This window comes from Dietzia sp. Die43 (assembly GCF_024519835.1).
Lineage (GTDB): Bacteria > Actinomycetota > Actinomycetes > Mycobacteriales > Mycobacteriaceae > Dietzia > Dietzia kunjamensis.
The window spans coordinates 1-115,343 of the sequence record NZ_JALJRF010000011.1; the positions used below are offsets into that span (position 1 = coordinate 1).

Below are 115,343 nucleotides of genomic sequence, written 5' to 3' on the forward strand. Positions count from 1 at the left end.
CCCGCCCCGGCCGCCCAGGCCGCCCCGCCCGCCCCGCCCGCGCCGGCTGCCCCGGCTGCGGGAGGCCCGCGATGATCCGCCGCGTCGCCACGGCCGCCGCCCCGTGGGTGGCGGGAATGCTCGTGCTGCTGCTCGCCGCGGGCCTGGTGGACCTGCGGGTGCCGTGGCGCCCGTACGAGACCTACACCGCCGAGTTCGTCTCGGCCCGCGGACTCTACGTCGGCGACGACGTCCGGGTGATGGGCGTGCCCGTCGGCCGGGTGACGGCCATCGAACCGCGGGGCGACCGCGTGGCGGTGGACTTCCTCGTCAGCCGCGACCAGCCCCTGCCCGCCGAGGTGGACGCCGTCGTCATGGCCCCCACCCTGGTCGCGGCACGGTTCCTCCAGCTCAGCCCGCCCTACACCGGCGGACCTGTGACCGAGCCCGGCGCCACCATCGGCCTCGAGCACACCGCTGTCCCGGTGGAGTGGAACGAACTCGTCACCCAGCTGCACCGCCTGTCGGGCACTCTCGGCCCGTCCCCGGGCGACGAGACGGGCCCGGCCGGACGCGCGGTCACCGCCGCGGACGAGGTGCTCGACGATCGCGGTGACGACGTCCGCGACACTGTCCGTCAGCTCAGCGCGGCGCTGCAGACCGTCTCCGACGGCCGCGACGACCTCTTCGCCACCGTCCGCAACCTCGAGGCCTTCACCGCCGCGATGGAGGGTTCCGGCGAGCAGATCACCACCTTCAACGAGGTGATGGCGGCGGTGACCGTCTCGGTGTCCCGCGGCCGGGGGGAGATCGGCCCGGCGCTCACCGAGCTCGACCTGGCAGTCGACGAGGTCCGCGACTTCGTCCGCGACAACCGGCAGGTGGGCATCGAGACCGCCCGGACGACCACCGACCTGCTGACGGTGCTGGCCGAGCAGCGCGACGACATCGCCCAGATCCTGCACGTCGCACCCACCGCGCTGTCGAACCTGCAGGGGATCTACCAGCCGTCGCAGAACGCGGTGATCTCGTCTCTCGCGCTGACCAACTTCGCGAACCCGATGCAGTTCATCTGCTCCGCCCTGGCCGCTGCAGAGGAGACCGACGTGCACACCGCCTCCGAGGAGTGCGTGCGACTGCTCGGCCCCACGCTCACCGCGCTGGCGGTGGACTACCCGCCCGTGGCGATCAATCCCAGCCGCGGCGTCGGGGCGCTGCCGCACCAGCTCGACTACACCCACGACCACCTGCGGCCGGCTCCCGCCCTCGCGACCCCCGCCGACGCGTCCCCGACCCCCGCCGGCCCGGCGGACGGTCGCGTCGGCGTGACGGACCTGCTCACCGAGGGCGTCCGGTGACCGGGCGGCGCGCCGTGGGCGCGGTGCTGCTGGTGGTGTCGACGACGACGATGAGCGGCTGCGACTGGAAGGGGCTCAACAGTCTCCCGCTGCCCGGGACGGCCGGGGGCGGGCCGGACGGCTACTCGGTGACGGTGCAGCTCGCCGACGTCACCACCCTGGACCGCAATGCCCGTGTCCGGGTCGGCGACGTGACGGTGGGCCGCATCGCCGACATCGGCCTCGGCCCGGGGTTCGCCGAGGTGACGGTCGACCTCGACGGGGAGGTCCGCCTGCCGCGCAACGCGACGGCCCGGGTGGGGCAGAGCAGTCTCCTCGGTGCGTCCCACCTCGAGCTGTCGGCACCTCCGGGCGAACCCGCCGAGGGCACGCTGTCCGACGGCGACCTCGTCCCGGTGGAACGCAGCGGCGGGTACCCCACCACCGAGCAGACGCTGGCCACGCTCGCGGCGGCACTCGGCGGCAGCGGCCTGGCCCAGGCGGCGGAGGTCTTCGGGGAACTCGACGTCGCGATGACCGGCCGCACCGACGAGGTCCGGGCGGTGGTGGGACGCCTCAGCGAGCTGCTCACCGGGCTCGAGGCGCAGAAGGAGGACATCGTGGTGGCGTTGGAGGCACTGGAGAGGCTCTCGGCCGAACTCGCGGTCCGGAGCGACGAGCTGGAGGGCGGGGTCGCCGACCTCGGGCCCGCACTTCAGGTTCTCGCGCAGCGGCGGCAGCGGCTCGTCGAGGCCACCCGCGCGGTGGACACCGTCACCGCGACCGCGGGCCGTGTCGTCGAGGCCTCCGGCGGTGACCTCCGTGCCGGTCTGGAGTCCCTCGACCCCGTCCTGCAGGGACTGGCGGATTCGGGGGACTCGCTCACCGAGTCCCTGCGCTACCTGGCCACCTTCCCGTTCCCGCTGGACACCTACCGCAACGCGGTGCGCGGGGACTACGCCAACGGCACGGTCATCCTCGACCTTCGGCTGCCGGTCCTGGACACCGCGCTGCTCATCGGCACACCGTTCGAGGGGTCGCTGGCCTCGCTCGACACCATCCTGGGCGTACCCGCCCCACCCGTGGAGCCGGCCCGCGACGGGCTCGGCGACGTGCTCGCCCCGCCACCGCCACCGCCACCGCCACCGCCACCCCCGCCACCGTCGCCCGAGGCCGCGCCCGCCCCCGCAGTGGAGGCCGGCGCATGAGGCGCGGCTGGCGGGGGATGAGCGGCGCCGACCGCACGATGGCGCTCAAGCTGCTGGCATTCGTGTTGGTCGGCACCGTGGCGTTCGTGCTGGTGGTGTTCTCGTTCGCCCGCATCCCGCAGCATCTCGGCTGGGGCCGCGTGGAGGTCACGCTGGAGATGCGCGACGCGTCCGGGCTGTACCCACGGGCCAACGTCCTCTACCGCGGGGTCGAGGTGGGGCGGGTGCGTCACCTCGAGATGACCCCGGACGGTGCGCGGGCGACACTGCTTCTCGACGGTGACGCGCAGATCCCCGCCGACGCGACGGCGTACGTCGGCGCGATGTCGGCGGTGGGGGAGCTCATCGTCGACCTGGTCCCCGAAGCGACCGGCGGCCCCCACCTCTCCGACGGCGACGTCATCAGCGCCGACCGGGTCCGCCCGCCGGTGTCGGTGTCCGAGACCGTGGACCTTCTCGAGGCCACCCTGGACTCGGTGGGCCCGGCGCGACTGACCTCACTCGTCGACGAGGCCTCGCGCGGCGTCGGCGGCGCGGGACGCGATCTGTCCTCCTCCGTCGACGCGCTCACCCTGCTGGCTGAGGGCGCCGGACGCGATCGCGAGCAGTGGGCGGCGTTGCTCCGGCAGACGGCGCCGCTGCTCGAGGCGCAGGCCGCGTCGTCGCCGGACGTGCGCGAGTGGGCCGCGGCGGTGGACCGCGTGGCGGGCGACGTGGCCGCCGCCGACCCGGCGCTGCGCGGGGTGATCGCCGGGGCGCCGGCCGCGGCGGGCGAGACGATCAGGGCCTTCCAGGAACTGTCGCCGACGTGGCCGCTGCTGCTGTCCAACCTGGTGACCGTCGAGCAGGTCGCGGCCGTGTACACACCGTCGATCGAGCAGATCCTCGTGCTGTTCCCGGCCATCATGGACTCCACCCAGTCGGCCGCGCTGCCCAACTCCGGTGAGGCGATGCCCGCCCAGAACACCTTCTTCGTCAACAGCTACAACGACCCGCCGCCGTGCACCACGGGATTCCTGCCGGCTGACCAGCGGCGTTCGCCGACCGAGCTCGACGTGCCCGAGACGCCCCGCGACCTGTACTGCAAGGTGCCGGAGGACTCGCCCGTCGCGGTGCGCGGCGCCCGCAACATGCCGTGCATGGAGTACCCCGGGGTCCGTGCCGCCACGGTCACGCTGTGCCGGGAGAAGGCCGGGGCCGCGGGGGTCTCCGTGGTCGCCACGCCGCGCTCGTACGACCGGGGCACCGGTGTGTATCCCACCGCCGGCGCGGGGGTCTCGGCGTTCGACCGTCCGACCGGCCCGGTGGACGTCGGTGATCTGCTGTCCCCGCCCCGGTGAGCCGGCGTCGATGTCCGCGCCGGTGACGCCGCCCCCGGTTGTACACGCCCCGGATGTCCGAGCCCCAGGTGCGACCCCCGCGGAGGAGCGCGCCGTCGCCGGGGTCAGCGCGGCGTGAACCCCGAGACCAGCCACCGGTCCCCGTCGCGGATCAGCCCCACCTCGACCACGGTCTGGAGTACATGGGGGATGCCGTCGGCGCCGATCGTGTGGCGGTCCAGAAAGACGACGACGAGCGCGTCGTCCCCGTCCAGCCCCGCGAGAGCCGAGCCCGCCGAACGCGCCGAGGAGGCCACCTGACCGGCGGTGCTGCGCGGCACGGTGACCTGCCGGCTCTGCTCGCGGAAGCGGTCGAGGAACGGCGGGGCCAGGAGTGGCTCGGCGGCGGCGAGGTCCTCGGCCACGGTCTCGGGCCGGTAGTCCAGGACCGCCAGTGAGGCGGCCTCCGCCGCGGCCACCGCACCGGCGGCCAGCCGCTGCCGTTCCGCGGCCCGTCGGTCGACCACGGTCAGGCCGACCGCGGCGACCGCCAGCACCATCAGCAGCACGACCAGGACGTTCCTGACCCGCGCGCGGCTCACCGTGCCGCCACCCGCCGTGCCTCCACCCGCCGTGCCGCCACCCGCCGTGCCTCCACCCACCGTGCCGCCACCCGCCGTGCCTCCACCAACCGTGCCGCCACCCGCCGTGCCTCCACCCACCGTGCCGCCGACCGACATGTCAGGCCCCCCGCCGCACGCCGATACGGGAGGATGACCCCATGACCACGCACCCGATGAGTTCCGTCGCCGTCCGCGACGTCGCCCTGCGCGACGGGCTCCAGCTCACCGACGGCAGGCTGTCCACCACCTCCAAGGTCGAGCTCGTGCGGACCCTGCTCGGCCTCGGGGTCCCGGAGCTCGAGGTGGGGTCCATGGCCCGGCCGGACCTCGTCCCGGCACTGGCGGACACCCTCGACGTCGTCGGCGCCCTCGAGGAGTCCGACCGCGACCGCTGCTGGGTGTGGGTCGCGACCCCGGGCCACGTCCGCCGGGCCGCGGACGCCGGCGTCCGCCGGTTCCAGTACTGCCTGTCGGTGACCGACGAGCACAACACGGCCAACATCGGCCGCGACACTGCGACCAGCATGGACGCACTCCCGGAGGCCGTCGAGGCCGCCGCGGCGGTGGGCGGCACCGTCCAGCTCTGCCTGGCGACCACGTTCACCTGCCCGATCACCGGGCCGGTCGATCCGGCGCGCGTGCTCGAGCTGGTCGCCGACCCGCGCGGCGAGGGCACCGTCGACGTGGTGTTGGCAGACACCCTCGGCCAGGCGCACCCGCGGCAGGTGGGCGACCTCGTCGCCGCCGCTGTCGAGCCGGCCGGTGACCGCCGGATCGTCTTCCACGGCCACGACACGTGGGGGATGGGCGTGGCCAACACCCTCGCCGCCGTGGACGCGGGAGCGCGCATGGTGGACGCGGCGCTCGGCGGCCTCGGGGGCTGCCCGTTCGCCCCCGGCGCGTCCGGGAACACGGCCACCGAGGACGTGCTGTTCGCCCTGCGCCCCGACTGGTTGGACCCCGGCCGGTTCCACGAGCTGGTCGCAGCATCCGATCGCATGCTGGGCGAGCTCGGCGAGGATTCGCGGTCGCGGGCCTCGGCCGGTGCGCACGGCAACGGCCGCGAGTTCGACTGGACCCTGCCCCGGGGCTGACCTCGCCCTCACACCGCCACCTCGGCCGAGGCCACGACGGCGCGGCCGTCCTCGATCACGGCCTCGATCCGCCAGCGCCACAGCCGCTCACCGGCACGGTCGCCCTCACCGGTGTCGTCGACGTCGTCGGCACCGGCATCGCCGCGCGCCTCGGATCCCGCGTGCGCGGCCTCGGTCCGCGTGTTGCTCACCTCGGACCGGACCGCCACCAGCAGGCGAGCCCGTGCGGGTTCGTCCCCGCTGTCGACGAGCCCGCCGTCGAGGATGCCGCGGACGGCCACGTCTTGCTCGACCCCGGAAGCGACCACCCGCGCGCCGGAGCGCACCTCGTCGTCGTCGACAAGGCGTAGTACCTCCGCCCGTCGTCCGGTCACCTCCTCGCGGAACCGGCCGGTACCCAGGGCGGTGAGCCGATCCAGGGAGGCCTCGGCGTCGCCGGTGGACAGTGACGACAGCAGTACGGCGACCTCGGTGGCAGCGGAGGTCAGGCGCGCGCGGTCAGCGTCGGCGGCGCGGCGCGCCCACACCGACGACGTAGGCACGGCCACGGCGATCGCGGCGGCGAGCACCAGGGCCACCAGCAGCACGGTCGTCAGCGCCGGACGCCTCCCGGCCGCTCCGCGCGGCGGATCAGATGACACCGCGGGCGGCCAGGTCGGACAGGCGATCCGCGTCGATGCCGAGCAGGTCGCGGTAGACGGCGGCGTTGTCGAAGCCGGGCTCCGGCGTCCCACCGCGCCGGACCGAACCCGGGGTGTCGCCGAGGACGGGCACCACGCCGGGGCCGAGCACGGTGTCGTCGACGCCCGGCACGGTGTGCGGCACGATCATGTCGCGGGCGAGGAACTGCTCGTCGCGCACCACGTCCGCGACGGTGTTGACCGGGCCCACCACCACGCCGGCGGCCTCGAGGGTCTCGCGTATCTGCTCGGCGGTGCGCTCGGCGGCCCAGTCGGCGATGATCGCGTCGATCTCGTCCTGGTGCACCCCGCGCGCGGAGTGGTCGACGAAGCGGGCGTCCTCCGCCAGGTCGGGACGCCCCATCGCGGCGCACAGCCGACGGAACACGGTGTCCTGGTTGGCGGCGATGATCACCCACGGCCCGTCGGCGGCCCGGTACAGGTTGGACGGCGCGATGCCCTCCAGTCGGGTTCCGGAGGGGCCGCGCACGACCCCGGCGGCGTCGTAGTCGGGGATCACCGACTCCTGCACCGCCAGGCACGACTCGGTCAGCGCGACGTCGACCACCTGGCCGCGGCCGGTGGTGGTGCGGGCCAGCAGCGCGGCGAGGATCCCCTGGACGGCGAACATGCCACCGAGGGTGTCGCCGATCGACAGGGCCATGCGCGGCGGGGGCATGTCTGGGAAACCGTTGAGGTGTCGCAGGCCCGACACGCCCTCGGCGACTGAGGCGTACCCGGCGCGGGTGGCCTGCGGCCCGGTCTGCCCGTAGCCCGACACCCGCCCGATCACCAGACCCGGGTTGACCTCGTGCAGCCGGTCCGGGCCCAGCCCCCACTTCTCCAGCGTGCCGGGGCGGAAGTTCTCCACCGCGACGTCCGCGCGGGCGACCAGGTCGAGGAAGAGCGCCGCGCCCTCGTCCGAGCGCAGGTCGAGGGTGACGGACTCCTTGTTGCGGGCGTGGACGGTCCAGAAGTGGCGACGACCGTCACGCTCGCCCTGGCCCCACGTGCGCAGCGGGTCCGGGCGGCCGGGGTCCTCGATCTTGATGACCCGGGCGCCCATGTCCCCGAGGAGGCGGCCGGCGAACGGCCCGGCGATGAGGGTGCCCAGTTCCAGCACGAGCATCCCGGCCAACGGGCCCGTCCGCGCCTGCTCTGCGCCCTGTTCGCCCACACCCTTTGTCACGTCCGGTGCCTCCTCGTCCCGCGGGTCGGTGTTCTCAGAACCCTAGGTGCACGGTCTTCTCCTCGGTGAAGGCCTCCAGGCCGCTCACCCCGAGCTCGCGCCCGATGCCGCTGGCCTCGCGGCCGCCCCAGGGCAGCGACGGGTCCGGCACGCCCCAGCCGTTGACCCAGACCGTACCCACCCGCAGCTGCGGGATCACCGAGTGCACGGTGGACAGGTCGCGCGAGAAGATGAACGCGTTGAGCCCGTAGGGGGTGTCATTGGCGATGCGCACGGCCTCGTCGGTGTCGGAGAAGGTGATGACCGTGGCGACGGGGCCGAAGATCTCCTCGCGGGCGATCGTCAGCGAGTTGTCGCTGCGGAACACGGTCGGCTCGATGAAGTAGCCGCGGTCGCCCACCCTGCCGCCGCCGGTGACGAGCTCGGCTCCCTCCGCCCGGCCCGCGTCGATGTACCCCATGATCCGGTCGAACTGGCGCTGGCTGACGATCGTGCCCTGCGTGCTCGCGGGATCGAACGGGTCGCCCACCACCGAGGACTGCGCGAACTCCGCCAGTCCCTCGACCACCTGATCGGCGATCGACTCGTGCACCACCACGCGCGTGCCGGCCGCGCAGACCTGGCCCTGGTGGTAGAAGTTGCCCATCGCGATCCACGGCATGCCCGTCTCCAGGTCCGCGTCGCCGAAGACGAGCTGCGGGGCCTTGCCGCCCAGCTCGAGGGTGACCTTGCGGAACCTGTCCCCGGCCAGCATCTGGATCTGACGCCCCACGCGCGGGCTACCGGTGAAGGTGATCTTGTCCACGCCCGGGTGTGCGGCCAACGCGGCGCCGGCGGTCTCCCCGGTACCGGTGACCACGTTGAACACCCCGTCCGGCACTCCGGCCTCGGCGAGCAGATCGGCCAGGCGGAGCGGGGCCAGTGAGGCGTCCTCGGCGGGCTTGAGCACCACCGAACACCCGGCGGCGAGGGCCGGGGCGACCTTCCACGATGCCACCACGGTGGGGTTGTTCCACGGCGTGATCGCGCCGACCACCCCGAGGGGCTGGCGCAGGGTGAACCCGAACCGACGCTGGTCGCCGACGTTCGGCAGTTGCGCGCTCTGGCCGTAGATCTTGTCGGCGGAGCCGGCGTAGTGGCGGAACACCCCGGCGGCGGCGGGGATGTCCCCACCGACGGTGTGCAGGTAGAGCTTGCCCATCTCCGTGGTCTCGAGGGTGGACAGCTCGCCCGCGTGCTCCTCGATGAGGTCGGCGGCGCGCATGAGGATCCGCCCCCGTTCGGCACCGGGCATGCGCGACCACACCCCGGACTCGAACGACTCCCGGGCGGCGGCGACGGCCCGGTCCACGTCCACGGCGGTGCCGGCCGCGAGTCCGGTGATCCGCTCCTCGGTGGCCGGGTTGACCGCGTCGAGGGTCCCGCCGGCGGCGGGGGCGACGGCCCGGCCGCCGATGCGTAGCCCGGTGTCGGGGAGGGTCAGAGGTGCTACTTCGGGGAACGTCGCGGTCATTGCTTTACTCCTATAGAGGGTGGTGGTGGAACGAGGTGGTGGCGGGACGGGTGGGTCGGGGTGGTGACGACTTCGACGACGACGGCGAGGTCATCCGCGGCGGAAGCGACGCTCTATCCCGGTCCACGACGAGTCGTAGTCGGGTTGACGGTGGCCGGCGTCCATGGCGGAGTCGGTCACCGCCAGGGCCAACCTGGTCTCGAACATGAAGGGCAGCGAGCCGGTGAGCTTCTGCGGCACCAGGTCCGCCTCGCCGGCCATCTCGAAGGTCTCGCGGTCGGCACCGTGCGCGGACCACTGGTTGTGCAGTGACGCCCCGCCCGGGACGAATCCCTCGGCCTTGGAGTCGTGGGAGCCGCGGACCAGCCCCATGAACTCGGACATCTGGTTGCGGTGGAAGTGCGGAGGCCGGTAGGTGTCCTCGGCCACGACCCAGCGGTCGCCGAACACCGCGAAGTCGGCATTCGCCTGCCCCTCGAAGGGACCCGGTGAGGTCAGGACCGTGAACACGGACGGGTCCGGGTGATCCCACAGCGCGGTGTTGAGGGGGCAGAAGTCGTCGAGGTCGAACACGTACGCGGCGTGGTTGCCGTGCCAGGCCACCACGTCGAGCGGGGAGTGGTCCAGCTCGACCGACCACCAGCGACCCCCGAACCGCTGCCACAGCTCGACGGGCTCCTCACGGTCCTCGTACCAGGCGGTGGGGTAGCGGAAGTGGCGGGCGTCGGCCAGGCCGTTCGCGCCGATCGGGCCGAGTTCGGGCAGGGTCAGTGCGGCACCGTAGTTCTCCAGCACGTAACCTGCGGCGGTCTCACCGAGCAGGTCGACGCGGAACCGCACGCCCCGGCAGATCACGGCGAACTCGCCGGGGGAGACCACGAGCCGTCCGAACTCGGTGAGCAGCATGATCGGCCCGGCCTGCGGCACGATGAGCAGCTCGCCGTCGGCATCGACCATGTAGCGGTCGGTCATCGACGCCGAGGCCGCGTACCAGTGGATGCCCACGCCGGTGCGCTGTCCGACGTCGCCGCAGGTCCCGTAGGTCTGGATCCCGTCGAGGAAGTCGACCCCCGGGGCGGGCGCCGGCGGCGGGTTCCAGCGCAGCCGGTTGGGGGAGGCGATCCCCGCGGCCGAGGGTGCGGCCTGCCAGCCGTCGAGCCCGGCGCGCCGGCGGAAGGCGGTGTGGGCGACCGACGGCCGGATGCGGTAGCTCCAGGTGCGGCGCGTGACCGCCCGCGGCTCTGTGAAGGCGGTGCCGGAGTGCTGCTCCGCGTAGAGGCCGAGGGGGGCGCGCTGCGGCGAGTTCTGGCGACGTGGCAGCGCGCCCGGTTCGGCCTCCGTCTGGTGGTGGCCGGCGAAACCGTGCAGGTAGTCGAGTCGCGGGACGCCCGAGGCTGAGGTGCTGTCGGGGCTCACGACAGCGCGACCATCTCGTGGAGGGTCTGTCCGGTGTGGGTCTCCTGCCTACCGTCGATGGTCACGGTGAGGTAGAAGTCGGAGCGGAACCGGAAGTACCCCGGGTGCCCGACGGCCTTCTTGACCAGCTTGTTCAGTGGCGGGCGACCCACCACCGGAACATCGGAGAGCAGATCGTGTGCGTGGACGATCTCCCGCACGGTGAGGGTGAGGTCGATCTTCCCCGGGACCTCGAGGCGCAGGAACGACGGGTACGAGCGGTCGGCGACGGCGTCGAACACCGCCGGCCCCTCGGTGATGTCCACCTCGCCCTCGGACAGCATCACCTCGCGGCCCCGGGCCACCATGATCGGCTGGGACCAGTGGGAGCCGTAGCGCCCGGTGGTCTGCACCATGGCGTAGACCAGAGAGATCTCGTCGGTGTAGAGGCGCCCCCAGTACCACTTGGAGATGATGCGCTTCATGTCCCCGACGCCCCAGTTGTGGTCGTGGTACCCGCGGCCGCTCACCTGCTCGGCACGGCCGTCGACGCTGACGGTGCCCTCGACCCGGGCCCGGGGCGCACCCACGCACCAGGCGAAGTACTCCCGGTCCGTGTAACTGGTGCGGCCGCGACCGGGCATCCACGGCGGCACCTCCGCATGGAAGGTCAGGTCCACGCCGATGCCGTCCTGTTCGGCCTTGACCCGGTAGACGGGCAGACCGTCCACCTCGTCGACCAGGACCGCACTGTGGTGGGCGATCGCGACGTCGACCTTCTCGGTGGAGACACTGAGCTCGGCGTCGGAGTGGTGTCGGTTGGACTCCCTCCGCTGACCGTCCGGGGAGTAGAGGTGGATCTCCACACCGGGTCGGCGCCGGACGAGCTCGCGGCTCTGCAGCATGACCACCACGATCCGGCCGTCGTCGAGGTGGGCGTCGAAGTACCAGTGCTCGAACGCCTGCTTGTCGGAGTCGAGGTGGGCGGCATTGTCCGCGGGCACCACGTCCGTGAGGTGACCGTCCCGGCGACCGGGACCGTTCCACGCCTCGACGATGTTCAGGGACGGGCCTTGCAGGAGGGTCATGGGGATCTCTCTCGGTCGGGGAGCAGGGGAGCAGTGGAATCGGTGGGCCGGGGCCGGCACCGGGTCCGGCACCGGGGCCGGTTCGGGTCCGGTCGGCCCCGGGCCACGGGATCAGCGCCGCAGGGCGCCGGAGGCATCGAATGCGGCCTCGCGGCCGGCCATCTGTGCGCGGTACCAGTTCTCGCGGTGCCAGCACATGACGCGCTCGTGCACCCGGCCGACGGGAGGCACCCGCCGGGCGATCTCGACGGCGGTGATGAGCGGGAACCGGGCCACCGGGATGAGCGCCCACGGCAGCGCGGCGGGCATCCGGTACTTCCGGCGTGTGCCCGGGGCCATGAACATCGCCGAGTAGACCGAATTGATCCGGAAGTTGTAGTGCTCACGGAGGCGTTGCAGGCCGGTGTGGCCCTCGCGGGGTGCGAACGCCTGCGGGTAGGACTCGATGAGTTCGCGCCCGTGTCCCCCCGAGTCGTGGGAACGGGAGAGCATCGCCATCAGCAGCATGCGGACGCTGTCGGCGATGGTCTCCGGGTACCACCGCATACGCACCCCGAGCAGGTGGCCCATGTACTTCTGGAAGTGGATCAGGGCCCGGATCTCGCGCAGGCTGGTCTGGTAGCCGAGCGCCCAGAGACCGAACCCCGGGGTGACGGAGCCGGCGATGAGCGTGAGCACCATGTAGGACTGGCTGATCGGCAGCCCCCACTTCTCGATGTCCCACTCCCCGTGCGAGGCGACCCGTGAGCGGACCGAGACGTGCATGACCCGGACCTTCGTCGCCGTGGCCCGACCCTGCGAGCCGGGTCGGAGCAGCGCCCCCGGTTCGGACACGTCGATCCAGAACCGGCAGGTCTCGAGGAAGCGCCGTAGGGCGTTGTCCCCGGCGTACCCGCCCGCCAACGACAAGGGGGTGGCCACCGCCGACTCCGTGTAGATCTCCAGGGTCTCGGCGCCGGCGAAGCTGAACAGCATGGTCCCCCAGCGCCGCCAGATCCTGGCGCCCTCCTCGATCAGGGCCGGGTCGACCCAGTCCGGGACGGTCTCGAACTCCGCGAACAGCTCCCGCATGGAGTCCGGCACGTCGTCGAGCGAGTCGATGCCGTCCGCGAGGGCCCGGTCGAGCATCCGCCTGGTCTCCTCGGGCCCCGTCTCGCCGTGGTACACCTCGTCGACGAACCGCTCTGCGACGGGATCGCCGGAGAACAGGTCCTCGCAGACGGCGGCCGCCTGCTCGTCGGTGGGCAGGAGGTCGAACCCGGTCACCCTGAGTATCGCGGAGCGCAGGCGACGGAACGCGGGGTTCTCGCGGCCCTCCCAGTAGGCGAACCGGGTGGGGCAGCGGACGCCGTCGGGCACGGCGGCCCGGTCGGAGTGGATGCCGACCTCGTCGCCCACGTCGATGGTCACGGAGTCGTGGCTGGTTCTGGTCATGACAGTCCTTCCTCGTCCTGCGCGGTGTGGGGTGCGGGTGAGCGACCGAGCCTTCCGTCCATCCACCCGAGGAGCCCGGCGATGACACGGTCGAGGCCGTCCGGCTGGTCGACCAGGTAGTGGTTGAGGTGGCGCATCTCCACCAACTCGACCTCGGGGTCCGCCGAACAGGCGGCCATGAGCCGGGAGTCCTCGGCGAACGCGGCCTGGTCGCCGAGCAGACTCACGACGAGGGTCGGTTCCGTGATGCGGGGCAGGTCGGAGAGGGCGTCGGCGGCGGTGTGTTCCGGGCTCCAGGTACTCAGCCAGCTGCGGGCGGTGACGAAGCGGGCGAGCCCGCCGGCCGCGGTGTTGGCCGCCTTCGGATCGCCGTACATCGATCCCGCCTCGCGATCGCTGGGATCCAGGGTGAGGTCGAGGAAGCGGGGGTCGGCAGTGGTCCGGTGGACCACGAACCCGCGGTCGGATCCGCCGTCCTTCTCGAGACGCGCGAGGGCCTCGACGGCCCGTCGGTCGATCCGGCGCATCCGCTCCGCCTGCGCCGCGCGGTAGCGCGCCACCCATTCCGGGTCGAACGGCGCGGTGCGGCCGGGGGCGAACAGGTCCAGCTCCGGGTCCACCGACCAGGGGTCGTCCTCATCGGTCACCGCCGGGTCGATCCAGTGACTCAGGACCCGTGCCCGGCCGGGGTGCGCACCGACCAGCATCAGCGCGTCGGCGGCCTCGACGCCGTCGGCGCGCGACTGGTGGAACGTCGCCAGTGAGCCCCCGCCGGAGAAGCCCAAGAGGACGATCTCCTCGAAACCCAGCTCCTCACGCATCCACCGGATGCCGGTGCCCAGGTCCGCCGCCGCCCGCTCCATGAGCAGTGCGGGTTCGTTGTTGGCGTACCGGGTGTTGAGGCCCATCGCGGGCTGGCCCGCCCGTGCGAGGGCGGCGAGCAGGAAATGGCTGAGGAAGTTCGACGCCGGGTGGCACATGATGACTCCGCGGCGACGGGAGGATCCCGGGAGCTCCACGAGGTTGGCGTGCAGTGTCGGGTAGTGGCGCGACAGTCCGGAGTGCATCTCGATCCGGCCGTCGGTGGCCGGTTGATAGGGGATCCGTTGGAAGTGGTCGACGGGCCGGCTCTGGCTCTCGGTGGGAGTGGTCTCGGCTGGCATCAGGTCACCGTCCTGTAGCGGAGCATCATGTCGTGGTCCTCGTGGTCGAGGATGTGGCAGTGCCAGACGTATCCCTGCAGCGTGTCCTTGCGGTGGTGGGCTGCCGGGGGAGCGACGGACCCGATGTAATCGCCTCCGAGGCGGTCAACCCGCGGTTCCGCTCCGTGGGCGTGCACGTTTCCGTGTCCCCCGGCCTCGTGTCCGCCGAGGGACACCGCTGCCGGGAAGGTCGCGTCGGGGTCGAATCCGAGGTCGTCGGCGGTCGGGAAGTGGACCAGGACCCTGGTCACGGAGTTGGGGTCGGCGATGACGGTGTCCTTCATCCCCGTCTCCCACGGCTCGGGCGCACGGACGGGTCCCACCACGAAGGGATCGGGGTCCGGTGTCCACTTGATCCCGGTGGGAGGTTGGGGCTGCCGCAGACACATCGCGATGGTGTCGACCGCCTGGCGGGACAGCACCCGGAAGTGCACCAGGTGGATATGGATCGGGTGCGGATCCGGGGTGGCGTTGACGATGTTCCACATCTCCACCGACCCCTGGCGTGGCATCTCGATCTGCTCACTGGACCACCGCAGGTTGTTCAGACTCATCATCGACGGTGGAATCCGAATGTCGCTGGGCTGGCTCAGAGAGACGTTGCGCACCGCCGGTGCGCGGGTGACCGGCGCGAGTGCCGGGGGCTGGCCGGTGCCGCCGCGCAGGGTCGACGGGACGGGTCCCGTGTGGCCCCTGGCGTTCGTGGCCCGGAACCGCATGAGACTCCCGAGCTTCACCGCTCCGATCTGGGCGGCCTGGGGAGCGGCCTCCTCCGAATTGAGCAGCTCCACGGTCTCGCCTGGCGCGAGACCCGAGAAATCGACGAGCACGTCCGCCCGTTCACCCGGGCCCAGCCGGAATCCGTCCACCCTGGCGGGCGCGGCGAGCAGGCCGCCCTCCATCCCGATCACCCACATGGCCAGCGGCCGGGACAGGTGCAGCATCCAGTTGCTGAACGATGCGGCGTTGACCATGCGCAGCCGGTAGAGCCCGCGGGCGACCTCCGCACTCGGCCAGATCACCCCGTTGACCAGTCCGACGTCGCCCACCGCCCCGCCTTCCCAGTGCCCTTCCGGGACGATCGGGGTGGAGCGCATGGACGCCGCGCCGTCCGGGCGGACGATCTTCTCCTGCAGGACGAGCGGGATCTCGAACTCGCCGGCGGGCAGTCCCAGCGGATTGTCGGGACGTCCGGTGTCGAACCGGTCGCGTAGGAGGTAGCCGCCCGCGAGACCGCCGTAGACGTTGAGGCGGGTGATGGCCATGGCGTGGTCGTGGTACCAGAGCCCGGCCGCCTCCTGCCGGTTGTCGAAGTGGTGGACGTGGCCCTGCCCGGGGAGGGACGACTGCTCCGGGTGGCCATCGCTGGCGGGCTCGGTGACCCCGCCGTGCAGGTGTAGCGACGTGGGTACCCGGGTACGCACCGACTCCGACAGTCCGTGCAGGCTCGCGTCGATGTCCGCGGCGTGTGGGTGGGCTGAGATCTCATTGCGGTAGGTCAGCGTCGTCCGCACTCCGGCGTGTGCCTCGATCACCGGACCCAGGTAACCGGCCGCGCCGTAACCCAGGGTCATCGTCGGCGGGAGATCCCGGTGGAACCGGTGGGTGCCCGTCCGTGCGGCGAGCTCTAACGACTCACCCCGCAGGACATCCGGGCGTGGGAGCTCGTCCACGTAGGCCTCGAGGGCGGGCGAGTGGAACAACAGCGGGCTCGGGCCGCGCGAACCCGCGCCGAGCGAACCCGGGCCGACCTGCGCGCGGGTGGCGGATGCGCCGACCAGTCCCGTGCCCGCCACCCCGGCTGCGGTGCCGAGTAATCGCCGCCGCGTCACCACGGGCCCCCGAGCGCCGCCACCGAACCCGACCATGAGACCTCCCGTTGCTATGACGCGAGTCACAGTACCCTACGGTATGGTTTGGAGGCGGGGTTCACCGAGCGACCGGGGGAGAGATGGCCCGACGGGACATGAGCCGACTCCTGAGGGTGATAACCGTGTGCGTGGCACTGCTTCACGCGGGGTCACCACCGGCGACGGCGGACACGGCGACAATGGGGCGCCGGGCGTGCACGGGCCCCGAGGTGCTACTGGTCCACGACCTGGCGGGGACAGCAGGGGACTGGGACCTGCTCGCCGATGACCTCCGGTCGGCCGGGTGGTGCCCCGTCGCCGTCGACTGGGGACGCCCCCGGCCGGGTGACGTCCCGCTCCCCGTCGGAGGTCTGACCGGCGTGGACGCGGCAGCGGTCGACCTCGCCCGCGACAGGGGTTGGATATCCGCGAGCGCCGATGCGGATGCTGGCGCGGCCGTGCCCGTTCCCGGGATCGCCACCGCGCCGTCGCAGGAGCCTGTGGCGGTGGTGGCCAAGGGGGTCGGCGGACTCGTGGCCCAGCGCGCCGTCCAACTCGCCGTCGGACGCACCGGCCGGGCCGAGCCGCCGATCAGTGCCCTGGTCACGGTGGGGCCGGTGTGGAACGGAACCAACGTGCTGGGGATCGCCGACGTCGAGAACCTCAGCCGCGCACTGGGGACCTACGACGCGGTCCTCGCCTGGGAACGCACCTGGATGGACCCGATCTGCGAGGGGTGTCGGGAGGCCGTACGTGGCTCGGACCTGCTGGTCCGGCTCCACGCGGACGGCCTCCGGACGCGCGGGGTGGTCTATACCGACATCGTCTCGACGGTCGACCTGCTCGTGCACCCACCGCTGGAACAGTCCCCGCCCGGCACGGAGGTGCGGGTCGTCCGGCCGTTCGCGGGCGGCCGGCCCGTGTGGCACGGCGAGCTCGGGCGGGACCCGGACTCACGCGGTCTGGTCGTGGAGGCTCTGGGTCCGACGTAGGCTGACGACGATGACGACACGACACGGTGCGGCGGGCCGATGACCCAGGGGTCGACGTGGTCCGCCCGGCCGACCGGTCCGCGCACGGGGCGCCTCTCGGCGGAGGACTGGGCCCGCGCCGGGTTGGACCTGCTCATGACCGAGGGCAGGTCCGCGGTCAAGATCAGCAGACTGTGCGCCGACTTCGGCGTCACGAAGGGTAGCTTCTACTGGCATTTCGCCGACTTCGACGCGCTCATGGCCGCCATCGCCAGGCTCTACTTCTCGCAGGAGATGGACGCCGCCCGTGGTCTGGTCACCATGGAGGAGATGCCACCCGACGCACGGCTGGAGACCATGAGCGCGATGCTCGTGGAATCCCGCGCCTGGGAGGGGGAGGCCGCGATCCGCGAATGGGCCAGGGCGGACGAGACCGTCGCCGAGGCGGTTGCCGAACTGGACCAACGCATCCTGCGGGTGGTCCACGACGCGTTCGTCGAACTCGGGTTCTCCGAACGGGGGGCGAGGATCCGCGCCGGCGTCTTGGTGTACGCCGGCATCGGGTTCGTCTACGGGCGCTCAGCGCTGCCCGTGCCCACCGTGGAGGAGATCCACGACGTGCTGGCGCTGCTGGTGAAGCCCGAGACCTGACCTCCGGGGCCAGGTCGGGGAGCGCGGGTCAGACCGCCACCCGGACCGTGAGCCCCCTCCGCTTGATCCGCGCCGAGAACTCGGTCACGGTGCCGCAGTCCTCGCCGTCGATCTGGAACGCGGCCGGTTTCTCCAACACGCGGGCGGTGATCCCCACGCCCTGGCGGAAATCCAGTGGCCGGGTCCGATGCTCTTCTTTCCCGCTCTCCGGGGTGGAGTTCCTCCGCAGTATCGGCTTGAGCCGGTGCTGGAACGTGTGATGGGCCAGCACCGCACCCGCCTGCGCCCACCCGAGAGGGCCCTTGGCGCGCAGAGCGAGAACGTCCAGGAGTCCGTCGTCGATGACGGCGTCGGGCAACAGCACCATCCCCGCCTGCAGCATCCCGCAGTTGGCCACCAGGAGGGTGCGCGCGCGGGTCTGGATCGGCGATCCGTCGTCGAGGGCGTACTCGACCCGGATCCGGTGGCCGCGCAACAGCGTGTTGGCGAACGCGCCGACGTACGCGAGCCAGCCCACCCGTGCCTTCAGTTTGTCGTCGGTGCCCGCGATCATGTCGGCGTCCATCCCGGCGCCGAGCATCACGAGGAACACGTCATCGTGGGACACGCCGTCGCCGTCGGTGTAGTGGACCTCGCCGAGGTCGATCGCGCGGCTCCGACCGCTCATGGCGACACGCAACGCACGGTCGACATCGTCCAACGGGACGTCGAGGTTGCGGGCGAGCAGGTTCCCGGTTCCCAGGGGGACGACTCCCATCGGCACCGAGGTGCCGAGCAGGCCCTGCGCCACCGACCGTACGGTGCCGTCGCCGCCGCACGCGATCACCAGTCCGACACCGTCGGCGGCCGCCCGTGCCGCCTGACCGGTGCCCGGGTCCTCCTCGGTGGTCTCGTAGAAGACGGGATCCGTCCACCCGTGCCTGGACGCCCGCTCCTCGGCGAGGCGGCGGACCTCGTCGATTCCGACCTTGGTGGGGTTGTAGACGACGGCGAGGCGAGACGGGGCTGGGGACACCGCACCAATGTGTCAGAAAGCCGACCGGCCCGCCATTCGTCGCCCCCGGGCGGATTTGGTATGCGACGGCGGCCGCCTATATCCTTGGGTCCGAAGTTTGAACGCCTGGGAGCTCTGCTCTCGGGCACCTGATCAAGTTTCACCGAAGACCGCAGGTCGCCGCTCCCGCCGGGGGTGGTCGAAGGGTCCGGGAGCGCCCGGACGGCCCGCGCAGGAGAACACCGGTCAGCGTCGGATGTGCCGTGGGTCCCCAGGGGCCCGTGCCAGCTCCTCCACGCCCCGTGCCACCTGCGCACGGGGCGTTCGTGTTTTCTCGGGCGAGATGATGCAGAAAGGAGGCGAAACATGGCAAAGCCCGCAAAGGTCCAGGCCGTCGAGGAGATCAAGCAGCACTTCCAGAACTCCACGACCGCCGTGGTCACCGAGTACCGCGGACTCTCCGTCCCGCAGGTCACCGAACTGCGCAAGACGCTGGGTGACGCGGCCACGTACACCGTGGCCAAGAACACCCTGGTCAAGCGTGCGGCTGAGGAAGCCGGAGTCGAGGGTCTCGATGACCTCCTGTCCGGTCCCACCGCCATCGCGTTCGTCACCGGTGAGGTCGTGGACGCCGCCAAGGCGCTCAAGAACTTCGCCAAGGACAACAAGGCGCTCGTCATCAAGGGCGGTGTCATGGACGGCTCACCGCTGTCCGCCACCGAACTCGACAAGATCGCCGATCTCGAGTCCCGCGAGGTCCTGCTCGCGAAGATGGCCGGTGCCCTCAAGGGTAACCAGACCAAGGCCGCCGGCCTGTTCAACGCGCCCGCTTCGCAGCTGGCACGTCTGTTCGCGGCGCTCGAGGACAAGAAGAACTGATAACCCCACATGCTTCCGGGCCGTCTGACGGCACCGGGACCAACAGAAAGGACGCCACCATGGCGAAGCTCAGCAACGACGAGCTGCTCGAGGCCTTCAAGGAGATGACTCTTCTGGAGCTCTCCGAGTTCGTGAAGCTCTTCGAGGACACCTTCGAGGTCACCGCGGCCGCTCCGGTCGCCGTCGCCGCTGCCGGCGCCCCGGCTGCCGGTGGCGAGGCCGCCGCCGAGCAGGACGAGTTCGATGTCGTCCTCGAGTCGGCCGGCGACAAGAAGATCGGCGTCATCAAGGTCGTGCGCGAGCTCGTGTCGGGCCTGGGCCTCAAGGAGGCCAAGGATCTCGTCGAGTCCGCCCCCAAGGCGATCGTCGAGAAGGTCGACAAGGAGGCCGCCGAGGCCGCCAAGACCAAGCTCGAGGAGGCCGGCGCGACGGTCACCCTCAAGTGATCTGACGCACCACCGCTTCACCAGGGACGGCCCGGCGATATCGCCGGGCCGTCCCTGTCCCATTTGCGTTCCACTCGCGCCATTTCCCCACGCCCGCCTGCTCTCCGGCTGCGGTAGCGGAACACTTTTGGTCGGGATGTAACAAAGCACGCCTCCGGAGCGGTAGTTTACAGTGACCGTGGCCACAGATCAGGGCCGCAGTGAGGAGTGGTTGACGTGGGTGTCGAGGTTTCCGTCGAGGGTCTGACCAAGTCCTTCGGTTCGCAGAAGATCTGGGAGGACGTCACGTTCACCCTTCCCGAGGGCGAGGTCAGTGCGCTGCTCGGTCCGTCGGGTACCGGCAAGTCGGTGTTCCTCAAGTCCCTTATCGGGCTGCTGCGCCCGGAGCGCGGCAAGATCATCATCGACGGCACCGACATCCTGCAGTGCACCGCCAAGGAGCTCTACGAGATCCGCAAGCTGTTCGGCGTCCTGTTCCAGGACGGCGCACTGTTCGGGTCCATGGACCTCTACGACAACGTCGCGTTCCCGCTGCGCGAGCACACGAAGAAGTCGGAGAGTGAGATCCGTGACATCGTCATGGAGAAGCTCGAGCTCACCGGTCTCACCGGGGCGGAGGGCAAACTGCCCGGCGAGATATCCGGCGGTATGCGTAAGCGCGCAGGCCTGGCCCGCGCCCTGGTGCTGGACCCGGAGATCATCCTCGTCGACGAGCCCGACTCGGGTCTCGACCCGGTCCGCACCACCTACCTGGCTCAGCTGCTCATCGACATCAACGCCCAGATCGACGCGACGATCCTCATCGTCACGCACAACATCAACCTCGCCCGCACCGTGCCGGACAACCTCGGAATGCTCTACCGCAAGAAGCTCGTGATGTTCGGACCCCGCGAGGTGCTGCTCACCAGCGAGGAACCGTCCGTCCGCCAGTTCCTGCGCGGCTCCAAGCTCGGTCCCATCGGTATGTCCGAGGAGAAGGACGACGCGCAGATGCGCGAGGAGATGAAGCATGCGGAGGCCGGGCACAACGACGGATCCCCGGGCGAGGACGAGCTCAAGGGAGTGCCGCCGCAGATGCAGCCGACTCCGGGCAGCCCGGAGCGCAAGGGTGAGGTCCGGCGTGAGGAGAGGGTGGCCGAGATGCTCGACACGCTGCCGGAGGGTGCGCAGCAGGCCATCCGCGAGGAATGGGCCTCTCGCGGTCACGGCAACGGTAAGGTCGCCGCGTCGGCGCCTGCAGGGGCCACCTCGTCGCAGTCGGACGCGGGCTCCAACTCGTCCGGAGTGGACGAGCACTACGGGTCCGACGAGAACTGACGCGTCGACCGAACCGGGGGGATTTGATGGCGGAGAGTACGACCCAGCATCCAGAAGGACGGGCCGGTATGTCACCGGCCGATGTCGGAGGAGGCTTCCGGGCCGCGGTGGGCGGGGCCGGCGAGGTATTCCGACTGTTCCTCGACGTGCTACGAGGGGTCTTCAGGCGACCGTTCCAGTTCCGTGAGTTCATAGAGCAGTCCTGGTTCATCGCCTCGGTGACGATCCTCCCGTCGGCACTGGTGGCGATCCCGTTCGGGGCCGTCGTGGCGATGCAGACCGGGTCGCTCGTCCAGCAGCTCGGCGCCGAGGCCTACACGGGGGCCACCGGCGTCCTCGCCGTCGTCCAACAGGGTGCGCCGCTGGTGACCTCACTGCTGATCGCGGGCGCCGCCGGTTCGGCGGTGGCCGCCGACCTCGGTGCCCGGACCATCCGCGAGGAGCTCGACGCGATGCGAGTCCTGGGGATCGACCCCATCCAGAGGCTCGTCGTCCCGCGGGTGCTCGGCATGATGCTCGTCGCGGTGCTCCTGAACGGACTCGTCTCCATCGTCGGGATCTCCGGCGGTTACGTGTTCAACATCATGCTGCAGGGCGGCACACCGGGCGCCTACCTGATGTCCTTCGGTGCCCTCGCCCAACTGCCCGACTTCATCATGTCCTCGATCAAGGCCCTGATCTTCGGACTCATCGCCGGCGTGGTCGCCTCGTACTGCGGGATGAACCCCAAGGGCGGCCCCAAGGGGGTCGGCGACGCCGTCAACCTCGGCGTGGTCCTCACATTCCTCCTGCTGTTCTTCGCCAACCTCATCTTGACGGCGATGTACCTGCAGATCGTTCCCCCGAAGGGGTCGTAATGGCGATCCATACCGATGTCGGACCCACGAGGGCCCGGCTGAGGGCCCTTGTCCGTGGCCCGGTCAGTTCGTTCGACTCTCTGGGCGACCAGCTCGCCTTCCATCTCCGGGCGATCCGCTGGATCCCTCAGACGATCGTCCACTACCGCCACGAGGTGCTGCGCCTGATCGCGGAGGTGACCTTCGGCGTCGGCACGCTGGCGGTGCTCGGCGGGACCATCGGCGTCATCGTCATGATGAGCGGGTTCACCGGGGTCGTCGTCGGCCTGCAGGGGTACGCAGCCCTCGACCAGATCGGTAGCTCGGTCCTCACCGGGTTCCTGTCTGCCTACGTCAACACCCGCGAGGTCGCCCCCATCGTGGCGTCACTCGCCCTGTCCGCCACCGTCGGCTGCGGCTTCACGGCCCAACTCGGCGCGATGCGGATATCCGAGGAGATCGACGCCCTGGAGGTCATGGCGATCCCGAGCGTGCCCTATCTGGTCACCACCCGGGTGATCGCCGGATTCATCGCGGTCATCCCGCTGTACGTCGTCGGCCTGCTGTCCTCCTACCTCGCCACGAGGGGCGTCAACACCATCGTGCAGGGCCAGTCCACCGGCTCGTTCGACCACTACTTCCACCTGTTCCTGCCACCGGAAGACGTGATCTACTCGTTCGTCAAGGTGATCATCTTCGCGTTCGTGCTGGTGATGATCCACTGCTTCTACGGCTTCACCGCCACCGGCGGTCCGGCCGGCGTCGGCGTGGCTGTGGGGCGGGCCGTCCGCACCACGATCGTCGTGGTGGCGATCCTCAACTTCTTCGTCGGACTCGCCCTCTGGGGCACGACCACGACTGTGCGGGTGGCGGGATGAACGAACTCTCGGCGCTCTCGAAGCGGCTGCTGGCCGCCCTGTTCATCGTCATCGTGCTGGCCTTCGTCGGCACGACCATCGCGATCTACAACCGCGCGTTCACCGCGTCGGACACCGTCACCCTGAACACCGACCAGCTGGCCTACGCGCTGCCGAACGACGCCGACGTCAAGGCGCGCGGTGTCCTCGTGGGCCGCGTCTCCGGTGTCGAACCCGACGGGGACCGCGTGCAGATCAACATGGAGTTCGACCCGGCGCTCATGGAACAACTGCCGGCCAACGTCAGTGGCCGCCTGCTCCCCAAGACGTTGTTCGGTGAGCGGTTCGTCGACCTGGGGTTCCCCGATCAGCCCGTGGGGACGCTCGAACCGGGAGCGACCATCGAGCAGGACACCCGCGGCAACGCGATCGAGTTGGGGCGCGTCCTGGACGGGCTACTCCCCGTTCTCGAGGCGGTCCCGCCGGAGAAACTGGCGGGCACGCTCGGCGCGATCAACCAGGCGTTGTCAGGCCGTGGGGACGAGATCGGCGCCAGCCTGGTCGAGATCGGACAGGTCTTCGACGGCATCAACCAGGAGTTGCCCGCTCTGGAATCCGGGCTGGAGGATCTGGCGACATTCTCCCAGACCTATTCCGAGGCGCTGCCTGATCTCATCAACGCTCTGGACGCTCTGCGCACCACCGGCGACACGGTGGTCCAGCGCCGCCCCGACATCGCCGACGGACTGCGGCGGATCAGCGAGTCGTCCGAGGTCCTCACCGGTTTCCTCGCCGCGAACCGCGACGACCTCATCTCCCTGGCGGTGGACTCGCGCACCTCCCTGGAGTACCTGGCTGAGTATTCGCCAGCACTGCCGTGCTCGGTGGGGAATTTCATGACTCTTCTGGACCGGTCCGACGCCATCCTGGGCGTGGGCACCGAGCACCCCGCCATCCGGGTGACGCTCGAGCTCGTCAATCCCAGAGGGCGTTACGTGCCCAACCAGGACGAGCCGCGGTTCTTCGACACCCGCGGTCCCCGCTGTTACGACCCGGCGCAGGAGCCGTTCATCTTCGGCGGGGCCCCCGGCGGGGCGATCGCCGACGGGAGCTACCAGATCCCCACCCGCAATCCGGGGCCCGCGTTCATCCCGACTCTGCCCAATCCGCTTCTCCGGGACGGGCCGGTTCCGGCACTCCGTAACCGTGGCTCGGTTCCCCCGGCTCCCGGGCGGGCGGTGCCCGAGCAGCCCAATATGCCGTTTCCGTCAACCGTGACCGCGGGTCAGGACACCGACGTGGTGGCTATGGCCTACGCCGGCTCGCCGCTGGAGACCGACACCGTCCGAACCGTCCTGGGGGTCGCGTCCTCGCGCGGCGCGCAGGAGATCCCTGCCTGGATCGGCCAGATCGGCGCCCCGGCGCTTCGCGGAACGGAGGTCGGTTTCCGATGAACGCCAAACTGAAGGCCCTATTCCGTGGCGGCCTGCTGGGGTCATTCGTCAAACTGGTGGTCTTCATCGTGGTCACAGTGCTGCTCAGTTCGGTCCTCGCCGTGACCATCAGGGGCGGCACCCGGGCGGAAGGTACGGAGTACTCTGCGATCTTCTCCGACGTGACCATGCTGGAGGAGGGCGACGACGTCCGGATAGCCGGCGTCGTGGTGGGCAACATCACCGGGATGGAGATCCACGAACGCGACCTGGCTAAGGTGGACTTCACCCTGGTCGGCGACCGCACGCTGCCGGCCAACGTGCACCTGGCACTGCGGTTCCGGAACATGATCGGCCAGCGGTACCTGAACATCTCCCGGGAGCCCGGACCCGTCCAATCGGCCCTGGAGGAAGGGAGCACGATCGGAATCGAGAAGACCTCGCCCGCGGTCGATCTCACGGCGCTGTTCAACGGTTTCCGCCCGCTCTTCACGACCCTGCAGCCGGAGGACGTCAACGCGCTCGCCGACTCGCTGGTGCGGGTACTGCAAGGGGAGGGCGGCACCGTGACGAGCCTGGTCCGCCAGACTGGTGAGCTGACCAACCACCTGGCCGATCGGGATCAGGTGATCGGCGAAGTCATCGACAACCTCACCCGGGTCCTCGAGACCATCAACGAGCGGGACGTGCAGTTCCAGCAGCTCGTGGTGACCACCAGGCAACTCGTCGAGGGACTCGCCGACGAGCGCGCCGCTATCGGCAGTTCGCTCGACTCGATGGCGGATCTGACCTCGTCGGCGGAGAACATCGTCACCGCCACGCGGCCCGCCGTCACGGATTCGCTCGACCACCTCAAGGTGGTCAGCGACCAGATCACGACGAACCGCGACACGCTCAGCGAGGTTCTCATCAACCTGCCGCGCAAGACCGACAACCTCATCAGGATGGGTTCGTTCGGGTCCTGGCTCCAGTTCTATCTCTGTGGACTCGACGTGGTGCACGGCCCGGGCACCAACGTGCCCAACCTTCTTCCGAGCGGCGGTCCCACGATCAATCATCCGGTGTACACCAACGTCGCGCCCCGGTGCCACGCAGGGGGAATCCCATGAGCAAGCGCAGTGCGAACGAGCCGAGGTTCAGCAACGCCACCATCGGAGCGATCGGGGTCCTGGTGATCCTCGCCCTGACCGCCGTGTCGTTCAGACTCGACGCGCTACCGATCGTCGGGGCGGGACCCAAATACACAGCCTACTTTTCCGAGGCCGCCGGGCTAGCGGACGGTAGCGAGGTCCGCGTGGCCGGCGTCAAGGTTGGCGTCGTGACCGACGTGGCGCTCGACGGCGACAAGGTGGCCGTGGGCTTCCGGGCCAAGGACGCCTGGCTCGGCGACGACACCCGGGCGAGCATCCAACTCAAGACCGTGCTCGGCCAGAAGTACCTCGCGCTGAGCCCGGCGGGAACCGGGGAACTCGACACGTCGGAGCCGATCCCGCTTGAGCGGACGGTGGCCCCGTACGACGTGGTCACAGCTTTCTCCTCCGCAGCGGAGACGCTCGACGAGATCGATGACGCCAAATTGGCAGCGAGCCTGGACACCCTCACCGATACGATGCAGGCGTCGCCCGAGGAGTTCCGGGGCGCGGTCGACGGCATGGCGCGTCTGTCGCAGACCGTGTCCAGCCGGGACGCCGAATTGCGGAACCTACTCGAGGCCACGCGTACGAGCTCCCAGATCGTGGCGGACCGTAATGACGACTTCCGGCGCCTGATCATCGGCACCGGACAGTTGTTGGGCGAACTCAACGACCGCGCCGAGAGTCTCAAGCTGGTGTTGGCCTCCACGCGCGGACTGTCGATCGAACTCCGCCGGTTCGTCGCGGAGAACGAGGCCGAGTTCAAGCCGACCCTGGATAGTCTCGACTCCGCCCTGGCGGTGTTGACCGACCACGAGGAAGAGCTGAGGGCATCCATCCACAACCTCGGGCCCTTCTATCGGCTGTACTCCAACATTCTGGGCTCGGGCAGATGGTTCGACACCGTGGTCACCAACCTCGTCCCGCCGGGTATTCCTGAGCCGCCCTTCTATCCCGGCGCCCGCGCGCCGGCCAGACAGAGTGGGATCAACTGATGCACAAGAAGATGCCGTACTCGTTCGTCGGGCTGCTGCTCGTCGTCGTCGTGGCCGCCGTGACTGTGATTTTCCTCGCCGTCACGGGGTTCGGACGCACCAGCATCACCGCCACCTTCCCGACAGCCGTCGGAATATCGGAGGGCTCCGATGTCCGGATCCTGGGGGTCACGGTGGGTTCCGTCGACAAGGTGACCCCGATGGGGGAGACCGTCGAGGTCGAGTTCCACGTCCGCCGGGGCGTGGACGTCCCGGCGGACGCCAAGGCGGTCCAGGTGACGCCCTCGGTCGTCCCTGACCGTAACGTCCAACTACTGCCCGCCTACTCAGGCGGCCCCAAGATGGAATCGGGCGCGCACATCCCCCTCGAGCGGACCGCGACACCGGTCGAGGTGGACAAGCTCTACGCCTCGGTGGAGGAACTGACCGATGCTCTCGGCCCGGAGGGTGCCAACAAGGACGGCGCTCTCGACCGGTTCGTCACCGCGTCCGCGGACACGCTCGGAGGCAACGGTGCCGCACTCGGGCGGTCGATCGACGAGTTGTCGCAGGCCGCGACGACGCTGGCGGATTCGAGTCAGGACATCAGCGAGACCGTGGTCAATCTGCAGTCGTTCGTCACGATGCTCGCGCAGAACGATGCCCAGGTGAGGCAGTTCAACTCCCAGATGTCGACCTTCAACCAGACTGTCGCTGGTCAGCGCGAGGACCTCCAGGGCGCCCTCGCCGAACTGAGCTACGCCCTCGCGGACGTCGCGCGTGTCGTGCGGGACAACCAGGACGTGATCCGCAGCAATGCGGACCGTTTGGTGAGACTCAGTCAGATCACCGCGGACCAGAGGGGCGACATCGAGGAGATCCTCAAGACTGCTCCGTTGGCTCTGTCCAACCTCATCGGCGCCTACGACCCCGAGGCCGGGCTGTTGTCCTTACGTCTCGGCATCCCGGAGTTGCAGGACCCGGCCGGCGTCCTGTGCCAGCTCATGACACTTGGCCGCCTGAACCCCGGGGACCAGATGCTGGCCGAACTCGACAACCTCCGGCGCGCCGATATCGAGGCCTGCGAGGCTCTCGCGCCGCAGCGCAACGCCGATCTACAAGCGTCGAACCCGGATCTGCCGTTGGGCATCCTCGCTGGCGAGATGAATCAGTCTGTCCCGGTTCCCGGGACGGTCCAGGGCAATCGCGGGTGGCCGATGACGCCCGCCTCGGAAGGGGGACGGGGATGATCCGGCCGACCACGCCCATCCTCGGTCGCGCCGTCCGCGCGGTCGGTGCCAGCGCGCTCGTGGCCGCCGTCGCGGCCGGGTGCTCGTTGAATCTGGAGGACTACACTCTGCCGGGTGGCGCGGACCTGGGTGAGGACCCCATGCACGTGGCCGTCCGCTTCGACGATGTGTTGGACCTGGTCCTGCAGTCGTCGGTCAAGGTCAATGGTCTTGACGCCGGTCGCGTGTCCGGTATCTCGCTGGCGGAGGACGGGTGGACCGCAGAGGTGGACATCGTCCTCCGCGGCGACATGGAGCTCCCCGCCAACGTCGAGGCCTCGATCCAGCAGACCAATCTCCTTGGCGAGAAGTTCGTGCAGCTCAGCCCGCCGGAGGACGAGCCGCCCACCGGAGAGCTGTCCGGCGGTGACGTCATCGCCAGTTCGGACACCCGCACGGCTACCGACATCGAGCAGGTTCTCGGCGCGCTGTCGCTGTTGCTCAACGGCGGCGGCGTGGACCAACTGCAACCGATCGTGGCCGAACTGCGCAAGGCCACCGACGGCCGCGAGGAGGATCTCACCCGGACCCTGCGATCGGCGGAGGAGCTCATCGGGGGCCTGAACCGGCAGCGCGACAGCATCACCGAAGCCCTCGAGGGCGTGAACCTCATGACGTCGCGTGCCAACGATCAGCGCCAGCAGATCGAGGCGGCGCTCGACGAGCTGCCCGCCGGGGTGGCGGTGCTCGAGGAGCAGCGCTCGCAGTTCGTGGAGATGCTGCGCCGGGTCGACACACTGGGCCAGGTCGGCTCGGAAGTCCTGCTCACCAGCAGGGAGGACCTCATCGCCGACCTGCGGGCGCTGCGCCCTGTGCTGCAGTCCCTCGGCGAGTCGACTCCGGAGCTCATCGAACTGATCGGTTTCGTCCCCACCTTCCCGTTCCCGGACTCGTCTATCCCGGCGACCGTCGGCGGCGCGGCCAACATCTTTCTCTCCGTGGACGCGACGATCTCTGAGACGCTCCGGAATCTGGGGGCGAATCAGGGCGAACCGGTGGTTCGCCGTCCGAACACCACGAGCGGGCCCTACGTCGTGGACCCGCAGAACCCGTGGGTCGGCGACAACGGCCCGGACCGGCGGACGACCATCGTGCTGCCGCTCCTGCCGGTCCCGCCGGTCATGGACCGGGCGGTGGTGCCCAAGCCCGCACCAGGAGTCTCGGAGTTCTCCGAGAACTACCTGCCCGAACCAGGAGAGCCAGGAAACCGATGAGCAAGACACTCCGCACCCAGCTCATCGCCTTCTGTGTGATCGCCGCGGTCGGGATCACCTATGTAGGTGCCAACTACGTTCGCTTACCTTCGCTGTTCGGGATCGGCCAGTACCAGGTCTATCTGGACCTACCCGAGACCGGCGGGGTGTTCACCAACGCGGCCGTCAACTACCGCGGCACGGCGATCGGACGGGTGGGCGAGCTCTCGCTCACCGACGACGGTGTGCGAGTCGAGCTCGACCTCGACTCGAGCGCCCCCGACGTCCCGGCGGACACCGAGGCCGTGGTCGCCAACCGCTCCGCCATCGGAGAGCAGTACGTGGACTTGCGACCCAACAGCAGCTCGGCGCCGTATCTCGAGGACGGGGACGTGGTCTCCGCCGGACGTGAGGCGTTGCCGGTACCCGTCGAGAACCTGTTGGCCTCCGTCGACGACCTTTCCCGATCGGTCCCCTTGGACGATCTCGAGGTGACCGTCGATGAACTCGGCAAGGCGTTCCAGGGCCGGGGACCCCAACTGGAGCGACTCTCGGACTCCCTCATCCGGATTTCCGAGTCCGGTATCCGCACCATGCCGCAGTTGCAGACGCTGATCCGCGACGGGGCGACCGTCCTGGAGACGCAGGCCGACCAGTCCGGTGAGATCGTCAGTTTCTCCCGCGATCTCAGGACGGTCACCGAGGCGTTGCGTGACTCGGACTCCGACCTGGAACGGCTGATCACCACGGGACCGGAGTTCGCCGACGAGACCCGCTATCTGGTGGAGAACTCCGGCGCCCCGCTCTCTGGAGCCGTGCGGAACCTGTCGGCGACGATGAAGACGATAGATCCACTGGCGCCGTCGTTCAAGGTGCTCCTGCAGCTGTTGCCGGCACTGGCCGCCGGCGGGATGTCCGTCGCCCCGGGGGACGGGACAATCCACTTCGGTCTGTCCCTCGAGACGAACAACCCACCAGCGTGTACGCAGGGGTACGAAGGTACGTGGGAGATCATCGACCAGATGAAGGCGCAGGACCCGTCCTTCGACTGGCAGGAACAGAACTTCCCGCCCAACTACGACGCGCAGTGCACCGTGCCCTTCGGCAGCCCCACCGCGGTCCGCGGTGCCGACCGGGTGGAGTACGCGCACCCGGACGTGCCGCAGCCGTGGGACACCAAGCCCAAGATCGACCCCGACAAGGCCAACCTGTCCGTGGCGGCCACGCAGCTCGCGGTCCTGCAGGGGCTGATTCCCCGGTGACCGCGCGGCCGGGCGGCGACCCGGCGGACGGCGGGTCCGGTAGCGTCACCGCCATGAGTTCGCAGGGAACGGAGGGGGGCGCGCGCCGCCCCGCGGGGACGGGGACCGTGCCGAGATGGCTGGTGGTCCTCGCGGCGATCATCCTCGTGGCGGGGCTGGCGACGTTGGGGGTGTTCGGGGTGCGTTACGCCCAGGCGCGGTCGGCACAGGAGGTGGCGTCCGAGCGCGAGGCGGCCGCCGACGTCGCCGCCCAGGTGATCATCAACGCGTTCAGCTTCGACCACCGGAACGTCGACGATTCGCTGGAGCAGCTGGCAGAGGCCTCGACCGGCGAGTTCCTCACCGAGCAGGAGCAGTGGGCCGACGATGTGCGGACGCGCGTCGTGGAGCAGAAGGCGGTCACCACGGCCACGGTCTCGCACACCGCTGTCGAGACCCTGGACCTCGAGGCCGGCGACGCCGCCGTCCTGGTGGTGTTCACCGCCCACTCCGAGCGGGAGGGCCAGGATGACATCACCGGCCGTCAGGCGATGCGCGTGGACCTGACGCGAGAGGACGGCACCTGGAAGGCCGACGCGGTCAACCAGGTGGGCGTGACGGTCCCGGTGGGCGAGTCCAGCCGGTCCGTGGAGGAGCTCAACACGCCGGAGGAACAGGACGCCCCGGCCACCGAGGAGGAGTCGACCCCCGCGCCGACCACCTCCGCCGGACGATGACGAAGGACGACAGTCGCTGATGCCACCGATCAAGAGGACACAGAAGTCGGTCACTCCGGCGCCGCGTAGGCGACTGGCCGGACACGCCGGACAGACCCGACCCGAGGGCGGGAGCGCCGCGCGCCCCACGACGTGGGACGGACGAGACGACGACGACGAGGTGGGCGGCACCGGAACCCGGGCGGATCGCGGGGAGCGGCGTGCCGGCCGACGTCCCGGTGGGCGGACGATCGCGTACTCCGCCATCGCGGTGGGGCTGGTCGCCGCGGCCGTCGGGGCGTTCCTGGCGACAGAACCCGGCGTCGACGTGGACAACAGGGCGTTCGTTGACCGGAAGGCCACCGAGGAGGTCCTCTCGGCGGCGACGACCAACGTCCAGCGGCTCGTGGCCATCGATCACGAGACCCTCGACGAGTACCACGATTCCCTGGGGGAATTCCTCACCCCGAAGCTCGTGAACGAGCTGGACGAGAACTGGCCCGCGTTGCGTGACAGCTACGAGCAGTCCGCGACGAGCGTCGACGCGGAGGTCCGCGAGGCCGGTCTGGCCTACCTGCAGGGTGACAAGGCCGAGGTGTTGCTGGTCCAGGATGTGTCGATGACCAGGGACGGCGCGGCTGCGGGAAGCACCAGCGGCACCTATCTCGTCGGTCTGGACAAGATCGACGGCGTGTGGAAACTGTCGAGGATCCCGGATCTGCCCTCCTGACGAGGGCGGGTCTGGACCCGATCCGGCAACCGACCGGGTCGGATCCTTGACGAAAGTGCTTTCACCCGTCACCCTTTAGGTGCATCGGGCGAGTGCCGCAGAAGTCGAGTGCGACGCGGCCCGGGTGCGACGTCCCGACCGGGGCCGATGAGGCGAGAGCCACGAGGGCAACCAGCGCAGAGACGGACGCCGCACCACGCACGGGACCAGCCTCCGGGGGACACTCCGTTGAAGGCTGGACTTTGTCGCCGCCTTCCGCTAGATTAGGTCGTTGCGCTGGCTGCTATTTGCCCTCCCGTCCGTCCGTGACGGCTCACTCCCGGTTCCACCGGGTGCTTTCCGAGCCCTCGATATCGCGGCGGACCTGGGTGGATACCCGTCGGCGGACCGCTCGCAGATACATCTGTGGTCACCGCCCGTGGTGATCACGTGAGGTGCTGGAAGGACCCATCTTGGCAGTCTCCCGCCAGACCACGTCAGTCTCCACCGTTCCCGGTGCGCCCCGGAGGGTTTCGTTCGCGAAACTCTCCGAGCCGTTGCCGGTCCCGGGGCTGCTCGACCTCCAGACGGAGTCGTTCGAGTGGTTCATCGGCTCGGAGGAGTGGCAAGAGAGGGCCGCCTCGCGCGGTACCACGAACCTCGAGGGAGGCCTGGAGTCCATCCTCAAGGAGATCTCCCCGATCGAGGACTTCTCCGGATCGATGTCGCTCTCGTTCTCGGAGCCCTACTTCGAAGAGGTCAAGGCGTCCCTCGAGGACTGCCGCGAAAAGGATCGCACCTACGAGGCGCCCCTGTTCGTCACGGCCGAGTTCGAGAACACCGAGACCGGTGAGATCAAGTCCCAGACGGTCTTCATGGGTGATTTCCCCATGATGACCGACAAGGGCACGTTCATCATCAACGGCACCGAGCGGGTCGTCGTCTCCCAGCTCGTCCGGTCGCCGGGCGTGTACTTCGATCGCTCGCGCGACAAGTCCACGGAGAGGGACGTCCACTCCGTCAAGGTCATCCCGTCGCGTGGCGCGTGGCTCGAGTTCGACGTCGACAAGCGCGACACCGTCGGCGTCCGCATCGACCGCAAGCGTCGCCAGTCGGTCACCGTCCTGCTCAAGGCCCTCGGTTGGACGACCACCGAGATCAAGGAGCGTTACGGCTTCTCGGAGATCATGATGTCCACGCTCGAGAAGGATACGGTCGAGGACACCGACCAGGCCCTGCTCGAGATCTACCGCAAGCTGCGCCCGGGCGAGCCGCCGACCCGCGAGTCCGCGGAGGCGCTCCTGGAGAACCTGTTCTTCAAGGAGAAGCGCTACGACCTGGCCCGCGTCGGTCGTTACAAGGTCAACCGCAAGCTCGGTCTGCCCGACCCCGAGGGTGACGCCACCACGACGCTCACCCGCGAGGACATCGCCGCCACCATCGAGTACCTCGTGCGCCTCCACGCGGGCGACGACTCGATGCAGGTGGCCGGTGGCCGCGAGGTGCCGGTCGAGGTCGACGACATCGACCACTTCGGCAACCGTCGTCTGCGTACCGTCGGCGAGCTCATCCAGAACCAGGTCCGCGTCGGCCTGTCCCGCATGGAGCGTGTCGTCCGCGAGCGCATGACCACGCAGGACTCCGAGGCGATCACCCCGCAGTCGCTGATCAACATCCGGCCCATCACGGCGGCGCTCAAGGAGTTCTTCGGAACTTCCCAGATGTCGCAGTTCATGGACCAGAACAACCCGCTGTCGGGTCTGACCCACAAGCGTCGTCTGTCCGCGCTGGGCCCCGGTGGTCTGTCGCGTGAGCGCGCCGGGCTCGAGGTCCGCGACGTGCACGCCTCGCACTACGGCCGCATGTGCCCGATCGAGACCCCCGAGGGTCCGAACATCGGTCTGATCGGTTCGCTCTCGGTGTACGCGCGGGTCAACCCGTTCGGTTTCATCGAGACGCCGTACCGCCGCGTCTACGAGGGCGTCGTCACCGATCAGGTGGACTACCTCACGGCCGACGAGGAGGACCGCTACGTCGTGGCGCAGGCCAACTCGGAGATCGACGCCGACGGCCGCTTCGTCGAGGACCGCATCCTCGTGCGCAAGAAGCACGGTGACGTCGAGATGGTCGAGCCGGGCGATGTCGACTACATGGACGTCTCGCCGCGACAGATGGTCTCCGTGGCCACCGCGATGATCCCGTTCCTCGAGCATGATGACGCCAACCGTGCCCTGATGGGGGCGAACATGCAGCGGCAGTCCGTGCCGCTCGTGCGTTCCGAGGCGCCGCTCGTCGGCACCGGTATGGAGCTGCGCGCGGCCGTGGACGCCGGCGACGTGGTCGTCAACACCGCCCCGGGCATGGTGGAGGAGGTCTCGGCCGACTTCATCACCGTGATGGACGACGACGGCGGGCGTCAGACCTACCGCCTGTCGAAGTTCGCGCGCTCGAACCAGGGCACCTGCTCCAACCAGCGTCCGATCGTCGACGAGGGTGACCGCGTCGAGGTCGGGCAGGTCCTGGCCGACGGCCCCTGCACCGAGAACGGCGAGATGGCGCTGGGCAAGAACCTGCTCGTCGCGATCATGCCGTGGGAGGGCCACAACTACGAGGACGCGATCATCCTCTCGCAGCGCCTGGTGGAGGAGGACGTGCTCACGTCCATCCACATCGAGGAGCACGAGATCGACGCCCGCGACACCAAGCTGGGCGCCGAGGAGATCACGCGGGACATCCCCAACGTCTCCGATGAGGTCCTGGCGGACCTCGACGACCGCGGCATCGTGCGCATCGGCGCCGAGGTCCGTGACGGCGACGTCCTCGTCGGCAAGGTCACCCCGAAGGGTGAGACCGAGCTGACCCCGGAGGAGCGTCTGCTGCGCGCCATCTTCGGTGAGAAGGCGCGCGAGGTGCGCGACACCTCGCTCAAGGTGCCCCACGGTGAGTCCGGCAAGGTCATCGGCGTCCGCGTCTTCTCGCGGGACGACGACGACGACCTGCCCCCCGGCGTCAACGAGTTGGTGCGCGTGTACGTGGCGCAGAAGCGCAAGATCCAGGACGGCGACAAGCTCGCCGGTCGTCACGGCAACAAGGGCGTCATCGGCAAGATCCTCCCCGCCGAGGACATGCCGTTCATGCCCGACGGCACGCCGGTGGACATCATCCTGAACACGCACGGTGTCCCGCGTCGTATGAACATCGGTCAGATCATGGAGACCCACCTCGGCTGGCTGGCCAAGGCCGGCTGGGAGGTCCCGCGTGAGGCGGACGGCTCCCTGCCCGACTGGGCGACCAAGCTGCCGGAGGAGATCCACAGCGTCGAGGCCGGTACCAACACGGCCACGCCCGTCTTCGACGGCGCGGCGGACACGGAGATCACCGGTCTGCTCGGCTGCACCCTGCCGAACCGTGACGGCGAGCGCATGGTGCAGGCCGACGGCAAGGCGACCCTCTTCGACGGTCGCTCCGGCGAGCCGTTCCCGTACCCGGTGTCCGTGGGCTACATGTACATCCTCAAGTTGCACCACCTCGTGGATGACAAGATCCACGCGCGTTCGACCGGTCCGTACTCGATGATCACCCAGCAGCCGCTCGGCGGTAAGGCCCAGTTCGGTGGCCAGCGTTTCGGTGAGATGGAGTGCTGGGCGATGCAGGCCTACGGCGCCGCGTACACGCTGCAGGAGCTGCTGACCATCAAGTCCGACGACGTCGTGGGCCGTGTGAAGGTCTACGAGGCGATCGTCAAGGGCGAGAACATCCCGGAGCCGGGTATCCCGGAGTCCTTCAAGGTGCTTCTCAAGGAGCTGCAGTCGCTCTGCCTCAACGTGGAGGTGCTCTCCAGCGACGGCCAGGCCGTCTCCCTGGGTGAGGGCGACGACGACGATCTCGACCGCACCGCCGCGAACCTGGGGATCAACCTCTCGCGCGACGAGTCATCGGCGGCCGACGAGCTGGCCCAGTAGGCGGGAGGGCGGCCCACGCCGCCCGAACCCCGCACCCGACAGATTCGAGTTCCACCTCGGCGGGCCCCACACCGGCCCCACCCCGCGAGGGGCCCGCCATCATCCCACCCGGGAAAGGACGCCTACGTGCAGGACGTCAACTACTTCGACGAGCTGGTCATCAGCCTCGCGACGGCCGAGGACATCCGTAACTGGTCCTACGGCGAGGTCAAGAAGCCGGAGACCATCAATTACCGCACCCTCAAGCCGGAGAAGGAGGGCCTGTTCTGCGAGAAGATCTTCGGCCCCACCCGGGACTGGGAGTGCTACTGCGGCAAGTACAAGCGCGTGCGCTTCAAGGGCATCATCTGTGAGCGCTGTGGCGTCGAGGTGACCCGCGCCAAGGTCCGTCGCGAGCGCATGGGCCACATCGAGCTCGCCGCGCCCGTCACCCACATCTGGTACTTCAAGGGCGTCCCGTCGCGTCTGGGCTACCTGCTGGACCTGGCGCCCAAGGATCTCGACAAGATCATCTACTTCGCCGCCTACGTCATCACCGGCGTCGACACCGAGCTGCGTCACAACGAGCTGAGCACCCTCGAGGCCCAGGTCCTCGAGGAGCGCAAGATCATCGAGGACGAGCGCGACTCCGACATCGAGGCCCGCGCGCGGAAGCTCGAGGCCGATCTCGCCGAGCTCGAGGCCGAGGGGGCCAAGGCCGACCAGCGCCGCAAGGTCAAGGACGGCGGCGAGAAGGAGATGAAGAAGATCCGCGAGTCGGCCCAGCGCGAGCTGGACCGTCTCGACGAGATCTGGACCACCTTCACGAAGCTCGACGTCAACCAGATCATCGTGGACGAGGGCATCTACCGCGAGCTCGAGGACCGCTTCGGCGAGTACTTCGAGGGCGGCATGGGCGCCGAGGCGATCCAGGCGCTGCTGCTGAACTTCGACCTCTCCGCCGAGGCCGAGTCGCTGCGCGAGATCATCCGCAACGGCAAGGGTCAGAAGAAGATCCGCGCCCTGAAGCGGCTCAAGGTCGTCTCCGCGTTCCTGCAGTCGGGCAACCACCCGGCCGCGATGGTCCTCGGGGCCGTCCCGGTGATCCCGCCGGAGCTGCGTCCGATGGTCCAGCTCGACGGTGGCCGCTTCGCCACCTCGGACCTCAACGACCTCTACCGTCGCGTGATCAACCGCAACAACCGCCTCAAGCGTCTGATGGATCTAGGTGCCCCCGAGATCATCGTCAACAACGAGAAGCGGATGCTGCAGGAGTCCGTCGACGCGCTGTTCGACAACGGCCGTCGTGGCCGGCCCGTCACGGGCCCGGGCAACCGCCCGCTCAAGTCGCTCTCGGATCTGCTCAAGGGCAAGCAGGGCCGGTTCCGTCAGAACCTGCTCGGCAAGCGCGTCGACTACTCCGGTCGTTCCGTGATCGTCGTGGGCCCGCAGCTGCAGCTGCACCAGTGTGGTCTGCCCAAGCTGATGGCGCTCGAGCTGTTCAAGCCCTTCGTCATGAAGCGTCTGGTGGACCTCAACCACGCGCAGAACATCAAGTCCGCCAAGCGCATGGTCGAGCGTCAGCGCGACCAGGTGTGGGACGTGCTCGAAGAGGTCATCGCCGAACACCCGGTGATGCTCAACCGTGCGCCCACGCTGCACCGCCTCGGCATCCAGGCGTTCGAGCCGCAGCTCGTCGAGGGCAAGGCCATCCAGCTGCACCCGCTCGTGTGTGAGGCCTTCAACGCCGACTTCGACGGTGACCAGATGGCCGTGCACCTCCCGCTGTCCGCGGAGGCGCAGGCCGAGGCGCGCATCCTCATGCTCGCCTCGAACAACATCCTGTCGCCGGCGTCGGGTCGTCCGCTCGCCATGCCGCGTCTGGACATGGTGACCGGCCTGTACTACCTCACCCGTCTGGACGAGGGTGCGACCGGCTCGTACATCCCGGCCTCCGAGGACACCCCCGCCGTGGGCGTGTACTCGACGCCGTCGGAGGCCATCATGGCCGTCGACCTCGGCGTGCTGGACATCCACGCCCCGATCCAGGTCCGACTGACGCACCAGCGTCCGCCGGCCGACGTCGAGGCCGAGCAGTTCCCCGAGGGCTGGACGCAGGGCCAGGAGTGGCTGACCGTGACCACCCTCGGTCGCGTGATGTTCAACGAACTGCTCCCGGCGGACTACCCGTTCGTCAACGAGCAGATGCCCAAGAAGCGTCAGGCCGTCATCATCAACGACCTGGCCGAGCGCTACCCGATGATCGTCGTGGCGCAGACGGTGGACAAGCTCAAGGACACCGGTTTCTACTGGGCCACCCGCTCGGGTGTCACCATCGCCATGTCTGACGTGCTGGTCCCGCCGGCCAAGAAGGAGATTCTCGCCTCGTACGACGCGAAGGCCGCGCGCCTGGAGTCGCAGTACGACCTCGGCAAGATCACCGACGAGGAGCGCAAGTCGGACCTGGTGAAGCTCTGGCAGGAGGCCACCGACGAGATCGGTCAGGCCATGGAGGAGAACTATCCGGACTCCAACCCGATCCCGACGATCGTGAAGTCGGGCGCGGCGGGCAACATGACCCAGATCCGCTCGCTCGCGGGCATGAAGGGTCTGGTGACGCGTCCGAACGGCGAGTTCATCCCGCAGCCGATCAAGTCCTCGTTCCGCGAGGGCCTGACCGTGCTCGAGTACTTCATGAACACGCACGGCGCCCGTAAGGGTCTGGCCGACACCGCCCTGCGTACCGCCGACTCGGGTTACCTCACCCGTCGTCTCGTCGACGTCTCGCAGGACGTCATCGTGCGCGAGACCGACTGTGGGACGTCGAAGGGTGTCGAGACGACCATCGCCCGCCCGGTGATGGACGTCCACGGCAGCCCGACCGGGTCCCTCGAGCGCGACGAGCACGTCGAGACCTCGACGTTCGCCCGGACGCTCGCGGAGGATGCGCTCGACGCCGACGGCAACGTGATCGTCGCCGCGGGCACCGACCTCGGTGACCCGAACATCGAGGCGCTGATCGTCGCCGGCATCGAGAAGGTCAAGGTCCGGTCGGTCCTCACCTGCACCACCGGTACCGGCGTCTGTGCGACCTGTTACGGCCGCTCGATGGCCACCGGTCTCCTGGTGGATATCGGCGAGGCCGTCGGCATCGTCGCCGCCCAGTCGATCGGTGAGCCGGGCACCCAGCTGACGATGCGTACCTTCCACCAGGGTGGCGTCGGTGACGACATCACCGGCGGTCTCCCGCGCGTGCAGGAGCTCTTCGAGGCCCGCGTGCCCAAGGGCAAGGCGCCGATCGCCGAGGAGGCGGGCCGGATCCGTCTCGAGGAGGAGGAGCGCTTCTACACGATCACGATCGTGCCGGACAACGGTGCGGACGAGATCGTCTACGAGAAGCTGTCGAAGCGCCAGGGCCTGGCCCATATCGAGCTGGAGGACGGCTCCTCCCGCCCGATCGCGGACGGCGATCACCTCGAGCGCGGGCAGGCCCTCCTCGAGGGCCCGGCCGATCCGCACGAGGTGCTGGCCATCCTCGGCCCCAACGGTGTCCAGAAGTTCCTCGTCGACGAGGTGCAGAAGGTCTACCGTGCGCAGGGTGTGTCGATCCACGACAAGCACCTCGAGGTCATCGTCCGTCAGATGATGCGTCGAGTCGCGATCAACGACTCGAACAGCACCGAGTTCCTGCCCGGTGCGCTCGTGGAGCGTGCCGAGCTCACGGCGGAGAACCGCCGCGTGCTCACCGAGGGCGGCTCGCCGGCCTCGGCGCGTCCGGTCCTCATGGGCATCACCAAGGCCTCGCTGGCCACGGACTCGTGGCTCTCGGCTGCCTCCTTCCAGGAGACCACCCGCGTGCTCACCGACGCCGCCATCAACAAGCGGTCGGACAAGCTCGTGGGCCTCAAGGAGAACGTCATCATCGGTAAGCTCATCCCGGCGGGTACCGGTATCAACCGCTACCGGAACTCGACGGTCGAGCCCACCGAGGAGGCCCGCGCCGCCGCGTACTCCATCCCGGACTACGGCGATGGTTTCTACGGTCCCGAGGACGGGTTCGGGGACGCCACCGGCGCCTCGGTCCGCCTGGACGACCTGGGCTACTGAGCAGGCCCCACGGCGACGAACCGACCGTGGAGTAACACCGACACCGGACCCCCGAGCGCCTCTCGCGCCGGGGGTCCGGTGCGTTCGTCCGGCCGTGTGTGGGACCGGGGCGAACGTGTTCTAGACTTTCCCGATGTGCCCGTCGCCGCCCGCGACACCCGCCGACGGCGGGCCGACGACCATGAAGGAGGCGATCGAGAAGTGCGGATCGCGCTGCTCTCGTACCGGAGCAAGCCACACGGCGGGGGCCAGGGCGTCTACGTCCGTCACCTCAGCCGCGAGTTGGCAGCACTCGGACACACGGTCGAGGTGTTCTCCGGTCAGCCCTACCCGGAACTCGACCCGGGCCCCACTCTCACCGAGGTCCCGAGTCTGGACCTGTACAACGACGCGAACCCGTTCCGCACGCCGCACCCGCGGGAGATCCGCGACCTCATCGACGTTCTCGAGGTGGTCACCATGTGGACCGCCGGGTTCCCGGAGCCGCGGACGTTCAGCATGCGGGCCGCGCGCACACTCCGGGAACGTCTAAACGACTTCGACGTGGTGCACGACAACCAGTGCCTGGGATCCGGCCTGCTGGACCTGGAGAAGGCGGGTTTCCCCGTCGTGGCCACGGTGCACCACCCCATCACGCGGGATCGCGCGCTGGCCATGAAGGAGGCCCCGCTGCGCAAGAAGATCACCACGTGGCGCTGGTTCGGGTTCCTGGGCATGCAGATGCGGGTCTCCCGCAAGCTGCAGGAGATCATCACGGTCTCCAGCAACTCCGCCGACGACATCGCCACCGACTTCGGCGTGGACCCGGACCGCATCGTCACCATCCCGCTGGGCGTGGACACCGACCGGTTCCACCATCGTCGCGTGCGCGAGCCCGGCCGCCTGGTCTGCGTGGCCAGTGCCGATCAGCCGCTCAAGGGGGTGCCGGTCCTGTTGCGCGCGCTGGCCAGGGTCCGCGAGGAGCACCCGGGCGTGCGTCTGACGCTGGTGTCCAAGCTCAAGCGCAAGGGCGAGGCCGCCAGGCTGCTCGACAAGCTGGGCCTGCGGGACGCGGTGGACCTGGTGTCCGGGGTCGACGACGACGAGCTCGCCGATCTCGTCGGGTCGGCCGAGATCGCGGTCGTGCCGAGTATGTACGAGGGATTCTCCCTGCCGGCGGTGGAGGCCATGTCCAGCGGCTGCGCACTCGTCGCGACGCGTGCCGGCGCGCTGCCGGAGGTCGTCGGCACGGACGACTCGGCGGCCCGCCTGGTCGAGCCGGGCGACGTCGACGCGTTGGCCCGTGAGATCAGCGCGCTGCTGTCCGACCCGGCCGAGCGGCAACGCCTCTCGCAGGGCGGCCGTGCCCGGGTCATGGAGCGCTACAGCTGGGCCGCCGTCGCCCGCCGGACCGTCGAGGTCTACGAGGCGGCGATCGCCCGGGTCCGCGGCGACGCGCTGCCGGACCTGACGGCCGGGCCGGTCCTCGGGCCGGATCAGACAGAGATCGACGAGCACGTCACCGACGACGTGCCCGAGGTGCTCCCGGAGTCCGGTGAGTACACCATCCGTGAGCAGGAGGACGCCGCATGCTGACCGCTGATTTCGACCGTCTCGGGGTCACCCCCGGTATGCGAGCCATCGACGTGGGGGCCGGCCTCGGTCGTCACACCTTCGAGCTCTACCGGCGTGGCGCGGACGTCACGGCGTTCGACCAGAACGCCGACGAGATGCAGCAGGTCTCCGACATGCTCGCCGCCATGGAGGCCGAGGGCGAGGGGCTGCCCTCCTCGAAGGGGGAGGCCGTCACCGGGGACGCGCTCAACATGCCGTACGAGGACGCGACCTTCGATCTGGTGCTCATCTCCGAGGTGCTCGAGCACGTCCCGGAGGACACCAAGGCCATCGCCGAACTCGTGCGGATCCTCAAGCCGGGCGGCGTCGCCGCGGTGACCGTGCCGCGTGAGTGGCCGGAGAAGCTCTGCTGGAAGCTGTCCGACGCCTACCACTCCAACCCGGGTGGGCACTGCCGGATCTACACCGCCGAGGAGTTGGGGTTCAAGCTCCGCGCGGCGGGGCTGGAGGTCACCGGCACCGGGTTCGCCCACGCGCTGCACGCCCCGTACTGGTGGCTCAAGTGCGCGGTGGGCACGGAGAACGACGACCACCCGTTGCCGAAGGCGTACCACAAGCTGCTCGTCTGGGACCTGATGAAGGGGCCCTGGGTCACCCGGACCGCCGAGAAGGTGCTCAACCCGGTGATGGGCAAGTCCATCGTGTTCTACCTGCGTAAGCCCGTGGAGGCCTGATCGTCCGTGCAGACGCCCAACACCGGAGTCACCAGCCATCGTCCGGTCCCCACCGTGCCCGGGGTCCTCGACGCCGACGCGGTCCGCGCCACCGGCGAGTGGCTCGCGTCCGTCCAGAAGCCCAGCGGTGAGATCCCGTGGTTCACCGGCGGTCACACCGACCCCTGGGATCACGTCGAGTCGGCGATGGGCCTGTCCGTCGCGGGCCAGTGGGAGGCCGCCGAGAGGGCGTACGGGTTCCTCCGGGACACCCAGCGGGGCGACGGGTCGTGGCCGATGAAGTGGCAGGACGACCACGTCGCCGACGGCGACGTCGACTCCAACTTCTGCGCGTACGTCGCGGTGGGCGTGTGGCACCACCACCTGGTGAGCGGCAGGCCCGGTTTCCTCGAGTCGATGTGGCCGACGGTGCGCCGGGCACTCGACCTGGTGTTGACGTTCCAGGGGCCCGAGGGGCAGATGTGGTGGGGCGCCGGTCCCGAGGGCTTCTGCGAGGAGGCGCTGGTCACCGGCTCGTCCAGCATCCACCACGCGCTGCGCTGCGGCGTCGCGATCGCCGAGGAGCTCGGCGGGAGCGCGCCGGACTGGGACGCCGCCGCCGACCGGTTGGGCCATGCGCTGCGCGCCCACCCCGAGCTCTTCACGCCCAAGGACGAGTTCTCCATGGACTGGTACTACCCGGTCCTGGCCGGCGTGATGGTGGGGGAGCAGGCGCAGGCGCGGCTCGACTCCCGGTGGGACGACTTCGTGGTGGACGGACTGGGCATCCGCTGCGTCGACCACCGGCCGTGGGTCACCGGGGCCGAGACGTGCGAGCTGGTGCTCGCCCTGGAGGCGGCCGGGCGACACGATCAGGCGCTCGCGCAGTTCACCAACATGCAGCACCTGCGGGACACCGACGGTTCCTACTGGACCGGACTCGTCTTCGCCGACGGCAAGCGGTGGCCGGTCGAGCTGAGTACCTGGACAGCGGCCGTCATGCTGCTGGCGGCGGACGCCCTCTCGCGCACCACCCCGGGCAACGAGATCTTCCGCTACGTCTCGCACCACACCATGCAGCGTCTGCAGTCCCAGCCGGGCGATCCGGCCGAGTGCGTGGCGGGCGAGGTCTGCCCACCCGCCGCCGTCGTGCGCTAGTCTGTGGCGACACCGCCGCTGGACACCTGTCTGATCAGGTGTCAGGCGGTGGGTCGACGCAGCGCACGAGGGAGAACGCATGGAATTCGGACTGACCCTGTTCACCAGTGACCGGGGCATCCGGCCGACCACGGCCGCCGTGGCCGCCGAACGCGCCGGGTTCTCCGCGTTCTACGTTCCCGAGCACACGCACATCCCGGTGCGGCGCGAGGCCGCGCACCCGGGTACCGGCGGCGCCGAGCTCCCCGACGAGCGGTACAGCCGCACCCTGGACCCGTGGGTCGCCCTCGGCGCCGCCGCGGCTGTCACGTCGACCATCCGTCTCGGAACCGCCGTGTCCATCCCGGTGGAGAGCGACCCCCTCACGCTGGCCAAGACCATCGCCTCGGTCGACCACCTCTCCGACGGGCGCACCGTGCTCGGCGTGGGGTACGGCTGGAATCTGGACGAGATGGCCGACCACAACGTGCCGCCGCAGCGTCGGCGCACCATGCTCCGCGAGTACCTCGAGGCCATGCGGGAGCTGTGGACGCACGACGAGGCCGAGTACCACGGAGAGTTCGTCGACTTCGGTCCCAGCTGGGCCTGGCCCAAGACCGCCCGCACGCCCGGCCCGCTCACCCTCGTGGGAGCGGCCGGCACCGAGAAGAACCTCAAGTGGATCTGCCGCAGCGCCGACGGCTGGATGACCACCCCGATCTCCCAGGACATCGCCGGCAGCGTACGGACCCTGCGGGAACTGTGGGCCGAGGCCGGCCGGGAGGGCGAGCCCTACATCGTCGTCCTCGACGGGAAACCGGATCACGAGAAGATCGACGCCTACCGCGAGCTCGGCGTCCACGAACTCGTCTACGGCACCCCGGACCGGACCGAGGACGAGGTCCTGGCCTACATCGACCGCCTCGCCGGCAAACTCGGCCTCGACGCCCTGGTCTGACGCGGGCGGGGCCACCGGGAGCGCCCCGCCGGGGTCATGCAGGCGGGCTCCCGTGATCGGAGCAGCCGGGCTCCCGGGAGCGCCCCACCGGGACTCCGCACGCCGGTACCGTCAGGGTATGGACACCAGCGCGCCCGCCGCCCCCGTCGTCGTCGTCACCGGAGCCGGGGGAGGCCTCGGGGCCGCCACCACCGCGCTCTACGCCTCCCGGGGCTGGCACGTCGTGGCCGTCGACCTCCAGGCGCCGCCCGGCGGTGACCGAATCACGCCCCTCGCCGCCGACGTCACCGACTCCGCCTCGCTCACCTCCCTGTCCGACCGGGTCCGACGCGAGCACGGCCGCCTCGACGCGCTCGTCACGTTCGCGGGCGTCCTCGGGATCGGGCCGCTGGCCGAGACCGATCCGGACCGGGTGCAGCAGGTCCTGGACGTCAACGTCATGGGCACCGTGCGCACCGTCCACGCCCTGTGGGACCTCCTCCGGGAGACCCGCGGGAGGGTGGTGCTCATCAGCTCCGAGACCGGCCCGCAGCACGGCATGCCGATGAACGGCGCCTACGCCATGAGCAAACACGCGATCGAGGCCTACGGTGACGCGCTGCGGCGCGAGCTGATGTTCCTCGGCCTGGACGTCGTGCTCGTCCAACCGGGTCCGTTCCGCACCGGGATGACCGCCTCGATCCGGCGGCGCTTCCAGGAATCGACCGCCCCCGGTTCGCCGTTCGCCGCGATGGCCGCGGTGATGGGGGAAATGGCCGCCGGCGAGGACGACAAGGCCACCGACCCGTCCGTGCTCGCGGAGGCCGTGTGGACCGCCGGTACCACAACGCGCCCCCGTCGCCGCTACGCCGTGCGATGGGACCTCGGCCGACGTCTCCTCGACCATCTGCCGGTGGCGGTCGTGGACAAGGCGCTCGTCCTGGCGCTGGGCGGGAAGATCAACGCCAAGAAGCTGGAGCTGCGCCGCGAGGCCGTCGACGCCCGGGCCGAGATGAGCGAGGTCGTCGAATGAGCAACCTCGACCCCGACCCGCCCGAGATCGAGTGCGAGGCCGGCGGTGCGCCGGACGGGCCCCGTTCGGCAGAAGCACAGCCCGGCGGGGCCGTCGTGGAGATCATCACCTCCCGCGAGGTGCCCCTGGGCGGGCCGCGGGCGATCACGGTCCGCCGGACGCTGCCGCAGCGCCAGCGCTCGCTCATCGGCGCCTTCTGCTTTGTCGACCACTACGGACCGGATGACGTCTCGGCCACCGGCGGCATGGACGTGCCCTCGCACCCGCACACCGGCCTGCAGACCGTGAGCTGGCTCTTCGAGGGCAGCGTCACCCATCACGACTCCGGGGACAACCATGCGGTGGTGCGCCCGGGGGAGGTCAACCTCATGACCTCCGGCGCCGGCATCTGCCACACCGAGGTCTCGACCCAGGACACCACCGTCCTGCACGGCGTGCAGCTGTGGACCGTGCTACCCGAGGAACACCGCGAGAGCAGCGGCCGCAGGTTCGACCACCACGTGCCCGACCCCGTCGGATTCGCCGGCGGATCGGCGCGGGTCTTCATGGGGTCGCTGCTGGGCTCGTCGTCGTCGGTCACCACCTACACCCCCCTCGTCGCCGCGGAGCTCCGGCTCGACCCCGGCGCCGAACTGCGACTGGACGTCGACCCGGCCTTCGAGCACGGGCTGCTCGTCGACTCCGGTGATCTGACCCTCGAGGGCGTCGACGTGGAGGTCAGCCACCTCGCGTACACCGGCGTCGGCGAGACCACCCTGACGATCCGCAACACCGGCACCACCGCCGGACGGGCGGTCCTCATCGGTGGCACCCCGTTCGAGGAGGACATCATCATGTGGTGGAACTTCATCGGCCGGACCCACGACGAGATCGCGGGCTACCGCGAGCAGTGGGAGGCCGGATCGGAGCGCTTCGGACGCGTGGACGGGTACATCGGCCACGACCCGCGGGGGCTGACCCGGCTCCCAGCGCCCACCCTGCCCACCACCGCCCTCAAACCGCGGGTCAACCCGGACCCGCGCGCGCAGTCGACCCCGATGTGAGAGGACACCGCAGATGACCGAGTACACCGACAAGACCGGCGCCACCGTGACCGTGGACCGAGCCGACTCCACCGAGGCGTTCGAGGTCCGGGACGCCTCCGGCGAGGTCGCCGGCCACGCCGATTTCCGCGACCACGCCGGCGAGCGCGTCTTCCACCACACCGTGGTCGACGAGCAGTTCGGTGGCCGGGGCATCGGCACCGCACTCGTGCGCGGCGCGGTGGAGGCCACGCGCGAGGAGGGGATCACCATCGTGCCGGTGTGCTCGATGGTGGAGGGTTTCCTCGGCAAGAACGCGGACGAGTTCGCCGGCGCGTACCGGGAGGCCACGGACGCCGACCGGGCGCGATTCGGCGGGGAGGACGGCTGACATGGGGGTCCCGCAGTTGGATCGCGCCCAACGCGAGGTCTACAAGCAGCTCGTCCGCACCGCCGTGTCCTCGCGGGAGGCCTCCGGCGAGGCCGGGCTGGAGGAGTCGCTGCTCGAACTGGTCAACGTGCGCGTCTCGCAGCTCAACGGCTGCGCGGCCTGCCTGGCCACCCACGTGCCGGCGGCCCGCAAGGCCGGGGTCTCCCAGGACCGGCTCGACCTGCTGCCCGCGTGGCGGGAGATCGATGCGTTCGGTGACCCGGAGAGGGCGGTACTACGACTGGCCGAGACGCTGACCCGGCTGGACGACGCCGAGGAACGCGCCGCCGCGACCGCAGCCGCCGCCGACCACTTCTCCGACGAGCAGCTCTCGGCGCTCGAGTGGACGATCGTGCTGATCAACGCCTTCAACCGGGTGTCGATCGCCAGCCACCACCAGCCGGGGATCGAGGACTGACCGGGCCCGGCCGCGGTGCGGGGGTGCGGGGTCAGCGGGTGGCGCCCGGGCGGTCAGCGGGTGGCGACCGGCACCATCGCCGCCCGGTCGGAGCGGACGATCTCCTTGCCGAACGGGAAGCACGTGACCGGGATGAGCTTGAGATTGGCCCACGCCAGGGGCAGGCCGATGATCGTCATCGCCTGCGCGACGGCGGTGGCGACGTGGCCGATCGCCAGCCACAGTCCGGCCACCAGGAACCAGATGACGTTGGCGATCGTGCTCACCCCGCCGGGACGGCCCCGGTCGACGACCTCCCGGCCGAACGGCCACAGCACGTAGGCGGCGATCCGGAAACTCGCGACCCCGAACGGGATCGTGATGATGAGGATGCAGGCGAGGATCCCGGCCAGCACATAGCCGAGGAACAGCCAGATGCCCGCGGTCAGCAGCCAGATGATGTTGAGGACGAGGGTCAACACTGCACGCATGATGCCACCCTATGCCGGAAGCGGAAGTGGCATCGCAGGGCTACGGTGGGCGCTGTGAGCGATAAGCCGAACGTGCAGACCCTCGGCGAGCTGCGCGCCGCCGGATACACCAGCCGCAGCCTCCGCGAGGAGCTGCGCGAGAACCTGCTCGCGGCCCTGGCCGCCGGACGCGATCCGTGGCCCGGCATGCACGGCTTCGACACGACGGTGATCCCTCAGGTCGAGCGGGCGATCATCGCCGGCCACGACATCGTCCTCCTCGGCGAACGCGGCCAGGGCAAGACCCGCCTGCTGCGCACGCTCGTCGGATTGTTGGACGAGTGGTCGCCCGTCGTGGCCGGATCCGAGCTGGGCGAGGACCCGCTCGCGCCGATCACCGAACCCACGCGCGAGCGGATCGCCCGTGAGGGCGATGCGCTGCCCGTGCAGTGGCGCCACCGTGACGAGCGCTACGTGGAGAAACTGTCCACCCCGGACACCTCCGTCGCCGACATGATCGGCGACGTCGATCCCATGAGGGTGGCCGAGGGCCGCCGACTGGGTGACCCGGAGACCATCCACTACGGGTTGGTGCCGCGCGCGAACCGCGGGATCGTGGCCCTCAACGAGCTGCCCGACCTGGCCGAGCGGATCCAGGTGGCGTTGCTCAACGTCATGGAGGAGCGGGACGTCCAGATCCGAGGCTACGTCCTGCGCCTGCCGCTGGACGTGCTGGTGGTGGCCTCGGCCAACCCGGAGGACTACACCAACCGCGGTCGGATCATCACTCCGCTCAAGGACCGGTTCGGCGCCGAGATCCGGACCCATTACCCGCTCGACCTGGCCGACGAGATCGAGGTCGTGCGGCAGGAAGCCGAGCTGACCGCCGAGGTGCCGGACCCGCTGATGGAACTGCTCGCCCGGTTCACGCGCGAGCTGCGCACCTCCGACTCGATCAACCAGGCCTCCGGCGTCTCCGCCCGCTTCGCCATCGCCGGCGCGGAGACCGTCGCGGCGGCGGCCCGTCGGCGGGCGGCCGTGCGGGGCGCCGACGACCCGGGTGAGTCCGTGGCACGGCTCGTCGACGTGGACGCCGCCGTCGAGGTCCTGCGCGGCAAGATCGAGTTCGAGCCCGGCGAGGAGGGGCGCGAGACCGAGATCCTGCGGTACCTGCTGCGCATCGCCACGGTGGACGTCGTCCGCGGACTGTTCCGGGGGATCGACATGACCCCGCTGGTCGACGCGTTCGACGGGTCGGTGACCCTCACGACCGGCGCGAGCGTCACCGCCGCCGAATTCCTCGCAGCCCTGCCCGAGCTGTCCGAACCGGGGCTCTACGACGAGATCGCCGACAGGGTCGGTGCGTCGAACGTCGGCCAGCGGGCCGGCGGGATCGAACTGGCGCTGGAGGGGCTCTACCTCTCACGGCGTCTGTCCAAGGAGACCGGGGACGGCGCCGCCGTCTACGGCTGACACCATCGGCGGCTGCCGTGCGCCGCCGGAGCAGGAGGTGCGCGATGTCGCGACCAGAGCCCCGCGCCCGCTACGGGCGCTACATCGGCGGGCCGGACCCCCTCGCGCCCCCGCTCGACCTGTCCGAGGCGCTCGACTCGGTCTCCGAGGGCGTCATGGCCGGGTACTCCCCGGAGCAGTCCATGCGGGAGTTCCTCCGCACCGGCGGCCGCGACCAGACAGGCCTCGACGAGCTGGCCGGACGCATCCAGCGTCGACGCCGCGAACTGCTGCAACGGAACCACCTGGGCGGCACCCTCGAGGAGGTCTCCCGGCTGCTCGACGAGGCGCTGCTCGCCGAGCGGGGACAGCTCGCCCGCGACACCGCCATGGATCCGATGGACCGCACCCTGCGGGAGATGACCATCGAGAACCTGCCCGACTCGCCGGCCGCCGCGGTCGGGGAACTCAAGGACTACGACTGGGCCTCGTCCGACGCCCGCGAGGCGTACCGCCGCATCCAGGACCTCATGGGCGCCGAGGTGCTCGACGCCCGATTCGTCGGGATGAAAAAGGCGCTGGAGAACGCGACCGACGCCGACCGGGCGGCGGTGTCGGAGATGCTGTCGGACCTGACCGAACTGCTCGACAAGCAAACCCGCGGTGAGGACACCCCCGAGGACTTCCGGGAGTTCATGGACAAGCACTCCGACGCGTTCCCGGAGCAGCCGAAGGACGTCGAGGAGTTGATCGACACCCTCGCCGCGCGGGCGGCCGCGGCCCAGCGGATGATGCGCTCGATGACGCCGGAGCAGCGGGAGGAGCTCATGGCCCTGTCGCAGCAGGCGTTCGGTTCGCCCGAGTTGATGGAGCAGCTGGGCCGGTTGGACGGGCTGCTGCAGTCCCTGCGTCCGGGCGAGGACTGGGACGGCTCGGAGGACTTCGAGGGCTCCGAGGGGCTGGGGATGTCCGAGGGGACCGCGGCCATGGCCGAACTCGGAGACCTCGACCGGCTGGCCGAACAGCTCTCCCGGAGCGACAGGTCCCCGCTGTCCGAACTCGACCTGGAGGCGGTGGCCCGCCATCTCGGTCGCGAGGCGGCGGTGTCCGTGCAGACGCTGTCGCGGCTCGAACAGCAGATGCGTGAGTCCGGCTACCTCAGTCGCCGACCGGACGGGGACCTCCGACTCTCCCCGGCCGCGCTGCGCAAACTCGGGAGGTCACTGCTCCGCGACGCCGCGCAGCGGTTGTCCGGCCGGACCGGTGCGCGCGAGACCAGGCTGTCGGGGGCCGCGGGGGAGCAGACGGGGTCGAGCCGGGCCTGGGAGTTCGGTGACGTCGAGTCCTGGGACGTGCCCAGGACCGTGGGCAATGCGATCTCCCGGATCGCCGCGGAGGGGGGCGAGACGGGTGCGGGGATCCGGCTCCTGCCCGAGGACATCGAGGTCAGGGAGACCGAAGCGCGGACCCAGGCCGCCGTGGCGTTGCTGGTGGACACGTCGTTCTCCATGGCCATGGAGGGGCGGTGGGTCCCGATGAAGCGTACGGCCCTGGCCCTCCACCACCTGGTGAGCACCCGTTTCCGGCAGGACCGGCTGCAGCTCATCTCGTTCGGCCGCTTCGCCCAGACCCGGACAGTGGAGGACCTGCTCTCCCTGGACGCGCAGTACGAGGCCGGCACGAACCTGCATCATGCGCTCCTGCTCGCCGGGCGGTACTTCCGTGAGCACCCGACGATGCAGCCGGTGTTGCTCATCGTCACCGACGGCGAACCCACCGCCCACCTGCTCAGCGGCGGGGAGCCGTGGTTCGCCTACCCGCCGGACCCCGACACCATCCGGATCACCGTCGACGAGTTGGACCGGGTCGCCCGCACCGGGGCGCAGACGACCTTCTTCCGGCTGGGCGACGACCCGGGTCTGTCCCGGTTCCTCGACGCGCTGGCCCGGAGGGTCGACGGCACGGTGGTGGCGCCGGACGTCGACGACCTGGGCGCAGCCGTGGTGGGGCGGTTCCTGCACTCACGGCGCGGCCGGCCCTCACCCGGCGACCCGTGGAGCGCCGGCAGTCGCTGGGCGGTGTGACCCGCCCTTGCGGCCCGCCCGGCCCGCAGACCAGCCCGGCCCGCCCCGCAGACCACGAAATCCGCTACCCCGAATCCGGATCCGCTACCCAGATTCGAATAGCGGATCCGGATTCGGAATAGCGGATCCGGGGCGGTTGGGGGCTCAGGGCATCGGCGCGCCGACCTCGCCGGAGTCGCGGCGCAGCACGCGCAGCGAGTCCACGGCCCGGACCTCGGTGAACTGGCCCGACTCGAGCGCGCGGCAATAGATCTCGTACGGGGGACGGCCGCCGTCCTCCGGGTTCGGGAACACGTCGTGGATCAGCAGCGCCCCGCCGATCTCCACCCATGGGGCCCAGCCCTCGTAGTCGGCCTGCGCCGCCTCGGAGGAGTGGCCTCCGTCGATGAAGACGAACGACGCGGGTTTGCCCCAGACGCGGGCCACCTGGGTCGACGTGCCCACCGCGGCGGTCACCACGTCGTCGAGCCGGGCGTCCCACATGGTGTGGCGGAACGAGCCCAGGGTCTCCAGGCGGCCGGTGTGGGGGTCCACCAGCGAGGTGTCGTGGTACTCCCAGCCGGGCTGGTGCTCCTCGGAACCGCGGTGGTGGTCCACGGTGACGATGCTGCCGCCGGTCACGCGGGCGGCCGCGCCGAGGAACACGGTGGAGCGGCCGCAGTAGGTGCCGATCTCCACGCCCACACCGTCGCCCAGGAACTCGCAGGCGATGTCGTACAAGGTGATGCCCTCCTCCAGCGGCATGAAGCCGGGGGCGGCGAGCGCTACGGCGAGCAGCGCGGGTTCGATCTCGGGTGCGGTCATGGGTTTCAACCTAGCGCCCGCCCCTCAGCCCTCGGCGCGGCGGGCGGCCTTGCGGGCACGCGCCACGTGCGGGCCCACGACGTTGCCGAGTTTGGTCCCGTTGGGCCAACCCGCGTAGTAGCAGAGGAACACCACGATCTCCTCCAGTTCCTCGGGCGTCAGCTCGTCGTTGCCCAATGCCGCCCCCACCTGGATGTCCGCGATGTCGGTGTTGCCCTGGGCCGTCAGCGCCCCCAGGAGCAGCAACCGGCGATCGCGGTGACTCAGGCCCGGGCGGGACCAGATCCTGCCGAACAGGTGGTCCGCGGTCTCGGCGAAATAATCACCCGGCCCGTCGGACATCTCGAAGCCGTACACCTCGGTCATCCTGGCCAGACCGTGCTCGCGCTCCGGGCTCATCCCGGCGTCCGCGGCGTCGCTCATCGGTTCTCCTCGTCGTGGTCGTGGTCGTGGTCGTCGTCGTCGTGGTCTCGTCCGGTCCCGCCCGCATCGCCGGACACACCGCCCGCCGCACGGACGTCCGCGCGGCGGGCGAGCTCACCCGGCCCGACACCGAACCCGGTGCCCAGGTCGCGCAGCGCGATGGTGCCCAGGGGCAGGTCCACGCCCAGCCGGTCGGCCAGGCCCAGGGCGAGGGACAGGTCCTTCTCTCCCAGGCCACGGACGTGGGTGAACACGCCGTGCCAGAAGTCGTCGGCCTCGATCGGCGCGGTGGTGTCCCGCAGCATCACGGCCCCGGCGCCGCCGGTGATGGCGTCGGTGTGGCGGACCACCCGTCCCAGTTTCGCGATGTCGATGCCCGCGGCCTCGGCCAGCCGGGAGGCCTCGGCGGTGGCGGTGAACGAGATGAAGTGCAGGAGGTTGCGGGCCAGCTTCATCCGCGTGCCCGCACCCACCTCCCCGGCGTGCACGGGCATGCCCGCCCACAGCGCGAACACCGGCTTGCACGCCTCGTAGACCTCGCGCGGCGCACCGACCATCACGGCGAGCTGACCCGATTCCGCCCCCTGGGCGCCACCCGACACCGGCGCGTCCACCAGGTGGACCCCGGCGGTCGCACACACCTCGGCCAGCTCAACAGCCGTCGAGTCGGCGATGGTGGAGTGGACCGCGATCACGGTCCCCGGTGCGGCGGTGCGCAGGATCCCCTCGGGCCCGTCGACGACGTCACGCACCTGGGCGTCGTCCAGCACCGTCACCGACACCAGGCGCGCCGTGCGGGCGACCTCGGCACCGGTGGCGGCGGCGGTGGCCCCCTCGGCGACGAACGGCTCGGTCGTCTCCGGGCGCACGTCGCACACCACGAGCCCGCCCGGCCAGGCCAGGAGGCGCTTCGCGATCGGCGCACCCATGTTGCCCAGGCCTATGAACCCGACCGGGGCGGGGGAGTCGCCGGGACCGCCGGGGCCGATCGCGGGTGCGGGGTCCTGTTCGGGGGCCGGGGCCGGGTCGCTCGTGATCGGATGCCCGCTCATGACCGGATGATCTGTCCGCCGTCGACGTTGAAGATCTGCCCGGTGATCCACGACGCCTCGTCCGACAGCAGGAACAGCAGCATCCCCACCAGGTCCTCCGGCTGACCCATGCGCTTGATGGGCAGCTTGTCGACCATCTCCTTGACGATCGACTGCGGGGTCGAGGAGCGGTTGGCCTCGGTGTCGATCGGCCCGGGAGCGATGGCGTTAATGCGGATGTTCGAGCCGCCCAGCTCGGTGGCGAGCTGCTGGGTGAGGCCGTTGACGCCGACCTTGGCCAGCCCGTAAAAGCCCGAGTACAGCCACGCCGCGGTGGAGGACTGGTTGACGATGGCGCCACCGCCGGCGGCGGTCATCTTCTCCCAGCAGGCGCGGACCATGAGCAGCTGACCGTTGAGGTTCACCGACATGAACTTCTCGTAGTAGTCCCACGGCACGGTGATGAGGAAGTCGAGCTTCATGCCGCCGAAGATCGCGGCGTTGTTGACCAGGATGTCCAGGCGGCCGAACTCCTCGACCGCGGCCTCGGCGCAGGCGTTGGCCGAGTCGGGGTCGGAGACGTCCGTGTGCCGGAAGACCGCCCGGCCGCCCGCGGCGACGATGTCCGCGGCGACCCGCTCCCCGTTCTCGGTCGACACGTCGGCGACCACCACGTTCGCGCCCTCGGCCGCGAGGGCCTTGGCGTACTCCTCGCCGATGCCGCCGGCGGCTCCGGTCACGATGGCGGTCCTACCGTCGAAACGTCCCATGTCGTGTGTCTCTTCCTGTCGGCGTGGTGATGCTGGATGGGGTGGTGCTGGTGAGTGGTGCTGGTGAGTGGTGTGGGGCCAGGTGCCGGGCCAGTGGTGCCGGGTGCCCGGGCTCTCCGGTGCTGTCCGGGGCTGTCCGGGGCCTCAGGCCGGGGTGGCCACGGACTTGATCTCGAGGTACTCCTCGAAGCCCTCGCGGCCCATCTCGCGGCCGATGCCCGACTGCTTGTACCCGCCGAACGGCACGTCGGCGCCGTACCACTGGCCGCCGTTGACGCCGAGGGTGCCGGTGCGGATGCCGGCCACGACCTTCTCGATCCGCTCGGGGTCGGTGCCCCACACGGCTCCGGACAGTCCGTAGGGGGAGTCGTTGGCGATCCGGATCGCATCGGAATCGCCATCGTGGGGGATGACCACCAGGACGGGGCCGAAGATCTCCTCCTGTGCCACCCGCGCCGAGTTGTCGAGACCGGAGATGAGGGTCGGCTCCACCCAGAACCCGCGCTCCATGCCCTCGCCGGTGGGGCGGCCGCCACCGATCTCGATGGTGCCGCCTTCCTCCACGGCCAGGGCGATGTAACCCTCGATGCGCTCGCGCTGGACGGCGGAGATGACCGGGCCGCAGAAGGCACCCGGGTCGTTGGGGTCCTTCGGGGCGAACGCCGCCATGGCGCCCTTGGCCGCCTCGACCGCCTCGTCGTACCTCTCGCGGGGCACGACGAGGCGGGTGGTCAGCGCACAACCCTGGCCGGCGTGCGTACACGCGTTGAGGGCGGTCATGAAGCACGCCGAGTTCAGGTCGGCGTCGTCCAGCACGACCGCGGCGGACTTGCCGCCGAGCTCGAGGAAGACCTTCTTCAGCGTCTCGGCGGCGGCGGCCATGATCTTCTTGCCGGTCGCGGTGGATCCGGTGAAGGAGACCAGGTCGACGCGAGGATCGGTGGTCAGCTGTTCGCCGAGGCCGTGGTCGGACGACGACACCACGTTGAGTACGCCGGCGGGGATGTCCGTCTCCTCGGCGGCGATCCGGGCCACGGCCGCGGCGATGAGCGGGGTGTCGGGGGCGGGCTTGAGCACCACTGTGCAGCCGGCGGCCAGCGCGGGGCCGATCTTGGCGAAGTTGATCTGGTTGGGGAAGTTCCACGGGGTGATGGCCCCGACGACGCCGATCGCCTCGCGCCGGGTCGAGCGGTTGGAGCGCACGCCCATGATCTCGGACACCCCGAGCTCGGTGACCCACTCGTAGGCCTCCACCAGGTCGGCGAGCCAGCCCAGGTCCGCGACGGGCCCCTCCAGCTGGGGGCCGGTCGTGAACATGTGGGGCGCGCCGACCTCGGCGATGGTCAGTGCCCGCAGCTCCTCGATGTGTCCCTGCAGTGCGTCGCGGAGCTGGCGCAGGCACCGCGCGCGGAACGAGTGGTCCCAGGACCAGTCGGTGGTGTCGAACGCGGTGCGCGCGGCGGCGATGGCCGCGTCCATGTCCTCGCGCCCGGCGTCGGCGGCCCGGCCGATGACCTCCTCGGTGGCGGGGTTGAGGACGTCGAACGTGGCGCCCCCGGTGGCGGGTCGCAGCTCACCGCCGATCAGCAGGGGGGCGGTGTCGGTGATGCTCGTCGTCACTTCGGAGCCTTCCGTCGTGGTGGGTCGATTCAGGGGTGGACCGATACAGAGATGGATCGATGCAGAATGGGTGGACAGCTGTCTAGACGATAGTCCGGATGGTGGTGTACTGTCCAGACACATGTCCAGTGATCTTCGGTTCGAATCGACGCGGCGCAGGCTCAACGGCCAGCAGGCCGAGACCGTCGACCGCCTGACCAGCGCGGCGGTCGAGGTGCTGCGGGAGAAGGGTCCGGGAGGCCTGGCCGTCCGTGCCGTGGCCGCCAGGGCCGGCGTCGCACCGGCGACCGCCTACACGTACTTCTCCTCCAAGGGCCACCTCATCGCGGAGGTGTTCTGGCGGCGTCTGGACGACCACGTGACCGAGGCCGCCGACGGTGGCTCCACCGCCGACCGGGTGGTCGCCGTGTTGCGCGACGTCGCGCTCCTCCTCGCCGACGAGCCCGAACTGTCGTCGGCCGTCACCGCCGCCCTGTTGGGTGACGACCCCGAGGTCTCCCACCTGCGGGTCCGGATCGGCGCCGACATCCGACGTCGCCTCGTGGCGGCGTTGGGGGAGCGGAACGACGACGAGGTGGTCCAGGCGCTGGAGATGGTCTACGCCGGGGCACTCGTCCGGGCGGGCATGGGCTACGGCTCCTACTCGGACATGGCAGACGCGATCGAATCCGCAGCACGACTGATCCTGAGGTGACCCCTGAGATGACCACCGCGACGCCCGCTCCGCTCGTGTTCAGCCCGTACGACTACGCGGTGCACGAGGATCCCTACCCGTTCTACGCCCGTCTCCGCGCGGAGGCGCCCGTCTACCACAACCCGGACCTCGACTTCTGGGCGCTGAGCAGGCACGCGGACGTCCGCGAGGCGTTCCGCGCGCCGGACGTGTTCTCCAACGCCATGGGGGTCTCGCTGGACCCCGCCGCGTACGGGCCGCACGCCTACAAGACGATGTCCTTCCTCGCGATGGACGATCCCCGCCACGCCCGCCTGCGCAAACTGGTGAGCAAGGGGTTCACCTCCAGGCGCGTGGACGCCCTGTCCGAGGGGATCTCGAGGATCTCGCGGCAGTACTGGGACAAGTGCCTGGCCCGGTCCCGCGACGGGGAGACCATCGACTTCGTCGACGACTACGCGGGCAAGCTGCCCATGGACGTCATCTCGGATCTCATGGGCGTACCGGAGGTCGACCGGGCCGAACTGCGTCGGCTGGCCGACCTCGTCATGCACCGCGAGGAGGGCGTGCAGGACGTGCCGGAGGACTCGATGGTGGCCGCGCTCGACCTCATCACCTACTACCAGGGGATGGTCGCCGAGCGTCGTACCGCCCGGACCGGGGACCTCACCTCCGCGCTGCTCGACGCCGAGATCGACGGCGAGAAGCTGGACGACGACGAGATCCTGTCCTTCCTGTTCCTCATGGTGGTGGCCGGTAACGAGACCACGACCAAGCTTCTGGCCAACGCCCTGTTCTGGGGCCACGAGTACCCCGGCCAGTCGCGGGCCGTGCTCGACGATCCCGCCCTGGCGCCGGCCTGGGTTGAGGAGACGCTGCGCTTCGACACCTCGAGTCAGATGGTCCTGCGTACCACCACCGAGCCCGCCACGGTCCGGGGTGTCACCATCCCCGCCGACCAGAAGGTCCTGTTGCTCATCGGGTCCGCGAACCGCGACGAGGAGGTCTTCGACCGCGGCGACGCCTTCGATCTCGCGCGGGACACCACGGCGAGCCTGAGTTTCGGTCAGGGACCCCACTTCTGTCTGGGGGCGCACCTCGCCCGGCTCGAGGGCCGCATCGCGCTGGACATGATCGCCCGCACGATCACCGGCTACGAACTGCTCCCCGGGGCCGAGCGCGTCCACTCCTCCAACGTCCGCGGCTTCGCCCATCTGCCCATGCGGGTCGAGGTGGCGCGCTGATGAGCCTGCGGTTCCCGTCCCACCCGGACGCCTCCGAACGTCCAGCCCTGGTCACCGGCGCCTCCTCGGGCATCGGCCGCGCGAGTGCCGAGTCCCTCGCGGCACTCGGGCACCCGGTCGTCGTGGGCGCGCGCCGCGCGGATCGGCTCGACGACCTGGTGCGCACCATCCGCGAGGCCGGGGGCGAGGCCACGGCCCGGGAGGTCGACGTCACCGACGCCGACTCCGTCGCCGGGTTCGTCGCCGCGGCTGCCGATGCGTACGGCCCCGCAGAGGTGCTGGTCTCCAGCGCGGGGAGCCTGAAGATGGCGCGGGTCTGGGAGATGGACCCGGACGACTTCGCCGCCCAAATCGACATCCACCTGCTCGCCGTCCACCGCCTGCTGCACGCGGTACTGCCCGGCATGATCGACCGCCGCCGCGGGGACGTCGTGCTCATCGGCTCCGACGTGGCCTACACGGCCCGGCCGCGCTCCGGCGCGTACGTGGCGGCCAAGGCCGGACTGGAGACCATGGCCAAGCAGGCCCGCCGGGAGCTCGAGGGCACCGGGGTGCGGCTCGGCGTGGTCCGGCCCGGTCCGGTGATGACCGAGATGGGCACGGACTTCGACCAGGACACGGCCGAGGCCGTCATCAACGAATGGGTGAGGCACGGATTCGGTCGTCATCCCCGGATGTGCAAACCCGCCGACCTCGCGCGCGGGGTCACCGCCATGGTGTCCATGCCCCGCGGCGCCCAGATCACCGAGCTGGAGATCCAGCCGGAGGCCCCCATCGAGGAGGACTACTCGTGACCAGCATCGACAGTTCCACAGACGAGCCCACCGACTTCTCGGGCCTGGACGAGCCGCAGCGCGTGTCCGGCGGAGAGGGCGAACTCGGCCACATGGACGAGCTACGCACCGACCCGATCAGCCTGTTCTGGCGGGTCCGACAGGAGTGCGGCGACCTGGGCGTGTTCCGGATCGCCGACCGCGACATCTGCCTGGCCTCGGGTGCCGCCGCGAACGAGGCGTTCTTCCGGGCGCCCGACGAGGCGCTGGACCAGGCGGCCGCCTACCCCTTCATGACCCCGGTGTTCGGTGAGGGCGTCGTCTTCGACGCCAGCCCCGAGCGCCGCTCGGAGATGCTCCACAACACCGCGCTGCGCGGTGACCACATGCGCCAGCACGCCGTCACCATCCCGCACGAGGTCCAGCGCATGGTGGCCGAGTGGGGCGACGAGGGCGAGATCGACCTGCTCGAGTGGTTCTCCGAACTCACCATCTACACCTCGTCGGCGTGCCTCATCGGCCCCAAGTTCCGCGAGCAGCTCGATTCCCGGTTCGCCCACCTGTACCACGACCTGGAACAGGGGACCGACCCCCACGCCTACATCGACGCCTACGCCGACATCCCCGCGTTCCGCAAGCGTGACGAGGCCCGCGCCGGGCTGGTCGAGCTCGTCTCCGCGATCATGGACGACCGCGTCGCCAACCCGCCCGCCGACAAGGAGGACCGGGACCTGCTCGACGTGCTGGTCTCGGTGAAGAACGACGACGGCGCGCACCGGTTCACCCCGGACGAGGTCACCGGCATCTTCATCTCGATGATGTTCGCCGGGCACCACACGACCTCGGGGACGAGCGCCTGGATGCTCATCGAACTGCTCAAGCATCCCGAGTACCTCTCGCAGGTCGTGGCGGAACTCGACGAGGTGTACGCGGACGGGGCCGAGTACAGCTTCGGCGCACTGCGGCAGATGCCCAAGGTGGAGAACGCCCTCAAGGAGACGCTGCGGCTGCACCCGCCGCTCATCATCCTCATGCGCGTCGCCCAGGAGGACGTGCGGATCGGGGACTACGTCGTCCACGCCGGCCAGACCGTCGCCGCCTCGCCGGCGGTGTCCAACCGGCTGCCGGAGGACTTCCCCGACGCGGACGCGTTCGACCCGGACCGGTACGCGGAACCGCGGCAGGAGGACATCGTCAACCGCTGGACGTGGATCCCCTTCGGCGCCGGCCGGCACCGCTGCGTGGGGGCGGCGTTCGCCCAGCTGCAGATCAAGGCCATCTTCTCGGTCCTGTTGCGGGAGTTCGAGTTCGAGCTCGCCCAGCCGGCGGAGAGCTACCACAACGACCACTCGAAGATGGTCGTCCAGCTGGCCCAGCCGTGCACCGTCCGCTACCGGAGGAGGCGGCGCTGATGGGCGGGGAGTCGCCGATGCGGGTCGAGGTCGACTTCGACCTGTGCCAGGCCCACGCCGAGTGCCAGGCCGAGGCGCCCGAATGGTTCACGGTGCCCAAGGGGCCCGAGGCGAAGGTACGGGCCAAGCGGGGCCGGATACCCGACAGCCAACTCGAGGCCGTCAAGGCCGCCGTCAAGTACTGCCCGACACAGGCACTGCGCCTGGTCGACACCCCAGACCCCACGCAAGAGAGCCCCAGGAGTGAGTGACGTGACCCGATACGACCGCGCCGAGATCGCCGAGTTCGTGGAGCGCTGGATCGAGGCCAACGCGGTGTGCGAGCGGAACAAGGACTGGACGCCGCTGGCCGACTTCTACGCCGAGGACGCCACCTACGGGTGGAACTACGGCACCAAGGACGACTTCATGGCGGTCGGCCGGGACGAGATCCGAGACATCGCGCTCGGGCAGGAGATGGCCGGACTCGACGGCTGGGAGTACCCGTACATCCGCACGATCATCGACCCGGAGACCGGGGACGTGTTGTGCCTGTGGAAGCAGATCGCGCGCGACACGGTCGACCCCAAGACGGGCGAGCCGTACGAGGTCCACGGTCTGGGCGGATCGTGGTTCCTCTACAACGGGAACCAGCAGTGGGCGTGGCACCGCGACTTCTTCGACTTCGGCAACGTCGTCGACCTGTTCATGCGCATGTACGAGGCCGACGCACTCACCGATTCCATGAAGCAGCGGTTCGAGGCGGCCGGCGACAAGCCGGCGGGCTGGTACCGCATCGAGGACAGCCCGGCCCCGCTGTGGCCGGTCTCCTCCCCGGAGGAGGTCTGAGTCCCGTGAGCATCTCCCCGCCGCCCGATCCCCTGGACGCCCTCGACCACGCCACGCTCGCCCGGCTCCTGCCCGACCTGCTGCTCATCGGCCAGCTCATCGACCGGGCCGGCATGCCGGCGCTGCTCGGCGAGTTCGGCGTCGACGGCATGAGGGACGTCGCGATCGAGGAATGGCAGGCCGCCAGTCCCCACTACGCCCGCCGGATGAAGGACGCGCTGTCGATCACCGGCGACGGCGTCGCCGAGATCTTCAAGGGCTTCCAACTGGACGTGGGCGCCCCGCCGGAGTTCATGGACTTCCGGTACTCGGTGACCGACCACGACAACGGTGAGTTCTGGCTGGACCACTGTGGAGCCCTCATGGACGTCGAGCCGATGGGGGACCGGCTGGTCACCACCATGTGCCACGACATCGAGGACCCCACCTTTCCCGCCACCGCGCTGGCCACCAACCCGCTCGCGGTCGTCGAACCCATCCACCGCCCGCCCCGCGCCCCGGAGGGCCGCACCCCGCACTGCCACTGGCGGGTGCGGATCGACCCGGACGGCGAGCCGTTCCCGGTGCCCGGACCCGCGCTCGAGTCCGCGTCCAGCCGGATCATCGACTTCCGGTTCGACCCCCCGGCGCCCCGGGACACGACGGGCGAGGGCCCGCGCGACGACTACGCGGGACCACTGCTGACCGACCTGGTCTTCACCGAGTTCACCTCCGCCGCACTCATCCGGATCACCCGCGAGGTCTATCTCCAGATGCACCTGCTCGCCGTCGGTTTCCATCAGTCGGTGCGGCGTCGGTCGGACACCGAGACGGCGGACCGGCTCCTCGCCTACCAGGCCACCGGCATCGCCGGTGTCGCGGCGGGACGGATCCGCGAGGTCCTGGGCGTGGGCCCCGACGCGCTCGGCCTCGCCGCGGTGCTCGATCTGCACCCTCTCGCCGGGCCCACCGCCTACACCGGCTACTCATCGGAGGTGTCCGCGGACGGTACCGAGCTGACGGTGCGCTGGGACACCGCCGCCGACGGGTTCGCCGACGACACCTGGCTCCCGCTGCTCGCCCGGGACGGACTCCGGCCCCTCGCCGCCGCCGCGCAGGCGGTCGACCCGCACTGGACCGTGGAGCGAGTCCCGACGGACGGCTCGCACGTGGAGGCGGTCCTGCGGTTGGGCGACGAGCCGGCCACGGAGGGCGAGGAGGTCGCCGTCACCCGCATCAGCACGGGCGCGGCGTTCACCTTCGGACCCACCCGCACCCCGATCCCCATCACGCCCGTCTGAACCGACCCCACCCGTCGAGTCCGCTCCACCCGAGTAGCCCGCCCCGGAGGACCCCGTAATGGCACACACCCTGGCAGATCTCTTCGAGCACGCGGTCGACGCGTACGGACGCGACCGGCTCGCGGTGGTGGAGGACGACCGCCGGCTCACCTACGCGGACCTGGAGGCCGAGGCCAACCGGTGGGCGGACGGGCTGGCCTCCCGGGGGGTGGGGCTCGGCGATCACGTGGCGATCCACCTGCGCAACGGGGTGGACTGCATCGCGCTGTTCCTCGGCGTCCTCAAACTCCGCGCCGTGCCCGTCAGCATCAACTACCGCTACGCGGGATCCGAGCTGGGGTACCTGTACGACTACTCCGACTCCTGCGCCCTGGTCTTCCACCGCGAGTTCACCCCGGCGGTGGCGGGTGCGGTCGGGGACGCGGAGCGGCTGCGTCACCTCATCGTGGTCGAGGACGGATCCGGGGCGGGGGAGCTGCCGGCCGGCACGCTCGACGCCCGGGAGCTCCTCGCCGCGGCCTCGCCGGACCGGGCGCCGGTGGAACGCAGCGCGGACGACCTCTTCCTCGTCTTCACGGGCGGGACCACCGGCAAGCCGAAGGGCGTGATGTGGCGCCAGGAGGACCTGTGGCGCAGCCTCGGCGGGGGCAGCGACTACTACACCGGGAAGCCGGTGCCCGACGAGTACCACCAGTCCCGTGCCGGCCTGGGCGCGGACCCCGCGCGCTACCTCGTGCTGCTCCCGCTCATCCACACCTCCGGGCTCATGCCCTCGTTCACCGCGCTGTTCTCCGGGGGTACGTGCCACTACCTGCCGCACTTCCGGGCGGACGACGTGCTCGAGGAGATCGAGAGCGAGAAGATCCAGATCGTCGTCCTCGCCGGCGACGCCATGGTGCGGCCGATGCTCGAACGGATGCGCGGCACCGGTGCCGACACCTCGAGCGTGTTCATGGTCAGCTCCGGCGCCGCTCTGTTCTCGCCGGCGGTCAAGGCCGAGCTCTTCGAGCTGCGCCCCGATCTCATGATCATGGACGCGTTCGGGTCCTCCGAGAGCGGCTTCGGCGGACTGGGGGTCGTGACGAAGGCGAACGTCGACGACGGATCGCTGTTCACCGACCACGGCCCCCGCATCCCACGCGGTAGCGGCCTGCAACTGGTCGACGACTTCGACGAGCCGCTGCCCGACGACTCCACCGAGATCGGCTGGATCGTCAAGGCGGGTTACCAGCCCAGTGGCTACTACAAGGACGCCGCCAAGTCGGCCGAGACGTTCCGCGAGATCGCAGGGACCAGGCGGGTGTTCACCGGCGACCGCGGCAGGTACGACGGCCCGGACACGATCATCATGCTCGGCCGGGGCAGCCAGGTGATCAACTCCGGTGGCGAGAAGATCTTCGCCGAGGAGGTCGAGTCGGCGCTCAAGGCCGCCGAGGGCGTGCAGGACGCCGTGGCGCTGGGCGTGCCCGACGAGCGGTTCGGCCACCGGGTCGGGGCGGTGCTCCAGTGGGATGACGGCCACACCGGGGACTTCGCAGCCCTGGAGGAGGCGCTGCGCGCGACCCTGGCGGGGTTCAAGATCCCGGTCGCGTTCTGGGTCGTCGACAAGGTGGAGCGGCACCCCAGCAGCAAGACGGACTACGGGTGGGCCAAGCGGACCCTCGCCGCCCGTGGACCCGACCACGACCGCCGGCAGTGACCGCGCTCCACCTGGGCGGGCGGGCGTACGCCGTCACCGGATCCTCTCGCGGGATCGGGGCCGCGGTGGCCGAGGACCTGGCGGCCCGGGGTGCGGACGTCGTGCTCAACGGCCGGGATCCACGGGCGCTGGCCGAGCAGGTCGACGACCTCGCGGCACGGTCGACCGGCCGGATCCGCGGCGTCGCCGGGTCGGCGCACGAGCCCGCCGTCGCCGAGGAGCTGCTCGCCCGGGCGAGGGAGGGGGACTCGGTCGTGGGCGGCCTCATCACGTGCGCCGGGGTGCCCGAACCGGCGGGGTCGTCGATCCTCACGGTGTCCCACGCCGACTTCGCCGACCTCATCGACGCCCACCTGGGCACGGTGTTCGCCCCCTGTCGCGTCTTCGCGCCACACCTGGTGGAGGCGGGAACTGGTGCGATCGTCACCACGTCGTCGTTCGCCTGGAAGGGCGACTACGGCGGGACCGGCTACCCGGCGGGCAAGGGCGCCGTCACCTCACTCACCATGGCGATCGCGGGGGAGCTGGCCGAGCACGGGATCCGGGCGAACGTCGTGTGCCCCGGCGCGCGCACCCGTCTGTCCAGTGGGGGGGCCTACGAGGAGCAGATCCGGGACCTGGGGCGCCGGGGAATGCTCGACGAGCTGAGTGTGGCCGGGGCACTGGACCCGGCGGGCCCGGAGTACGTCGCACCCCTCTACACCTATCTCGTCTCCGACCTCTCCGCGGGGATCACCGGGGGCGTCTTCGCCGGATCGGGCGGCTTCGTCGGACGATTCCCCACGCCGGAGGCCCAGATCCTGGCGTACCGCGATTTCCACTCGCATCCGCCGTGGACGCCCGAGGAGATCGACGGCCTCCTCCGGACGTGAGCCGCCTCGGGACCCGCGTCGCGCGGCGGCCGCCCGCGGACCGCGCACCGGACGGGGACGACCACCTCGTCGTCGTCGCCCGTCCTCGCACGCCCCGGACGGCGTCCACCGTCAGCGCAGTGCGTCCTCGCGGAACTCACCGGGGAAGTCCACCGACGGGCCGTTGTCGACCTCGCCGCGGCGTAGCTCCACCCGCCTGATCTTGCCCGAGATGGTCTTGGGTAGGTCGGTGAACTGCAGGCGCCGGACCCGCTTGTATCCGGCCAGGTGCGTGCGCGAGTACTCGAAGATCTCGCGCGCCGTGGCCTCGGTGGGCTCCCAGCCGCCGGCCAGGACGACGAAGGCCTTGGGCACGCTCAGCCGCACCGGGTCGGGGGAGGGGACGACGGCGGCCTCGGCGACGGCCGGGTGCTCGAGCAGCACCGATTCCAGCTCGAACGGCGAGATCCGGTAGTCGGAGGACTTGAACACGTCGTCGGTGCGCCCGACGTAGGTGATGTAACCCTCCGCGTCCCGGGACCCCACGTCACCGGTGTGGTAGAAGCCGTCCGCGTAGGCGGCGTCGGTGCGCTCGGCATCACCGTGGTAACCGACCATCAGACCCAGCGGGCGGGGATCGAGGCGCAGGCAGATCTCGCCCTCCGCGCCGTCGCCGGCGACCTCCTGGCCGGTGGCCGGGTCGACCAGCACCACGTCGAAGCCGGGGCACGGGCGGCCCATCGAGCCGTCCTTGATGGGCTGGCCCGGGGTGTTGGCGATCTGCACGGTGGTCTCGGTCTGGCCGAACCCGTCGCGGATCGTCACCCCCCACGCGTCCCGGACCCGGCCGATGACCTCGGGGTTGAGCGGCTCGCCGGCGCCCACCGCCAGGCGGGGCGGGACCTGCAGCTGGGTCAGGTCGGCCTGGATGAGCATCCGCCACACGGTCGGGGGGCAGCACAGGCTGGTCACCCCGCAGCGGTCCATCTCGCGCATCATCGCCGTCGCGTCGAACCGCGAATAGTTGTAGATGAACACGCACGACCCGGCGATCCACGGGGTGAAAACGTTGGACCAGGCGTGCTTTGCCCAGCCGGGGGAGGAGACGTTGAGGTGGACGTCGCCGGGCTGCAGGCCGATCCAGTACATGGTCGACAGGTGGCCCGCGGGGTAGGAGGCGTGCGTGTGCTCGACGAGCTTGGGCTTGCTGGTGGTGCCTGAGGTGAAGTACAGCAGCAGCGTGTCGTCGGCGTGGGTGGTGTGGCTCGGTTCGAAGTCGGGCGAGGCGTCCATCGCGGCGGCCAGATCGGTCCAGCCCTCCGGCGCGCCACCCCGCTCCTCCCCGCCGACCGAGATCCGCTGGTAGTCGCCGGAGATGTCGGCGAAGCGCCCGGCCAACTCGGCGCGCGCGATCACGTGCTTGATCCCGCCGCGCGCGATGCGGTCCCGCAGGTCGCCCTCGGCGAGCAGGGTGGTGGCGGGGATGACCACGGCGCCGAGCTTGATCACGGCCAGCATGACGTCCCACAACTCGACCTGGTTGGCGAGCATGAGCAGGATGCGGTCGCCGGGCCCGACGCCGCTGTCGCGTAGCCAGTTGGCCGTGCGGTCGGACCGGATCCGCATCTCGTCGAACGAGTACTTGGCCTCCGTGGGGGCCCCGCCGCCGTCGTGCTCCTCGACGATCCACAGTGCCGGGTCGTCGTTCCCCTCGGCCTGCACGTCGAACCAGTTCAGCGCCCAGTTCCACTCGTCGAGTTCGGGCCAGGCGAAACCGTCCCGCGCGGCGTCGTAGTCCTGCGCGTGTGCCTGGAGGAAGTCGCGGGCGGCGCGGAACCGGACGGTGGCCTCGGTGGGCAGCGGGGGCATGGATGCTCCTGTCGACGGAACGTGTGAGTGAGTCAGCTCACAGTAGGTCCGCGCCAGGGGGTGGCGGTACACCCGAAAGGGGAGGGTCCGGGGCTGATCGGGGCCCGGCTATGGATTACTAGGAGTTGCAAGTATATGGTGATGGGCATCACGGGACAGGGGTGAGCGGGCTCAGATGCGCGCCGCCCCACTGAGGAAGGGACGTCCATGTCGGATCTCAGGCAGGTCGAGCACTACATCAACGGCGCGCGGGTCGCGGCCACCGGGGGGCGGAGCCAGGAAGTGCTCAACCCCAGCACGGGCAAGGCGCAGGCGGTCGTACCACTGGCCACCACGGCCGAGGTCGACGACGTCATCGCCAAGGCAGCCGCCGCGCAGAAGGCGTGGGCCGCGCAGAACCCGCAGAAGCGCGCCCGCGTGCTCATGCGGTTCGTGGACCTGGTCAACCAGAACATGGACGAGCTCGCCGAGCTGCTCGCGATCGAGCACGGCAAGACCACGCCGGACGCCAAGGGCGACATTCAGCGCGGCCTCGAGGTCGTTGAGTTCGCGATCGGCATCCCGCACCTGCTCAAGGGCGAGTTCACCGAGAACGCGGGCACCGGCGTGGACGTCTACTCCATGCGCCAGCCGCTGGGCGTCGTCGCCGGCATCACCCCGTTCAACTTCCCGGCCATGATCCCGCTGTGGAAGGCCGGCCCGGCCATCGCCTGTGGCAACGCGTTCGTCCTCAAGCCCTCCGAGCGGGATCCCTCCGTGCCGGTGCGCCTGGCCGAGCTGTTCACCGAGGCGGGCCTGCCGGACGGCATCTTCCAGGTCGTGCACGGCGACAAGGAGGCCGTGGACGCGATCCTCGACAACGACGCGATCCAGGCGGTCGGCTTCGTCGGCTCCACCCCGATCGCGCAGTACATCTACTCCAGCGCCGCCCGCACCGGCAAGCGCGCCCAGTGCTTCGGCGGCGCCAAGAACCACGCGATCATCATGCCGGACGCCGACATGGACCAGGTCGCGGACGCCCTGGTCGGAGCCGGATTCGGTTCGGCCGGCGAGCGCTGCATGGCCATCTCCGTGGCCGTTCCCGTCGGCGAGGGCACGGCCGAGGCGCTCCTCGAGAAGCTGCTGCCCAAGGTCAAGGACCTCAAGGTCGGCCACAGCCACGATCCGCAGTCCGACTACGGCCCGCTGGTGACCCCCGAGTCCAAGGCCCGGGTCCTCGACTACATCGATCAGGGCGAGAAGGCCGGCGCCGACCTCCTGGTCGACGGCCGCGGTGTGGGTGCCTACACCGGCGAGTTCAACGGTGAGGACATCTCCGAGGGCTACTACGTCGGCCCGACGCTCATGGACAAGGTCACCCCGGACATGAGCGTCTACACCGACGAGATCTTCGGCCCCGTCCTCGTGGTGGTCCACGCCAAGGACTTCGAGGAGGCCCTGAGCCTGCCCAACGACCACGAGTACGGCAACGGCGTGGCCATCTTCACCCGCGACGGCGACGCCGCCCGCGAGTTCGTCTCCCGCGTCCAGGTCGGCATGGTCGGCGTCAACGTGCCGATCCCGGTCCCGATCGCGTACCACACCTTCGGTGGCTGGAAGAAGTCCGGATTCGGCGACCTCAACCAGCACGGCCCCGAGTCGATCAAGTTCTACTCCAAGGTCAAGACCGTCACGCAGCGCTGGCCGTCGGGCATCAAGGACGGGGCCGACTTCAACATCCCCACGATGGACTGACCGGCTCGCCCCAGGAGAGGAACACCCATGTTCACCCTTGATGACGACGACAAGGTCATCGTCGACGCCGCACGCGACTTCTCGGACAAGCGGATCGGTCCCAAGGCGCAGGAATGGGACGAGACCCACCACTTCCCCAAGGACGTCCTCCGCGAGGCTGCCGGGATGGGCATGGGCGCGATCTATGTCTCCGAGGAGGTCGGGGGCAGCGGGATGCGTCGGCTGGACGGCGTGCGGATCTTCGAGCAGCTCGCCCGGGGATGCCCGGCGGTGGCGGCCTACCTGTCCATCCACAACATGTGCGTGTGGATGGTCGACGAGTTCGGCACCGACGAGCAGCGCCGGCAGTGGATCCCCGAGCTGGCCTCGCTCGAGAAGTTCGCCAGCTACTGCCTCACCGAGCCGGGCGCCGGGTCGGACGCGGCGGCGCTGCGCACCAAGGCGGTCCGCGATGGTGATCACTACGTGCTCACCGGGACCAAGCAGTTCATCTCCGGGGGCGGCCAGTCGGACGTCTACCTGGTGATGGCCAGGACCGGGGACGCGGGCCCCAAGGGCATCTCCGCGTTCCTGGTCCCGGCCGACTCGGACGGGCTGAGCTTCGGCCCCGACGAGCGGAAGATGGGCTGGAACGCCCAGCCGACGGCGCAGGTGATCATGGAGGGCGTCCGGGTCCCGGCCGCCAACCTCATCGGCGGCGCGGACACCGGCGGGGAGGGGCTCGGCTTCACCATCGCGATGCGTGGACTCAACGGCGGGCGCATCAACATCGCCGCCTGCTCGCTGGGTGGGGCCCAGGAGGCGTACTCGCGGGCCGTGGCACACGTGCGGGACCGCGAGGCGTTCGGCGGTGCGCTCATCGACGAGCCGACCATCCGGTTCACCCTGGCCGAGATGGCCACCGAACTGGAGGCCAGTCGGCTCCTGCTGTGGCGCGCCGCCGCGGCGCTGGACGCCAAGGAGCCGGACCACGTCGAGCTGTGTGCCATGGCGAAGCTGTTCGTCACCGACCGGTGCTTCGACATCGCCGACCGGTCGCTGCAGCTGTTCGGCGGCTACGGGTATCTATCCGAATACGGAATCGAGAAGATCGTGCGGGATCTGCGGGTGCACCGCATCCTTGAGGGCACGAACGAGATCATGCGCGTCGTCGTCGGCAGGGCCGTCGCCGCGCGCGGACTGGGAGCGTAGGAATGACCAACGAACTGCCGACCGTCGCTTTCCTCGGGCTGGGCAACATGGGCGGTCCCATGGCCGCCAACCTGGCAGGCGCCGGCCACGAGGTCCGCGGTTTCGACCCGGTCTCCGCGGCGCAGGAGGCCGCGCGTTCGGCCGGTGTGACCGTCTGCGAGACGCCGGCCGAGGCGGTCCGCGGGGCCGGGGTCGTCATCACGATGCTCCCCAACGGCGCGCTGGTCACCTCCACCTACGAGGACGTCCTGGGGGAGGCGGAGCGGGGAACCCTGTTCATCGACTCGTCCACCATCTCGGTCGACGACGCCCGGGCGGTGCACGCCAAGGCCGTCGAGGCGGGGATGCTCCAGGTGGACGCCCCGGTCTCCGGCGGTGTCAAGGGCGCGACCGCGGGGACGCTGGCGTTCATGGTGGGCGGCGAGGACGAGGCGTTCGCCGCCGCGCAGCCGGTGCTCGAGCCCATGGCGGGCAAGGTCATCCACTGCGGCGCGGCGGGGGCCGGTCAGGCCGCCAAGGTCTGCAACAACATGGTGCTGGCCGTGCACCAGATCGCGATCGGCGAGGCGTTCGTGCTCGCCGAGCGGTTGGGGCTCGAGCACCAGGCCCTGTACGACGTCGTCACGGGGGCGACCGGCAACAGCTGGGCGCTGCACACCAACTGCCCTGTGCCCGGCCCGGTGCCCACGTCGCCGGCCAACAACGACTTCGCGCCCGGCTTCGCCACGGCCCTGATGAACAAGGACCTGGGACTGGCCCTGGCGGCGTTGGAGAGCACCGGTACGGTCGCGCCGCTCGGCGCGGCGGCCGCGGCCCTGTACGACGAGTTCGCACAGGACAACGGTGGCAAGGACTTCAGTGCCATCATCACCAGCATCCGCGATTCCGCGCGGCGCTGACCGCCTCCACTCTCGGGAGCTGACCATGACCACCCTTCGACCCAGTGATTCGGACGCCGTGCTCGGCGCCCTGCGCCGCGCGCGGCAGGAGTCCGGTCTGCCGATCGTGTTCGCCGGGCAGGCCGACGGCGAGACCGCGAAGCTCACCCGCTTCATCGGGGTCCGCACGAACTCCATGCAGGGTCTGGCCGTGGCCAAGGGCCGGGGGCTCGGGGGGCACGTCATGGCGTCCGGACGACCCGCGACGGTCCGCGACTACGAGGACTGCTCCAGCATCACCCGCGACTACGCCGATGCAGTGGAGCAGGAGGGCCTGCGGGCCATCATCTCGGTGCCGGTGATGGTCTCCGGTGTCGCGCGGACGATCCTGTACGGGTCGGCGCGGGTGGCCACGCAACTCGGCGATCAGGTCGCCAGGACGTTCAACTCGGTCGCCTCCGAGCTGGCCTCGGAATTCCAGATCAGGGACGAGGTCGACCGCCGGCTGCGGATGGCCGATCTCGCCGCCGCCGAGCACTCTGTCGGCCTGGAGACCACGGACCGCGAACAACTGCGGATCCTGCACGGCGAGCTGCGGGCGATCGCCGCGGAGCTGGGCGACCCCGCACTGCGCGACCGGCTCCTGGCAGCCGGCTCCGCCCTCGCGGGCGTGGGACGGACGCCCGATGCCGGGGACATCCCGGTGCCCGCCAAGTCCGTGCTCTCGCCTCGCGAGATCGACGTGCTGGCCCAGGTGGCGCTCGGCTGCTCGAATGCCGAGGTGGGCGCCCGATTGTCGCTCTCCCCGGAGACCATCAAGGCCTACCTGCGCAACATCGGTACCAAGCTCGGCACGCGGTCGCGGATGGAGTCCGTCGCGCGCGCCCGGCTCCTCGGCGTTCTGCCCTAAGGCGCCCCGGCGGGCCGGCAGCCCGGAACGGTGGTCCACACCGGTAGGTCACCCTGTCGCGGACTCCGGGTCCTGCCACGTCACCCGTACCCCTGTCGCGGGACGGGTGAGCATCTGCGTCCACGGGAAGGTGAGGTCGTCGGGATCCCGGCTGATGCGCACCTCCGGATGGAACAGCGCGGCAACCGCGGCGGACAGGGCGGCCACCGCGATCTTCTCACCAGGGCACCGGTGCCCGGTGCGTACCCCCGCCCCGCCCTGCGGAACGAACGCCTCGAGTTGCTCGACGTCATCGACCCCCATGAACCTGTCGGGGTCGAACGTCGTGGGGTCGTCCCAGTGATGGGGGTCGGTATCGGTGCCGAGGAGGTCCAACAGGACCCGTTCGCCTCTGTGCACCGGGCATCCGTGCACTTCGAAGTCCGAGGTGGCCATCGCCGGCAGCATCGGTACGAACGGGTAGACCCGCCGGACCTCATGGGCAAAGGCGACGGCCTCCGGGATGTCGGAGAGGCGACCCGCGGCCGACGAGGCCTCGCGGATCCGGTCGGCCCACCCCGGGTTCTCCGTCAGTGCCACAGCCGCGAACGCGGCGAACCGCGCCACCGCCACCGTCGGGCGGGTGAGGTTCTGCAGCTCCACGGCGGCGGTCCGGTCGTCGACTGCAGCGCCGTCGGGGTCCCGAAGGTCGGCCATGGCCGCCAGGACCGAGTCGGGCTCCGCGCGCAGTCCGCCGGCCCGCACCGCGCGGATCAGGCCGGTGGCCCAGCGGTCCAGCCGGACGCGTTCGACCTCGGCGACCGGATTGGTCGCGATGCGGCCGAACGAGTCGAGCAGCCTGCTCATCTGGCGGGCCCGGCGATCGGCCTCCGCCGGGGTGAGCGGTAGGCCCGCCCAGCGGAACGCCGCCCGACCGAACGCCGTGGTGGTGTCGCCGTAGACCGTGCCGGTACCGCTGCGCGCCCAGTCGCCGAGCATCCCCTCGAGTTCATCGGCGACCAGTTCGGAGAACCGCGCGGCGCGCTCGTCGTCATAGGCCATGTCGGCCAGTGCGTTCTTGCGTACCTCGTGCGCGCGGCCGTCGAGTCCGTGGACGGCGCCCGGGCCGAAGAGTGGAAACCGGATGAACCCGGGCATGGCGCCGTTGCGCTCCACCTTGTCCGCGTCGTAGAAGTTCCGCACACCCTCCACGCCCCGCAACAGAACGGCGCTGCGTCCCATGAGCCGCAGTCGGACAGGGGCCTGCGAATCGGGGGAGACCCCCGCGCGTTGCCGCACCCGCGAGGCGAAGAGGTATCCGGACCGGAGGAAGTCGAGGGACTGGTCGCTGATCACTCGTGGGGTGGGTCGAGGCATCGGGCGCGCTCCTTCGGGCTCGTGGTCGGCGTCTCGCCCGTCACGCTAGGGACGCCCGCGGCGGTGCGCTTCCGGTCCGGCGGTGCCGGGTTCGCCCGGCCGCGACGTGATCCGGATCACCGACCATCCACTTTCGGGTGTATCCAGTGTGGCCCCAGTCACATACCTTTTGCTCAATCGACGTTCACTCGTCGGGGAACACGTCCCGCGCCAGGGCCCCGCCCGGCGCCCCACGAGACTTGGAGTTGTCTTGACAACCACGAACCTTCCCGCCGGGGGTGCGGCGCCACAGTCGCCGAATCCGTCAGCGGAGCCCAGGAAGACCTCGCTCGCGAAGGTGGCGGCGGCCTCCTCGATCGGCACGACGATCGAGTGGTACGACTTCTTCATCTACGGCACCGCCGCGGCGCTGGTCTTCCCCACTCTGTTCTTCCCCGGCCAGGATGCGGCGGCCGCGACACTCTCGTCGTTCGCGACCTTCGCCGTCGCGTTCTTCGCGCGCCCGGTCGGCGCCGCGCTCTTCGGCCACTTCGGCGACCGCATCGGTCGTAAGCGCACCCTGGTGTGGACCCTGTTCATCATGGGCATCGCCACCGTGTTCATCGGCCTACTCCCCGGGTACGGCACCGGGGCCTTCGGAATGTTCGAAGGCGGCATCGGCATCTGGGCCCCGACGCTCCTCGTCGTCTGCCGCTTCTTCCAGGGCTTCGCGGTCGGCGGCGAGTGGGCCGGGGCGACCCTGCTCACGGCCGAGTACGCGCCGCAGGGTAAGCGCGGGATGATGGGGATGTGGCCGCAGCTGGGCGTCGCCTTCGCGTTCTTCCTCTCCTCGGGCACGTTCCTTATCTTCTCGCTGGTCGCCGGCGACAGTTCTGACGTCAACAGCCCGTTCATGCAGTACGGCTGGCGTATCCCGTTCCTGCTGTCCGCCGTGCTCGTGCTCATCGGCCTGTGGATCCGCATCTCCATCGAGGAGACCCCGGTCTTCAAGCAGGACCGGGCCCTGGCCTCCGAGGACGCGGCACCCAAGACCCTGCCGTTCGCTGATGCGCTCCGCTACCAGTGGAAGGAGATCCTCATCGCCGGTGGCGCGCTCACCTCGCTGTTCTCCCTCTTCTACATGGGCACCTCGTTCCTCACGAACTACGCCACCAAGAACCTCGAGCACACCCGCCCGTTCGTCCTGGGTATGGGCATGATCGCCGCCCTGATCTTCGGCGCCGCGATCGCGATCTCGGCCATGTACTCCGACCGGATCGGCCGCAAGAAGGTCATCGGCACCTCGGTGGCGCTGGCCGTGGTCTGGTCACTGTTCGTCTTCCCGATCCTCGACACCGGGTCGCCGATCGCGTTCGCCATCGTCCTCTTCGTCACGCTCATCATCTTCGGCATCGCCTACGGCCCGGCCGGCGCACTCCTGCCGGAGCTGTTCCAGGCCCGGTACCGCTACACCGGCGCCGGCCTCGGCTACAACCTCGCCGGCATCCTCGGTGGCGCACTGCCGCCGCTGGCCGCCGCCGCGATGGTCGCCGCGGGCAACACGCTCGGTGTCGGGATCATGCTCTCGTTGCTGTCCGCCATGTCCATGCTGTGCGTGGTGGCCATGACGGAGTCGAGCAAGAACGTGATGAACGCGGATGCCGAGATGACCGAGGACCGCACCCTCGCCACCGAGGTGCCCTGATCCACACCTGACGGAACCCCGGAGCTCACGGCCCCGGGAGATTCCCTCCCCCGAACAGCCGCGCCCGGCCCCACCCGAGAGGGGGCCGGGCGCGGTGTCGTATGTCAGAAGTCGCCGGCGGACCGGCGCAGCGCGGCGATGGCCTCGATGAGCGCCACCTGCTCGCCCTCGTCCATCCCCGGGTCGGCGAACACGCCGGAGTTGAGCGCCGCGGTCGCCTCGGCCACCACCTGCCTGCCCGCGTCCGTGATCTCCACCAGGGTCGTCCGCCCGTCCGTGGGGTGCGGCCGTCGCTCCACGAGTCCCGCGTCGAGGAGGCGCTTCATGGCGCTGGTGACGCTGGTGACGTGCACCTGGAGGCGCTCCGAGGCCTTGGTGATGGGCAGCGCCCCGGAGCGGGAGAAAGCCAGCAGACGGAGGAGTTCGTAGCGGGGGAACGACAGGTTCCACGGCCGCAGGGTGTCCTCGACCCGGGCCAGGAGGATCTGGTGCGCACGCATCACGGAGGTCACCACCGTCATCCCCTGCGCGGCATCCGTCCAGCCCTCTCGCTCCCAGTTGGCGCGGGCCTGGTCGATGCGATCGGGGATCGGGGCGGTCCTGGGGGGCAAGGCTCACTCCTGTCGGACGCGGCGGTGGGATGATGGGCAGTCTATCCACACCAACCAGGAGGTTCAGGCGCCGTGGCCGATTCCGATGCTGAATCCCCGCCGGTGGCGACGACGGCCGGGGCGCCCCGGGTCCACGACCGCGCGGCGCAGGTGATCGCGGCCGCCGGCGGCCGGGTGCCGGACGTCCGCGGGGGAGCGGTGTTGGCGGTGGCCGGGGCCGACGACCCGGGCGGCCCGCCCACTGTGGAGCGGGTCGCCGGAGGGTGCGGGGGCGGGCGCCGGGTGCTGCTCGAGGGCAGGGCCGTGGTCCGCTCCGACGGCGTTCGCCCCACGCATCTCCTCGTGTGGGCATCCGGCACCGACGGCGGGGAGGTCCTGGTCCTGGTGGAGCGGGGGGACCGGGGCGTCTCGCCCTGGCCCGCGGAGGGCACCACGGCAGGGGAGATCGGGTTCGAGGCGGTCCGGCTGGACGCCGATCGGGTCGTGTCCGGCACCCTGGCCTGAGCGGCCGCGGGCGACGCGGTGAGGGGCGGGCCGTGATGTGTCCCGTCTCCGCCGTCGGCGATGTGGCCCGCAGGGCGCCCACTCCGGCCGGGGGTGAGGCCCGGATCGCGAGTCGGGGTCCCGGACGACCCGGCGATAGGCTCCGCGTATGAGCACCTCCGTCCAGCAGCGGGGCACCGCGTACGACCCCTCACGCATCCGCCATCCCCACTTCCGGGGACTGGTCACCGACGCGGCCTCCGCTGTGGAGCAGATCGCCGATGGTGACACGGTGGCGATCAGCGGGTTCGCCAGCGCGGGCACGCCCAAGGCCTTCGCGCCGGCCCTGTCCGAGCGCATCCGTTCGGTACGGGCGGCAGGTGGCAGGCTCTCCGTCAACCTGCTCACCGGTGCATCGGTGGCCAGCGAGGCCGAGGCGATGCTCGCCGAGGTCGACGGGATCGCGCTGCGGATGCCGTATCAGAGCGAGCCCACGGCCCGCGGCAAGATCAACTCGGGCGAGATGGACTACGTGGACGTCCATCTCTCGCACGTGGCACAGCAGGTGTGGCAGGGCCACTACGGTGACATGGACGTCGCGGTGCTGGAGGTCGCCGCGATCACCGAGGACGGCAAGCTCGTCCCCGCGATGTCGGTGGGCAACAACAAGACCTGGCTCGACGTGGCGGACAAGGTGATCCTCGAGGTGAACTCGTGGATCCCGGACGGCGTCGAGGGCATGCACGACATCTACTACGGCACCGCGCTCCCGCCGCAGCGCAGGCCGATCATGCTGTCGCGGGCCGACGACCGGATCGGCCAGCCGCTGCTCGAGGTGGACCCGGCCAAGGTCGTCGCCGTGGTGCCCACCGACCAGCGGGACTCCGCGAGCGCCCTGACCAAGCCGGACGCGGTGAGCGAGGCCATCGCCGGCCACGTCCTGGAGTTCTTCCAGCACGAGGTCGCCGGCGGCCGGATGCCGGCGGGCAGTCTCCTCCCGCTGCAGGCGGGGATCGGCAACGTGGCCAACGCCGTCCTCGCCGGGCTGGCGGCGGGGTCGTTCTCCGATCTGACCTGCTACTCGGAGGTCATCCAGGACTCGATGCTCCAGCTCATCCGGCAGGGCACGGTCGCCCATGCCTCGGCGACCGCGTTGGCCCTGTCCGAGGACGGGCTGACCGAGTTGGTGGACAACTTCGAGCTGTACCGCGACCACATCACGCTGCGTCCGCAGGAGATCAGCAACCACCCGGAGATCGTCCGGCGACTGGGGATCGTCGGGATGAACGGCATGCTCGAGGCCGACGTCTACGGCAACGTCAACTCCACCCATGTGGGCGGGACCCGGATCATGAACGGAATCGGCGGGTCCGGCGACTTCACCCGCAACGGGTACGTGTCGATGTTCTTGAGCCCGTCCACGGCCAAGAACGGGGCCGTGTCGGCGATCGTCCCGATGGTCCCGCACGTCGACCACACGGAGCATGACGTCCAGGTGATCGTCACCGAGCACGGTCTCGCCGACCTGCGGGCGCTGAGCCCGCGCAAGCGGTCGCGCCTCGTCGTGGACCGGTGCGCCGACCCGGCCTTCCGGCCCCTCCTGCACGAGTACCTCGATCGGGCCGAGGCCCGTCCCGACGCGGGCAACACGCCGCATATCCTCGAGGACGCCTTCTCGTTCCACGCCCGCCTCGCCGCCACGGGGAGCATGCTGGGGTAGGCGCCCACCGCTGATCGACAAGGAGTCCGAGGATCGATGACGAGTACCCGAAGTCCCCTGCGCATCGGCAACGTCTCGGCGTCGCGGGCCGATCGCGCCACGGCGACGGCCGAGTTCCTCACGGCCGCGACCCTGGACGTCCTCGCGCTCGACATGCTCTCGGACGAGGCGATGCTCGAACTCGCCGGGCAGCGCGCGACGGGCGGCCCGGGTTACGAGGCGGCGGCGCTGGTCCAGATCGGCGAGTGTCTCGAGCGGCTCGGAGCCGGGGGAGTGCGGATCGTCACCAACGCCGGCGCTCTGGACCCGGAGGGGCTCGCATCCGCACTGCGTGAGCTGGCCCGCGAGTCGGGGGTCGAGCTCGCGGTGGCCAGCGTCGACTCCGGGGACGTGACGGACAGGGCGGTCGATCTGGGTCTCGGTCAGGTCGACGTCGCGACGGTGCGTCACGGCGCGTTCGGCATCTCGCGAGCGTTGGCTGCCGGTGCCGTCGTCGTCGTCACCGGGCGCGTCAGTCGCGAGGCCCTCGTCGCCGGCGCCGCGGCGGCCCACCACGGCTGGACGCCGTCCGCCCTGGACTCCCTCGCCGGATCGGTCGCGGTGGGGCACGTGCTCTCCGGTGGCCCCGGCGCGACGGGGGTCGTCGACTCCACGACCGATGTCACCCGCACCACCGATCCGGTCACCGGGGGTTACCCCATCGCGGAGATCGCCGACGACGGGTGCGCGGTCGTCACGCGCCATCCCTCGGCCTTCGGGTCGGTCACCGTCGGGACCGTCACCGATCAGCTCCTCGACGGCGTCGCCGGGGCGCGGTACGCGGCGCCCGACGTGGTGCTGCGGCTCGACTCGCTCCGCCTGGCGCAGGAGGGCACGGATCGGGTCCGGATCAACGGGGCGCGGGGCGAGCCGGCCCCGCCGGTCGTGGCGGTGGTCGCCATGACCCGGGGTACCGGTGGCGACCGGCGTCCCGTGCGGGTCGCCCGCCCCCTGGCGCAGGGGGAGACGGGGCACTCCGTGGTCATGCCCGACGGCGCCCGCGTCACGGTCCCGGTGCCGGTCGAGACCGCGCCCATCGGGCCGGGCGAGCTACCGACGCCGTGGTCCCCGGGCGCCGTCCCGGGCGGGGAGCCGGTCGTCGCCGTCCTGGGCTCGGTCGCGAGTGTGCGCCGCGGCGTGGTCGGCCGCGGGGTCAACATCGCGGTGTGGACATGGGACGACTCGGCGTTCGCCTGGCTGGCCGGGGAACTCACCGTCGAGCGGATCCGTGAACTCATCCCGGGTCTCGACGGTATGGACATCCGGCGCTACCTGCTGCCCAATCTCCGGGCGGTCAATCTCGTGGCCCGCCCGCCACGGGGCGAGGTGCTGCGGCCCGGGCTCGGAGCCGACCTCACGGCGGCCCGCCTGGAGATCCCCGGCGAGCTCCTCGAGGTCGGCCCCTGACCCCGCCCTGTCATTGCGCCGCCCGCAGCTCGGCCTTTCGGATCTTCCCGGTCGCCGTGCGGGGGATGGAGTCGACCACCACGACGTCGCGCGGCCGGTGCGAGGGGGAGAGCCGCTCCGCGCCGAACTCCATGACCGAGTCCTTGAGATCGGCCTCGGCCGGCGCGCCCTCGGCGGGCACCACGACCGCGATCACGAGCTCGCCCCACTTCGGGTCCGGGCGGCCGACGCAGGCGACCTCCGCGACGTGCGGGTGGTCCATGAGGACCCGCTCCACGTGCAGCGAGGAGACGTTCTCGCCGCCGGACTTGACGATGTCCTTGACGCGGTCGGCGAACCACACGACCCCCTCGTCGTCGATCCGGCCCAGGTCGCCCGAGTGCAGGCGGCCGCCCACGAACGCCGCGGCGTTGGCCTCGGGGTTATTCCAGTAGCCCTCCATCACCGTCGGTCCGCGGTAGACGATCTCGCCGTCCTCGCCGGCGGGCATGAGCTCGGCACCGCCCGGTTCGCTGATCCGGTTCTCCGCGACCGGGGTGGGGTAGCCCCAGGAGTCGGACTTGTCGGGGCCCAGCTCGGGCCACTGCATGACGGTGGCCGGGGTGCACTCGCTCATCCCCGAGGCCAGCGCCATCCTTGCGTCCGGGAGCGCGGACTCCAGGCGCCTGCGCATCTCCTCCGACATCGGGGCCATGGCGTAGAGCAGGAACCGGATCGAGGAGAGGTCGAGGCCGCGGTCGGTGCCGTCGGCGAGGGCCTCGAGCATGAGGGGCAGGCCCACGAGGTGGGTGGCGTGCACCCGGGCGACGGTGTCGGCGTACTGGACCGGGTCGAAGCCCGGCAGGAGGTGGACGGTCGCGCCCATGGTGACGGCGGACAGCAGGACCCCGTTGAGGCCGGCGGTGTGGAAGAGGGGGAGCGGGCAGACCGTGACCGAGGCCTCGGCTCCCCAGTTGAGGCCGAAGATCGCCCCGTTGCCGAGCGCGGCCATGGTCACGGCGAGGTGCGAGGTGAGGACGCCCTTGGGGCGTGAGGTGGTACCGGAGGAGTAGAGGCACTGCACGACCTGACGGTCGCCGATCACCGTGTCGGGACTGGTGTCGTCGTCGGCCAGGAGGTCGTCCCACCCGATCAGTGCGGGACCGTCGGCAGGGGCCTCCAGGCCGGCCGGGACGCCTCCGACGACGACGACGGTGCGGATCGCGGGAATGGCGGCGACCGCTCCCATCACCAATTCCGCGAGTGAGCCGTGGACGACGAGGATGCGGGTGCCCGAGTCGGTCAGGGCGTGCGCGATGTTCTCGAGCCCGGACAGGAGGTTGATGGGCAGCGAGACCATCCCCGCCTTGGCCGTCCCGAAGTAGGTGGCGACGAACTCGCGGCAGTTCGTCGACAGGATCGCGACCGGCTCCTCCGCCTCGATCCCGTGCGCGGTCACCCCGTGGGCGAACCGGTTGGAGATCGCCTCGAGTTCGAGATACGTCCACGACCCGGCATCGTCCGTGAGCGCGGTCCGGCCCGCGAACGTGGCCGCCGCGCGGGTGGGGAGGTCACCCACCGAGCAGCGGCGGGCCATAGCGTGGTCGAGGGGGTCGATCCCGGTGAGATCTAGGCGCACGGTGTCTCCGTAAGGGGGTCGGGGCGTCCCGCATCGGGAGTGACGGGGATCACGGTTCCCAGACTCCCAAAGCGTGCGCCCAAAAGCAAGCAAGCGCGCTTGCTTTATTCCGGGGGAGGTGGGATCGTTCTCGCCATGACCAACCCCCAGCCCTCCGAGACGGAGGATCCGCACGCGGCCCTCGCCGCACTCAGCGCCCGGGTGGACGAGCTCGTCGAGACCGCCGGGGCCGATCGCTGGAACACCGACACCCCGGCCGAGGGCTGGGACGTCGCCATGCAGATCGCCCACCTGGCCTGGACCGACGAGGTCTCCGTCACCGCCATCCGCGACGCGGAGGCCTTCCAGGCCGTGGTGGACAAGGCCATGACCGACCCCACCGGCTTCGTCGACGCCGGCGCGGCCGAGATCGCCGCCACCGGCCGCGACGAGGTCCTCGCGCGCTGGCGCCTCGCCCGGGGGGAGCTCGCCGACGCCCTCAAGGCCGCGGACCCGGGGGAGAAGATCCCGTGGTTCGGCCCGCCCATGCGGTCCAAGTCCATGACCACCGCCCGCATCATGGAGACCTGGGCACACGGCGTGGACGTCGCGGACGCGCTCGGAGTGGCCGTCGACACCGACCCGGCCTTCCTCGGCGCCCTCCCGCACGTCGCCCGCCTGGGCTGGAAGACCCGCGCCTTCGCCTACATGATGAACGGGCTCGAGGCCCCCACCTCCGAGGTCCACGTCGCCCTCACGCAGGCCGATGGCACCGTCCTGGAGTTCGGGCCCGCCGACGCCGAGCAGCGCGTCACGGGCCCGATCCTCGACTTCTGTCTGCTGGTCACCCAGCGTGTGCACCTCGACGACACCGCTCTCGAGGCGGTCGGCGAGGACGCGCTGGGCTGGATGCGTATCGCCCAGGCGTTCGCCGGACTCCCCGGCGGCGGCCGTGAGAAGGGAGCACGAGCATGACCGTGTACAGCACCCCACTGCGGGTCGGAAACATGTCCGGGTTCTACGGCGACCGCATCTCCGCGATGCGCGAGATGCTCTCCGGCGGCGAACTCGACGTCCTCACCGGTGACTACCTGGCCGAGCTGACCATGCTCATCCTCGGCCGCGACCGGATGAAGAGCGCCGAGCTCGGTTACGCCAAGACCTTCCTGCGCCAGCTCGAGGACTGCCTCGCGCTGGCCCTGGAGAAGAAGGTCAAGATCGTCGCCAACGCGGGCGGCGTCAACCCGGCCGCGCTGGCGGACGCCATCCGCGAGATCGCGGACCGGCAGGGGCTGCCGGCGAAGGTCGCCCACGTCGAGGGCGACGACCTCATCGCCCGGATCGGGGAGCTCGACGTCCCAGAGGACGCCGGGTTCCCGGTCACGGCCAACGCCTACCTGGGTGCCTTCGGCATCGCACGGTGCCTCGACGCGGGGGCCGACGTCGTGGTCACCGGCCGCGTCACGGACGCCTCGGTGATCGTCGGGCCGGCCATCAGCCACTTCGGCTGGGGCCGCGACGATCTCGACGCGCTGGCCGGCGCCACCGCGGCGGGGCACGTCATCGAGTGCGGCACGCAGGCCACCGGCGGAAACTACGCCTTCTTCAACCGCGGCGAGATCGTCGATCCGGTGAAGCCCGGCTTCCCGATCGCCGAGATCGCGGCCGACGGCACCTCCGTCATCACCAAGCATGCGGGAACCGGGGGCGCGGTCACCGTCGGCACCGTGACCTCGCAGCTGCTGTACGAGGTGACCGGTGCGCGCTACGGCGGACCCGACGTCGTCACCCGACTCGACACCGCCGTGCTCGAGCAGGAGGGTGCCGACCGCGTCCGGATCTCCGGCGTCGTGGGCGAGACGGCCCCGCTCACCACAAAGGTGTCTGTCACCTGCCTCGGTGGTTTCCGCAACGAGATCACGTTCCTGCTCACGGGCTTGGACATCGAGGACAAGGCCGCTCTGGTCGAGCGTCAGTTCCGGGCCGGGCTCGAGCGCGAGCCGGCGCAGCTGGACTTCCGCCTGCACCGCACCGACCACCCCGACGCCGACACCCAGGCCGCCGCGACCGCGCTGATGACCATCGTCGCCTGGGACCCGGACTCCGACGTGGTCGGTCGAGCGTTCTCCGATGCCGCGGTCGCCATGACCTTGTCCAGCTATCCGGGCGCCACCCCCAGCGCGCCGCCCGGCCGCGGGGGACCGTACGGCGTGTACATCCCCGCCTACCTGGACCAAAACGAGGTGCCGCACATCGCGGTCCTGCCCGACGGGACCCGGGTCGACATCGACCCCCCCGCCAGGACGGAGGAGATGGGCGACGGCCACGCCTCCGACGGACTGGACGCCGACGGCAACCCGCTCGTTTCCGCAGTGCCGGTGACGGGGTCGACCCGCCGGCGCCCGCTGGGCGACGTCCTCGGGGCCCGCTCCGGCGACAAGGGCGGCACCGCCAACATCGGACTGTGGGCCGGTGACGCCGAGGCCTACGCCTGGATGCGAGACACCCTCACCGTCGACGAGCTGAGACGCCTCCTGCCCGAGGCCGCGGAGTTGCCGATCGAGCGCTATGAGCTGCCGAAGCTGGGCGCGGTCAACTTCGTCATCGACGGACTGCTCGGCAAGGGCGTGGCGCACGGTTACCGCTGGGACCCGCAGGCCAAGGGCCTGGCGGAGTGGCTCCGCTCCCGGGTCGTCGACATCCCCGACCACATCAACGCCCCCGTGACCGCCGCACCGGCCCAAGCGAAGGAGAACGAGTGACCATCCCACGCCGTACCGTCCCCGCCGTCCCACCCCATGTGCCAGGCGACCCCTGGTACTCCGAGGAGCGTCTCGCGCTGCGCGAGGCCACGACCCGCTTCGCCGAGCGGGAGATCCTGCCCCACCTCGACGAGTGGGAGGCCGCGGGCTCGATCCCGCGCGAGCTCCACCGCAAGGCAGGCGAGCTGGGACTGCTCGGGGTCTCGTTCCCCGAGGAGGTCGGCGGCGGTGGCGGCGACGCGATCGATTCGATGATCGTGTGCGAGGCGCTGCACGAGGCCGGAGTGTCCGGCGGCGTGTTCGCGTCACTCTTCACCTGCGGCATCGCGATCCCGCACCTGGCCCAGTCCGGCACCCCGGAACAGATCGAGCGCTGGGTCAAGCCCACCCTCGCCGGCGAGATGATCGGCTCCCTGGCCATCACCGAACCCGGTGGCGGATCGGACGTCGGCCACCTCACCACCACGGCCCGGCGGGACGGCGATCACTACGTCGTCAACGGTGCCAAGACGTACATCACCTCCGCGACGCGCGCCGACTTCGTCGTCGCCGCCGTCCGTACCGGCGGCGAGGAGCTCAAGGGCGCCGCCGGTGTGAGCCTGCTCGTCATCCCCACGGACACCCCGGGCTTCCACATCTCGGCGCCGCTCGACAAGCTCGGCTGGCGCGCCTCCGACACCGCCGAGCTGACGTTCACCGACTGTCGGGTGCCGGTGGAGAACCTCGTCGGCGCGGAGAACGACGGCTTCGCGCAGATCGGGATCGGCTTCGTCGGCGAGCGCGCCGCGCTGGCCGCCCAGGGATACTCCCAGGCACAGCGCTGCCTCGATCTCACGCTGGACTGGGTCCGCGAGCGGGAGACCTTCGGACGCCCGCTGCTGTCCCGGCAGGGCGTGCAGAACACGGTCACCGAGATGGCCCGTCGGATCGATCTCGCCCGCACCTACACGCACCACTGTGTGAACCTGGCGGTGTCGGGGCAGGACGCCATCGCCGAGGTCTGCTTCGCCAAGAACACCGCCGTCGAGTGCGCCGAATGGGTCGCCAACCAGGCGGTGCAGCTGTTCGGAGGACTCGGCTTCATGTCGGAGTCCGAGGTCAGCCGCCAGTACCGCGATGTCCGGCTCCTGGGCATCGGGGGCGGCACGACCGAGATCCTGACCACCCTCGCCGGACGACGTTTGGGGTTCACGGCATGACAATCCTCCGTTCCACACTGGACACCACCAGCGCCGAGTTCGGTGCCGCGAGGCAGGCCATGGAGGGCAAGCTCGACCAGCTCGCCACGGATCTCGAGCCGGCACTGTCCGGCGGTGGCGAGCGCAAGGTCGCCCGCCACCGCGAGCGCGGCAAGTTCACCGCCCGCGAGCGGATCGACATGATCCTCGACCCGGAGTCCCCGTTCCTGGAGTTGTGCGCGCTCGCCGCGTGGGGCTCCGACTTCCAGACCGGTGCCTCCGTGGTGGCCGGGATCGGTGTGGTCGAGGGCGTCGAGTGCCTGCTCATCGCCAACGATCCGACGGTCAAGGGCGGCACCTCCAACCCGTGGACGCTGCGCAAGGTCCTCCGTCTCAACGACGTGGCCATGAAGAACCGGATCCCGGTCATCAGCCTCGTGGAGTCCGGTGGCGCCGACCTGCCCACGCAGAAGGAGGTGTTCGTCCCCGGCGGCGCGCTCTTCCGCGACCTGACCCGCCTGTCCAAGGCCGGCATCCCCACCATCGCCGTGGTCTACGGAAACTCCACCGCCGGTGGCGCGTACGTGCCCGGCATGAGCGATCACGTCGTCATGATCGAGGAACGTTCCAAGGTCTTCCTCGCCGGCCCGCCGCTGGTCAAGGCCGCCACCGGTGAGATCGCCGACGAGGAGACCCTCGGTGGCGCCGACATGCACGCCCGAGTCTCCGGCCTGGCCGACCACCTGGCGGTGGACGAGGCCGACGCTGCCCGCTTGACCCGGGGTATCGTCCGCCGTCTCAACTGGACCAAGGCCGGGCGCGCCCCGCGTGCCCAGGTCGCGGAGCCGCTGTACGGCACCGACGAGCTGCTCGGGATCGTCCCGGAGGACCTCAGGATCCCGTTCGACCCGCGCGAGATCATCGCCCGGATCGTCGACGGCTCGGTCTTCGACGAGTTCAAGCCGCTGTACGGCGCGAGTCTCGTCACCGGTTGGGCCGAGCTCCACGGTTACCCGGTCGGGATCATCGCCAACGCGCGCGGCGTGCTGTTCAGCGAGGAGGCCCAGAAGGCAACCCAGTTCATCGAGCTGGCCAATCGATACGACACACCCCTGCTGTTCATGCACAACACCACCGGCTACATGGTCGGGTCGGAGTACGAGCGCGGCGGCATCATCAAGCACGGCGCGATGATGATCAACGCGGTCTCCAACTCCGAGGTCCCGCACCTGTCGCTCATCACGGCCGCCTCCTACGGTGCCGGCCACTACGGCATGTGCGGCCGCGCGTTCGACCCGCGGTTCCTCTACACCTGGCCCAGCGCCAAGTCCGCCGTCATGGGTGGGCAGCAGCTCGCCGACGTGGTCACCTCCGTCGCCGCGGCCGCCAGCGCCGCCCGCGGTCAGGAGATGGACCAGGAGACCATCGACGGACTCAAGACCGCGATCGCCGACCAGATCGAGAAGGAGTCCCTGCCCGCCTTCCTGTCGGGGATGCTCTACGACGACGGCGTCATCGACCCCCGCGACACCCGGACGGTGCTGGGCCTCAGCCTGTCCGCGATCCACTCCGGAGAAGTCGCCGGAACCGACCGCTTCGGCGTCTTCCGGATGTGAGGAACGAAACCATGCAGAATTCATCAATCCCGACTCCGATCACTTCAGTCCTGGTGGCCAACCGCGGCGAGATCGCCCGACGCGTCCACCACACCGCGCGGTTACTCGGCATGACCACTGTCGCCGTGTTCTCCGACGCCGATGCCGAGGCGCCCCACACCCGCGAGGCCGACGCCGCCGTCCGCCTCCCCGGCAACACGCCGGCCGAGACCTACCTGCGCGGTGACCTCGTCATCGCCGCGGCCAAGGCGGCCGGCGCCGACGCCATCCACCCCGGATACGGGTTCCTGTCTGAGAACGCCGGGTTCGCCCGCGACGTGATCGACGCGGGCCTGACCTGGGTCGGCCCGCCGGTCGCCGCCATCGAGGCCATGGGCTCCAAGATCGAGGCGAAGAAGATGATGGGCGAGGCCGGCGTGCCGATGCTCAGCGATCTCGAGCCCGCCGACGTCACCGAGGACATGCTCCCGGTGCTGGTCAAGGCCTCCGCCGGTGGCGGCGGACGCGGCATGCGGATCGTCCGCACCCTCGACTCGCTGCACGACGAGATCGCCCATGCGCAGCGCGAGGCACAGTCCGCCTTCGGCGACGACGCCGTCTTCTGCGAGCGCTTCCTCGAGCGTGGCCGCCACATCGAGGTCCAGATCATGGCCGACTCGCACGGCACCGTCTGGGCGGTGGGGGAGCGCGAGTGCTCCATCCAGCGCCGCCACCAGAAGGTCATCGAGGAGGCCCCCAGTCCCCTCGTCGAGCGGACCCCGGGGATGCGGGAGGCGCTCTACGAGGCGGCCCGCGACGCCGCCTCCGCGATCGGGTACACCGGCGCCGGAACGGTCGAGTTCCTCGCCACCGACGACGGCGAGTTCTTCTTCCTCGAGATGAACACCCGCCTCCAGGTGGAGCACCCGGTCACCGAGGCCACCACCGGTCTCGACCTGGTCGCCCTGCAACTCGACGTGGCCGCCGGACTGCCGCTGCCGTCCGCCGAGCCGCCGGCCGCCCACGGTTGGTCGCTGGAGGCCCGCCTGTACGCCGAGGACCCGGCGAACGACTACGCGCCGGGGTCGGGAACCCTCTGGGCGCTCGACGTCCCCGGGGTCTCCTCGAGCTTCGAAGGGCCCCACCGCCCGGGCATCCGGGTGGACAGCGGTGTCGAGCCGGGCCCCGACGGCGCCCTCATCGGCGTCCACTACGACCCGATGCTCGCCAAGGTCATCTCATACGGCCGCACCCGCGCGGAGGCCTGTGCCTCCCTCGCCGGTGCCCTGGCTCGTGCGCGGGTCCACGGTCTGGTCACCAACCGGGCCCAACTCGTCCGCGTGCTCCGGCACCCGGAGTTCATCGCCGGCAACCTGTCGACGACGTTCCTCGACGACCACGGCGCCGAGTCGCTCGCCGCGCCGCTCGCCGGCCCCGAGGCCGTCGCGATCTCCGCGCTGGCCGCGGCGGTGGTCTCCGGAACCGCCGACCACCTCGCCGGACCGGTGGCGCTGGCCCAGGCCGGGTTCCGCAACGTCGGGCGCACGCTGCAGAAGCGGACGTTCCGCCACGGTGAGGACGAGTTCGAGGTGGCCTACATCCGCGAGCGTTCCGGCGCCCGCCCGGACGGAGACCTGGCCGACGTCGTCACCGTCGAGGCGGTGGCCCCCGACTCCGCCGTCTTCGAGGTCAGGGGAGTGCGCCGCGTCTTCACCCTGGCCCGCTACGAGACCCCGGGTGCGGACACCGTCGTCGAGGTCGACTCCCCGCTCGGTCCCGTCTCACTCGTCGAGCCGCCGCGCTATACCGACCCCGCCGCCGAGGTCGCCGCCGGATCGCTGCTCGCGCCCATGCCCGGTGCGGTCATCCGCGTCGCGGTCGCCGTCGGCGACACCGTCACCGCCGGACAGCCGCTGCTGTGGATGGAGGCCATGAAGATGGAACACACCATCGCCGCCGCCGTCGACGGCATCGTCACCGAGCTCCCCGTGGAGGTCGGCACACAGGTCGAGTCGGGGACGATCCTCGCCGTCCTCTCCGATCCCGACACCGACACCGACAGCACCGACACCACCAGCGTCCAGGAGTGACCACGATGACCGACATCTCACAGATCCCCAACCCCGTCATCGACACGGAGGAGCAGACGCAGCTCCGCCAGGTGGCCTTCGAGCTGGGCTCGCGCTACGGCATCGAGTACATGCGGGAGAAGTCCGACACCGGCGAGACCACCAACGAGTTGTGGACCGAGGCCGGCAAGCTCGGCCTGCTCGGCGTGAACCTGCCGGCGGAGTACGGTGGCGGCGGAGCCGGGATGACCGAGCTCGCCATCGTGGAGGAGGAGCTCTCCGCGGCGGGCGCCGGCCTGCTCATGATGGTCGTCTCGCCGGCCATCAACGGCACGATCATCTCGCGCTTCGGCACCGAGGAGCAGAAGAAGAGGTGGCTGCCGGGCATCGCCTCCGGTGAGACCATCACCTCCTTCGCGATCACCGAGCCCGACGCCGGATCCAACTCGCACGCGATCACCACCACGGCCCGCCGCGACGGCTCCGATTTCCTGCTCAGCGGGCAGAAGACCTACATCTCCGGTGTCGACCAGGCCGACGCCATCCTCGTCGTCGCCCGCCTCGAGGGCGCGACCAGCGGCAAGCTCCAGCCGGCCTTGTTGATGGTGCCCACGGACGCCCCGGGCCTCGCCAAGACGCACATCCCCACCGAGGTGCGGACCCCCGAGCGGCAGTTCCAGCTGTACTTCGACGATGTCCGGCTGCCGGCCGAGGCGCTCATCGGCGACGGCGACACGGCGCTGCTCATGCTCTTCGCCGGTCTCAACCCGGAGCGCATCATGGCCTCGGGCATGGCTGTGGGCATCGCCCGTTTCGCCATGGACCGGGCGACCAAGTACGCCAACGAGCGGCAGGTGTGGAAGACCCCGATCGGCGCCCACCAGGGCGTTTCACACCCGCTGGCGCAATGCAAGATCGAACTCGAGCTGGCGCGGTTGATGATGCGCAAGGCCGCGGCCCTGGTGGACGCCGGCAGGGACGACCTGGCCGGCGAGGCCGCCAACATGGCGAAGTACGCCTCCGGTGAGGTCTCGGCCCGCACCGTGGACCAGGCCATCCAGACCCTCGGTGGCAACGGTCTGTCGGTCGAGTACGGACTGGCCGGCATGCTCGCCGCGTCGCGTCTGCCCCGTATCGCCCCGGTCAGTCGGGAGATGATCCTCAACTACGTGGCCCAGCACTCGCTCGGGCTGCCGAAGAGCTACTGAGGTGAGCGCGGTGGAAGACCAGACGCTGGTGCACTACGAGGTCCATGGGGGCGCAGCCCGCCTCACCCTGGACTCGCAACACAACCGCAACGCCCTCTCGACCCCCCTGATCGAGCAACTCCACGCGGCGCTCGACCGGGCCGCCGGGGACGACACCGCCCGCGTCGTCGTCCTCGGGCACGCCGGCGGGACGTTCTGCGCCGGTGCGGATCTGTCCGAGGCGTCCGCGAACCAGGGGAGCCCCGAAGAGCAGGCCGCCGAGCGGACCCGGATCTTCCTGGGCGTGCTGTCCGCGATCCTCTCCCACCCGAAGCCGGTGATCGCCGCGGTCGACGGCCACGTACGCGCGGGCGGAATGGGTCTGGTGTCGGCCTGCGATTTCGCGATCGCCGGTCCGTCCTCGTCCTTCGCGCTCACCGAGGTCCGCCTCGGACTGGCGGCCGCGATGATCTCCGTGCCCCTGGCCGCACGCGTGAACTCGAGGGACCTCGCTCGAGCCCTGCTGACGGGGGAGAAGTTCGACTCCGGGCACGCGCTGCGGATCGGGTTGCTCTCCGATTCGGTCGAAGATGTCCAGGGTGCGGTCGGCGAGCTTGTGGCCGCCTTCCGGCCCTGCTCACCCCAGGGGCTCGAGGAGAACAAGGCCCTGCTCGCGGCGCCCGTGCTCGCCGAGCTCGAAGCGCGTGGGGAGGAGCTGGCGGGAGTCACCGCCCGTCTGTTCACGACCCCCGAGGTCGCCGAGGGAATGACCGCGTTCCTGGAACGCAGACAGCCCTCCTGGGCGACCGACACGGAGTAGCGTGGGATGTGGCGCTGGTCACGTGACCAGCGCCACATCACCAGCGCCACATCACCCCTTCACACTAGGAGTACATGCATGCGTACCAAGGCCGCCATCATCAGGGAGCCCAAGCAGGACGGCTGGGAGGTCGTCGAGGTCGATCTGGGCGATCCCCGGGTCGGTGAGGTCCAGGTCAAGCTGGCCGCGTCCGGCCTCTGCCACTCGGACGAGCACCTGCTCACCGGCGACCTGCAGTTCGAGACCTACCCCATCATCGGCGGGCACGAGGGTGCCGGTGTCGTCACCAAGGTCGGGGAGGGCGTCACCGGGATCGAGGAGGGCGACCACGTCGTCCTGGCGTTCATCCCCGCCTGTGGCACCTGCCCGCCCTGCGCGGAGGGGCTCCAGAACCTCTGCGACAACGGTGCCGGCCTGCTGACCGGCCGCGCGATCAGCGACGACACCTACCGGGTCCACACCGCGGCGGGTGAGCCGGTCGCCTCGATGTGTGTACTCGGGACGTTCTCGCCGTACGTGACCGTCCACCAGTCCTCCGTAGTCAAGATCGAGAAGGACATCCCGCTCGACAAGGCGGCCCTGCTGGGCTGCGGCGTCGCCACGGGCTGGGGATCGGCGACCGAGATCGGCGGCGCCAAGGAGGGCGACGTCGTCGTCGTCGTGGGCATCGGCGGAATCGGTATCAACTCGGTCCAGGGCGCCGCAGCCGCAGGAGCGCGCGCGATCGTCGCCGTCGACCCGGTCGAGTTCAAGCGCGAGAAGGCCATGGAGTTCGGGGCCACCCACACGTGTAACTCCATGGACGAAGCGATGGCGCTGGTCGGGGAGATCAGCTGGGGCCGGATGGCGGATCTGGTCATCCTCACCATGGGCGTCGTCAACGGCAACGATCTCCTGCCCGGTCTCACCTTGACGGGCAAGGGGCGACGGTGTGTGGTCGTGGGGCTCGGGGACATGATGGCCGTCGACGCCCAGATCTCCATCCTCGACCTGGCGATGCAGCAGAAGACCCTCCAGGGCGCCATCTTCGGGGGCACCGGCCCGCGCAAGCAGATCCCGCACCTGCTCCACCAGTACCGCGCCGGGAACCTCAAGCTCGACGAGCTCGTCACCAAGACCTACCGCCTGGAGGAGATCAACCAGGGGTACCAGGACATGCGCGACGGCAACAACATCCGCGGAGTGATCATCTACGACGAGCAGGACTGGTAACAGGAGGACACATGACGGCACCCGAGCAGCGCGCCCCCAAGCAGGACAGAAGCCGTATCACACGGGAGCGTCTGCTCGGTGCCTCGATCGACCTCCTCGCGACGCAGGGCTGGGCGGCGACCACCGTGGGTGCGGTGGCCGCCGCCGCCGGCGTCTCACGGGGCGCCGCCCAGCACCACTTCCCGACGCGCGAGGATCTCATCACCGCGGCGCTCGGGCACATGATCGAACAGCGGCTCGAGGACGTGAGGAGCGTGGGCCTCGACCTGCCCGAGCCCGGACCCGAGCGGACGGTCGCCGTGGTCCGGCTCATAGTCGGGCACTACACGTCCGACCTGTTCAAGGCCGCGCTCCACGTCTGGACCGCGGCGGCCTCCGATCCCGCCCTCAGGGACCGCGTGCTCCCGCTCGAGAACCACATGTCGCGTGAGGTCCTGTCCATCGCCGCCGCCGCCCTGGGGCGCGACCCGGGTGACGTCCGGATCCGGCGCGCACTCCAGACCACCCTGGACCTCGCCCGGGGGCTGGGGCTCGCGGACGTCCTGTCCGACGACTCGGCGCGACGGGACAAGATCGTGAGATTCTGGGCCCACACCCTCGACATGGTCCTCGCGGAGGCCGGCGCCCCGCCCGCGCGCGACGCCGCGAACGGCCCATTTTGACCGCTGCATCCCCCGGCGGTTAGGCTTGACCATCGTGCTCGCAGTACGCGAGCTGGAGGATCGTGCCCGGTAGGCCAGCGAGAGCGGCTGACGTGGTCGGCTGTGCGCGGCGACAGGCGCGCGAGAGTCCGGATACGAGCAACGTCCCAGTGACCGGTGGTCGCCCCCAGTGGAGGCCGCCAGCTAGAGAAAGTCGGTTCATGCCAACCATCAACCAGCTGGTCCGCAAGGGCCGCCAGGACAAGAAGTCGGCGACGTCGACGGCTGCCCTCAAGGGTTCGCCTCAGCGTCGCGGCGTGTGCACCCGCGTGTACACCACGACCCCCAAGAAGCCGAACTCCGCGCTCCGTAAGGTCGCCCGTGTGCGCCTGACCACCGGTATCGAGGTCTCCGCCTACATCCCCGGTGAGGGCCACAACCTGCAGGAGCACTCCATGGTGCTCGTGCGTGGCGGTCGTGTGAAGGACCTCCCGGGTGTGCGCTACAAGATCATCCGCGGCTCGCTCGACACCCAGGGTGTGAAGGACCGCAAGCAGGCCCGCTCCCGCTACGGCGCCAAGAAGGAGAAGTAATGCCTCGTAAGGGTCCCGCCCCCAAGCGCCAGCTGATCAACGACCCGGTCTACGGGTCGCCGCTGGTCACCCAGCTCGTGAACAAGATCCTCCTCGACGGCAAGAAGACGACCGCCGAGCGCATCGTCTACTCCGCGCTGGAGATCTGTCGCGAGAAGACCGGAACCGATCCGGTCATCACCCTCAAGAAGGCGCTTGACAACGTCAAGCCGGCCCTCGAGGTCCGCTCCCGTCGTGTCGGCGGCGCCACCTACCAGGTGCCCGTCGAGGTCCGCCCCGGTCGTTCGACGACCCTGGCGATGCGCTGGCTGGTGACGTTCTCCCGGCAGCGTCGTGAGAACACGATGGTCGAGCGTCTGGCCAACGAGATCCTGGACGCCTCCAACGGTCTGGGTGCCGCGGTCAAGCGCCGCGAGGACACCCACAAGATGGCCGAGGCAAACCGGGCGTTCGCTCACTACCGCTGGTGACGCGTCGGGACCCGGGCCGGGGCGTGGGTATCCACGTCCCCCCGGCCAGGGTCCCGTTGTCACCCGCCGGGTGGCATCATTGAACAAGGCCCGTACCTCACGCCCCGCGTGCAGGTACCGGCAGCACTACCGACCCGGTTCGGACGGTCGACAGCGACCGCACGGGCCACCGACGACTCACATTCGGGAGAATCCGTGGCACAGGACGTGCTGACCGACCTCAACAAGGTCCGCAACATCGGCATCATGGCGCACATCGACGCCGGTAAGACCACCGTCACCGAGCGCATCCTGTTCTACACGGGTGTCAACCGCAAGGCAGGCGAGACGCACGACGGTGCGTCGACCACCGACTGGATGGAGCAGGAGAAAGAGCGCGGCATCACGATCACGTCCGCCGCCGTCACCTGTTTCTGGTCCAACAACCAGATCAACATCATCGACACCCCGGGCCACGTCGACTTCACCGTCGAGGTGGAGCGGTCCCTGCGCGTCCTCGACGGCGCCGTCGCCGTCTTCGACGGCAAGGAGGGCGTCGAGCCCCAGTCGGAGCAGGTCTGGCGTCAGGCCGAGAAGTACGACGTGCCCCGCATCTGCTTCGTCAACAAGATGGACAAGATGGGCGCGGACTTCTTCTACACGGTCCAGACCATCGTCGACCGTCTCGGCGCGAAGCCGCTGGTCCTGCAGCTCCCGATCGGCGCCGAGGACGAGTTCGACGGTGTCGTCGACCTCGTCGAGATGAAGGCGCTCGTCTGGCCAGGCAAGACCGACATCGGCACCGAGGCGCAGGTGCAGGACATCCCGGCCGACCTGCAGGAGAAGGCCGAGGAGTACCGCGAGAAGCTCCTCGAGACCGTCGCCGAGAGCGACGAGGCGCTGATGGAGAAGTACTTCGGTGGCGAGGAGCTGACGAAGGACGAGATCCAGGCGGCGATCCGCAAGATGGTCGTCAACGCCGAGATCTACCCGGTGCTGTGTGGTTCGGCGTACAAGAACAAGGGCATCCAGCCGCTGCTCGACGCCGTCATCGCCTACCTCCCCAACCCGCTGGACGTCGGCGAGGTCCACGGCCACAAGGTCGGGGACGAGGAGACGGAGATCCTCCGCAAGCCGTCCAAGGACGAGCCGTTCGCGGCGCTCGCGTTCAAGATCGCCGTGCACCCGTTCTTCGGTGAGCTGACCTTCGTCCGTGTCTACTCGGGCCGCATCGACCCGAGCACCCAGGTGCAGAACGCGACCAAGGGGAAGAAGGAGCGCGTCGGCAAGCTCTTCCAGATGCACGCCAACAAGGAGATGCCCGTGGAGGAGGCCGTCGCCGGCCACATCTACGCGTTCATCGGGCTGAAGGACACCACGACGGGTGACACACTGTGTGACCTGAACAACCAGGTCATCCTCGAGTCCATGACCTTCCCGGACCCGGTCATCGACGTCTCCATCGAGCCCAAGACCAAGGCCGACCAGGAGAAGCTCGGCACGGCCATCCAGAAGCTGGCCCGTGAGGATCCGACGTTCTCCGTGCGGCTGGACGAGGAGACCGGACAGACCGTCATCGGCGGAATGGGCGAGCTCCACCTGGACGTGCTCGTCGACCGGATGAAGCGCGAGTTCAAGGTCGAGGCCAACGTCGGCAAGCCGCAGGTCGCGTACCGCGAGACCATCAAGGGCTCGATCGACAAGTTCGACTACACCCACAAGAAGCAGACCGGTGGTTCCGGTCAGTTCGCGAAGGTGCAGATCGCGCTCGGCCCGCTGGACCAGGAGGCCGTCGAAGCCGGCGAGACCTACGAGTTCAGCGACAAGGTCACCGGTGGCCGCGTGCCCAAGGAGTACATCCCCTCCGTGGACGCCGGCATCAAGGACGCCATGCAGTACGGCATCCTCGCCGGCTACCCGATGGTCAACGTCAAGGCGACGCTCGTCGACGGCGCGTACCACGAGGTCGACTCGTCCGAGATGGCGTTCAAGGTCGCGGGCTCCATGGCCTTCAAGGAGGCCGCCCGTAAGTGCCAGCCCGTGATCCTGGAGCCGCTGATGGCCGTGGAGGTCGTCACGCCCGAGGACTACATGGGTGACGTCATCGGCGACATCAACTCCCGCCGCGGCCAGATCCAGGCGATGGAGGAGCGCTCCGGCGCCCGCGTCGTCAAGGCCCACGTGCCGCTGTCCGAGATGTTCGGCTACGTCGGCGACCTCCGGTCGAAGACGCAGGGCCGGGCCAACTACTCGATGGTCTTCTCCCACTACGCCGAGGTTCCGGCGGGCGTGGCCAAGGAGATCATCGCCAAGGCGACCGGCGAGTAACCGGTACTGGTCCCGCCCCGCCGTCAGGCGGGGTGGGGCCGATGCCGGCGGCGCACGGTCGAACCTCCGGGTGGCCGCCGGTTCGTGCTCAACACGGCACGATGAGTAAGATCAGATCCCACACAAAGCAGTGCCCACCTCCAGGTGGGGACAGACCAGTCCAGGAGGACACCAAGTGGCGAAGGCGAAGTTCGAGCGGACCAAACCGCACGTAAACATCGGCACCATCGGTCACGTCGACCACGGCAAGACCACCACCACCGCGGCCATCACCAAGGTTCTGGCGGACACCTACCCCGACCTCAACGACGCGTTCGCGTTCGACGAGATCGACAAGGCGCCGGAGGAGAAGGCTCGTGGTATCACGATCAACATCTCCCACGTCGAGTACCAGACCGAGAAGCGCCACTACGCGCACGTCGACGCCCCCGGTCACGCCGACTACATCAAGAACATGATCACCGGTGCCGCCCAGATGGACGGCGCGATCCTCGTCGTGGCGGCCACCGACGGCCCCATGCCGCAGACCCGTGAGCACGTGCTGCTCGCCCGTCAGGTCGGTGTGCCCTACATCCTCGTCGCCCTGAACAAGTGCGACATGGTCGACGACGAGGAGATCCTCGAGCTCGTCGAGATGGAGGTCCGCGAGCTGCTGGCGTCGCAGGACTTCGACGAGGACGCTCCGGTCGTCCACATCTCGGCGCTCAAGGCGCTCGAGGGTGACCCGAAGTGGGTCCAGGCCATCGTCGACCTCATGCAGGCCTGCGACGACTCCGTCCCGGATCCCGAGCGTGAGACCGACAAGCCGTTCCTCATGCCCGTCGAGGATGTCTTCACGATCACCGGTCGTGGCACCGTCGTCACCGGTCGTATCGAGCGTGGCCAGATCAACGTGAACGAGGATGTCGAGCTCATCGGCATCAAGGAGAAGGCCACCAAGACCACCATCACGGGCATCGAGATGTTCCGTAAGCTGCTCGACTACGGCGAGGCCGGCGACAACGTCGGTCTGCTCGTCCGTGGTCTCAAGCGCGAGGACGTCGAGCGTGGCCAGGTCGTCATCAAGCCGGGCGCCTACACCCCGCACACCACGTTCGAGGGCCAGGCGTACATCCTGTCCAAGGACGAGGGCGGCCGTCACACGCCGTTCTTCAACAACTACCGCCCGCAGTTCTACTTCCGTACCACGGACGTGACCGGCGTCGTGACCCTCCCCGAGGGCACCGAGATGGTCATGCCGGGCGACAACACCGAGATGAGCGTCGAGCTCATCCAGCCGGTCGCCATGGATGAGGGCCTGCGCTTCGCGATCCGCGAGGGTGGCCGCACCGTCGGCGCCGGACAGGTCACCAAGATCATCAAGTGATCCACTGACCGCTCGGTCCGGGTGAATCCCCGGGTCGATCGAGGAAGGGCGCCCCACCGTCAGGTGGGGCGCCCTTCCCGCATTTCGCGGTGGTTCACGCGTGCCCGGGGGAGTGGACGACCGGTTTATCTGAGGCGACCGAGTTTCGTGCGACGAGCGAGCTACCTGCGGCGACCGAACTACCTGCGACGACCGAGGATGGTCATCGCGATCGACAACCCCACCGCGGCGACCCCGGCGAGCGCAGCCGCGGCGACGGCGGCGACCTGTTCGGCACTCGCGCCGTGCGCGTCGTACCCGGGACCGGATACCCCGTGCCGGCGGTCGACTTCCGCGAGTGCCCGGAAGAGTTCATCGGGATCGCCGCCCGCGTCCGGATGGTGGCGCAGGACCGCCTGCCGCCTGTCCCGTTTGTAGGCGGCGGGGTCCCGCGGCTCGCGTCTGCTGTTCACGATGTGGTCTCCTCCGAGTGTGGACTCTGGTCTTCCCGACGCTACCGAAGTACCCGGTCGTCGTGCCGGGGTCCGTGACGCACCCGAGGACGCCGGGACGTCCGGGATTTTGCCCTTCCGGCCGATGTACTGCATACTGGTCAAGTTGCCCGGACAAGGCGGCGATCCCGTATGGGCCCGATGGGCCCCGGGGAGAGTCGGGTTGGTCGGGCGAGCACGACCGGGGCGGGTGAGTGATCACCCGCCGGAAAAGCGGGAGGGCGACACGCCCGACCGCGTGGACGCGTCGTGACACGTCAACAGCGGCAGCGGATCGGTCCGCCGTCATCCTCGCCTCGCGCGAGCGATGTGGCACTCCGTCCTCTGGAGGTCTCGTAGTCGTGTCATGCCCGTGGGCGCGCGGCGGGGTCCTCCACGATGGAGCACCGATGCACGGGACCGGGTGGTAGACGGTCTGACGGTGTCACACATGACAAGCGAACACACAGTGTCCCCGCGCAGCGAGGGCGCTTACGACAGCCGCCCTCACGGGCGGGAGGAGAAGAGGACGAAGTGGCGGGACAAAAGATCCGCATCCGGCTCAAGGCCTACGACCATGAAGCTATCGACGCCTCGGCCCGCAAGATCGTCGAGACGGTGACCCGTACGGGTGCTCGTGTCGTCGGTCCCGTGCCGCTGCCCACCGAGAAGAACGTCTACTGCGTCATCCGCTCGCCGCACAAGTACAAGGATTCGCGTGAGCACTTCGAGATGCGTACCCACAAGCGGTTGATCGACATTCTCGACCCCACGCCGAAGACCGTGGACGCTCTCATGCGTATCGACCTGCCTGCCAGCGTCGACGTCAACATCCAGTGACCTCCGACCGCGTAGCGGTCAGCAAGCAACGTGCAGCGGAGACAGTGAACAGATGACTAACACCGAGATCAAGGGAATCCTGGGCGCCAAGCTCGGCATGACCCAGGTCTTCGACGAGAACAACCGGGTGGTTCCGGTTACCGTCGTCAAGGCCGGGCCGTGCGTCGTGACCGGGATCCGTACCCAAGAGACCGACGGCTACGACGCCGTCCAGATCGCGTTCGGCGCGATCGACCCCCGCAAGGTCACCAAGCCGGTGGCCGGCCAGTTCGACAAGGCCGGGGTCACCCCCCGTCGTCACCTCGCCGAGATCCGACTCGACAACGCCGAGCAGGCCGCCGGGTTCGAGATCGGCCAGGAGATCGGCGCCGACGTGTTCGAGGACGGCGCGTTCGTCGACGTCACCGGCACCTCCAAGGGCAAGGGCTTCGCCGGTACCATGAAGCGCCACGGCTTCGCCGGCCAGGGTGCCTCGCACGGTACGCAGGCCGTACACCGCAAGCCGGGTTCCATCGGCGGGGCATCGACCCCGGGCCGCGTCTTCAAGGGCAAGTCGATGGCCGGCCGCATGGGCAACGATCGCGTGACCACCATGAACCTCAAGGTCCACAAGGTGGACGCCGAGGCCGGCGTCCTCCTCATCAAGGGAGCCATCCCGGGTCGTAACGGCGGCCTCGTGATGGTCCGTTCCGCAGTGAAGGGCGGTGCGCGCGCATGACCACCACGGAGAACACCGTGAACCTCAAGCTGGACGTCCGTACCCCGGCGGGCAAGACCGACGGTTCGGTCGAGCTCCCCGCCGAGATCTTCGGCGTCGAGCCCAACCTGCCCCTGATGCACCAGGTCGTGGTGGCTCAGCTCGCCGCGGCGCGTCAGGGCACGCACTCGACCAAGACCCGTGGCGAGGTCCGCGGCGGCGGCCGCAAGCCGTTCCGCCAGAAGGGCACCGGCCGCGCCCGTCAGGGTTCGACCCGCGCCCCCGCCTACACCGGCGGCGGCACCGTCCACGGCCCGAAGCCGCGTGACTACTCGCAGCGCACCCCCAAGAAGATGAAGGCCGCCGCGCTCCGCGGTGCCCTCTCCGACCGGGTCTCGGCCGATCGCCTCCACGTGGTGACCGAGTTCGTCGAGGGACAGAAGCCGTCGACGGCCGGTGTCCGCGACTTCCTGGGCACCCTGTCCGACCGCAAGAAGATCCTGATCGTCGTCGGTCGTGAGGACGTCGCTGCATGGCGTTCCGTGGCCAACCTCGATCACGTCCATCCGATCGCTCCGGATCAGCTCAACACCTACGACGTGCTCCACGCTGACGACGTCGTGTTCTCGGTCGAGGCTCTGGACGCGTTCGTCACGCAGGCGAGCCGTGCGTTCGCCGGCAAGGCAGCGAAGGAGGCCGACAAGTGAGCACCGTCGCCGATCCCCGGGACGTGATCCTCGCCCCGGTCGTCTCCGAGAAGGCCTACGGCCTGCTCGAGCAGGGCGTGTACACGTTCCAGGTCGCCCCGGGCGCCAACAAGACGCAGATCAAGATCGCCATCCAGGAGATCTTCGGCGTCACCGTTGAGTCCGTCAACACCGCCAACCGTCAGGGCAAGCGCAAGCGCACCCGCACCGGGTACGGACAGCGCAAGAGCACCAAGCGCGCCATCGTGACCCTCGCGGCCGACAGCAAGCCCATCGAGATCCCGGGTCTGACCGCCTGACGGCGGGAAGAGTTAAGGACGAGAGAACCTCATGGCTATCCGCAAGTACAAGCCCACGACCCCCGGTCGTCGCGGCTCGAGCGTCTCGGACTTCGCCGAGATCACCCGCTCGACGCCCGAGAAGTCGCTGCTGCGCCCGCTGAGCAAGACCGGCGGCCGCAACGGTCACGGCCGTATCACCAGCCGCCACAAGGGCGGTGGCCACAAGCGCCAGTACCGCGTCATCGACTTCCGTCGTAATGACAAGGACGGCGTGCTCGCCACCGTCGCGCACATCGAGTACGACCCGAACCGCACCGCCAACATCGCCCTCCTGCACTACGCGGACGGCGAGAAGCGGTACATCCTCGCCCCGCGCAACCTGAAGCAGGGCATGAAGGTCGAGTCGGGTGCAGGCGCCGACATCAAGACCGGCAACAACCTCCCGCTCCGGAACATCCCCGCAGGCACCGTGGTGCACGCGGTGGAGCTCCGTCCGGGCGGCGGCGCCAAGATGGCCCGCGCCGCCGGCGCCGGCATCCAGCTGCTCGGTAAGGAGGGGACCTACGCCTCCCTCCGCATGCCCTCCGGTGAGATCCGCCGGGTCGACGTGCGGTGCCGCGCCACGATCGGCGAGGTCGGCAACGCCGAGCAGGCCAACATCAACTGGGGTAAGGCCGGCCGCATGCGGTGGAAGGGCGTTCGCCCGACCGTCCGTGGCGTGGTCATGAACCCCGTCGACCACCCGCATGGTGGTGGCGAGGGTAAGACGTCCGGTGGACGTCACCCCGTCAGCCCGTGGGGCCAGCCCGAGGGCCGGACCCGCAAGCCCAACAAGGCGAGTGACAGCATGATCGTCCGTCGCCGTCGCACCGGTAAGAAGCGTTAAGGAGGGAAACTAGGATGCCTCGTAGTCTCAAGAAGGGTCCGTTCGTCGACGAACACCTCCTCGCGAAGGTGGACGTGCAGAACGACAAGGGCACGCATCAGGTCATCAAGACCTGGTCGCGGCGCTCGACGATCCTGCCCGATTTCATCGGCCACACGTTCGCCGTCCATGACGGCCGCAAGCATGTGCCCGTGTTCGTGTCCGACTCGATGGTGGGTCACAAGCTCGGCGAGTTCGCGCCGACGCGCACGTTCAAGGGGCACATCAAGGACGATCGGAAGAGTAAGCGTCGATGAGCACTGATACGAAGAAGACCGACGACGGCACGGCGACGGCCGAGCAGAAGCTCTCCGCGCGTGCCACCGCCAAGTTCGTCCGCGTCACGCCCATGAAGGCGCGTCGTGTGATCGACCTCATCCGCGGCAAGGACGCCGCCGACGCGCTGAACACGCTGCGGTTCGCCCCGCAGGCCGCCAGCGAGCCGGTCGCCAAGGTCCTCGCCTCCGCGATGGCCAACGCCGAGAACAACCTCGACCTGGACCCCCGGACCCTCGTGGTCACGGCGGCCTACGCCGACGAGGGGCCGACCCTCAAGCGTTTCCGCCCGCGTGCCCAGGGTCGTGCGTTCCGCGTGCGTAAGCGTACGAGCCACATCACCATCGAGGTGACCAGCGTGCCCGAGAAGACCGGCTCCGGTCGGGCACGTCGCAACCAGGGAGGTGCCCGCTAAATGGGACAGAAGATCCAGCCGCACGGCTTCCGTCTCGGCATCACCTCGGACTGGACGTCCAAGTGGTTCGCCGACAAGCAGTACGCCGACTACGTCGCCGAGGACATCAAGATCCGTCAGCTCCTGTCCAAGGGCATGGAGCGGGCCGGTATCTCCGGGGTCGACATCTCGCGGACCCGGGACCGGGTCCACGTGGACATTCACACGGCCCGCCCGGGCATCGTGATCGGCCGTCGGGGCGCCGAGGCGGACCGTCTTCGCGGGGAGCTCGAGAAGCTCACCGCCAAGCAGGTCCACCTCAACATCCTCGAGATCAAGAACACCGAGGCCGACGCCCAGCTCGTCGCCCAGGGGATCGCCGAGCAGCTCTCGAATCGTGTGGCGTTCCGTCGCGCGATGCGCAAGGGCATCCAGTCGGCCATGCGTCAGCCCCAGGTCAAGGGCATCAAGGTGGTCTGTTCGGGTCGTCTCGGCGGTGCCGAGATGTCCCGTTCGGAGCGCTACCACGAGGGGCGCGTCCCCCTGCACACCCTGCGTGCCGAGATCGACTACGGCACCTACGAGGCCAAGACGACCTTCGGTCGTATCGGTGTCAAGGTGTGGATCTACAAGGGTGACGTGGTCGGCGGCCGTCGCGAGTCCGACCAGTACGCCCAGTCCAGCAACCGTGGCGGTGCCGACCGCGGTCCCCGCCGCGAGCGTGGCGCCGGTCGTCCGCGTCGCTCCGGGGCCCAGGGCACCACTGCGACCAGCACCGAGACCGGCCGCGCCGGTTCCGGCTCGGCCGCCGAGGCTCCTGCCGAGGCACCGCAGAACCAGACCAGGGAGGCGTGACAGTGCTTATCCCCAAGCGCGTCAAGCACCGCAAGCAGCACCACCCCGGCCGTAAGGGCGGGGCAAAGGGTGGCACCAAGGTGACCTTCGGTGACTACGGCATCCAGGCTCTCGAGCCGGCCTACGTCACCAACCGTCAGATCGAGTCCGCACGTATCGCCATCAACCGCCACATCAAGCGTGGTGGCAAGGTGTGGATCAACATCTATCCGGATCGTCCCCTGACCAAGAAGCCCGCCGAGGTGCGGATGGGTTCCGGTAAGGGCTCGGTCGAGTGGTGGGTGGCCAATGTCAAGCCGGGCCGCATCCTGTTCGAGATGTCGTACCCGAACGAGGAGACCGCTCGCGAGGCCCTTCGCCGCGCGCAGCACAAGCTCCCGTGCAAGACCCGCATCGTGACCCGGGAGGAGCAGTTCTGATGGCTAGTGGAACCACCGCCCCCGAGCTGCGTGAGCTCGATGCGGATGCGCTGACCGCGCGTCTGCGTGAGGCCAAGGAAGAGCTGTTCAACCTGCGCTTCCAGATGGCCACCGGTCAGCTGACCAACAACCGTCGCCTGCGTGTCGTCCGCCACGACATCGCTCGCATCTACACCGTCATTCGCGAGCGCGAGCTCGGTCTGTCGGCGGCGCCGGGTGATGCCAAGTGAGTGACAAGGAAGCAGTTGTGACTGAGTCCAACGAGAACACCGAGCGCAACAGCCGCAAGGTGCGCATCGGGTACGTCGTGTCCGACAAGATGGAGAAGACCATCATCGTCGAGCTCGAGGACCGCGTGAAGCACCCGCTGTACGGCAAGATCATGCGCCGTACCGAGCGGGTCAAGGCCCACGACGAGACCAACACCGCCGGAGTCGGCGACCGCGTGCGGATCATGGAGACCCGCCCGCTGTCCGCCTCCAAGCGGTATCGCCTCGTCGAGGTGCTCGAGCGGGCCAAGTAAGCCCCCACTCGACATATGCGAACGGCCCGGCCCCGGGACTCCGGGGCCGGGCCGTTTCGCGTTGCGGGGGCGCACGGGACGGCCGAATGTAACGGATCACCGTGGTGTAACGAATTTTGAGTAGTGTGTCAGCGTCCGACGCTGGCCGAGAGGACAGGATCGTCATATGGGGAACGAACCACATTTCGGCCGACGGGGGAGTGGGCGGGGCGATCGCCGTCGTGGTCTGAGTGCGCTCGCGATCGGCGCGGTCGTGATCACGACGACGGCCACGGGGCTTCCCGTCGCCGGCGCCCAGAGCACGGGCCCGGGGTCAGTCGATCCGGGATCCCTCGTTCCCAGCGTGGCGCCCGGGAGCCTGTTGGGCGCACCATCGCTCAGTATCGCCGCGTCGACCCAGCTCGGTGCCCCGATCCCGGTCACGTCCGTCCTCGGATCCGTCGGCGCCATCGGTTCCAGCGATTTCCCCCGTCCGGGAAGCTCCCAACCCCCGGCCGGGCCCCGCGCGACACGGGACGGGTCCATCGTGTCCTCCACCGTGCAGCGGATCGAGCCTCTCTTCCCGGCGTCGACGGAGGCGGTCGATCGTCGCGCCGAGGTGTGGGCCGTGACGTCTGAATCCATGCAACGGACGGTCCGCGTCGAGGTCTACCGCGCCCCGGCGGGCGTCGACGCGCCCAACGTGTACTTCCTCGACGGCGTCGGTTCCGAGGTCCCGTCCGGGTGGAGCACGGGTATGGGCTGGGGCGATCCCGCGCTGCGCGACCGCGCGGTGAACGTGATCGTTCCGACGGGCGGCCCGGCGTCGATGTGGTCCGACTGGCAGGCGGACGATCCCGTCCTGGGCCCCAACAACTGGGAGACGTTCCTCACCGAGGAGTTGCCGCCGCTGCTCGAGGCCGGTTTACCCGGGGCCGCGGGGCCGCTCGCCCACAACGGGAGCTGGGGGGTCATGGGCGTGTCGATGGGGGCGTCCGCGGCGCTTCATCTGGCCAACAGGAACGAGATGTTCGGAGGCGCCGCCGGTATCAGCGGCGCCTATTCGACCACCGACGAGCTCGGCTACCAGTACGCGCGACTCACCGTGGCCGCTCGCCACGGGGACGTCACCAACATGTGGGGGCCGCGCGGGTCCCGGGAGTGGGTGGAGCACGACACCGTGGCGGACCCCTCCGGGCTCGAGGGCAAGGCGGTCTACCTCAGCGCCGCGACCGGGCTGGTGGGTTCAAGCGAGCTCGGCCGCTTCGGCAGCAACGAACTCGTGCTCATCGACGGACATGTCCTCGAGAAGGGCTCCTACGAGAGCACCCGTGCACTCGAGGCCGCGCTCGCCTCGGTTCCCGGGGTCGACCTGAGGATGAACTACATGCCCTCCGGGATCCACAACTGGCCGGTCTTCGTCACCGAGATGCGGCCGGGGATGGATCACGTCCTCTCCGGACTGCCCGACGCCGCGCCCAACGGGCGGAGGACGACGGGGGGAGTGGCGGACTCCGGGGCTAGCGCTGCCGGCTCATCGGGATCGAGCGGTTCGACGGGTTCCCTGCGTGGATCCGGATCGGCCGGTTCGAGCGGTAGCTGACCGGGATTTGGGTCCCGGTGCATGCGCACCCTACACTGGACCAGTTGCCCGACCTGGCACGTCTCGACGTGTCGACGGGTGGCATGACCGCGTGTGTCGGGTCGGTATCCGGCACACATTGAATAGACCTGGTCAGGAGAACCATGATCCAGCAGGAGTCGCGGCTGAAGGTCGCCGACAACACGGGTGCCAAGGAGATTCTCTGCATCCGCGTTCTCGGCGGTTCCAAGCGCCGCTACGCAGGCGTGGGCGACATCATCGTCGCCACCGTCAAGGACGCCATCCCCGGTGGCAACGTCAAGAAGGGTGAGGTCGTCAAGGCCGTCATCGTGCGCACCGCCAAGGAGCGCCGTCGCCCGGACGGCTCGTACATCAAGTTCGACGAGAACGCCGCCGTCATCATCAAGAACGACAACGATCCGCGCGGAACGCGCATCTTCGGGCCCGTCGGCCGCGAACTGCGCGACAAGAAGTTCATGCGGATCGTCTCGCTGGCTCCGGAGGTGCTCTGACATGAAGGTTCACAAGGGCGACACGGTGCTGGTCATCTCCGGTAAGGACAAGGGCGCCAAGGGCAAGGTCATCCAGGCTTTCCCGGCTCAGGAGAAGGTCCTCGTCGAGGGCGTCAACCGCATCAAGAAGCACACCTCCAACTCGGCTGCCGAGCGCGGCGCCTCCTCGGGCGGCATCGTCACCCAGGAGGCCCCGATCCACGTGTCCAACGTGATGGTCGTGGACGCCGACGGCACCCCGACCCGGGTCGGAATCCGCACGGACGAGAACGGCAAGCGCGTCCGTGTCTCGCGCAAGACCGGGAAGGACCTGTGACCATGACTGAGACCGCTCTTCCCTCCGGGTACACCCCTCGCCTCAAGGACAAGTACCGCAGCGAGATCCGGCCGGCACTCAACGAGACGTTCGAGTACGCCAACGTCATGCAGATCCCGGGCGTCGCGAAGGTCGTCGTCAACATGGGTGTCGGTGACGCCGCCCGCGACGCCAAGCTCATCAACGGCGCCATCAACGACCTCACGCTGATCACCGGCCAGAAGCCGGAGGTCCGTCGGGCCCGCAAGTCCATCGCACAGTTCAAGCTGCGCGAGGGCATGCCGATCGGCGCGCGCGTCACCCTGCGCGGCGACCGCATGTGGGAGTTCCTCGATCGCCTGACGACCGTCGCGCTCCCGCGTATCCGTGACTTCCGGGGACTCTCGGGCAAGCAGTTCGACGGCCACGGCAACTACACGTTCGGCCTCAACGAGCAGACGATGTTCTACGAGATCGATGTCGACAAGGTCGACCGCCCCCGGGGCATGGACATCACGGTCGTCACGACCGCAACGAACGACGAAGAGGGCCGGGCACTGCTCAAGCAGCTCGGATTCCCCTTCAAGGAGGACTGACCTCCTCCACCGGCCGGACCGGCCGTCCCCGCCGGGGCACCGCATCGCGGTTCCCCGGCGGCGGGCAGACGGCCCAGTCGTCTGGTCGCGCCCCGGTGAGAAGAGCACCGGCCGCGGCGGGAACACCGGGATGCCCCGAGGGGCGCCGGATCCCATACAAGAGAACATTCGCACTCTTCGTGATAGGCCCACGACGTCACGTGGGCGGCCCACAGGTCGCCGTACGGGACGTGTTGCATGGGAACCGTTACGAGAAAGGAACATGGTCCATCCATGTCGATGACCGATCCCATCGCGGACATGCTGACGCGTGTGCGTAACGCCAATTCGGCGTACCACGACACCGTGTCGATGCCGCATTCGAAGCTCAAGGGCAACATCGCTGCCATCCTCCAGCAGGAGGGTTACATCGCGGGCTACAACGTCGAGGACGCAGAGGTGGGCAAGAAGCTCACCATCGACCTCAAGTACGGCCCCTCGCGCCAGCGCAGCATCCAGGGCATCAAGCGCATCTCGAAGCCGGGTCTGCGCGTGTACGCCAAGTCCACCGAACTGCCCAAGGTCCTCGGTGGCCTGGGCGTCGCGATCATCTCGACGTCCCAGGGTCTGCTCACGGACCGCCAGGCGAACAACAAGAAGGTGGGCGGGGAAGTCCTCGCCCACGTCTGGTAAGGGGGGCGAGAAATGTCACGTATCGGCAAGGCTCCGATCACCGTCCCGTCCGGTGTCGACATCAAGGTCGACGGCCAGACCGTCACCGTCAAGGGTCCCAAGGGTGAACTCACGCAGGTTCTGCCCGGGGCGATCTCGGTCTCGATCGAGGACGGCACCCTCACGGTGAACCGTCCCGACGACCACCGGGACAACCGCTCCCTCCACGGCCTCTCCCGCTCGCTGGTCAACAACATGATCGTCGGCGTCACCGAGGGCTACAAGCAGGACATGGAGATCTTCGGCGTCGGTTACCGCGTCGTGGCCAAGGGCCGTGATCTCGAGTTCGCCCTGGGCTACTCGCATCCGGTTCCGGTCACCGCTCCCGACGGCATCACGTTCGCCGTCGACGGTGCGACCAAGTTCTCGATCTCCGGAATCGACAAGCAGCAGGTGGGCCAGATCGCCGCCAACATCAAGCGACTGCGGAAGCACGACCCGTACAAGGGCAAGGGCATCCGCTACGCCGGCGAGCAGGTCCGTCGCAAGGTCGGAAAGACGGGTAAGTGATCATGAGCAGCACCAAGAAGCGTTCCCCGCTGGGAACCGATGCCTCGACCGCACGTCGCGAGGGTCGCGCCCGGCGCCATTACCGACTCCGCAAGAAGGTCTCCGGCACGCCGGAGCGCCCGCGGTTGGTCGTCAACCGGTCCTCACGCCACATCCACGCCCAGATCGTCGACGATCTGGCCGGCCGCACCCTGGCCGCAGCCTCCACCATCGAGGCGGATGTGCGCTCTCTCGAGGGCGACAAGAAGGCCCGCAGCGCGAAGGTCGGTCAGCTCCTGGCCGAGCGTGCCAAGGCTGCCGGCATCGACTCCGTCGTGTTCGACCGTGGTGGCAACAAGTACCACGGCCGGATCGCGTCGCTCGCCGACGCCGCCCGCGAGGGTGGGCTGGAGTTCTGATGACCAACACCACTGCACTGTTCGCTAACGGAAGGACCGTCTGATGCCGGGACGTCAGCGTCGTGACGGCGGAAGCAACGGCCCCGCCGCAGACAACAAGACCACCACCGACAACGCCCAGGGCCGCGGCGGAGACCGCGGTCGTGGTCGGGGTCGCGACGATCGTCGCGGCCGCGACGAGGAGAAGTCGCAGTACATCGAGCGCGTCGTCACCATCAACCGTGTCTCCAAGGTCGTCAAGGGCGGTCGGCGCTTCAGCTTCACCGCCCTCGTGATCCTCGGTGACGGCAACGGCATGGTCGGCGTCGGCTACGGCAAGGCCAAGGAGGTGCCGGCGGCGATCCAGAAGGGATCGGAGGAGGCTCGGAAGAACTTCTTCCGCGTTCCGCTCATCGCCTCCACCATCCCCCACCCGATCCAGGGTGAGGCCGCTGCCGGTGTCGTCATGCTCCGTCCCGCCTCGCCGGGTACCGGTGTCATCGCCGGTGGTGCCGCTCGCGCGGTGCTCGAGTGTGCCGGCGTCAACGACATCCTGTGCAAGTCTCTGGGGTCGGACAACGCCATCAACGTGGTCCACGCGACCGTGGCGGCGCTCAAGGGTCTGCATCGTCCCGAGGAGGTCGCGGCTCGTCGCGGCCTGCCGATCGAGGACGTCGCTCCCGCGGGCATGCTCCGTGCGCGTGCCGGACAGGGGGCCTGATCATGGCTAGCCTCAAGATCACCCAGGTCCGCGGGACCGTGGGGACCAAGAAGAACCAGCGGGACTCCCTGCGTACGCTCGGCCTCAAGGGCATCCGGAAGACGGTCGTGCGTGAGGACAACGCGCAGACCCGGGGTCTCATCAACGTCGTGAACCACCTCGTCGTGGTCGAAGAGACGGAGTGAGAATGACTATCAAGTTGCACCACCTGCGCCCGGCACCCGGGTCGCACGCCGAGAAGATCCGTGTGGGTCGCGGTGAGGGCGGCAAGCGCGGCAAGACCGCCGGTCGCGGCACCAAGGGCACCAAGGCGCGTAAGAACGTCCCCGCGGCGTTCGAGGGCGGCCAGATGCCGATCCACATGCGGCTCCCGAAGCTCAAGGGCTTCAAGAACCGCAACAAGGTCGTCTTCCAGGTCGTCAACGTGTCCGACATCCAGCGGCTGTTCCCCCAGGGCGGCGAGGTCGGCGTGTCCGAGCTCGTGGCCGCGGGCGCGGTCCGTAAGAACCAGCCGGTCAAGGTGCTGGGCGACGGGGACATCTCCGTGGCCGTCACCGTGACCGCCGACAAGGTCTCCGCCTCGGCCAAGAGCAAGATCGAGGCCGCCGGCGGAAGCGTGTCGGAGGCCGGGGCCTGATACCCCGCCCGGCCCGTTCACGGGTCGATGACGGGTGCAGGGGTCGGGTCCGAGAGTCTCGGATCCGGCCCCTGCGCTCGTCTTGATAGAGTTTTCCCGTTGTGCGTTTCGGGGTTGGCGCCGGCCGGAAGGTCGGCCCGACTTCCCCCGGCGCATCTGCTTTCGACGACCGGCGGCCAACGGCCGACCACGACCAGGAGGACATGTGCTCTCCGCACTCGCGTCCGCGATCAAGGACCGGGACCTGAGGAAGAAGATCTTCTTCACCCTGGGGATCATCATCCTCTACCGGATCGGCGCGCAGATCCCGTCGCCCGGCGTCGACTACCCCAAGCTCCGGGGTCTGCTCGACACGGCGATGACCGGGGACAACGCACAGTTGTTCTCCCTGGTGAACCTCTTCTCCGGTGGCGCTCTCCTGCAGTTGTCGGTCTTCGCGATCGGCATCATGCCCTTCATCACCGCGAGCATCATCGTCCAGCTGCTCACCGTGGTGATCCCGTACTTCGAGCAGTTGAAGAAGGAGGGGCAGTCCGGCCAGGCGAAGATGACGCAGTACACGCGTTATCTCACCATCGCACTCGCCGTCCTGCAGTCCGCCGGCATTGTCGCGCTGGCCGACCGGGGGCAGCTCCTCGGCAACGGCCAGTCCGTCCTGATGGACGACAACATCCTCACCCTGCTCACCATCGTCATCGTCATGACCGCGGGCGCCGCACTCGTCATGTGGTTCGGTGAACTCATCACCGACCGTGGCGTCGGCAACGGGATGTCGCTGCTGATCTTCGCCGGCATCGCGTCCCGCATCCCGGCCGAGGGCGTGAACATCTACCAGAACTCGTCGACCATGAAGTTCGCCGCCGTCATGTTGGCGGTCGTCCTCATCGTCGTCGCCGTCGTCTTCGTCGAGCAGGGTCAGCGCCGGATCCCCGTCCAGTACGCCAAGCGCATGGTCGGTCGCCGCCAGTACGGCGGCACCTCCACGTACCTGCCGCTCAAGGTCAACCAGGCCGGTGTCATCCCGGTGATCTTCGCGTCGTCGCTGATGTATGTGCCCATCCTCATCACCCAGCTGATCCAGGGGCCCGAGCCGTCGAGCGACGGGTTCTGGCAGCGGTACGTCATGCAGTACCTGCAGAACCCCTCCAGCTGGGGCTACATCCTCCTGTACTTCGCCCTCATCATCTTCTTCGCGTACTTCTACGTGGCCATCCAGTTCGACCCGATGGAGCAGGCCGAGAACATGAAGAAGTACGGCGGGTTCATCCCGGGTATCCGCCCGGGCCGCCCGACGGCTGAGTACCTGGGCTACGTCCTCAACCGGATCCTGCTGTTCGGTTCCCTGTATCTCGGCCTTATCGCGGTACTCCCCAACGTCTTCCTCGACATGGGCAGCGGGGGTGGAGATCTGCAGAACATGCCGTTCGGCGGCACCGCTGTGCTCATCATGGTCTCCGTGGGCCTCGACACCGTGAAGCAGATCGAGGCGCAGCTGATGCAGCGCAACTACGAGGGCTTCCTCAAGTAGGCGCGGCCTCGTCCGAGCACACCAACTGTAGAAAGGCTGGTCCCCACCATGCGTCTCGTCCTCCTCGGCCCTCCCGGAGCCGGCAAGGGTACCCAGGCGGCTCTGCTCTCGGAGAAGCTCGGCGTCCCGCACATCTCGACCGGTGATCTGTTCCGCGCCAACATCTCCCAGGGCACCGACCTCGGGAAGGAGGCCAAGAGCTACATCGACGCCGGCAACCTCGTCCCCGCCGAGGTGACGAACCGCATGGTCGCCGCGCGCATCGCCGAGCCCGACGCCACCGAGGGCTTCCTCCTGGACGGCTACCCCCGCAGTGCAGCGCAGGCGGACGCGCTCAAGGAGATGCTCGGCGAGGCCGGCCACTCCCTCGACGCGGTCCTCGAGTTCAAGGTCGACGACGACACCGTGGTCGCGCGCATGCTCGCCCGGGGCCGGGAAGACGACACCGAGGACGTCATCAGGAACCGCATGGCGGTCTACCGGTCGGAGACGGCCCCGCTGCTCGAGTACTACGCCGGCGAGGTCAAGAGCATCGACGCCGTCGGTGAGGTCGACGAGATCAACGCACGCGCGCTCGCCGCGCTGGGACGCTGACGCCCGCCGTGTTCGGACGGTCCCGCAAGGGCGTGGTCACCGCGCGTACCCCGGGTGAGTTGGACGCCATGGAGGCGGCCGGTCGTATCGTCGGACGGGCGTTGATCGCCGCCCGCGAGGCCGCTGTCCCGGGTGCCACCACCGGTGACCTCGACGAGGTCGTCGAGCAACTGATCCGGGACGCCGGGGCCGTGCCCTCCTTCAAGGGGTACGAGGGGTTCCCGGGATCGATCTGCTCCTCGGTCAACGACGTCGTGGTGCACGGGATCCCCGGGCCCGACACCGTCCTGGGGGACGGGGACCTCGTCTCCATCGACTGCGGCGCCATCCTCGACGGGTGGCACGGGGACTCCGCGTGGTCATTCGGGGTGGGGACTCTCGCCCCGGAGGTCGCGACCCTCAACGACGCCACGCGGGAGGTCCTCGAGGAGGGCATCCTGGCGATGCTGCCCGGGAACAAGCTCACCGACGTCTCGCACGCTCTCGAGGTGGCGACGCGGAGGGCGGAGGAGCGTCACGGCGTCAGCCTGGGCATCGTCGACGGTTTCGGGGGCCACGGGATCGGCCGCGAGATGCACGAATGGCCATTCCTCGCCAACGAGGGCAAGCCCGGACGCGGCCCCCGGCTGCAGGAGGGTTCGGTCCTGGCGGTCGAGCCGATGCTCGTGCTGGGCGGTGAGACCGACACCCGGACCCTGTCCGATGACTGGACGGTCGTCACCGTCGACGGGTCGCCGGCGGCGCACTGGGAACACACGGTCGCCGTGACGGCGGACGGCCCCCGGATCCTCACACCCCGCCCGCGCAGCTGAGGACGCACCGCGACCGGGGTCGCCACTCCGGGGGATCGGAGCGGGTCGACCGCTGACGGTCGCCCACACCGGGTTACAGTGTGTGCCGGTAGTGAACATATGCTTCGAAAGGTCCCGGCATGCTCGCTGAGCAGGAGTCCGTCGCGCGTCGATCAGTCGTACGGGGAGCCGTCGCGCTGGTCGTGACGCTCGCTGTCGCCCTCGTCCACATCTCGGGCCCGGGCGTCGCCCCCTCCACCGCCCAGTCGGTGATGGAGGGGGGCGCGGGGTCGATCGAGGCGGATCCCCAGCCGGGACCGTTCTACCACGCGGATCCGCAACACCTCGCGGACGCCCCTCTCGGTGAGGTGATCAACTCCCGGGACGTGACCATGCCGGCGTTCCTCGGATACCGGGTCACCGAGATCGCCTACCGGTCGACCGACTCCCGCGATCGGCCGCTACTGGCCACCGCGACGGTCGTCCGGCCGCACCACGCCCGCCCCGACGGTCCGGTGTTGAGCTACCAGCACTACCTCAATGCGCTCGGACAGCGATGCGCGCCCACCGAGACCCTCGTCCACCCGACGCTGGAGACCGTGCAGGACAACGCGATGGTCTTCCTGCGGACGCGTCTGGACCAGGGATGGACGATCATCATCCCGGACCACCTCGGTCCGAAGGTCGCCTATCCCGGCGGTCAGTTGTCGGGCCGGATCGTGTTGGACGGGATGCGTGCGGTGCGGGACGACCCCCGCTTCGATTCCAGGCACAGCCGGTTCGGCGCCCTCGGCTACTCCGGGGGCGGCATCGCGAGCGCGTGGGTGTCGCTCCTGCACGACGACTACGCCCCGGACGTGAATCTGGTCGGGGTGGCGCAGGGCGGTGTCCCGACCGACATGACCACGATGGCGCGGATGGTCGGCAACTGGCCGCACCCGGCGTTCGGCCTGGCGTTCGCCGCGGCTGTCGGCATGGCGCGGGAGTACCCGGAGGCGATCCGGCTCGAGGAGAAGCTCACGCCGGACGGGTGGGCGCTCTACAGCCAGCTGAAGGGGCGCTGCACCGCGACCCTGTTGACGGTCGGGGCGTTCCGGTCCGTCCCGATGGTCCTCCGGGGAGGCGACCTCCTGGCAGAGGAGGGGCTGATGCGGGCGTTCGCGGAGAACAGCATCCGTCAGAGCCCGGACGTGCCCCGGGTCCCGGTGTTCATGTGGCATTCCGGGACCGACCCGCTCGTGCCGTTCTGGGACGCGGAGGAGACCGCCAAGCGGTACTGCCGAGAGGGCGCGCCGCTGACGTGGGAGCCGGGACTCGCGCCGGAGCACCTCATGGGCGCGGTGGAGAAACTGCCCGCGGCGATGAACTGGCTCCAGCAGCGCTTCGACGGGGTGCCCGCGGGGCGGGCCTGCTACGTCTGACCGTCGGTCACCGGGACCGCCGAGGGGACGCCGAGCGGGCGGCGAGGGCCCTGTCGGTGCCCGATTGGCGCAGATCCATCACCTGACGTAGGCTTATACGTCGGTGTGCCCACCAGTGCACCGACAATCCGGTAGACGTCACCCGGGGAATCGTGGAGGACCGTAACCAGCATGGCAAAGAAAGACGGAGCCATCGAGGTCGAGGGCCGTGTCGTTGAGCCGTTGCCGAACGCAATGTTCCGCATCGAACTCGAGAACGGGCACAAGGTCCTCGCACACATCAGTGGGAAGATGCGGCAGCACTACATCCGCATCCTCCCCGAGGACCGCGTGGTCGTGGAGCTCTCGCCCTACGACCTGACCCGCGGCCGGATCGTCTACCGGTACAAGTAAGACGCTCAACTCCCCGCACCAGCCGCCGAGCCCCACAGGGGCCGGCGGGATCACACCCTCGGAAGCGGAGGCCGGGGCCCCGGACGGTTGCTCATCGTGAGATGACCATCCGACAACGGGGACGGTCGGGGAGCAGACCTACCGCACGACGAAAGAGAAACGCCACATGGCACGTCTAGCCGGCGTTGATCTCCCGCGCGACAAGCGCATGGAGATCGCGCTCACCTACATTTTCGGCATCGGTCGCACCCGGTCGCTGGAGATCCTGGGGCGTACGGGCATCAGCCCGGATCTGCGCACCAAGGACCTCACCGACGAGCAGTTGACCGTCCTTCGTGACGACATCGAGGGCAACTACAAGGTAGAGGGTGACCTCCGCCGCGAGGTCCAGGGCGACATCCGCCGGAAGATCGAGATCGGTAGCTACCAGGGCCTGCGCCACCGCCGTGGCCTGCCGGTCCGTGGACAGCGCACCAAGACCAACGCCCGTACCCGTAAGGGTCCGAAGAAGACCGTCGCCGGAAAGAAGAAGTAATGCCCCCCAAGTCACGCGCTGCGGGCCCCAAGAAGACGGGCCGTCGCAAGGAAAAGAAGAACGTGCCCCTGGGCCAGGCCCACATCAAGAGCACGTTCAACAACACGATCGTCTCGATCACCGACCCGTCCGGTGGCGTCCTCGCATGGGCGTCCTCCGGCCACGTCGGCTTCAAGGGCTCGCGCAAGTCGACGCCCTTCGCCGCCCAGCTCGCCGCCGAGAACGCGGCCCGCAAGGCGCAGGAGCACGGCGTCAAGAAGGTCGACGTGTTCGTCAAGGGCCCCGGCTCGGGACGTGAGACCGCGATCCGCTCGCTCCAGGCCGCCGGCCTCGAGGTGGGCACGATCTCCGATGTCACCCCCCAGCCCCACAACGGCTGTCGTCCGCCCAAGCGGCGTCGAGTCTGAGCCGGAAGGAACGCACTAAATCATGGCACGTTACACCGGCCCCGTCACCCGCAAGTCCCGCCGTCTGGGCGTGGACCTCGTGGGTGGAGACACCGCATTCGAGCGTCGGCCCTTCCCGCCCGGTCACCACGGCCGCGCGCGGATCAAGGAGTCCGAGTACCGCACCCAGCTGCAGGAGAAGCAGAAGGCCCGCTTCACCTACGGCGTGATGGAGAAGCAGTTCCGTCGTTACTACGAGGAGGCGAACCGCCGCGCCGGCAAGACCGGTGAGAACCTCCTGCAGATCCTCGAGTCGCGACTGGACAACGTCGTGTACCGCGCGGGTCTCGCGCGGACGCGTCGCCAGGCCCGTCAGCTCGTGGCCCACGGTCACTTCCTGGTCAACGACCAGAAGGTCACCATCCCGAGCTACCGGGTCTCGCAGTACGACATCGTCGACGTCCGTCCCAAGTCCACCAAGATGGACTGGTTCGAGATCGCCCAGGAGACCCTCGGCGAGCGTCCCGTCCCGGCGTGGCTGCAGGTCGTCCCGACGACCCTGCGGGTCCTCGTCCACCAGCTCCCCGAGCGCGCGCAGATCGATGTGCCGCTGCAGGAGCAGTTGATCGTCGAGCTCTACTCGAAGTGATCTGTCCCCCCTCGTCGCCGGGCGGGCCGCACACCGCGGCCCGCCCGGCGACGGTGGGTTCCCACGGCGTCAAATAGCGGGCGTCGAGAATCGAAAGAGGTAGCACATGCTCATCTCCCAGCGGCCCACCCTCACCGAGGAGGTCGTCTCCGAGAACCGCTCGCGGTTCGTGCTCGAGCCCCTCGAGCCCGGTTTCGGCTACACCATCGGCAACTCGCTGCGGCGCACGCTGCTGTCGTCCATCCCGGGCGCGGCCGTGACCAGCATCCGCATCGAGGGCGTCCTGCACGAGTTCACCACCGTGCCGGGCGTGAAGGAGGATGTCACCGACATCATCCTCAACCTCAAGGGCCTGGTCGTCTCGTCCGTCGAGGACGAGCCGGTCACCATGTACCTCAAGAAGCAGGGTCCGGGAGCCGTCACCGCCGGTGACATCGTCCCGCCGTCCGGCGTCGAGGTGCACAACCCGGACCTGCACATCGCCACCCTCAACGAGAAGGGTCGGCTGGAGATCGAGCTGGTCGTCGAGCGTGGCCGCGGCTACGTTCCCGCCGGGCTCAACAAGGACGCGGGCCACGAGATCGGCCGGATCCCGGTCGACTCGATCTACTCGCCCGTGCTCAAGGTGACCTACAAGGTCGAGGCCACCCGTGTGCACCAGCGCACCGACTTCGACCGTCTGGTCCTGGACGTCGAGACCAAGAACTCGATGACCGCCCGGGACGCCCTGGCGTCCGCCGGCAAGACCCTCGTCGAGCTCTTCGGCCTCGCCCGTGAGCTCAACGACGAGGCGGAGGGCATCGA

At 69.6% G+C, this 115,343-nt stretch carries 112 protein-coding genes (1 of these 112 running past the window's edge); 91 read left to right on the forward strand and 21 right to left on the reverse strand.

Features of this window, described 5'->3' with window-relative positions; all coding sequences use genetic code 11:
• The 3 genes from NR111_RS10535 to NR111_RS10545 all read left to right on the forward strand — a co-directional run.
• Positions 1-1,337 (forward strand): MCE family protein (locus NR111_RS10535; RefSeq protein WP_256820749.1); only part of this gene is annotated, 1,337 nt, incomplete at its 5' end.
• On the forward strand, positions 1,334-2,524 hold the full coding sequence (locus NR111_RS10540) for an MCE family protein (protein WP_256820750.1): 1,191 nt from the start codon (positions 1,334-1,336) through the stop codon (positions 2,522-2,524). The genes NR111_RS10535 and NR111_RS10540, both read left to right, overlap by 4 nt.
• Entirely contained in the window at positions 2,521-3,864 is a 1,344-nt protein-coding gene (locus tag NR111_RS10545) for an MCE family protein (protein WP_256820751.1), read from the forward strand. The genes NR111_RS10540 and NR111_RS10545 overlap by 4 nt, the downstream gene beginning before the upstream one ends.
• Before the next feature lie 104 nt (positions 3,865-3,968).
• On the opposite strand, the gene NR111_RS10550 is transcribed toward NR111_RS10545, so the two are convergent.
• Positions 3,969-4,445 (reverse strand): hypothetical protein, encoded by a 477-nt coding sequence (locus NR111_RS10550; protein WP_256820752.1) that lies wholly within the window; start codon positions 4,443-4,445, stop codon positions 3,969-3,971.
• Positions 4,446-4,624: 179 nt separating this feature from the next.
• Between NR111_RS10550 and NR111_RS10555 the strand changes: the two genes are divergently transcribed.
• Positions 4,625-5,560, forward strand: a complete 936-nt coding sequence (locus tag NR111_RS10555; RefSeq protein ID WP_163375567.1) for a hydroxymethylglutaryl-CoA lyase — start codon at positions 4,625-4,627, stop codon at positions 5,558-5,560.
• Between the two features lie 8 nt (positions 5,561-5,568).
• On the opposite strand, the gene NR111_RS10560 is transcribed toward NR111_RS10555, so the two are convergent.
• The 8 genes from NR111_RS10560 to NR111_RS10595 form a co-directional block, all read right to left on the reverse strand.
• Positions 5,569-6,201, reverse strand: a complete 633-nt coding sequence (locus NR111_RS10560; protein ID WP_256820753.1) for a hypothetical protein — start codon at positions 6,199-6,201, stop codon at positions 5,569-5,571.
• A complete protein-coding gene (locus NR111_RS10565; protein WP_256820809.1) occupies positions 6,191-7,369 on the reverse strand; it encodes a CaiB/BaiF CoA-transferase family protein in 1,179 nt (392 codons plus the stop codon). The genes NR111_RS10560 and NR111_RS10565 overlap by 11 nt, the downstream gene beginning before the upstream one ends.
• 94 nt (positions 7,370-7,463) lie before the next feature.
• Positions 7,464-8,942, reverse strand: coding sequence for an aldehyde dehydrogenase family protein (locus tag NR111_RS10570; protein ID WP_256820754.1), 1,479 nt, complete (start codon positions 8,940-8,942; stop codon positions 7,464-7,466).
• Positions 8,943-9,032: 90 nt separating this feature from the next.
• Positions 9,033-10,358: a homogentisate 1,2-dioxygenase gene (hmgA, locus tag NR111_RS10575; RefSeq protein ID WP_256820755.1), complete on the reverse strand. Its 1,326-nt coding sequence runs from the start codon at positions 10,356-10,358 to the stop codon at positions 9,033-9,035.
• Positions 10,355-11,425, reverse strand: coding sequence for a lipocalin-like domain-containing protein (locus tag NR111_RS10580; protein ID WP_256820756.1), 1,071 nt, complete (start codon positions 11,423-11,425; stop codon positions 10,355-10,357). The genes hmgA and NR111_RS10580 overlap by 4 nt, the downstream gene beginning before the upstream one ends.
• Positions 11,426-11,536: 111 nt before the next feature.
• On the reverse strand, positions 11,537-12,859 hold the full coding sequence (locus NR111_RS10585) for an oxygenase MpaB family protein (RefSeq protein ID WP_256820757.1): 1,323 nt from the start codon (positions 12,857-12,859) through the stop codon (positions 11,537-11,539).
• A complete protein-coding gene (locus NR111_RS10590; protein WP_163375573.1) occupies positions 12,856-14,022 on the reverse strand; it encodes an alpha/beta hydrolase in 1,167 nt (388 codons plus the stop codon). Before NR111_RS10590 ends, NR111_RS10585 begins: the two co-directional genes overlap by 4 nt.
• Positions 14,022-15,929, reverse strand: a complete 1,908-nt coding sequence (locus NR111_RS10595) for a multicopper oxidase domain-containing protein (RefSeq protein ID WP_163375726.1) — start codon at positions 15,927-15,929, stop codon at positions 14,022-14,024. The genes NR111_RS10590 and NR111_RS10595 overlap by 1 nt, the downstream gene beginning before the upstream one ends.
• A gap of 131 nt (positions 15,930-16,060) precedes the next feature.
• On the opposite strand from NR111_RS10595, the gene NR111_RS10600 reads away from it, so the two are divergent.
• Entirely contained in the window at positions 16,061-16,903 is an 843-nt protein-coding gene (locus NR111_RS10600) for a lipase (RefSeq protein ID WP_163375574.1), read from the forward strand.
• Between the two features lie 39 nt (positions 16,904-16,942).
• Positions 16,943-17,533, forward strand: coding sequence for a TetR/AcrR family transcriptional regulator (locus NR111_RS10605; RefSeq protein ID WP_119192186.1), 591 nt, complete (start codon positions 16,943-16,945; stop codon positions 17,531-17,533).
• 28 nt (positions 17,534-17,561) lie between these two features.
• Here NR111_RS10605 and NR111_RS18715 read toward each other — a convergent pair whose 3' ends face one another.
• Positions 17,562-18,548: a diacylglycerol kinase family protein gene (locus tag NR111_RS18715; RefSeq protein ID WP_096907022.1), complete on the reverse strand. Its 987-nt coding sequence runs from the start codon at positions 18,546-18,548 to the stop codon at positions 17,562-17,564.
• Positions 18,549-18,893: 345 nt separating this feature from the next.
• Between NR111_RS18715 and rplJ the strand changes: the two genes are divergently transcribed.
• The 23 genes from rplJ to NR111_RS10725 all read left to right on the forward strand — a co-directional run bounded on the left by rplJ (position 18,894) and on the right by NR111_RS10725 (position 46,842).
• Positions 18,894-19,406: a 50S ribosomal protein L10 gene (rplJ, locus tag NR111_RS10615; RefSeq protein WP_007631803.1), complete on the forward strand. Its 513-nt coding sequence runs from the start codon at positions 18,894-18,896 to the stop codon at positions 19,404-19,406.
• Between the two features lie 59 nt (positions 19,407-19,465).
• Positions 19,466-19,852 carry a 50S ribosomal protein L7/L12 gene (gene rplL / locus NR111_RS10620; protein ID WP_007631805.1) on the forward strand — a complete coding sequence of 129 codons (387 nt, stop codon included), beginning with the start codon at positions 19,466-19,468 and terminating at the stop codon, positions 19,850-19,852.
• A 216-nt stretch (positions 19,853-20,068) separates the two neighbouring features.
• On the forward strand, positions 20,069-21,169 hold the full coding sequence (locus tag NR111_RS10625; RefSeq protein ID WP_096907023.1) for an ABC transporter ATP-binding protein: 1,101 nt from the start codon (positions 20,069-20,071) through the stop codon (positions 21,167-21,169).
• 68 nt (positions 21,170-21,237) lie between these two features.
• A complete protein-coding gene (locus NR111_RS10630) occupies positions 21,238-22,026 on the forward strand; it encodes an ABC transporter permease (RefSeq protein WP_206474849.1) in 789 nt (262 codons plus the stop codon).
• A complete protein-coding gene (locus NR111_RS10635; RefSeq protein WP_154830609.1) occupies positions 22,026-22,883 on the forward strand; it encodes an ABC transporter permease in 858 nt (285 codons plus the stop codon). Before NR111_RS10630 ends, NR111_RS10635 begins: the two co-directional genes overlap by 1 nt.
• Positions 22,880-24,316: an MCE family protein gene (locus NR111_RS10640; RefSeq protein ID WP_096907026.1), complete on the forward strand. Its 1,437-nt coding sequence runs from the start codon at positions 22,880-22,882 to the stop codon at positions 24,314-24,316. The genes NR111_RS10635 and NR111_RS10640 overlap by 4 nt, the downstream gene beginning before the upstream one ends.
• Positions 24,313-25,404, forward strand: a complete 1,092-nt coding sequence (locus NR111_RS10645) for an MCE family protein (protein WP_206474851.1) — start codon at positions 24,313-24,315, stop codon at positions 25,402-25,404. Before NR111_RS10640 ends, NR111_RS10645 begins: the two co-directional genes overlap by 4 nt.
• The gene (locus NR111_RS10650; protein ID WP_096907028.1) at positions 25,401-26,423 is read left to right on the forward strand and encodes an MCE family protein; all 1,023 of its coding nucleotides are present in this window, start codon (positions 25,401-25,403) and stop codon (positions 26,421-26,423) included. Before NR111_RS10645 ends, NR111_RS10650 begins: the two co-directional genes overlap by 4 nt.
• Positions 26,423-27,652: an MCE family protein gene (locus tag NR111_RS10655; protein ID WP_096907029.1), complete on the forward strand. Its 1,230-nt coding sequence runs from the start codon at positions 26,423-26,425 to the stop codon at positions 27,650-27,652. The genes NR111_RS10650 and NR111_RS10655 overlap by 1 nt, the downstream gene beginning before the upstream one ends.
• The gene (locus NR111_RS10660; protein ID WP_063971834.1) at positions 27,649-28,905 is read left to right on the forward strand and encodes an MCE family protein; all 1,257 of its coding nucleotides are present in this window, start codon (positions 27,649-27,651) and stop codon (positions 28,903-28,905) included. The genes NR111_RS10655 and NR111_RS10660 overlap by 4 nt, the downstream gene beginning before the upstream one ends.
• A complete protein-coding gene (locus tag NR111_RS10665) occupies positions 28,902-30,146 on the forward strand; it encodes an MCE family protein (RefSeq protein WP_096907030.1) in 1,245 nt (414 codons plus the stop codon). The genes NR111_RS10660 and NR111_RS10665 overlap by 4 nt, the downstream gene beginning before the upstream one ends.
• A gap of 53 nt (positions 30,147-30,199) precedes the next feature.
• Positions 30,200-30,862: a hypothetical protein gene (locus NR111_RS10670; protein ID WP_241261659.1), complete on the forward strand. Its 663-nt coding sequence runs from the start codon at positions 30,200-30,202 to the stop codon at positions 30,860-30,862.
• A gap of 19 nt (positions 30,863-30,881) precedes the next feature.
• Positions 30,882-31,571, forward strand: a complete 690-nt coding sequence (locus NR111_RS10675) for a hypothetical protein (protein ID WP_206474852.1) — start codon at positions 30,882-30,884, stop codon at positions 31,569-31,571.
• Positions 31,572-32,005: 434 nt separating this feature from the next.
• Positions 32,006-35,512, forward strand: a complete 3,507-nt coding sequence (locus NR111_RS10680) for a DNA-directed RNA polymerase subunit beta (RefSeq protein WP_069389561.1) — start codon at positions 32,006-32,008, stop codon at positions 35,510-35,512.
• A gap of 126 nt (positions 35,513-35,638) precedes the next feature.
• Positions 35,639-39,598, forward strand: a complete 3,960-nt coding sequence (locus NR111_RS10685) for a DNA-directed RNA polymerase subunit beta' (RefSeq protein ID WP_206474853.1) — start codon at positions 35,639-35,641, stop codon at positions 39,596-39,598.
• Positions 39,599-39,799: 201 nt separating this feature from the next.
• A complete protein-coding gene (locus tag NR111_RS10690; protein WP_206475028.1) occupies positions 39,800-41,173 on the forward strand; it encodes a glycosyltransferase family 4 protein in 1,374 nt (457 codons plus the stop codon).
• Positions 41,167-41,886: a class I SAM-dependent methyltransferase gene (locus tag NR111_RS10695; protein WP_206474854.1), complete on the forward strand. Its 720-nt coding sequence runs from the start codon at positions 41,167-41,169 to the stop codon at positions 41,884-41,886. Before NR111_RS10690 ends, NR111_RS10695 begins: the two co-directional genes overlap by 7 nt.
• Before the next feature lie 6 nt (positions 41,887-41,892).
• On the forward strand, positions 41,893-43,023 hold the full coding sequence (locus tag NR111_RS10700; RefSeq protein ID WP_206474855.1) for a prenyltransferase: 1,131 nt from the start codon (positions 41,893-41,895) through the stop codon (positions 43,021-43,023).
• 79 nt (positions 43,024-43,102) lie between these two features.
• A complete protein-coding gene (locus NR111_RS10705) occupies positions 43,103-43,960 on the forward strand; it encodes an LLM class F420-dependent oxidoreductase (RefSeq protein WP_067716785.1) in 858 nt (285 codons plus the stop codon).
• Between the two features lie 118 nt (positions 43,961-44,078).
• Positions 44,079-44,972, forward strand: coding sequence for an SDR family NAD(P)-dependent oxidoreductase (locus NR111_RS10710; RefSeq protein ID WP_256820761.1), 894 nt, complete (start codon positions 44,079-44,081; stop codon positions 44,970-44,972).
• Positions 44,969-46,015, forward strand: coding sequence for a pirin family protein (locus NR111_RS10715; RefSeq protein WP_256820762.1), 1,047 nt, complete (start codon positions 44,969-44,971; stop codon positions 46,013-46,015). Before NR111_RS10710 ends, NR111_RS10715 begins: the two co-directional genes overlap by 4 nt.
• A gap of 13 nt (positions 46,016-46,028) precedes the next feature.
• A complete protein-coding gene (locus NR111_RS10720; protein ID WP_069389554.1) occupies positions 46,029-46,385 on the forward strand; it encodes a GNAT family N-acetyltransferase in 357 nt (118 codons plus the stop codon).
• 1 nt (position 46,386) lies between these two features.
• On the forward strand, positions 46,387-46,842 hold the full coding sequence (locus tag NR111_RS10725; RefSeq protein WP_256820763.1) for a carboxymuconolactone decarboxylase family protein: 456 nt from the start codon (positions 46,387-46,389) through the stop codon (positions 46,840-46,842).
• Between the two features lie 53 nt (positions 46,843-46,895).
• On the opposite strand, the gene NR111_RS10730 is transcribed toward NR111_RS10725, so the two are convergent.
• Positions 46,896-47,312 (reverse strand): YccF domain-containing protein, encoded by a 417-nt coding sequence (locus tag NR111_RS10730; protein WP_096907041.1) that lies wholly within the window; start codon positions 47,310-47,312, stop codon positions 46,896-46,898.
• 45 nt (positions 47,313-47,357) lie between these two features.
• Here NR111_RS10730 and NR111_RS10735 point away from each other — a divergent pair, with 45 nt between their 5' ends.
• Together NR111_RS10735 and NR111_RS10740 are read left to right on the forward strand one after the other, a co-directional pair.
• The gene (locus NR111_RS10735) at positions 47,358-48,764 is read left to right on the forward strand and encodes a sigma 54-interacting transcriptional regulator (protein WP_374210712.1); all 1,407 of its coding nucleotides are present in this window, start codon (positions 47,358-47,360) and stop codon (positions 48,762-48,764) included.
• 44 nt (positions 48,765-48,808) lie between these two features.
• A complete protein-coding gene (locus tag NR111_RS10740; protein WP_256820765.1) occupies positions 48,809-50,827 on the forward strand; it encodes a VWA domain-containing protein in 2,019 nt (672 codons plus the stop codon).
• Positions 50,828-50,971: 144 nt separating this feature from the next.
• Here NR111_RS10740 and NR111_RS10745 read toward each other — a convergent pair whose 3' ends face one another.
• From NR111_RS10745 to NR111_RS10765, 5 genes are all read right to left on the reverse strand, one after another.
• Complete coding sequence (locus NR111_RS10745; protein ID WP_256820766.1) at positions 50,972-51,631, reverse strand: class I SAM-dependent methyltransferase; 660 nt, start codon at positions 51,629-51,631, stop codon at positions 50,972-50,974.
• Positions 51,632-51,655: 24 nt separating this feature from the next.
• On the reverse strand, positions 51,656-52,054 hold the full coding sequence (locus NR111_RS10750; protein WP_256820767.1) for a carboxymuconolactone decarboxylase family protein: 399 nt from the start codon (positions 52,052-52,054) through the stop codon (positions 51,656-51,658).
• Complete coding sequence (locus tag NR111_RS10755; protein WP_256820768.1) at positions 52,051-53,106, reverse strand: NAD(P)-dependent oxidoreductase; 1,056 nt, start codon at positions 53,104-53,106, stop codon at positions 52,051-52,053. The genes NR111_RS10750 and NR111_RS10755 overlap by 4 nt, the downstream gene beginning before the upstream one ends.
• Positions 53,103-53,855, reverse strand: coding sequence for an SDR family oxidoreductase (locus NR111_RS10760; protein ID WP_206474863.1), 753 nt, complete (start codon positions 53,853-53,855; stop codon positions 53,103-53,105). The genes NR111_RS10755 and NR111_RS10760 overlap by 4 nt, the downstream gene beginning before the upstream one ends.
• A 144-nt stretch (positions 53,856-53,999) precedes the next feature.
• Entirely contained in the window at positions 54,000-55,475 is a 1,476-nt protein-coding gene (locus NR111_RS10765) for an aldehyde dehydrogenase (RefSeq protein ID WP_256820769.1), read from the reverse strand.
• A gap of 121 nt (positions 55,476-55,596) precedes the next feature.
• On the opposite strand from NR111_RS10765, the gene NR111_RS10770 reads away from it, so the two are divergent.
• The 9 genes from NR111_RS10770 to NR111_RS10810 all read left to right on the forward strand — a co-directional run bounded on the left by NR111_RS10770 (position 55,597) and on the right by NR111_RS10810 (position 64,256).
• A complete protein-coding gene (locus NR111_RS10770) occupies positions 55,597-56,169 on the forward strand; it encodes a TetR/AcrR family transcriptional regulator (RefSeq protein ID WP_067716757.1) in 573 nt (190 codons plus the stop codon).
• Positions 56,170-56,177: 8 nt separating this feature from the next.
• On the forward strand, positions 56,178-57,392 hold the full coding sequence (locus NR111_RS10775) for a cytochrome P450 (protein WP_256820770.1): 1,215 nt from the start codon (positions 56,178-56,180) through the stop codon (positions 57,390-57,392).
• Complete coding sequence (locus NR111_RS10780; RefSeq protein ID WP_096907050.1) at positions 57,392-58,186, forward strand: SDR family oxidoreductase; 795 nt, start codon at positions 57,392-57,394, stop codon at positions 58,184-58,186. The genes NR111_RS10775 and NR111_RS10780 overlap by 1 nt, the downstream gene beginning before the upstream one ends.
• A 92-nt stretch (positions 58,187-58,278) precedes the next feature.
• On the forward strand, positions 58,279-59,577 hold the full coding sequence (locus NR111_RS10785) for a cytochrome P450 (RefSeq protein ID WP_256820810.1): 1,299 nt from the start codon (positions 58,279-58,281) through the stop codon (positions 59,575-59,577).
• A complete protein-coding gene (locus tag NR111_RS10790) occupies positions 59,577-59,828 on the forward strand; it encodes a ferredoxin (RefSeq protein WP_371606999.1) in 252 nt (83 codons plus the stop codon). The genes NR111_RS10785 and NR111_RS10790 overlap by 1 nt, the downstream gene beginning before the upstream one ends.
• A 1-nt stretch (position 59,829) precedes the next feature.
• On the forward strand, positions 59,830-60,405 hold the full coding sequence (locus NR111_RS10795) for a nuclear transport factor 2 family protein (RefSeq protein ID WP_154828578.1): 576 nt from the start codon (positions 59,830-59,832) through the stop codon (positions 60,403-60,405).
• 5 nt (positions 60,406-60,410) lie between these two features.
• Positions 60,411-61,685 (forward strand): hypothetical protein, encoded by a 1,275-nt coding sequence (locus NR111_RS10800; RefSeq protein ID WP_256820771.1) that lies wholly within the window; start codon positions 60,411-60,413, stop codon positions 61,683-61,685.
• A 58-nt stretch (positions 61,686-61,743) separates the two neighbouring features.
• Positions 61,744-63,384: an AMP-binding protein gene (locus tag NR111_RS10805; RefSeq protein WP_256820772.1), complete on the forward strand. Its 1,641-nt coding sequence runs from the start codon at positions 61,744-61,746 to the stop codon at positions 63,382-63,384.
• A complete protein-coding gene (locus tag NR111_RS10810; protein WP_256820773.1) occupies positions 63,381-64,256 on the forward strand; it encodes an SDR family oxidoreductase in 876 nt (291 codons plus the stop codon). The genes NR111_RS10805 and NR111_RS10810 overlap by 4 nt, the downstream gene beginning before the upstream one ends.
• Before the next feature lie 111 nt (positions 64,257-64,367).
• Here NR111_RS10810 and NR111_RS10815 read toward each other — a convergent pair whose 3' ends face one another.
• Positions 64,368-66,104 (reverse strand): AMP-binding protein, encoded by a 1,737-nt coding sequence (locus tag NR111_RS10815; RefSeq protein ID WP_132063010.1) that lies wholly within the window; start codon positions 66,102-66,104, stop codon positions 64,368-64,370.
• A 207-nt stretch (positions 66,105-66,311) separates the two neighbouring features.
• On the opposite strand from NR111_RS10815, the gene NR111_RS10820 reads away from it, so the two are divergent.
• The 4 genes from NR111_RS10820 to NR111_RS10835 are packed head-to-tail and all read left to right on the forward strand — an operon-like array spanning position 66,312 to position 70,817.
• Positions 66,312-67,838 carry a CoA-acylating methylmalonate-semialdehyde dehydrogenase gene (locus NR111_RS10820; protein WP_256820774.1) on the forward strand — a complete coding sequence of 509 codons (1,527 nt, stop codon included), beginning with the start codon at positions 66,312-66,314 and terminating at the stop codon, positions 67,836-67,838.
• Between the two features lie 27 nt (positions 67,839-67,865).
• Positions 67,866-69,029, forward strand: a complete 1,164-nt coding sequence (locus NR111_RS10825) for an acyl-CoA dehydrogenase family protein (RefSeq protein WP_256820775.1) — start codon at positions 67,866-67,868, stop codon at positions 69,027-69,029.
• A 2-nt stretch (positions 69,030-69,031) separates the two neighbouring features.
• Complete coding sequence (mmsB, locus tag NR111_RS10830; RefSeq protein ID WP_374210713.1) at positions 69,032-69,928, forward strand: 3-hydroxyisobutyrate dehydrogenase; 897 nt, start codon at positions 69,032-69,034, stop codon at positions 69,926-69,928.
• A gap of 25 nt (positions 69,929-69,953) precedes the next feature.
• Positions 69,954-70,817 carry a LuxR C-terminal-related transcriptional regulator gene (locus tag NR111_RS10835; protein WP_256820776.1) on the forward strand — a complete coding sequence of 288 codons (864 nt, stop codon included), beginning with the start codon at positions 69,954-69,956 and terminating at the stop codon, positions 70,815-70,817.
• 48 nt (positions 70,818-70,865) lie between these two features.
• On the opposite strand, the gene NR111_RS10840 is transcribed toward NR111_RS10835, so the two are convergent.
• A complete protein-coding gene (locus NR111_RS10840; RefSeq protein WP_256820777.1) occupies positions 70,866-72,173 on the reverse strand; it encodes a cytochrome P450 in 1,308 nt (435 codons plus the stop codon).
• Positions 72,174-72,423: 250 nt separating this feature from the next.
• On the opposite strand from NR111_RS10840, the gene NR111_RS10845 reads away from it, so the two are divergent.
• A complete protein-coding gene (locus NR111_RS10845) occupies positions 72,424-73,857 on the forward strand; it encodes an MFS transporter (RefSeq protein WP_132061506.1) in 1,434 nt (477 codons plus the stop codon).
• A gap of 104 nt (positions 73,858-73,961) precedes the next feature.
• On the opposite strand, the gene NR111_RS10850 is transcribed toward NR111_RS10845, so the two are convergent.
• A complete protein-coding gene (locus NR111_RS10850) occupies positions 73,962-74,468 on the reverse strand; it encodes a MarR family winged helix-turn-helix transcriptional regulator (RefSeq protein WP_256820778.1) in 507 nt (168 codons plus the stop codon).
• A gap of 72 nt (positions 74,469-74,540) precedes the next feature.
• Here NR111_RS10850 and NR111_RS10855 point away from each other — a divergent pair, with 72 nt between their 5' ends.
• The 3 genes from NR111_RS10855 (at position 74,541) to NR111_RS10865 (ending at position 78,117) form a co-directional block, all read left to right on the forward strand.
• Complete coding sequence (locus tag NR111_RS10855; RefSeq protein WP_256820779.1) at positions 74,541-74,972, forward strand: hypothetical protein; 432 nt, start codon at positions 74,541-74,543, stop codon at positions 74,970-74,972.
• A gap of 148 nt (positions 74,973-75,120) precedes the next feature.
• Entirely contained in the window at positions 75,121-76,671 is a 1,551-nt protein-coding gene (locus tag NR111_RS10860) for a succinate CoA transferase (RefSeq protein ID WP_256820780.1), read from the forward strand.
• Between the two features lie 36 nt (positions 76,672-76,707).
• Entirely contained in the window at positions 76,708-78,117 is a 1,410-nt protein-coding gene (locus NR111_RS10865; RefSeq protein ID WP_256820781.1) for an acyclic terpene utilization AtuA family protein, read from the forward strand.
• Between the two features lie 10 nt (positions 78,118-78,127).
• Here NR111_RS10865 and NR111_RS10870 read toward each other — a convergent pair whose 3' ends face one another.
• Positions 78,128-79,735 (reverse strand): class I adenylate-forming enzyme family protein, encoded by a 1,608-nt coding sequence (locus tag NR111_RS10870; RefSeq protein WP_256820782.1) that lies wholly within the window; start codon positions 79,733-79,735, stop codon positions 78,128-78,130.
• Positions 79,736-79,870: 135 nt separating this feature from the next.
• Between NR111_RS10870 and NR111_RS10875 the strand changes: the two genes are divergently transcribed.
• The 13 genes from NR111_RS10875 to tuf all read left to right on the forward strand — a co-directional run bounded on the left by NR111_RS10875 (position 79,871) and on the right by tuf (position 95,914).
• On the forward strand, positions 79,871-80,689 hold the full coding sequence (locus tag NR111_RS10875; protein ID WP_256820783.1) for a TIGR03084 family metal-binding protein: 819 nt from the start codon (positions 79,871-79,873) through the stop codon (positions 80,687-80,689).
• Positions 80,686-82,476 (forward strand): acyclic terpene utilization AtuA family protein, encoded by a 1,791-nt coding sequence (locus NR111_RS10880; protein ID WP_256820784.1) that lies wholly within the window; start codon positions 80,686-80,688, stop codon positions 82,474-82,476. The genes NR111_RS10875 and NR111_RS10880 overlap by 4 nt, the downstream gene beginning before the upstream one ends.
• The gene (locus tag NR111_RS10885; RefSeq protein WP_082923930.1) at positions 82,473-83,675 is read left to right on the forward strand and encodes an acyl-CoA dehydrogenase family protein; all 1,203 of its coding nucleotides are present in this window, start codon (positions 82,473-82,475) and stop codon (positions 83,673-83,675) included. The genes NR111_RS10880 and NR111_RS10885 overlap by 4 nt, the downstream gene beginning before the upstream one ends.
• Positions 83,672-85,270, forward strand: coding sequence for an acyl-CoA carboxylase subunit beta (locus tag NR111_RS10890; protein WP_067716709.1), 1,599 nt, complete (start codon positions 83,672-83,674; stop codon positions 85,268-85,270). The genes NR111_RS10885 and NR111_RS10890 overlap by 4 nt, the downstream gene beginning before the upstream one ends.
• Before the next feature lie 11 nt (positions 85,271-85,281).
• Positions 85,282-87,339 (forward strand): biotin carboxylase N-terminal domain-containing protein, encoded by a 2,058-nt coding sequence (locus tag NR111_RS10895; protein WP_256820785.1) that lies wholly within the window; start codon positions 85,282-85,284, stop codon positions 87,337-87,339.
• Positions 87,340-87,344: 5 nt separating this feature from the next.
• Entirely contained in the window at positions 87,345-88,526 is a 1,182-nt protein-coding gene (locus NR111_RS10900; RefSeq protein ID WP_256820786.1) for an acyl-CoA dehydrogenase family protein, read from the forward strand.
• 1 nt (position 88,527) lies between these two features.
• Positions 88,528-89,325, forward strand: coding sequence for an enoyl-CoA hydratase family protein (locus NR111_RS10905; RefSeq protein ID WP_069388742.1), 798 nt, complete (start codon positions 88,528-88,530; stop codon positions 89,323-89,325).
• A 78-nt stretch (positions 89,326-89,403) separates the two neighbouring features.
• On the forward strand, positions 89,404-90,537 hold the full coding sequence (locus tag NR111_RS10910; protein WP_185950653.1) for an NDMA-dependent alcohol dehydrogenase: 1,134 nt from the start codon (positions 89,404-89,406) through the stop codon (positions 90,535-90,537).
• A gap of 11 nt (positions 90,538-90,548) precedes the next feature.
• The gene (locus NR111_RS10915; protein WP_256820787.1) at positions 90,549-91,199 is read left to right on the forward strand and encodes a TetR/AcrR family transcriptional regulator; all 651 of its coding nucleotides are present in this window, start codon (positions 90,549-90,551) and stop codon (positions 91,197-91,199) included.
• Between the two features lie 200 nt (positions 91,200-91,399).
• Positions 91,400-91,771: a 30S ribosomal protein S12 gene (rpsL, locus tag NR111_RS10920; protein WP_010541164.1), complete on the forward strand. Its 372-nt coding sequence runs from the start codon at positions 91,400-91,402 to the stop codon at positions 91,769-91,771.
• A complete protein-coding gene (rpsG, locus tag NR111_RS10925) occupies positions 91,771-92,241 on the forward strand; it encodes a 30S ribosomal protein S7 (RefSeq protein WP_067716696.1) in 471 nt (156 codons plus the stop codon). The genes rpsL and rpsG overlap by 1 nt, the downstream gene beginning before the upstream one ends.
• A 195-nt stretch (positions 92,242-92,436) precedes the next feature.
• Complete coding sequence (fusA, locus tag NR111_RS10930; RefSeq protein WP_067716694.1) at positions 92,437-94,548, forward strand: elongation factor G; 2,112 nt, start codon at positions 92,437-92,439, stop codon at positions 94,546-94,548.
• Between the two features lie 175 nt (positions 94,549-94,723).
• Positions 94,724-95,914, forward strand: coding sequence for an elongation factor Tu (gene tuf, locus NR111_RS10935; protein WP_067716691.1), 1,191 nt, complete (start codon positions 94,724-94,726; stop codon positions 95,912-95,914).
• Positions 95,915-96,093: 179 nt separating this feature from the next.
• Here the strand turns inward: tuf and NR111_RS10940 are convergent, their stop codons facing one another.
• Positions 96,094-96,366: a hypothetical protein gene (locus NR111_RS10940; protein ID WP_069388740.1), complete on the reverse strand. Its 273-nt coding sequence runs from the start codon at positions 96,364-96,366 to the stop codon at positions 96,094-96,096.
• Between the two features lie 552 nt (positions 96,367-96,918).
• Here NR111_RS10940 and rpsJ point away from each other — a divergent pair.
• From rpsJ to NR111_RS11090, 30 genes are all read left to right on the forward strand, one after another.
• On the forward strand, positions 96,919-97,224 hold the full coding sequence (gene rpsJ / locus NR111_RS10945) for a 30S ribosomal protein S10 (RefSeq protein ID WP_003938093.1): 306 nt from the start codon (positions 96,919-96,921) through the stop codon (positions 97,222-97,224).
• 52 nt (positions 97,225-97,276) lie between these two features.
• Positions 97,277-97,942: a 50S ribosomal protein L3 gene (gene rplC, locus NR111_RS10950; protein WP_096907062.1), complete on the forward strand. Its 666-nt coding sequence runs from the start codon at positions 97,277-97,279 to the stop codon at positions 97,940-97,942.
• Positions 97,939-98,628 carry a 50S ribosomal protein L4 gene (gene rplD, locus NR111_RS10955; RefSeq protein ID WP_067716681.1) on the forward strand — a complete coding sequence of 230 codons (690 nt, stop codon included), beginning with the start codon at positions 97,939-97,941 and terminating at the stop codon, positions 98,626-98,628. The genes rplC and rplD overlap by 4 nt, the downstream gene beginning before the upstream one ends.
• Positions 98,625-98,927: a 50S ribosomal protein L23 gene (gene rplW / locus NR111_RS10960; RefSeq protein WP_067716678.1), complete on the forward strand. Its 303-nt coding sequence runs from the start codon at positions 98,625-98,627 to the stop codon at positions 98,925-98,927. Before rplD ends, rplW begins: the two co-directional genes overlap by 4 nt.
• 31 nt (positions 98,928-98,958) lie before the next feature.
• The gene (gene rplB / locus NR111_RS10965; RefSeq protein ID WP_067716676.1) at positions 98,959-99,795 is read left to right on the forward strand and encodes a 50S ribosomal protein L2; all 837 of its coding nucleotides are present in this window, start codon (positions 98,959-98,961) and stop codon (positions 99,793-99,795) included.
• 14 nt (positions 99,796-99,809) lie between these two features.
• Positions 99,810-100,091: a 30S ribosomal protein S19 gene (gene rpsS, locus NR111_RS10970; RefSeq protein WP_007628126.1), complete on the forward strand. Its 282-nt coding sequence runs from the start codon at positions 99,810-99,812 to the stop codon at positions 100,089-100,091.
• Positions 100,088-100,525, forward strand: a complete 438-nt coding sequence (gene rplV, locus NR111_RS10975; protein ID WP_120284053.1) for a 50S ribosomal protein L22 — start codon at positions 100,088-100,090, stop codon at positions 100,523-100,525. Before rpsS ends, rplV begins: the two co-directional genes overlap by 4 nt.
• Complete coding sequence (gene rpsC / locus NR111_RS10980) at positions 100,526-101,359, forward strand: 30S ribosomal protein S3 (protein ID WP_067716670.1); 834 nt, start codon at positions 100,526-100,528, stop codon at positions 101,357-101,359. It begins immediately after the preceding gene.
• Between the two features lie 2 nt (positions 101,360-101,361).
• Positions 101,362-101,778 carry a 50S ribosomal protein L16 gene (rplP, locus tag NR111_RS10985; protein WP_010541175.1) on the forward strand — a complete coding sequence of 139 codons (417 nt, stop codon included), beginning with the start codon at positions 101,362-101,364 and terminating at the stop codon, positions 101,776-101,778.
• Positions 101,778-102,008 (forward strand): 50S ribosomal protein L29, encoded by a 231-nt coding sequence (rpmC, locus tag NR111_RS10990; protein WP_017838199.1) that lies wholly within the window; start codon positions 101,778-101,780, stop codon positions 102,006-102,008. Before rplP ends, rpmC begins: the two co-directional genes overlap by 1 nt.
• Positions 102,005-102,301: a 30S ribosomal protein S17 gene (rpsQ, locus tag NR111_RS10995; protein ID WP_172812145.1), complete on the forward strand. Its 297-nt coding sequence runs from the start codon at positions 102,005-102,007 to the stop codon at positions 102,299-102,301. The genes rpmC and rpsQ overlap by 4 nt, the downstream gene beginning before the upstream one ends.
• A 526-nt stretch (positions 102,302-102,827) precedes the next feature.
• A complete protein-coding gene (locus NR111_RS11000) occupies positions 102,828-103,883 on the forward strand; it encodes an alpha/beta hydrolase family protein (protein WP_253702065.1) in 1,056 nt (351 codons plus the stop codon).
• 143 nt (positions 103,884-104,026) lie between these two features.
• Entirely contained in the window at positions 104,027-104,395 is a 369-nt protein-coding gene (rplN, locus tag NR111_RS11005) for a 50S ribosomal protein L14 (RefSeq protein WP_007628112.1), read from the forward strand.
• Position 104,396: 1 nt separating this feature from the next.
• On the forward strand, positions 104,397-104,711 hold the full coding sequence (gene rplX / locus NR111_RS11010; RefSeq protein ID WP_007628110.1) for a 50S ribosomal protein L24: 315 nt from the start codon (positions 104,397-104,399) through the stop codon (positions 104,709-104,711).
• A 2-nt stretch (positions 104,712-104,713) separates the two neighbouring features.
• The gene (rplE, locus tag NR111_RS11015) at positions 104,714-105,286 is read left to right on the forward strand and encodes a 50S ribosomal protein L5 (protein ID WP_067716660.1); all 573 of its coding nucleotides are present in this window, start codon (positions 104,714-104,716) and stop codon (positions 105,284-105,286) included.
• Between the two features lie 273 nt (positions 105,287-105,559).
• On the forward strand, positions 105,560-105,958 hold the full coding sequence (gene rpsH, locus NR111_RS11020) for a 30S ribosomal protein S8 (RefSeq protein ID WP_067716657.1): 399 nt from the start codon (positions 105,560-105,562) through the stop codon (positions 105,956-105,958).
• A gap of 12 nt (positions 105,959-105,970) precedes the next feature.
• Positions 105,971-106,507 (forward strand): 50S ribosomal protein L6, encoded by a 537-nt coding sequence (gene rplF, locus NR111_RS11025; RefSeq protein WP_154828507.1) that lies wholly within the window; start codon positions 105,971-105,973, stop codon positions 106,505-106,507.
• Positions 106,508-106,509: 2 nt separating this feature from the next.
• The gene (rplR, locus tag NR111_RS11030; RefSeq protein WP_154828504.1) at positions 106,510-106,905 is read left to right on the forward strand and encodes a 50S ribosomal protein L18; all 396 of its coding nucleotides are present in this window, start codon (positions 106,510-106,512) and stop codon (positions 106,903-106,905) included.
• Between the two features lie 43 nt (positions 106,906-106,948).
• Entirely contained in the window at positions 106,949-107,605 is a 657-nt protein-coding gene (gene rpsE, locus NR111_RS11035) for a 30S ribosomal protein S5 (RefSeq protein WP_067716652.1), read from the forward strand.
• Between the two features lie 2 nt (positions 107,606-107,607).
• Entirely contained in the window at positions 107,608-107,790 is a 183-nt protein-coding gene (gene rpmD, locus NR111_RS11040) for a 50S ribosomal protein L30 (RefSeq protein ID WP_067716649.1), read from the forward strand.
• 2 nt (positions 107,791-107,792) lie between these two features.
• Positions 107,793-108,242 carry a 50S ribosomal protein L15 gene (gene rplO / locus NR111_RS11045; protein WP_067716646.1) on the forward strand — a complete coding sequence of 150 codons (450 nt, stop codon included), beginning with the start codon at positions 107,793-107,795 and terminating at the stop codon, positions 108,240-108,242.
• A gap of 205 nt (positions 108,243-108,447) precedes the next feature.
• On the forward strand, positions 108,448-109,770 hold the full coding sequence (secY, locus tag NR111_RS11050) for a preprotein translocase subunit SecY (protein ID WP_256820788.1): 1,323 nt from the start codon (positions 108,448-108,450) through the stop codon (positions 109,768-109,770).
• A gap of 48 nt (positions 109,771-109,818) precedes the next feature.
• The gene (locus NR111_RS11055) at positions 109,819-110,364 is read left to right on the forward strand and encodes an adenylate kinase (protein WP_206474888.1); all 546 of its coding nucleotides are present in this window, start codon (positions 109,819-109,821) and stop codon (positions 110,362-110,364) included.
• A gap of 8 nt (positions 110,365-110,372) precedes the next feature.
• Positions 110,373-111,176 carry a type I methionyl aminopeptidase gene (gene map / locus NR111_RS11060; protein ID WP_206474889.1) on the forward strand — a complete coding sequence of 268 codons (804 nt, stop codon included), beginning with the start codon at positions 110,373-110,375 and terminating at the stop codon, positions 111,174-111,176.
• 119 nt (positions 111,177-111,295) lie between these two features.
• On the forward strand, positions 111,296-112,576 hold the full coding sequence (locus tag NR111_RS11065) for a lipase family protein (RefSeq protein ID WP_206474890.1): 1,281 nt from the start codon (positions 111,296-111,298) through the stop codon (positions 112,574-112,576).
• A gap of 171 nt (positions 112,577-112,747) precedes the next feature.
• Positions 112,748-112,969 carry a translation initiation factor IF-1 gene (infA, locus tag NR111_RS11070; protein ID WP_005140011.1) on the forward strand — a complete coding sequence of 74 codons (222 nt, stop codon included), beginning with the start codon at positions 112,748-112,750 and terminating at the stop codon, positions 112,967-112,969.
• Positions 112,970-113,135: 166 nt separating this feature from the next.
• Positions 113,136-113,504 carry a 30S ribosomal protein S13 gene (rpsM, locus tag NR111_RS11075; RefSeq protein ID WP_067716635.1) on the forward strand — a complete coding sequence of 123 codons (369 nt, stop codon included), beginning with the start codon at positions 113,136-113,138 and terminating at the stop codon, positions 113,502-113,504.
• Positions 113,504-113,911 (forward strand): 30S ribosomal protein S11, encoded by a 408-nt coding sequence (gene rpsK / locus NR111_RS11080; protein ID WP_067716633.1) that lies wholly within the window; start codon positions 113,504-113,506, stop codon positions 113,909-113,911. The genes rpsM and rpsK overlap by 1 nt, the downstream gene beginning before the upstream one ends.
• A 22-nt stretch (positions 113,912-113,933) precedes the next feature.
• On the forward strand, positions 113,934-114,539 hold the full coding sequence (gene rpsD, locus NR111_RS11085) for a 30S ribosomal protein S4 (protein WP_067716630.1): 606 nt from the start codon (positions 113,934-113,936) through the stop codon (positions 114,537-114,539).
• Positions 114,540-114,645: 106 nt separating this feature from the next.
• Positions 114,646-115,343, forward strand: the 5' portion of a protein-coding gene (locus NR111_RS11090) for a DNA-directed RNA polymerase subunit alpha (RefSeq protein WP_067716627.1). Its footprint extends 337 nt past the window's final position; 698 of the gene's 1,035 nt are visible here — the first part of the coding sequence; it begins with the start codon at positions 114,646-114,648; its stop codon lies off the right edge, out of view.

Coding starts and splice junctions, on each gene's coding strand:
- NR111_RS10545 (WP_256820751.1), top strand. CDS start 2,521: ATGAGGCGCGGCTGGCGGGGGATGAGCGGCGCCGACCGCACGATGGCG.
- NR111_RS10555 (WP_163375567.1), top strand. CDS start 4,625: ATGACCACGCACCCGATGAGTTCCGTCGCCGTCCGCGACGTCGCCCTG.
- NR111_RS10565 (WP_256820809.1), bottom strand. CDS start 7,369: ATGCTCGTGCTGGAACTGGGCACCCTCATCGCCGGGCCGTTCGCCGGC.
- NR111_RS10570 (WP_256820754.1), bottom strand. CDS start 8,942: ATGACCGCGACGTTCCCCGAAGTAGCACCTCTGACCCTCCCCGACACC.
- NR111_RS10580 (WP_256820756.1), bottom strand. CDS start 11,425: ATGACCCTCCTGCAAGGCCCGTCCCTGAACATCGTCGAGGCGTGGAAC.
- NR111_RS10585 (WP_256820757.1), bottom strand. CDS start 12,859: ATGACCAGAACCAGCCACGACTCCGTGACCATCGACGTGGGCGACGAG.
- NR111_RS10590 (WP_163375573.1), bottom strand. CDS start 14,022: ATGCCAGCCGAGACCACTCCCACCGAGAGCCAGAGCCGGCCCGTCGAC.
- NR111_RS10595 (WP_163375726.1), bottom strand. CDS start 15,929: ATGGTCGGGTTCGGTGGCGGCGCTCGGGGGCCCGTGGTGACGCGGCGG.
- NR111_RS10605 (WP_119192186.1), top strand. CDS start 16,943: ATGACCCAGGGGTCGACGTGGTCCGCCCGGCCGACCGGTCCGCGCACG.
- rplJ (WP_007631803.1), top strand. CDS start 18,894: ATGGCAAAGCCCGCAAAGGTCCAGGCCGTCGAGGAGATCAAGCAGCAC.
- rplL (WP_007631805.1), top strand. CDS start 19,466: ATGGCGAAGCTCAGCAACGACGAGCTGCTCGAGGCCTTCAAGGAGATG.
- NR111_RS10630 (WP_206474849.1), top strand. CDS start 21,238: ATGTCACCGGCCGATGTCGGAGGAGGCTTCCGGGCCGCGGTGGGCGGG.
- NR111_RS10635 (WP_154830609.1), top strand. CDS start 22,026: ATGGCGATCCATACCGATGTCGGACCCACGAGGGCCCGGCTGAGGGCC.
- NR111_RS10640 (WP_096907026.1), top strand. CDS start 22,880: ATGAACGAACTCTCGGCGCTCTCGAAGCGGCTGCTGGCCGCCCTGTTC.
- NR111_RS10645 (WP_206474851.1), top strand. CDS start 24,313: ATGAACGCCAAACTGAAGGCCCTATTCCGTGGCGGCCTGCTGGGGTCA.
- NR111_RS10650 (WP_096907028.1), top strand. CDS start 25,401: ATGAGCAAGCGCAGTGCGAACGAGCCGAGGTTCAGCAACGCCACCATC.
- NR111_RS10655 (WP_096907029.1), top strand. CDS start 26,423: ATGCACAAGAAGATGCCGTACTCGTTCGTCGGGCTGCTGCTCGTCGTC.
- NR111_RS10660 (WP_063971834.1), top strand. CDS start 27,649: ATGATCCGGCCGACCACGCCCATCCTCGGTCGCGCCGTCCGCGCGGTC.
- NR111_RS10665 (WP_096907030.1), top strand. CDS start 28,902: ATGAGCAAGACACTCCGCACCCAGCTCATCGCCTTCTGTGTGATCGCC.
- NR111_RS10670 (WP_241261659.1), top strand. CDS start 30,200: ATGAGTTCGCAGGGAACGGAGGGGGGCGCGCGCCGCCCCGCGGGGACG.
- NR111_RS10675 (WP_206474852.1), top strand. CDS start 30,882: ATGCCACCGATCAAGAGGACACAGAAGTCGGTCACTCCGGCGCCGCGT.
- NR111_RS10695 (WP_206474854.1), top strand. CDS start 41,167: ATGCTGACCGCTGATTTCGACCGTCTCGGGGTCACCCCCGGTATGCGA.
- NR111_RS10705 (WP_067716785.1), top strand. CDS start 43,103: ATGGAATTCGGACTGACCCTGTTCACCAGTGACCGGGGCATCCGGCCG.
- NR111_RS10710 (WP_256820761.1), top strand. CDS start 44,079: ATGGACACCAGCGCGCCCGCCGCCCCCGTCGTCGTCGTCACCGGAGCC.
- NR111_RS10715 (WP_256820762.1), top strand. CDS start 44,969: ATGAGCAACCTCGACCCCGACCCGCCCGAGATCGAGTGCGAGGCCGGC.
- NR111_RS10720 (WP_069389554.1), top strand. CDS start 46,029: ATGACCGAGTACACCGACAAGACCGGCGCCACCGTGACCGTGGACCGA.
- NR111_RS10725 (WP_256820763.1), top strand. CDS start 46,387: ATGGGGGTCCCGCAGTTGGATCGCGCCCAACGCGAGGTCTACAAGCAG.
- NR111_RS10730 (WP_096907041.1), bottom strand. CDS start 47,312: ATGCGTGCAGTGTTGACCCTCGTCCTCAACATCATCTGGCTGCTGACC.
- NR111_RS10740 (WP_256820765.1), top strand. CDS start 48,809: ATGTCGCGACCAGAGCCCCGCGCCCGCTACGGGCGCTACATCGGCGGG.
- NR111_RS10745 (WP_256820766.1), bottom strand. CDS start 51,631: ATGACCGCACCCGAGATCGAACCCGCGCTGCTCGCCGTAGCGCTCGCC.
- NR111_RS10750 (WP_256820767.1), bottom strand. CDS start 52,054: ATGAGCGACGCCGCGGACGCCGGGATGAGCCCGGAGCGCGAGCACGGT.
- NR111_RS10755 (WP_256820768.1), bottom strand. CDS start 53,106: ATGAGCGGGCATCCGATCACGAGCGACCCGGCCCCGGCCCCCGAACAG.
- NR111_RS10760 (WP_206474863.1), bottom strand. CDS start 53,855: ATGGGACGTTTCGACGGTAGGACCGCCATCGTGACCGGAGCCGCCGGC.
- NR111_RS10770 (WP_067716757.1), top strand. CDS start 55,597: ATGTCCAGTGATCTTCGGTTCGAATCGACGCGGCGCAGGCTCAACGGC.
- NR111_RS10775 (WP_256820770.1), top strand. CDS start 56,178: ATGACCACCGCGACGCCCGCTCCGCTCGTGTTCAGCCCGTACGACTAC.
- NR111_RS10780 (WP_096907050.1), top strand. CDS start 57,392: ATGAGCCTGCGGTTCCCGTCCCACCCGGACGCCTCCGAACGTCCAGCC.
- NR111_RS10785 (WP_256820810.1), top strand. CDS start 58,279: ATGGACGAGCTACGCACCGACCCGATCAGCCTGTTCTGGCGGGTCCGA.
- NR111_RS10790 (WP_371606999.1), top strand. CDS start 59,577: ATGGGCGGGGAGTCGCCGATGCGGGTCGAGGTCGACTTCGACCTGTGC.
- NR111_RS10805 (WP_256820772.1), top strand. CDS start 61,744: ATGGCACACACCCTGGCAGATCTCTTCGAGCACGCGGTCGACGCGTAC.
- NR111_RS10815 (WP_132063010.1), bottom strand. CDS start 66,104: ATGCCCCCGCTGCCCACCGAGGCCACCGTCCGGTTCCGCGCCGCCCGC.
- NR111_RS10820 (WP_256820774.1), top strand. CDS start 66,312: ATGTCGGATCTCAGGCAGGTCGAGCACTACATCAACGGCGCGCGGGTC.
- NR111_RS10825 (WP_256820775.1), top strand. CDS start 67,866: ATGTTCACCCTTGATGACGACGACAAGGTCATCGTCGACGCCGCACGC.
- mmsB (WP_374210713.1), top strand. CDS start 69,032: ATGACCAACGAACTGCCGACCGTCGCTTTCCTCGGGCTGGGCAACATG.
- NR111_RS10835 (WP_256820776.1), top strand. CDS start 69,954: ATGACCACCCTTCGACCCAGTGATTCGGACGCCGTGCTCGGCGCCCTG.
- NR111_RS10840 (WP_256820777.1), bottom strand. CDS start 72,173: ATGCCTCGACCCACCCCACGAGTGATCAGCGACCAGTCCCTCGACTTC.
- NR111_RS10860 (WP_256820780.1), top strand. CDS start 75,121: ATGAGCACCTCCGTCCAGCAGCGGGGCACCGCGTACGACCCCTCACGC.
- NR111_RS10865 (WP_256820781.1), top strand. CDS start 76,708: ATGACGAGTACCCGAAGTCCCCTGCGCATCGGCAACGTCTCGGCGTCG.
- NR111_RS10875 (WP_256820783.1), top strand. CDS start 79,871: ATGACCAACCCCCAGCCCTCCGAGACGGAGGATCCGCACGCGGCCCTC.
- NR111_RS10880 (WP_256820784.1), top strand. CDS start 80,686: ATGACCGTGTACAGCACCCCACTGCGGGTCGGAAACATGTCCGGGTTC.
- NR111_RS10890 (WP_067716709.1), top strand. CDS start 83,672: ATGACAATCCTCCGTTCCACACTGGACACCACCAGCGCCGAGTTCGGT.
- NR111_RS10895 (WP_256820785.1), top strand. CDS start 85,282: ATGCAGAATTCATCAATCCCGACTCCGATCACTTCAGTCCTGGTGGCC.
- NR111_RS10900 (WP_256820786.1), top strand. CDS start 87,345: ATGACCGACATCTCACAGATCCCCAACCCCGTCATCGACACGGAGGAG.
- NR111_RS10910 (WP_185950653.1), top strand. CDS start 89,404: ATGCGTACCAAGGCCGCCATCATCAGGGAGCCCAAGCAGGACGGCTGG.
- NR111_RS10915 (WP_256820787.1), top strand. CDS start 90,549: ATGACGGCACCCGAGCAGCGCGCCCCCAAGCAGGACAGAAGCCGTATC.
- rpsL (WP_010541164.1), top strand. CDS start 91,400: ATGCCAACCATCAACCAGCTGGTCCGCAAGGGCCGCCAGGACAAGAAG.
- rpsG (WP_067716696.1), top strand. CDS start 91,771: ATGCCTCGTAAGGGTCCCGCCCCCAAGCGCCAGCTGATCAACGACCCG.
- rplC (WP_096907062.1), top strand. CDS start 97,277: ATGACTAACACCGAGATCAAGGGAATCCTGGGCGCCAAGCTCGGCATG.
- rplD (WP_067716681.1), top strand. CDS start 97,939: ATGACCACCACGGAGAACACCGTGAACCTCAAGCTGGACGTCCGTACC.
- rplB (WP_067716676.1), top strand. CDS start 98,959: ATGGCTATCCGCAAGTACAAGCCCACGACCCCCGGTCGTCGCGGCTCG.
- rpsS (WP_007628126.1), top strand. CDS start 99,810: ATGCCTCGTAGTCTCAAGAAGGGTCCGTTCGTCGACGAACACCTCCTC.
- rplV (WP_120284053.1), top strand. CDS start 100,088: ATGAGCACTGATACGAAGAAGACCGACGACGGCACGGCGACGGCCGAG.
- rpsC (WP_067716670.1), top strand. CDS start 100,526: ATGGGACAGAAGATCCAGCCGCACGGCTTCCGTCTCGGCATCACCTCG.
- rpmC (WP_017838199.1), top strand. CDS start 101,778: ATGGCTAGTGGAACCACCGCCCCCGAGCTGCGTGAGCTCGATGCGGAT.
- rplN (WP_007628112.1), top strand. CDS start 104,027: ATGATCCAGCAGGAGTCGCGGCTGAAGGTCGCCGACAACACGGGTGCC.
- rplX (WP_007628110.1), top strand. CDS start 104,397: ATGAAGGTTCACAAGGGCGACACGGTGCTGGTCATCTCCGGTAAGGAC.
- rplE (WP_067716660.1), top strand. CDS start 104,714: ATGACTGAGACCGCTCTTCCCTCCGGGTACACCCCTCGCCTCAAGGAC.
- rpsH (WP_067716657.1), top strand. CDS start 105,560: ATGTCGATGACCGATCCCATCGCGGACATGCTGACGCGTGTGCGTAAC.
- rplF (WP_154828507.1), top strand. CDS start 105,971: ATGTCACGTATCGGCAAGGCTCCGATCACCGTCCCGTCCGGTGTCGAC.
- rplR (WP_154828504.1), top strand. CDS start 106,510: ATGAGCAGCACCAAGAAGCGTTCCCCGCTGGGAACCGATGCCTCGACC.
- rpsE (WP_067716652.1), top strand. CDS start 106,949: ATGCCGGGACGTCAGCGTCGTGACGGCGGAAGCAACGGCCCCGCCGCA.
- rpmD (WP_067716649.1), top strand. CDS start 107,608: ATGGCTAGCCTCAAGATCACCCAGGTCCGCGGGACCGTGGGGACCAAG.
- rplO (WP_067716646.1), top strand. CDS start 107,793: ATGACTATCAAGTTGCACCACCTGCGCCCGGCACCCGGGTCGCACGCC.
- NR111_RS11055 (WP_206474888.1), top strand. CDS start 109,819: ATGCGTCTCGTCCTCCTCGGCCCTCCCGGAGCCGGCAAGGGTACCCAG.
- NR111_RS11065 (WP_206474890.1), top strand. CDS start 111,296: ATGCTCGCTGAGCAGGAGTCCGTCGCGCGTCGATCAGTCGTACGGGGA.
- infA (WP_005140011.1), top strand. CDS start 112,748: ATGGCAAAGAAAGACGGAGCCATCGAGGTCGAGGGCCGTGTCGTTGAG.
- rpsM (WP_067716635.1), top strand. CDS start 113,136: ATGGCACGTCTAGCCGGCGTTGATCTCCCGCGCGACAAGCGCATGGAG.
- rpsK (WP_067716633.1), top strand. CDS start 113,504: ATGCCCCCCAAGTCACGCGCTGCGGGCCCCAAGAAGACGGGCCGTCGC.
- rpsD (WP_067716630.1), top strand. CDS start 113,934: ATGGCACGTTACACCGGCCCCGTCACCCGCAAGTCCCGCCGTCTGGGC.